Consider the following 115343-nt stretch of genomic DNA (forward strand, 5'->3'; position numbering starts at 1 on the left):
ATCACTGGGCAGGTTACCAAGGGTACTTGGCGTTTCAACCAGACCTCCCCGGGTAAGAACGCAATCTTTCCCTCCACCTATCTGCTTCATTTACTGCATGCGACCTTCGGCAGAAAGGGCTTTGCCTTGTTCAGCAGACTCACCCAATCGCACATAGCCTTGTATGAAGTTCGTGTTCCTCAGACCGGAGGTTTGCCGCCCGCTTCCTTCAGATTCCACGTCGCCGTGGACACCCTTGCGCTTGGCTAACGGTTACTTCTGCCTTCACCGTTCGGGACTTGCACCCTATAGATTACGCCCATGCCGGGCACACTGAAAAAAGGCTGATCCATTTCGGATCAGCCTTTCGCATGTAGACAAAAGAATGTTTAGGCTTGAGAGATGAATGAACATCCAACCAGACGTGCTAGATCCTCCGTTTCAGCCGGACGCGTTCCGCGGGCTCGCGCCGAACTAACTCGGAACTGGCGTCCCGAGTGGATTTCGGCACTTCGCTGTCCCGCTGGAGTCGCCGGCTTCCACTCCGGATCCTGAACATGAAGGCTATCTAAAGGCGTCGCTTTTCCTCTTGAGCTATCTGTTTAAGCTTCAATCGGATGAGCATTCTCTTTCGAATCAAAGAGAGACGCCCCAACCGGTCCGGCCACGGAGACTCCTGTGGGAGCAGCTCAGGTCGAAGGCCCCGCAGGAGCATGGTCTTCAGCGACGAGGAGACTGAGGCCGAGCCCACGGAAAGCGAAGTGGCCGGGCCGGTCAGGTTTATGCATGTGCATTCATTTCATTTAAACTTTGTTTACAGTCTGAAGGCTGATCCATTTGCGGATCAGCCTTTTCCATTTCCTCTTATAATTTTGCATCCGCCAGCATATTGGCGTAGATGCCGCCGCTGTCGATCAGTTTTTGCTGGGTACCGAATTCCACAAGTTCCCCCATTTCCATGACCAGCACAAGATCAGCTTGCCGTACTGTATTCAAACGGTGGGCAATGACAAAGCTGGTCCGTCCGGCCATGAGCCGTTCGAGTGCTTCCTGGATTTTCAGTTCGGTCACGGTATCGATGCTGCTTGTCGCTTCGTCGAGCAGCAGGATGACCGGATCGGCCACTAATGCCCGGGCAATCGATAATAATTGCTTTTGGCCTTGGCTGATCATCGATCCGTCCCCTTTCAGGACTGTATCGTAGCCATCCGGCAGTTTGGCGATAAAATCATGGGCATTCGCTTTTTGGGCGGCTTCGATGATTTCCTCATCCGTCGCATCCAAGCGGCCGTAGCGGATGTTTTCCCGAACAGTCGCCTCAAACAGAAACGGATCCTGCAGCACAAAAGCAATCTGTTTGCGGAGCGTTTCGCGCGGCATGTCGGCAATCGGCGTGCCATCCAGGCGAATTTCCCCTTCGTTGGCGTCATAGAAGCGGGCAAGCAATTGCATGATGGTGGTTTTTCCGGCGCCTGTAGCCCCGACAAGGGCCGCTGTCTGGCCAATTCCGACGTTAAAGCTGACATTGCGGATCGTCCAGTCTTCCTCTGCCCCTTCATACTTGAACGAGACATCATCAAATTCGACAAAGCCCTGCAGTTCTTTGTCAGCATTCTGGACTTCATCGTCTTTTTCTTCGGTTTCTCCCATGATGGAGAACACGCGCTCCGCTCCTGCAATCGCTGAAAGTACGGTATTAAATTGGTTAGCCAAGTCATTGAGCGGACGCGTGAACTGGCGTGCATATTCCGTGAAAATGACAATGACGCCGATGGATATGTCTCCGTTCAAAGCCAAAAGCCCGCCGGCTCCTGCCACAATCGCGAAGCTGCCGTTGTTCAAAAAGTTCATGACTTTCGGGATAAATCCGGAATACGTCCATGCCCAGAATCCGGTTCTCTGAAGGCGCTCACTTTTAACCAAAAACTCCTCCATGACACGCGGTTCCTGGGAGAAGGCTTTGATAATTTTCTGACCGGAAATGCTTTCTTCGATCAATCCGTTCAATTCACCGATGGCTTGCTGCTGTTCCTTGTATAAACGTCCGGTTCTTTTCGTAATCCACTGCATGGCAATAAACATCAGCGGAATGATGATCAATGTCAGCAACGTCAATAACGGGCTCAGTATCAGCATGACAATCATCGTTCCCGTCAGCGTCAAGACGCTTGAGAACACTTGGATAAACGAACTGTTCAATGTCGTTGAAACGTTCTCGATGTCATTGGTCATCCGGCTCATCAACTCGCCGTGCTGGCGCTTATCGAAGAATGATACCGGCAGCCGCTGCAAATGCTTGAACAGCCCGGTACGCATCCGGTATATCACTTGTTGGGCAATTCCGATCATCCAATAGTTCTGCAAGTACATCGTCAAAGAGTAGCCGATATAAACAAGGATGAGCCAAAGCACAATCGGACCCATTCCTACAAAGGTTTGGGGCACGATATAGCGGTCAATGATATAACCGATCAAATAGGGGCCCAGTAAAGCCAGCGCCGAACTGATAAACACCATAACCAGCACGGTGACCAGCAGCATGCGGTGTTCATCGACCAGTCTCCAGATCCGCAGCAAAGTGGACTTCCAGTTTTCTGCCCGCTCTTGTTTTTTGGGCGCATCTTTCGCTAAATCTTCTTTTTTTATAACCGGTTCATAGCCAAAAGGCCGCCGAATGGCATCAAACATATTCATCCACCTCTTCCTCTTGCTGCGAAAGCGCTATTTGCCGGTAGAGCTCCGACGTTTTCATCAGCTGTTGGTGTGTGCCGTACGCTGAAATCCGGCCTTCTTCCATCAACAAAATGCGGTCCGCTTTTAAAGCCGTCCGTATTTTCTGGGTCACCACAAGCATCGTGGCATTTTCGCGTTCAAGCTCTTGCCATAAAGCCGCTTCTGTTTTCACATCGAGCGCACTTGTGCTGTCGTCCAGAATCAGAATCGACGGCTTTCGAACTAGCGCCCGGGCAATGGACAGGCGCTGCTTTTGGCCGCCTGACAAGTTAACGCCTTTTTGGCCGACACGGGTTCCATAGCCCTTTGGAAACCGCTCCACTGTTCCGTGGATTTGGGCTTTCAACGCTGCCCCAGCCAGTTCTTCCTGTTTTGCCTGTTCTTTGCCCCAGGACAAATTATCGGAGATCGTTCCGGTGAAGAGAAGAGACTGCTGTGGAACGACGCCGATCGTTTTCCGGAGCGCTCGCAGCGACCAGCTTTTCACATCACGGCCATGGATATAGACGGTTCCTTCCGTCGCATCGTAGAAGCGGGGAATCAGCTGCAGCAGCGAAGATTTGCCGGAACCGGTTGCTCCCATGATCGCCAGTTTTTCATTGGGTTTCATTTTAAACGAGATGTTTTTCAGCACCGGGCTTTCTGCCCCAGGGTAAGCGAATGAGACATTTTCAAATACCACTTCCCCCTGGCGGATTGCCTGTTCTTCGCCCGCCTCTTCTTTTTCGCGGACGTCGTCAGCCACCAGCACTTCTTCGATCCGTTCGGAAGAAGCTTTCGCCCGGGCATATGCCATGATAATAAATGAAAACATCGAAAAAGCACCGGTCATGCGCATAGCGTAATTGATAATGGCGACCAGTTCCCCAATTTGGGCGCCGCCCTGCCGAATTTCCGAAGCGCCGAACCAAATAACTGCCAATAATGAAAGGTTCATGCCGAGCAGCAGAATCGGCAAAATGATTTCCATGACGCGGAGCGCTTTGACCGTATCCATCTTCAACGACCCGGCTACTTCTGAGAAACGGCCAGATTCGTATTTCCCCCGTAAATACGCCTTAATTAAGCGCACCGCCTGCAAATTTTCCTGAATCATCCGATTTAAGCGGTCAAGCCGCAACTGGACAAAGCTGAAGTGAGACACGCCTTTTTTGACCATAATGTATAAGAAAATTAATAAGACCGGAAAAACAATTACCAAATAAAGCGCCAGCTTGGCGTTCACCACAAGCGCCATAACCATGCTGCCGACGACGAGCAGCGGAGCACGGAGCATGATGCGCAGCCCCATGAACAGCACTTGCTGCACCATTGTGACATCACTCGTTAAACGTGTGATCAAGCCGGATGCCGGAAACTTGTTGAATGTGGCGAGCGAAAAAGACTGGATGCGGCCATAAACCGCTTTGCGCAAATCAAAAGAAAAACTTTGCGACACGTGGGCCGCATAATAGGAATTAATGATTCCAGCGACAAAAGCAATTCCCGACATGGCTACCAATGCAATTCCATATTGGATGATCCGTTCCTGGCTGCCGGCAAGAATTCCGTCATCAATAATTTTCGAGATGACGAGCGGCTGAAACAGCTCCACCGTCAGTTCCAGAAGCATAAAAAATAATGCAATTATAATAAGCCCTTTATATGGCTTGGCGTAAGAAAAGACAGTTTTCACCTGGAAAAACCCCCTAAGAATTTCGAAACACGAATCTTTTATGTTGACTATTATGCCACAATTCTCTGACAACAGACAGTTTTATTTCCTGAAAAAAAGAAAAAAGCAGCACCTTAAGAGGAGCTGCTTTCGGAATATCCTGCTTTCTTTTTCTTCAGTTTTATATTGCCGGCCAAAGACAGCCACGTAACGAACACCAGCATGATCAATGCACCGCTAAGTTGCGGAGGCGCCAACAATTGCTGGAACCAAAAAACAGAAATGACCATGGCCGTCAATGGTTCAACAGAAGAAAGAATGCTCGTTTCCACCGGTGAGATAAAGCGCATGCTGCTCAGGAACAACACAAACGCCACCGTCCCGATGACAATGATGGCAAGCATTGCCCAAATGGCACGGACATCCTGGAACTTCGTCCATTCTGAAGAAAGGAATACCGGCTTGACCAGCCCCATAAAGGCACCGCCAAAAAGCATCGACCAGCCGACTACGAGCATAACTCCCCATTCCTGCATTAACCGTGCCGGGTACAAGGTATAAAACATAAAAGTCAGTCCCACAAGAATGCCCCAAAACAAAGCTTCTCCGCTGATCGCCAGTTTATCCAAAGAGCCGTTCGTCAGCAATAGAAACAAGCCGAGCAAAGTTCCTGCCATGCCGGTAATCTGGTAGGCCGGCGGAAATTTTTTCTGGCGCAGCGAGACAAACAGAATAATGTAAACCGGCGCCAGAAATTGGAGCAGGGTCGCGACGACCGCATCACTCGCATCAATTGCCGAGACAAAAGTATATTGAGCGCCAAGCATGCCGAAGACTGCGAAAATCAACAGCGGACGGACCCAGATTTTGCCTTTAAAAATAGATGTGACGTGTACTCCTTTTAATTTCAAAAAGCCAAGCAGCAGCAAGCCGGCAAATATCAGGCGAACTGTCGATAAAAACTCCGGAGAAAATCCGAAGGTACTGAGCGACCATTGCATCAACGGCCCTGTCGCTCCCCAAAATATCGCCCCGCTTATAATCATGGCAATCCCTTTGACACGGTCCATCGAACCTCTCCTTTCATCAAAAAATATTGGCGTTTATTTGATTAGTTCCATTCCTTTAAAAAGCTGTATTCAACATTAAACCGCCATAAACCGTCCCTACAAATACAAGCCCGAACAGAAGAGACAGCCAAGGCGGCAATTGCTTTTTATACCCCAGCACCATCAGCCCCAGGCACATCAGCCCGATGGCTATCAGCAAAGCGCCATTCAAAGAAAAAGCCAACGCACCGTCTATTGGTACGTATTGCGGCCCTTTCAGCAATTCAACGAAAGGCGCCATTCCTTCCGAACGGAAAGTGTCATTGATGTCATGGGGCGGTGCTTGCTTGCTCATGAAAGCAGTCGACGCAAAGACCAGCAAAATCAACAAGAATTCAACCTGCAGCCACGTCCGTTCATAGAGGCCTTTTTTATTCAAAAATCCATTGATCAAGGCTGCGGCCAGCACCGGAACAATCGCCAGATGTTTCAGCAGCAGCATCTGACCATAAGGCAATACCCACGACTTTGCGTAATCCGTGGGATTTACAAAGAACAGCATAATGACGATGCCGCTGATAAACAAGGCAGCTAAACAGGCTATGGCGAACGGAGTAAACCAGGCAGTGAATGGTTTCCAATTTGAGCCGTCATGCGCCAGCCAGGCTATATGCAGCAGGACACCGATCCAAAGCGACATGGAAAGAAAATGAATAGAATGGCTAAAAAAACCTGCCCATAAATTCAATGTGGAAACGTGGCTGAAAAAGCCGACAATCAAAACCAGGCTGGCTGTATAGTAAGCGCGCATATGCGCTGAGCCGCTATAAAAAACCGTCAAGCCCAGCAAAATGCAAAAAAGCAATGTGAGAACCCAGCCATTTCCGATGCGAAAATCCATCAAAACCCGGAAAAACGTGCTGAACACGCCTTGGCCGTTATTTAAAAACACGACCAATTCGATGACAGGCGCCAAAGAAAACAGCGCAATGCCCGCAACACTTATCAGCTGCAATTTTCTGGAATCCTGAATTCGCGGTTTGCGGTCCGCCGGAACAAAGCCTAGAACAATGGAACCAATCATATAGGAAAACGCCAGATACAACAAGACATCCGAGAGCGCTGTAAAAAAAATCATGCTTTTTTCTTAAGCAGCTTGTATAAACTAAAACCTATTAGCACAGCTGCCGCAATAAGAAGGACGGTGGACAATAGACCGCTGCCCGCCTCGCTGCTTTCAACGGATTCATTCGCTTCGGGGCTTTCTGCTTGTTCGTTTGCTGCCGGCTCTTCTTCAGGCATTTCACTTTCAGCAGACTCTTCTTCGGCAGTCTCCTCTTCAGCAACCTCTTCTGCTTTTATGCCAAACGGCACTTGTCCTTCAATCGGATGGCCATCTTCCCCAATGATTTTCCAGACAATGATGTACTGGCCATTCGGAAGTTCTTCAGTAAGCGATCCCGTCATAACGTTTTCGCTTATAGAAATATTTTCCACCTCATAATTTTGTTCAGCGCCTTCCAAAACCATGGAACTTCCTTCTTCAATAACGGTGCCAAAAACCAGTTCAATTTCTTTCGGCTGCACTTGCAGCACTTCGCCTTCCGCTGGTGTAGAAGATGTTAATGTCGTATGTGCTTGTGCAGAAAGTGGTGTTGCTATCATCAGAAATAGCAATAAAGTGATAATTTTATTCATTTTTTATTCCCTCTTCTTTCATTTCTCTCATTATTTTCTTTTTTTCTTCCACCATTCTCTCACGGCTGATAAAATAAGCATAGTGAATATATGTAAAATTTTATTTACAATATTTTGAAAAGGATGACTATATTCCTTTTCTTCTTTATAATGGAAATAAAGAGAAAATTCCGTTGGTAAATTTCTCTTTATTCAACTGACTGTGAAATGGACCAACCTGGCCTTTTGCGGTCGTAGGCTCTCCTGTTTCAAGAAGCGGAGCATTGCCCGCTGAAGCGGGATAAACTATGGAAAAGGAGCGTTATGGAATGAGTGAATTGCAAGACCTACTATCGAATAATCTCGTTTTCAACCACATCCCTTTTCCCATTATCATCATGGACAAAGACGGGCTTGTTGTATGGTGCAACCGCCATGCGGAACGTGTTTTCCAAGTCGAATCCAGTTCCATTAAAGGGCAACTTTATCCTTATATGAACCCTGAAAAAGCTGCACTTTATAAACATTCTTGGGAAACGATTTTACATAGCAAAGAACCTGTCCGGTTTGAAGACGTGGAAGTTGGTTTAGGCACCGGCGGGCATACATATACGACAATCGTCACAAAAGCGTTTGCCGCAGACGGCGAACAGTTTATCATGTCTATTTTTGAAGTGGATGAAGCGGATGAAGAAGGCTCAGCAAGCAGAGAATTGAACAGCTTGCGAAACGGACTGGACGACTCGTTCATGCTTTTGTATTTTGATGAAGACTTCCTGATTACGTATGCCAATCCCCTGTTTTTGAAATTAAGCAAATGGACACCGAAACGCATTCTCGGCAAACCGATCTGGCAAATGTTCGGCGAAGCCGGAGAAGATGTCCATTTTGTTGAAACACTGACCGCAACGCTGAAAAACGGCAAGGTCTGGAATGGGCAAGCCAAGAAACTGAAAAAAGACGGCGACGTCTATTGGGTGGATTTAACCGCCATTCCCATGCAAGTCAAAGGCGATGACACCTATTACATTTTCCTGGAGAAAGACATTACAGCTTCCAAAAATGCGCAACACCACCTCGAAGCCATCGCTTTCATCGATCCCATTACGGGCCTCGAAAATCGGCATCGTCTGGAACAGGTGGTCAATGAATTCATTGAAGAACGCAAGCACTTCTCTTTTGTATACATGGATATTGACCGTTTCTACACATTGCAGGATGTATCGGATACCGATACGGAAAACGAACTTCTTGTTGAATTCACGAAACGTTTGCGGATGTATTTCTCTGACTCGATCATTACCCGCGCAGGGCTGCATGAATTTGCCTTGGTGACGCCGCTCAGCAATTGGTTTATCGAAGGATTCCTTCACTATTTGCAGCAGCATCCCATCTATATGCACGGCACCGCAATTCCGTTGACCGTCAGCGGAGCCATTACACGGTATCCGGAAGACCAGCAATCGTTTGTCCATTTGATCAAAGCTTCGCATGCGACAATCAAAAAAGTGAAAGAACGCGGGGGCAGCGCCATTTCCGCCCTGACTTCCGATGACCACGAACGCCTTAACCGCACTTCCCTTATTGAACGGCGCCTGATCCATGCACTGGACCGCCGCAACCTGCGCCTGCTTTACCAGCCTCAAGTCAATTTGAGCACCGGCAAAGTGGAAGGCGTGGAAGCGCTCGTGCGATGGGAAGACTCGGAAATCGGCATTGTGACGCCGGATGAACTGATTCCTATCGCTGAAGAAAGCGGCATGATCCATGAAATCGGCAGATTCGTTCTTGAAACAGTCTGCGCTCAGCAGAAAGAATGGAAATCACGCGGCATCAATTTGAACGTCAGCATCAACTCTTCAATCCGGGAATTCCGGGATAAGGACATGGCCAAAGTTTTTCTGGAACAGCTTGCACTGAACGAAGGAGTCGCAAACTCGCTGACAATTGAAATCACCGAGAAATTCGCTTTGGAAGCAGAAGCGGAACAATCCATCATCAAACAGATGAAACAGCTGCACCAAGCCGGCATTTCTTTCTCGCTAGATGATTTTGGCACCGGTTATGCGTCGTTCCGTTATATGCTCTTGCTGCCTATCTCCAGTTTAAAAATCGACCGTGACATCATTCAGTCCATTACCAAGCAGGAAAAAATGCAGAAAATGATTAAAGGCATGATCCAATTCGGCAAGAGCTTGGATTTCCAGGTAACCGCCGAAGGCGTTGAAACCAATGAACAGCTTGAATTGCTTCGCGCAATGGATTGCGATATCATTCAAGGCTATATTTCCGGGCGCCCGATGGAAGCCCACGATCTGGAAAAATGGTTGAACTAATTAAAAAATCGGTATGGCCCTGGCATTAATCTGGGGTCATACCGATTTTTCGTTGTATCCGCTTTGCTTGCTGCTTAAAAACCGCTTGCATCAGCACTTCTGCAAAGACAAGCCCCATCGCAACAGCCCCTGAAATCATCAAGGCTTCGGAAGCGAATTTAATGGCCTCCAAATAATTGTTTTCCACAATATTGCGCATGGCATTGTACGCTTTGCTTCCCGGAACGAGCGGAATGATGCCGGCAACACTGAAAATGATCATTGGCATGCGAAACTTTTTCGCCAATAAATGGGCCACAAGCGCAACGCCGAACGCACCCGCAAAAGTCGCCTGGACAGGATCGCCCAGCAAAAGCTCGTAACTCCGGTAAATCAGCCAGCCGGTCATGCCGACCAGCCCACAGCTGATTAAGGTGCGATGCGGTGTATTGAAAATCACGCCAAAGGCGCCAGCCGCCAGAAAACTAAGAAACGCCTCTAATGGCCAATTCATTCCATCTCCTCCTAAAATGATAATACGAGCGCGATGCCGCCCCCGATGGCAAATGCCGTCAAGAATGCTTCGGCCCCTTTTGACAACCCGGAAACAAAATGACCGGCCATCAAATCACGCACAGCATTGGTAATGAGCAGACCCGGGACCAGCGGCATGATCGATCCGATGATGATGGTATCCCGGTCGATGCCAAATCCGGAATAGACAGCTAATATGGCCAATATCCCGATTGCCAAAGACCCGATAAATTCTGCAAAAAACTTCACCCGGGTTCTTTCCAAAATCGTCTCCACGATAATAAATCCCGTACCTCCAAAAACAAACGCAAACGGCAAATCGTTCCAGCTGCCGCCAAGCAAAATCAAGAAACAGCCGCTTGCCGTGGCAGCTGCCAGGACTTGCAGCCACATGTTAAATTTATAATTGGTTTGATCGATTTCCTCTAATTCCTCATACGCTTGCTGAAGCGTCAACTCTTGTGCAACCAGTTTCCTTGAAACTGCATTGACCAGCGCTACCCGCTCCAAATCGGTCTGGCGTGCGTTGATGCGGACAAAACGAGTTGGGAGTTCGTCGCTCGGTGAAAACATAATGCCGGTCGGCGTCACAAAACAATGGGAATTCGTCATTTTTTGGGAAACGGCCATCCGGATCATCGTATCCTCCACGCGATACGTTTCCGCTCCATTTTCCATCAATATTTTACCTGCTAGCAAAAAACAATCCAGGGCAAGCTCGCGCCTTGTTTCTCCAGTTTGAACCACTTGCTTTCCCCCTTAACTTTTATCCCGTTGTAACGGACAATCAGCGAAAGATGTGTGATCCTTCACTGATTGATTTCATTTTATTCCTCATGATAGCGTATTTCGCCAAAAAATTAAACGCCCCCAAGTTACAGGGGCGTTTGATTCTACGAAATTATAGCATACTTTCAGCTTTACGGTTTCAAGACGACTTTCGTGCAGTCATCTGTGTGGTCATTGAAGATTTGGTAAGCGTCGCTCGCTTTTTCGAGCGGCATGATGTGTGAAATGATTTCGCGCGGGTCAAACTCGCCGTTTTCGATTTTTTCATAAAGCATCGGCATCAAATGAATCACCGGTGCCTGGCCCATTTTCATCGTCACATTGCGCTCAAAAATATTGCCAAGCGGGAATTGATTGTATTTTAGTCCATAAACCCCTGTCAATTGAATGACACCGAATTTGCTGACAGCGTCTTTCGCAATATCGATTGCACTTAATGTTCCGCCTTGCAGCATCAATTTCTGCTGGATCGCTTCAGCTGCAGATTTCTTGCCGTCCATTCCGACACAGTCGATGACAACTTGTGCGCCGCCGCTTGTGATTTCGTGGATGAACGCACCCATATTATCGTGCTGTGTGAAATCGAATACTTCTACATTGTTCATCTTTTTCGCCAGTTCCATGCGGTAAGGAATTTCATCGACCGCAATGACGCGTTTAGCGCCTTTCATCCAAGCAAACTTCTGGGTCATCAAGCCGATTGGCCCACATCCTAAAACGACAACGGTGTCGCCTTGCTTCACCCCTGCGTTCTCAACACTCCACCAAGCGGTCGGGAGTACATCCGATAAAAACAATACCGATTCATCTTCAAGTTCCGATGATTCCGGAATAACGAAAGGCATAAAATTCCCATAAGGTACGCGCAAATATTCCGCTTGTCCGCCCGAATAGTCCCCGTAGCGCTCTGTAAAGCCAAAGTATCCGCCAGTATCGAAATGAGGATTGCCGTTTGAATTATCGCATTGGCTTTCCATGTCATGGCTGCAATAGAAGCAATGTCCGCAACTTACGTTGAACGGCAGCACGATGCGGTCGCCTTTTTTCACCTTGGTCACTTCAGGCCCTACTTCTTCTACGATTCCCATTGGTTCATGTCCGATTACATAATCTTTTCTTGCAGGCAATGCTCCTTGATAAATATGCAAATCAGATCCACAAATTGCTGTCGATGTGATTTTGACGATAATATCATCTTTTTTCTCGATTTCCGGATCTTTCACATTTTTCACTTGCATATCTTTTACGCCTTGAAAAGTTACTGCTTTCATCCATATCCCTCCGTTTTTTTCAGAATACTTTTCTTCTTCCCTTTTTCTGCTAATGGAAAACGTCAAAAAAACAGGCGAAAAGTTTCTTCGCCTGTTTTCCGCTTAATAGCTTAAGGTATTCAATAAACCAAAGGTATCGCTATCGTAACTTTTCACTTCGCTGTTCGCTACAGTAAACAAGGTATCACCGATGGAAAGGATGCGCTGGACACTGGTTTCCCAGTCTTCATACGGCATATCAGCTTTCGCCATCAAATTAGCCGCTTCGCTGATGCCTTCCGGTGTGATGGTATAGACCATTGCTCCTTGTGCTTCAAAGTTAACATCGCCCCCGGCCGCTTCTTCATACATCGTCACCGGGAAGCCAAACAAATCCGATTCCGGATGGACGAATAAGGCTTTGTGGTCGTATTGCAACGGCGAATAAGTGCCGCGGCCGCCGATGATTTCCGTATCTTTCTCCTGAGGATTGGCGAAATCACTGACATCAAACAAGGAGATTTTCATGCCCCCTGTAACGACCATCGGCTCTCCGTCTTTGACAGGTTCTAGCTTGGTGTCGGAGCCAAATCCGATCAAGTGATTTTCATCCAGCGGATGCAGGTAATTGGAGAAGCCAGGTATTTTCAATTCGCCCAGGACTTTTGGAGAAGACGGAACAGAAACATCAATAACGAATAAGGGATCCGTTTCTTTGAACGTCACCATATACGCCGTATCTCCGATAAAGCGGGCGGAATAGACTCGCTCCCCTTTAGCGAGGTCTTCTACAGACCCTACTTGCTTCATGCCGCTGTCAAGGATGAACAAATGGTTTTTGGAAGGGGCGGCTTCGTCCCATGCTATGCCTTCGGTCGTTACGACCCGGAAATGCCCGCGGTACTCATCCATTGAAAATTGGTTGAGCAGCGTTCCGGTTACTTCACTTGATGCCTGGAACTGGACATCCGTCCCATTGAGCATGAACTTGAAGATTTCTGTATTGGCAAATTGCGGCATCCAAATGGCCATGCTGGCGTCGCCTTCTACGTTTTGTTCATCAATCGGCATATAATGAGACGCCGTTAAATACAACGATTCTTCCGTCATATACAGCTGCTCGCTGCCGCCTAAAAAACCTTTTGTTGAAACGGCATTTTGTTCAGGCTGCGACAAGTCGATAGCCGTTATGATGCTGTAGCTGCCTTCCATCGACCCCGGCAAGATGGAAATATTCTCAAAAGCCATTGGCTGAAGCTCACCATCCCCTTCCGAATCATAGGTATGCGGCCGCAATTCGCCATTATCCTGCTCTTCAATGGCCCAGAAATCGGGATACACATTGGTGACATAATACAAAATATTGTTTGTCAGTCGTGCATTATTCAAATTGCCTTCTGTCCCGAATTCACGGAGTTCCTGCGGTGCTGCCGGGTCCGCGATATCATAAAGATAAACGGAAACCAGGCCGATTTGCGATTGATAATTTGGGATGGTGCCTTCAAACGGAATGGCTGTGTAACGGCTGCCTATTACAACCAGTGTATCGCCTGATATAAACAGCTGCTGCGGATACATCTCCTGTTCGAATTTGATTTCGCTTGCGATGCTCATGGCTTTCGGATTGCGCACATCCGTAATGAGAACCCGGGAATCGCTGATTGAGTAGATGTATGAGCCGTCCGTTTTCACTAAATCGGCTTCGTCCACTCCTTCTACTTGGTTATTGGTCGTTGAATGTTCGCCGCCGCTTTCTGTTCCTCCGCTGGTGGCACTGCTGTCGGCGGACTCTTCCGTAACGCCGCCTTCGTTGTTAAACATGCCAGGCTGTTCGTTATTTTTCTGCAGTTCCAGCAACTGCGCAAAATAAGCTTTTAATTCTTCTTCGCTCGCCAGCGTTTTAATTTCTTCCTGGACGCTGAATGCCACTTCCTTAATATCCAGCGACTTTAAAAAATCTCTCTGCAACGCCGACTTTTTGATATGAAGTGTGTAATTGCCGATTGGAATTTGGGGAATCTCAATCGATTTGCCGTTTGGATGAAGTGCCATCTCGACTTCAACCGGTTCCCCGCTTTCATCCGTCAAGTACAAATCTCCTCGTTCGATGGCTTCCGGATCGAGCGCTGAAGAAAAGTTTGCCCGCCATCCTTGTTCCGCTAAGGCAACGGAAGAAGCATTTACCGATACCTTATCGTTCATCCATACAAACGACAACGCAATAGCCGCAATGGCTGCTGCAACCAATAGCCAAATACTCCTTTTCTTCATAGTCGCCTCCGCCTTTCAAACCGCTCTTTTCCCATTAGACAGGAAATACCGGAAAAAGTTACAGAATTCCTTCGAAATTTTTCAGGCTCGATTGGAAGGTCTGGAAAAACACATCAGGAGCATGCACTGTTTTTCCGCCGCCTTGTGCCAACTGAGCATTGCCGCCGCCTTTTCCATCGGTCAGCTGAAGAAGTTCCTGCAAGACATTTTTCATATTGCCTTCCGCTTCTTCGCCTTTCGCACAAACAAAACGGATGCTTTCGTCTTCAGTGATCAAAAACAACAGCGCTGCTGCAGGATGATTGGCAATCGTTAAGCGCGCCAATTGCTGCACTTCTTTTACCGGCCGGCCGGAAAACACTTGCTGGATGATCCCGCTGCCGCTCTCCGGCTGAATCATCTGTGCTTCTGCTTCGAGCAATTTAGTCCGCAATTCTTTCATTTCCTTGTCCTGATCCGCTTTTTCGCGCAGCAGTGCATCTGCCGCTGCCGGCAAATCAGCCAGCGGGGCGTTGAGTTTTTGCACCAATTCATTGGTTTGATCGAGCAGCAAATTGAAGTGGGCCATCGCCCGGTTTCCGCATAAGAAATACAAACGGATGCCGCCTTTCGCTTTTTCTGTTCCGATGATCTTGATCATTCCGATGTCTGCTGTATTTTTGGGATGGGTGCCGCCGCACGCATTCAAATCGACTCCATCAATTTTCACGAGCCGGATATCTCCCGTTACCGCCGGCGGCTTTCTTAATGCCATCGTTTGCGCTTGGCTCTCCGAAATCCATTGTGTCGAAATCGGCAGGTGTTTCTGGATAATTTCATTCGCAGTCTGTTCTGCTTGCTCCAGCTGGATATTGGAAATCTGCGGCGCATTCAAATCGATCGATACCCGCTCTTCCCCTAAATGGAAACTGGCCGTCTTCAGCTGATGATGATCGTCCAAAACAGCACTTAAAACATGTTGTCCGGCATGCTGCTGCATATGGTCCCAGCGGCGATTCCAATCAATTTCCGCTTTAAAGCTCCCTGCTGGCAGCGGATCCGCCGTGTAATGCCGGATCTCATCTTCAACGCTCTGCACATCCAATACCCGGACTTCGCCAATGTAGCCGGTATCGGACGGCTGCCCGCCTCCTTCCGCATAAAAACAAGTTTGATCCAAAATGGCATAAGTTCCGTTCTCGTCTTCGCCGCTTGCAACGATGCTGGCCATTGTTTCCGAGAGTTCCGAATCCTCGTAATAAAGTTTTGATGTCATAATAACAACCCTCTTTCTTTTTGAATAGCTCCCTCTCTTTAGTTTACAGGGAATGGATTAGTGGAAAATAAGAAATGAAAAAAGAATTAATCAGTGGAACGTTTTTCCACCTGATTATCCTTTGGTGCAGCGAAGCCTTGCTGGAAATAGAAGGCGTTTTCTGCCCTGTACGTTACGTTAACTACTAGGAGGGTTTACGCATGCCGAGATTTGAACGTTCGGTTTTATTGTATAACGGCGCAGCAGGTGCGTCTACGAGTGAGACAGTCCTTCCTTTGGCTGTTCCGGCTTTGGCCAGAGCTTCCAAAAAGCTGGAACTGGTTCAAACCCATTCAAAAGAGGAATTTGAAGAAGCTTGCAAAAACGCGGCAGATTCAGCAGATGTTCTCTTTGTAGCTGGAGGAGACGGGACCGTCCATACCGCTGTCCAAGTACTGTCCAGCCTGGAAAAAGCTCCGATTCTTGGTATTCTTCCGAGCGGAACATGCAATGATTTTGCCCGTACGCTTACCATTCCGATGGCGCTTGATGCAGCCGCAGAAGAACTGATTGAGGGCGAAGTGAAAGAAATTGATTCCGCCCGGATCAACGATCACTCGTTCTTGAATTTTGCCGGCATCGGGCTGATTGCCGACGCATCATTGAACATCGATCCGGACTTGAAAGATCGCTACGGCAAACTGAGTTATTTCATGAGTGCCCTTCAAACCATGCGGCAATCTGAAAACTTTTCCATTTTCATGGAAATCGATGGCGTGCATTATACGGAAGAAGGCGCCGCTGTGCTGATTATGAACGGCAAATCGATCGGCACCCATACATTCCCGCTCAGTACCATCGATCCGGCCGATGGCTTGCTTGATATATTCATCATCCAGACGCCGTCTATCGCCGCCATCCGCGAGTGGTTTTCACTGTCACAGCCGGATGTTTCCCCTGAAGAACTCGACCACATCACCCATCACCAGGGGAAGCATATTGTCATCCGGACGGAAAACGAAATGGACGTGGACACGGACGGGGAAATTTACTTGAAAACACCGGTCACGATTGAAATTCAGCCGAAGAAATTGGAGATGCTCGTTCCTAGAACGCCGGAAGAGACTGCCATTTCATAAAAGGCACAGGAAAAAGGGCTGTCCAATAAGTCGAGTAATAGACTTATTGGACAGCCCCTTGCTTCTAAAAAAGGATGTGGTAATACTATTGCTCCTGTTTCTGCATCGCTTCGCTAGCTTCGAAACATAAAAGAGCGTTGCATCGCTGCGCTAGCTTCGTCGCAAAGGAGTTGTCCCAAATTATTTTTGGGACAACTCCTTTCCTATTCTTCGAATGGCCACTTCGGCAGCATCCGGTTCAGTTTTTTGTCTTCCCGTTTGCCGAGCACGTATTCGGCCTGCATAATAGTGTGGATTTCCCGGGTGCCTTCATAAATGACCGGCGCTTTGGAATTCCGGAGAAAGCGGGCAACCGGATATTCATCGGAATAGCCGTATGCACCATGAATCTGAACGGCGTCGTCTGCCGCTTTGTTGGCAAAATCGCAGGCTTGCCATTTAGCCATTGATGTTTCACGCGTATTGCGCAGGCCTTTGTTTTTCATTTCACCGGCACGGTAGACGAGCAGCCGGCTCATTTGGAATCCGGCTTCCATGTTCGCAATCATTTGCTGGACCAGCTGATGTTCGCCGATCGATTTCCCGAAAGTCGAACGTGAATGGCAATACTTCACGCTTTCCTCCAGGCACGCCATGATTAATCCGCAAGCCCCTGCTGCAACGGTAAATCGCCCGTTATCAAGCGAGGCCATGGCAATCTTAAACCCTTCCCCTTCTTCGCCGAGCCGGTTTTCCGCCGGAATCCGCACATCGTCGAAAAACAATTCGCCGGTATTGCCGGAACGTATGCCGTATTTGCCTTTGATTGCTTTGGAAGAAAAGCCTTCCCGCGTCCGTTCGACGATAAAAGCACTGATGCCATTATGTTTTTTCGCTTTGTCGGTATAGGCAAACACGATAAAATGGTCGGCCACATCGCATAAGGAAATCCACGTCTTCTGTCCGTTCAGTATATAGTCATCGCCGTCCCGCACAGCCGTTGTGGAGAGGGCCGCTACGTCCGAGCCGGCGCCTGGTTCTGTCAAACCGAAAGCCCCTATTTTTTCTCCCTTAGCCTGCGGTACGAGGAATTGCTCCTTTTGCTGATCGCTTCCCCACTGCAAAAGCGTCATGGAATTTAGGCCTGTATGGACAGATACCGCTGTGCGGAATGCGGTATCTCCCCTCTCCAATTCTTCACATACAATGGCTAGCGCATTGTAATCCATTCCGCTGCCGCCGTATTTTTCCGGAATACAGACGCCCATTAGGCCAAGGTCGGCTAGCCGTTTCCAAAGACCCTGATCAAATCCGCCGGTTGCATCCCACTCGGCGATATGCGGCAGAATTTCATCGTCCACAAATTGGCGGACAGTTTTTCGGAGCAATTGCTGTTCCTGTGAAAATTCGAAATCCATTCCTTTTTCCCCCTTTTATCTTTCAGCTTTGATAAGCAGAACGGTGAATCGTTTCGTGGATTTCGACCCCGCGTTTTGCCATTTCTTTCATGTACTCATCACCCTTTACAATGAGCTCCGGCGGAATGGCTCCCCGTTTATCGATGACGCCGCTGCCGATCATTTGCGCCACAACCGAAATCGTGTACGCCGTTGCGCGCGCCATGGCCGTCACCCCAGTTTCGGCGTCTTTGACAGTCACCATATTGTATTCGTACGTCAGCTCCTCTTCATCTTCTATTCCTGAAACCTGGACACGGAGCACTACGGCATCCTGTTTATCGCCGAGTTCAGTAATTGGAGCCAATACTTCGCGCAGCACATCCCGCGGCTTGACGGATACGCCATTGACCATCACCGTTTTTTCCCGGTCGGTGAAACCCAGTTCCACCAGAATCCGAAATTTTTCTGCATGCCCTTTATAGCGCAAGGTTTTATATTCCAGGGTTTCAATATGATTGAATGTGTCAATTAATGTCGACGTGCCGCCGGAAGTATGGAACGCTTCCAGCTCTCCGAACCCTTCAAATTCCACCGATTCAATTTCGGATAAGGAAGCGACTTCTTTCACTTCTCCTCCCCGGATGACATGCGATGGATCTGTATAATGATCAAAAACCCCTTCAAGCGAGAATACATGATTGTATTCAAGCGGCGGTTCAGGTTCTACCGGTATGCCGCCGACAAACAGCTTCATTTCCCGTACTTCGTCGAGTTTTGCGGCACCATGCCCTGCTAGAATATTGATCATTCCAGGCGCTACTCCAAGATCGGGAATCAGCGTAACGCCTTTTTTCTCTGCTTCTTCGTGCAATGCCAGAACGGCGTCCGTCGCCCCTCCGATATGGCCGCCCAAATCGACGTAATGGACGCCGCAGGAAAGAGCGGTTTTAGCCGCTTTTTCATTGAATGTGTAAAACAAGGCATTGATTACGACATCGCCTTTCGAAATGACAGCCGCCAGTTCCAGGTCGTCGTTGGCATCCAGATAAAGCACTTCCAGCTTGTCGCTTTCGACATACTCTTTAAAAAGTTCCGCTTGCGCAATATTCATATCAGCTAAATATACCTTTTCCACATTGCTGCTTGCGACTAGATCACCTGCCGCTTGCTTGCCCATCAATCCCGCTCCCAATACAACCACTTTCATTTCTATCTCCCCTTCCTGTTCAAATGTCATTATCAATTTGGGCACGCTGCAGTTTCCCGCTGAAATCCACATAAACGCTCTTCCATTCCGTGAAGACATCCAGTGCGGCCACTCCTGAATCCCGGTGGCCATTGCCTGTCCCTTTCGTCCCTCCGAACGGCAAATGAATTTCTGCGCCAGTCGTACCTGCATTAATGTAGACGATGCCGGTATCCAGATCCCGCTGCGCTTTGAATACACGGTTTACATCGGCAGTATAAATCGAACTCGATAAGCCATAAATTACGCTGTTATTGACTTCGATCGCTTCTTCAAAACTGCCGACTTCAATGATTGAAATGACCGGGCCAAAAATTTCTTCCTGGGCAATCCGCATCTCCGGAGCAACATCTGTGAATATGGTAGGCGCGTAATAATGCCCTTTGTCATGCGGAGCTTCTTCAAGGATTTTGCCGCCGGTAAGCAAAGCGGCTCCTTCTTCCTTGCCGATGCCAATATAGGAATGGATTTTTTCCAATGCGCCTTTGTTGATGACCGGTCCGACTTTCACCGATTCGTCCAAACCGTCGCCAATTGTCAAAGCCGAAGTTTTTTCCAGCAATAAGTTCTGCAAGGCCTCTTTCACATCTTTATGGACGATGACCCGGCTGCAGGCTGTGCAGCGCTGTCCGGCAGTGCCGAAAGCACTCCACAAAATCCCTTCAACCGCCAGTTCCAGGTTTGCATCTTCCATGACGATGACGGCATTCTTCCCTCCCATTTCAAGTGAGACTTTTTTCAGATTCCGACCGCCGGCTTCCGCCACTTTCCGTCCGGTTTCCGTAGAACCGGTGAACGAAATGACTTTAACGTCAGGATGTTCGATCATGGCCGTTCCCACTTCGGAGCCCGAACCGAATACGATGTTCGCAACACCAGGAGGCAATCCGGCCTCTTCGAATATTTTCGCCATTTCATAGGCCATCATCGGCGTCTCGGTCGCGGGTTTCCAGATGAAGGCATTGCCTGCCACAATCGCGGGAAACGACTTCCATGTCGCAATCGCCACTGGAAAGTTCCAAGGGGTGATCAGCCCAACTACGCCAATGGGTGAACGCACACTCATCGCAAACTTATCGGCAAGTTCCGACGGCGTCGTTTCACCAAACAAGCGACGGCCTTCCCCCGCCATGTAATAAGCCATATCAATTCCTTCCTGCACTTCCCCCCGCGCTTCTTCGATCACTTTCCCCATTTCTTTCGTCAATACTTGTGCCAGCTCTTCTTTCTTTTGCTTCATCAAGCGCCCAATTTCATATAAATAGTCCGCCCGCTTAGGAGCTGGAACTTTGGCCCATTTTTTCTGTGCTGCTTTCGCTGCCAGAACAGCTTCATCGACTTCTTTCGCTGTCGATAACGGAACTTGTGCCAATTCTTCGCCGTTCGCCGGATTCAGCACCGCCGTAAATTTTGCATCCGGATTGTCGCGCCACTGGCCATTCACATAATTCATCAATTTCATTCCATTTCCCCCTTTAGCATCATTACTGAAAACGCTTTCATTTTCATTATTTCATACTCTTCAAGAAATCTCCAGGAGTTGTTAGAAATATCTGTCTTTTATCTTTATTCTTCGTGTGAGCGAAAGTACCCTTTTTATTTTTGCTGACAGCCTCTCTAATTGTGAATAAGGTGCTATTTCGTGTTAAATCGCTGCTATCTATTGACACTGACGGTGCGTCATAGTCTAATCAATAATGAAGAGGTGATTTACTTGTATAAAGTACAGGAAGTGGCAAAGATTGCAGGAGTCAGTGTCCGAACACTCCATCATTACGACAGCGTCGGTTTGCTGAAACCGTCCAACATCGGATCTAACCGATATCGTTACTACAGCGACGAAGACTTGAAATTGCTTCAGCATATTTTGTTCTTCAAAGAATTGGGCTTTTCGTTGAAGAAGATCCAGGAAATTGTGGCAGAAGGATTTGATCCGAAGTTCGCTTTGGTTCAGCATGCTGAACTCTTGGAAAAGAAAAAAGCGCGCATGGAAAAACTGATTCAAAATGCGGAACGGACCAAACGGGAACTTGAAGGTTTGGAAACCCTATCCAATAGCGAGCGTTTCGAAGCGTTTTCCGCTAAGAAATCAGATGACACGATTGAAAAGTATAAATCAGCAGAGATGCCGGAAGCTCCAGGTCATTCAACAGACGCTGAACATGCAGCGCAAATTGACGATTTGGAAATGGCAGCGGCCGCAACGCCTGTTGAGGAAATTACGGTGGAAGAAATTGTTCTGGATTCACAGGACTCGCCAGCGGTTGAAGAGCTTCAGGATTATGGAAGCACGCCTTCCGTTGAAGAGCCGCAGGCGGAAAAAGAAGAAGAGGATTTAGAAGAAATCAACCGTGAAGGCAACCGGATTTATACTGCCGTAGCGTCATTGATGCACCTTTCCCCGGATGCTCCGCAAGTGCAGACTGAAATGAAAGCTTACTACATATTATTGAACCGCTTTTATGATTGCACGCCTAAAATGTTCCGGGGGCTTGCTGACTTGTATGCAGCGGACAGCCGCTTTGCCAACAACATCGACCAGCATGGCAAAGGCTTGTCAAAATATTTAAAAGAAGCGATGTACATCCACGCGGAAGGCATGCAGCAGCATGCGTGAACTGATTGGCCCTTGCAGCAACTGCGGGAAAGACATTTATTGCCGTGACGGATTTTTAGACGGGGTTTATGTTGAAGGGAAACTGCTGTGCTTTGACTGTACGGCTGAACTGAAAGAACAGGAAGAACAAACGCAAAAGTAAATCTTTTGCGTTTTTTTCTTGCTTAAATTTATCCGCAATAAAATTCTTTTTCCTGGCTGGCTTTCTAAACGGCTCGGAATTGTATAAAATGAACTATCAAAAAGAAATGAGTGAATGCAGCATGCCACTACAGCGCAGAATATTTTTATACGGAGCTTTGTTTATCTCTGCTGTCATGGTGCTGGCTGGAATCTCTTTTTACTACACGATTTCCGAAGCGATTGAAGAACAAGTCGGACAGCGTGCACTGGACATTGCCGGCACGACAGCAGACCGTGAAGACGTAAAAATCGCTTTTAAAGAGGCAGATCCCACTTCCTCCCTTCAGCCGATTGCCGAGGAAATCCGGCTACAGACCGGCGCAGAATATGTTGTCATTGGAAATACGGAGGGCATACGGTATACCCATCCAGTGGAAGAGCGCATCGGAAAAAAGATGGTCGGTGATGACAATGAACGTGCCCTCTCATCCGGATTATCCTATGTTTCAGAAGCTACCGGTTCCCTTGGGCCGGCGCTCCGGGGGAAAGCGCCTATAGTTGATGAAGACGGCACGATTGTCGGCATTATTTCAGTCGGTTTTCTAAAAAAGAATATGACTTCCACTTTTCTTGAATACGCCGATTCAATTGTCGGCATTGTGCTGATTGCCATTGTGTTCGGCGCTCTCGGCTCAATGGTTCTGGCCCGAAACATCAAAAAAACCTTATTTGGCTTAGAACCGGTTGAAATTGCCAATTTATATACACAACGGAACGCTTTGATTGAATCGGTCCGAGAAGGCATTATTATGGTGGACCATAACGGCAAGATTACGATGGTAAATAGCTCCGCTTATGAAGTGCTGTCTTTTCCAAAAGGGAAAAATCTGATCGGCGAGCCGATTGAAAAGATTGTTCCGAATACCCAGCTGCTGCAAGTATTGCAGACAGGTGAATCGCAGTTGGACAGGCCTGCAACGATCCGCGGTAAAAAGACAATCATTAATCGCATCCCTATTCGCCAAGGCCAGACAATCATTGGGGCGGTCTCTAGTTTCCGGCTTCAATCGGACATTGAAGGGCTTCGAAACGAAGTATCTCAAGTACGCCAGTATGCAGATGCTTTGCGTGCACAAACCCATGAGCACCAAAATTTGCTGTACACATTGTCCGGCCTGATTCAGCTTAATTCTCTTGAAGAAGCTATGGAGCTGATTCATGACGAATCTGAAGAACAGCAGTCGCTGGTGCGCTTTGTGACCGAGCGATTGCAGGATCCTTTTTTGGGTGGAATCGTAATCGGCTTATTCAACCGCGCGCGTGAACTGAAAGTAAGACTGATTCTGGATGAAGAAAGTTGGTTGAAACAGCTTCCTCCTCATTTTGAGAAAGGTTTATTTGTCTCAATTTTAGGCAACTTGGTCACCAATGCATTTGAAGCAGTGGAACACCTTCCCGAAGACAGACGAATTGTCCGGCTTCTGTTAACAGACAACGGCAGCGAAATTCTGATCGAAGTGGAGGATTCAGGAAAAGGTCTGGATTCCGGAATACTATCTGCCCTTTTCAAAAAACGCATATCTACGAAAAACGGTAAAGACCGAGGCTATGGATTAGTCAAAGTGCATGAAAACGTGCAGGAACTGCAAGGAGAAATCGCGATGGAAAGCGGTGATCTTGGAGGGGCTTTGTTTATAATTTCGATAAAAATCGGAGGGAATAGCATTGATTGAAGTACTGATTATTGAAGACGATAAACGCATCGCTGATATTCATAAACGATTTATTAAGAAAATCGATGGCTTTCAAGTTGTCGGATCTGCCTATAACGGAAGCGAAGCAAAAGATTGGATCCAAGTGCTGCGTCCTCATTTAATCTTGCTGGATGTTTACTTGCCCGATATGAAAGGGACTGAGCTGATTCCGTATATTCAGCAGGAAAGCCCAGAATCCGATGTTATTTTCATTACAGCGGCATCAGAAACCAATGTTGTAAAAAAAGCTTTGCGGAGTGGAGTTTCGGACTATATATTGAAGCCGTTAACATTTGACCGTTTCAAGGACAGCCTGCTGATGTATCAGGAAAAACGGCGTTCGTTAGAAACAGATGGCAAGCTTGATGAAGAATCAATCCATCTATTATGGAATAAGAGCCGGCCGGTTTTCTCGGAGCCATTGGTGACACCAAAGGGCATTGACCCGAACACCATGTTCCGAATCAAAGAAAAATTGTCCACTGCTTTAAACGGCATTACCGCTGAAGAAATGGGTTCGGTTTGCGGAATGAGCCGTTCGACGGCCCGGCGCTACCTGGAGCATTTAGTAGCCGAGCAATCCGCCAAAGCAGAGCTGCTTTACGGAACCATCGGCAGGCCGGAGAGGCGGTACTTCCCCCGCCCGTGAACATTATGAACAATATTGAGTTTATGGACAGTATCCCCCTTATGCCCATAAACATTGAATTGAATAAAAGTTCTGATAAATTAAAGGCAGCAGATGAAAGCGCTGTCTTTTTTATTATTTTAAAAGGGGATGAAGTATATGTTGAAAAAGTTGATTTCTGTGTCACTTGCTGGTGTATTGGCTGTTGGCCTTGCTGCCTGTTCTTCAGAAGAAAGCACTAACGCAAGCGGAGATGCAAATTATCCTGAACGCGGAATGACCATCGTAGCTCCTTCGGGTGCTGGAGGCGGCTGGGACTTGACCGCCCGTTCCATCGCTAAGACAATGAACGCGACTAAACTGATTGAAGAGCCAATCACAGTGGAAAATAAACCAGGCGGCGGCGGAGCCGTTTACATGGCGGAATACGCAACAAAAGAAGTCGACAACGATTACATGATGCTTGTAAAATCCCCGCCGATCCTGATTAATAACAATAAAGCGGAAGGCAACAGCCCATACGGCTATAAAGATACAACGCCGCTTGCGCAGTTGACCCGCGATTACGGAGCGATCGTCGTTAAGGCGGATTCAAAATTCCAAACCTTGACAGATGTCCTTGATGCCATTAAAAAAGATGCTACGGGTGTTACATTGGCCGGTGGTTCTGCTCCTGGATCGATGGACCACTTAGTAGGCATCCTGCCTGCTTTTGAATATGGAATCGACCCTAAATCAGTCAAGTACGTTTCTTATGACGGCGGCGGTGAAGCTGTAGCTGCTCTTCTTGGAGGCAACGCGGATGTGATTGCGACCGATGCATCCACTATTGCAGAATATGTGAAATCGGGCGATGTCCGGGTGCTTGCCGTGAGTTCACCTGAACGGCTTGAAGGAGAATTAAGCGAAGTGCCAACATTTATGGAAGAAGGAATCGATGCTGAGTTTACGATCTGGCGCGGGATTTTCGGACCTAAGAACATGACGGATGGGGCGAAAGAATACTGGTCAACCAAATTAGAAGAAATGTCCAACTCGGACGAGTGGAAAAAAGAGCTGGAGAAAAACGGCTGGCAAAGTGAATACAAAAACAGCGAAGACTTTGAAACATACTTGAAAACTCAAGAAGAAGTGATTGTTGAATTACTGACAGCCCTCAATATGCAAAAATAATGTGGAAGCGGCTTCGGCCGCTTTCTTACTTTAAAAGGAGTGAAAGACAATGAGTAAAACCTTCGATCGCTTTGCAGGAATCGCTTTTTTACTGATTGGCCTTCTGTTTGTCATTGAGAGCCAGCGGATTTCCAAAAGCTCGTATGGTTCAGCAGTCGGTCCAGACATCTTCCCTATTGGCCTTGGCGCAGTTTTAATCCTGCTTAGCCTGCGTTTGCTGTATGAAACATTCCGTTATCAGGCGAAAACCGAGAGCGGCGAACCCGTCCTGTACAAAAAATTCCTGATCATTTTTGTCAGCGCACTTTTATACGCTGCACTGCTTGAGCCTCTTGGCTATGTTATTACAACGTTTGCGTTTCTTTTGATTGCCTTCCAGACGATGGAACGCGGCAAATGGATCAAATCCATTATAATCGCTGGCGTGTTTTCATTTGGCGTCTATTACTTTTTTGCCGAATTCCTCGGCGGTTCATTGCCAGGGTTTCCTGTATTTTAACTAGAGAGGTGGAGTATTATGAATACCTTACAATTTCTGATGGATGGATTCAGCATTGCATTTCAATGGCAGAATATCCTCTTTGCATTTGTTGGCGTCTTAATCGGAACAGCTGTCGGCGTCTTGCCTGGAATCGGTCCGATGAGCGGCGTGGCACTCCTCATTCCCGTCACCGCAACTTTGACGGCCGGGCTTCCGACAGAAGCTGCGGCAGCAAGTTCGATTATTCTATTGGCCGGCGTCTATTACGGTGCCATGTACGGCGGCTCGACCACTTCCATCCTGCTCAATACGCCCGGTGAATCTTCGTCTGTTGTGACGACGCTTGATGGCTATCAAATGGCGAAGCAAGGACGGGCCGGATCGGCTTTGTCCATCGCGGCAATCGGCTCGTTTGCGGCGGGAATCATTTCCCTTATCGGGCTTGTCCTGCTGGCGGAACCCCTATCGAATGTCGCTCTCCAATTCGGCCCTGCTGAATACTTCTCCCTTATGCTATTGGGACTGGCGGCAGTCAGCGGCCTTGCCGGAAAATCCATGACGAAAGCATTGATGATGACCGTGTTTGGCCTGATGCTTGGAACGATTGGAATTGACGCAGTATCCGGCATCGCCCGCTTTACTTACGACATTCCGGTCTTGTATTCCGGACTCGAGTTCCTTACGATTGCGGTCGGCCTCTTCGCTTTAGGAGAAGTGTTTAAAACGGTTTTGGAGCGTGACCATGAAGACGGCACGATGGCGAAAATCGGACGCATTCTTCCTACTCGCCAGGACTTGAAGGAAAGTGCTGCACCTATATTGCGCGGTTCATTTTTAGGCTTCTTTATTGGTGTTTTGCCAGGTGCAGGCGCTACACTTGCTTCGTTCTTCTCTTATATTGGCGAGAAAAAATTCAGCAAAAATCCGGAGCAGTTCGGCAAAGGTGCGATTGCCGGCGTTGCCGGTCCGGAATCCGCAAATAACGCAGCATCCGGCGGCGCGATGATTCCCCTTCTGACTCTCGGGATCCCAGGGTCGGGAACTACCGCAATTCTTATGGGTGCCTTGATCATGTACAATATCCAGCCAGGCCCACTGTTGTTCGATGACCATCCTGAAGTTGCTTGGGGTCTGATTGCCAGTATGTTTGTTGGAAATTTAATGCTTCTCATCTTGAATATGCCGCTTGTGAAGGTGTTTGCTAAAATTATCCAGACACCTAAAAAGTATTTATTGCCGATCATTATCGCCATTTCGTTTTTCGGCGTCTATGCGGTGCAATACACGACGTTTGACCTTTACTTGCTTCTTGCCTGCGGTGTGCTTGGCTACTTGTTGACCAAAAACGACTTTCCGGTTGCCCCGCTGGTTTTGGCACTGGTTCTTGGGCCAATGATTGAAAACAATATGCGCCGTGCGCTTACCATTTCAAATGGCGAATTTTCCATATTTGTCACCAATCCAATTTCTTTGGTTTTGCTTCTAATAGCAGCAGCATGGCTGCTCATTCCACTGCTTTTGAAATTGAAAGGGCGCTCTGTTGTTTTGAATGAAGAAGGCTAAGCCTCGTGATTCTTTCCATAAAAAAAACCGTCCTCGAGGACGGTTTTTTTATTATTTATTAAACTTCAGTCGTTTCTTTCAGTGCATCCAAGCGTTCCTGGACTTCAGCACCTGTCAAGCCGTGTTCAAATGCATAGCGGTTGCGCGGATGTTCGCGGCACTCATCTGAGCATGAACGCATGTATTTGTGTTCGTTTTCTTCAGAAGCAAGAATTTTCTTGTTGCATTCTGGATTTGCACAGTTTACGTAGCGCTCACAAGGTTCGCCGGTAAAATGGTCTTTCCCGACAATGACATGCTCCACCTGGTTAACCGGAACGGCAATGCGCTCATCAAAGACATACATCTGTCCGTCCCAAAGCTGACCTTTCACTTCCGGGTCTTTTCCGTAAGTTGCGATGCCCCCGTGCAATTGCGCCACATCTTCAAATCCTTCTCTTTTCAGCCAGCCGGAGAATTTTTCACAGCGGATTCCGCCGGTGCAGTAAGTCAGGATTTTCTTGCCTTCAAACATTTCTTTGTTTTCGCGGACCCATTCCGGAAGATCACGGAAGTTTTCAACATCCGGACGCACAGCGCCGCGGAAATGACCCAAGTCATATTCATAATCGTTGCGTGCATCAAGCACGATTGTATCCTGATCCTGCATGCGTTTATAGAATTCTGCAGGTTCCAGGTAAGTTCCAGTCAATTCATGCGGATTGATGTCTTCTTCCAATCCCAAGTGAACGATTTCTTTTTTCGCGCGTACATGCATTTTTTTGAATGCATGGCCATCAGCTGCATCAATTTTAAAGACGATATCCGCAAAACGCGGATCGCTTTTCAGCATTTCCATGTATTGTTCTGTTTGCTCAATTGTACCGGAGCATGTACCGTTGATTCCTTCTTGGGAAACCAGGATACGGCCTTTCAATCCAAGTTCTTTGCAAGCTGCCAAATGTTCAGCTGCGAAAGTTTCCGGTTCTTCAATCGGTGTGTATAAATAATAAAGTAAAACGTTGTGTGTATGATTTTGCATGAATCATACCCCCTATTCTTCAATTTGTTTCATAAGTCCTACTGACTTCAAAAACCTCAATCATTTTACAATAAAACACGGCAAACTTCAACTTTTGCGGAATTGAAAAAACAGCTGTATTGAACAGCTGCTTTATATCTTTCAGGGCTAAACAGGCGCCTTCACTTTTCTTTTGTCCAGTTGCGGCGCCCAGCCCCTCGAGGTCGCTTCGGTCTTTCGGTGATGGCAAAAAGCGCCATCTCCTCAAGTCCTCCAGCGCTTGTCGGGGCTAAGCAGGCGCCTTTACTTTTCTTTTTCCACGTTCAAGTCCCAGACAAAGCCGAATTTGTCTTTGACTTTTCCGTATTTGGCTCCCCAGAACGTGTCTTGCAGTTCCATGAGCACTTGTCCGCCATCGGACAGCTTGCTGAAAATCTCCACCGCTTCTTCACCGGTTTCGCATTCTACTACTAAAGCCAATCCGGAACGCGGCTGAACGGGCTGTTCTTCCACAGAATCAGCCATCATCAGCTTGAAATCGCCTTTTTGCAGCAGGCAGTGCAGAAGAAATTCTTTGGCATGGTCCGGAGACGGGAAATCTGAATCCCCGTATGTCTGGCTTGCCATTCGTTCGAGCCCGAAAACTTCTTCGTAAAAAGAAGCCGCTTTATCCGCTTGCCCGTAAAAGGTTAAATACGGCGTGATTGCACCTTTCATTTTCCCCAGCCCCTAACAGATTCGATTTTTTACCGAATGGCCTTCCAAGCATGAAGCAATCGCTTCGGCGTTCATTGCCATCATCGCCATACGGGTTTGGACCGTTGAACTGCCGATATGCGGCAGCACGGTCACATTCGGCAGCGACAATAAGGGGTGGTCCGTCGGAAGCGGTTCCTGTTCAAAGACATCCAGCCCGGCACCCCATAGTTTGTTTGCTTTCAACGCTTCGTATAACGCAGTTTCATCGACGATTCCACCGCGCGCCACGTTGATCAAAACAGCGGATTCCTTCATTAACGACAATTCATGCTCGCCGATCATCCCTTTTGTTTCGTCCGTCAGCGGCGTTAAGATGACCACATAATCCGCCTGTTGAAGCAGGTCTTCCAGTGTTGCATACTTCACGTCTTCCAAGCTTCTGCGCGTCCGGTTATGGTAAAGCACATTCATGCCGAACCCCTGAGCGCGCCTTGCTACGGCTTCGCCGATGCGTCCCATGCCGATGATGCCGAGGGTTGCGCCCCCGACATTCATGCCGGCCATTCCAAGCGGGCTCCAGGACTTCCATTCACCCGAACGAACCGTTCGATCCGCTTCCACAATACGGCGCGCGGTTGCCAAAAGCAGGGCAAACGTCAAATCTGCCGTGGTTTCCGTCAACACATCCGGCGTATTGGTGACAAATACTTTATGCTTATGTGCGGCGTCCAGATCGATGTTGTTATAGCCTACCGCCAGGTTCGTCACGATTTTCAAGTTCGGTGCAGCTTCGAACACTTCCGCATCAATCTGGTCCGATAACATCGTCCAAAGTGCTTGTGCCTCTTTGACTTGTTTCAGCAATTCCTCGCGCGGCGCGGAAGTCTCCGTATCTTCCCACATCCGTACTTCGAAGGACTCCTGCAGTCCTAATACCGCCTCATCAGGCAATTTCTGTGTAATGTAAACGATCGGTTTCATGCTGACCCTCCATTTCTATTGTCAAATAATTATAACAATAAAAAAAACTGCCGGCAAACAACCGGCAGTTTCCCCGAATATTCTCAGTCCATCTCGCGGGATCTGATTTTCTTTACGTAATACCAAACAGCTGCAAGCCCACCAAGCACAATCAACGCATAAACGACGTTTGAATAAACATCGAGCTGCGCCATAATTTCATCGCGGTTTTCTCCGACCGCTTCTCCCACGAACACAAGAACCGTATTCCATAAAAGGGTTCCCAGCGTCGTGAACGTCAGGAACAACCAAAACTTTGTATTGGCCATACCGGCCGGAATTGAAATCAGGCTGCGTACCAGCGGAATCAGCCTGCCGAAAAAGATTGTCCAAATGCCGTAGCGGTCAAACCAGGCATCGGCCCGGTGAATATCCGCTTTTTTCACCCGCAGGATGTGGCCGTATTTCTCCACGATTTTTTCCAGGCGCTCCACATCCAGCAACAATCCGATTCCGTAAAGAATCAGTGCACCGGACACGGATCCCGCTGTGGAAGCCAAGATGACGCCCAGAATCGTCATATCCGTCGTTGTCGTCATGAAGCCGCCGACCGTCAAAATCACTTCGGACGGAATTGGCGGAAATACGTTCTCCAGCATAATCAGCAAAAAGATTCCGAGATAACCATAGTCAGACATAATTGATGTAATCCATTGTTCCATTCCATTGCGCTCCTTAGCTTGTCGGCTCAAATTTCATCTTGATTGACCAAAGTTCCGAACGGCTTCCGATCCGGATAGCCGGACCCCAAAAGCCAAAACCGGAAGATACAAGAAGATGGGTTTTTCCTGCAAGACGATGTCCGTAATCCAGTTCAAATACTTTTTTTGTGATAAAGCGGTTCGGCCACATTTGCCCTTTATGGGTATGGCCCGATATATGTAAATCTGCCCCCAATTGTACAGGAGTCTTTAAATCCGAAGGTGTATGGTCCATGATGATCCACGGCAGCTTGTCTTTTGGCTGCAAGAGCTGCAGCGCATGCCGCTTTCCATTGGTCCGGTCTTCCCGTCCTGTTAAATAGAAACGATTTCCAACCAGAATAGTTTCATCCCGCAGGATATTTACGCCCGAACTTTCCATCAGCTTGACCAATAAAGGGATTTTTTTGCCGTAGTATTCATGGTTCCCTAAAACACCATAAACCCCGAGCTTCGCTTCCAGTTTTTCCATTTCCTCTTTCATCCCGTACCTTGCATACCAAACAGGGTCGTCATCTACTAAATCGCCGGCCAGCAATACGACATCCGGATTCAGTTTATTGGCATGGGTGACAAAACGCTTCAGGTGCCGCCTGCCGGACAGTATCCCCAAATGAAAATCTGACCCGATAACAAGATGAAGCGGCTCTGCCACTGGACGATCGACCGTAATTTCCAAGTTCCGTACAACCGGGCTGTAAGCGAGAAAAGTTCCGGCAATAAAAATCAGCAGGAAAATAACCGCCACTGCATTTCCAAGAATCAGCGCTTCTTGAGTCCCCTCCCAAAGCAAACTAACAATATTCGCTACCGGAAAGAGTAGGAGGGCATATTCCAGAAATGCAAACCAATACGCGCCGATGATGGTAAAAGCCAGAAAGCGGTGCCCTAAACGTCCGATAAAGAAACTGAACGCGATGAGGAGCCAAACAACCCCGAACAATGCCGGATAAATCCACTGCGCCCATGAGTCCATCCATATATACACGTTCCAGCCTAAATACGCCACAAGAGCCAGGTAAATTGCCAGCGATCCGATAATCGACGCAATGATTTTCATAGCAGCTGTCCCTCCTCTTTGTTCTATAGTAGGGATATTATAGCATTTTTCGTTCAGCACCACCTTACCTAGCTCCAACTACGCCTCAGGTCTTAGTAAAAGATGCAGTCAGGGACCGTGTTGGAAAGATTCTTTCCTTGATAAGATTAGGTTACAAATTGAGAGGAGGAGTTAAATTGAATAAGTTTTGGATGATTACACTCGGCATCGTTGCCGGCATCATCGTACTATCCAACCTCGGCGCTATGATGGGATTGGCAGTTTCCGGTTTGATTCTCTACATGGGTGTGCATTTCTACTTGAAAAGCATATCGACTGCAGCAAAAATCTGGTGGGGGTTTGTCGGAGCTGTCGGTGTATTATCAGCCATCTCCAACGTGCCGGCCTTGATCGGAGTTGCGGCAGCTGCCGGACTGTGGTGGATTTACCGCAACTGGAATGAACGCCCAATCGTTGCTGCTAAAACAAACGATCCGTTTATGAATTTCGAAAGACAATGGGACAAACTGACAAAATAAGGAGGAAAACAAATGGCATCTTTATGGGAACGTTTAAAATTTGCAGTCGCAACAGACGTTGACACACTTGTATCAAAGAAAGAACAGAAAAATCCGCTGGCGGTCTTGAACCGCTACATCGTGGAAGCCGAAAAGCAAACAGAAGAAACCGGCAAATGGGTGGAACGCCAAGCCAAGCTTAACAGCAAGTTTGAAAAGGAATTGGCGGAAGCTTCAGCTATGCTCGAAAAACGGCAGGCACAGCTCGAATTGGCCCGAAATTCCGGAGAAAGCGATTTGTCTGCTTTTGCAGAAATGGAAGTGGCCACTTATTCAAACCGCACAGCGGAGCTGGAACAGACTCTTACGGAGAACCTTGCTGAATTGACAGGCCTTGAACAGCGCTACGAAGAAATGAAGCACAAAGTGAAAGACATGAAAGTGCGCCAGCTCCAGCTCATGGGCAAGGAAAATGCCACACGCGCCCATCACCAGATGGACAAAGTCCTGAATCCGCAACTGGCAGCAGAACGCATCGGATCCTATGACGACATGGCGTCGTACATCAAAACGCTGGGTTCAAAAGTTGAAGAGGAACACGAACGCTCCGCTATGGAACGCCGGCTGGAAGCTTTGGAAAAAAACAGCCCCAAACACGAAGAAATTGGTTAAACTAGAGTGAGAAGAAGGATTCCTTCTTCTCGCTTTTCCGCTACAAAGAAGGAGGCAAAACTGCGATGCAACAGTTCACAACTAACAAACAAGCGTTTTTCCTATTGAGCGCTTTACTTCTCATATTCGTGGAAGCTGCATTTTTCGGAAATGGCAGCGTATTTTTGGTTCTTCTTGGTATCGGACTCATTTATTACGCAATGAACAAAAGTGCCAAAACGCGAAAAACCTATATGTGGACAGGCTTAATCCTGATTGGCATCTCGGTGCTGTCGATGTGGAGCCTGCGCTTAATGATTTTTGTCATAGCGGTCTATCTGCTGGTGCGCTTGTGGAAAGGCGAGGAATGGGAGCAGCGCGTGCCGATTCAAGGCACCGTCGATAAAGGCCTCATTCAGAACAAAATCTTGTCTGCCCAAAGCACCCCTATTGAATCCTATGAATGGAAAGACATCCACGTCCAAGGGTTTGTCGGCGATTTGCTGGTGGATGTAACGCAAACCGTACTCCCGAAAAAAACTTCCTTGATCTCTATCCGCCAAGGGTTTGGCAAAGTCAAAATCGTGGTGCCTTACGAAATTCCCGTGCGCATTTATTACACGACGCTTTTAGGGGATGCCCAATTTTTCACCGGCGAAAAGGAGCGCATCTGGAACGGCACCATCCATGCAGAAGATGGATACATTCAAAACGAATACAGCAAAACTGAATTGGTCATCTCAATTACCACTTGGATGGGCGATGTCGAGGTGATTCGCAGATGAGACAGATCCTTCCGCGCAGCCTGTTTTTCGTCGGTTTATTCGCTCTCATCATATTCGGTATTTTGATTGTCTTATTGGGACTACCTACTGAACGCACATGGTCGGTGCTATGGGAAGATTTTGTCGCCGGCCTTCCTTTTGGCATCTGGATCATTGTCTTGATGCTTGCGTTGTCATCCGGAATCGCCTGGTGGTCGGAATCTTTGTCGCGTTCAAAAGTGCAGGAGCTCGATGACATTTTCCAAGCGCTTCTCCGCAACGAAGACCAGACGGTCATTCAAGCTGCCCAAATGAAAACCTTGCCGAATCAGTTGTCTCTATCGATTCTGAAATTGCAGAAACTGCTGGAATCCCAGCGCAAAAGCTTAGCGCGCATTTCCAACGAACGGGCAGAGACCCAGGACCAGATCATCCAGGAACGGCTAATCATGGAGCGCCAGCGTCTCGCACGCGAACTCCACGATTCGGTTTCCCAGCAATTGTTTGCCGCTTCAATGCTGCTGTCTTCGATGACCGAACAGGAAGGGGCCTCTCCCGGCCTGCTGCAGACCGAGAAAATGGTACAGCAGGCCCAGCTTGAAATGCGTGCCTTGCTGCTGCATCTGCGCCCGGCTGCACTTCATGACAAGAGCTTACGCCAAGGCTTGTTTGAACTCGTATCCGAACTGAAAGAAAAAGTGTATTTCACCATTGAGCACAAACTCGAAGAAGTTCCGCTGCCAAAAGGCGCGGAAGACCATTTGTTCCGCATTGCCCAGGAAACCCTGTCCAATACGCTGCGCCACTCGAAAGCGACCGAAGTCCACATTCTATTCATTGAACGCGACAACTTTGCCATTTTACGCATCCAGGACAACGGAGTCGGTTTTGAGAGCGAACAGTCGAAGTCGACTTCCTACGGGTTGAAGCATATAGAAGAACGGGCCATTGAAATCGGCGCCACCAGCAAAATTGTTTCCGTGCCTTCCGAAGGCACCATTGTGGAAGTAAAAGTCCCTATCGAAAGGAAGGTTTCCCATGATTCGAATCTTATTGGTTGATGACCACGAAATGGTGCGCATCGGCGTCTCGGCTTATCTGCAGTCGCAAAGCGACATGGAAGTGGTCGGTGAAGCAGTGAACGGCGAAGAAGCGGTCCACATGGCGCTCGATCTCCGCCCCGATGTTATTTTGATGGACATGGTCATGCCGGTCATGAACGGAGCAGAAGCTACCGAAGCCATCATCCGCCAATGGCCGGAAGCGAAAATCATGATTGTCACCAGCTTTTTGGATGACGACAAAGTCTACCCGGCTCTGAAGGCAGGCGCCGTCAGCTACATACTGAAAACGTCGAAAGCGTCCCGCATTGCCGATTCCATCCGGGAAACGATGAATGGCACACCGGTGCTCGAACCTGAAGTGATGAGCAAAATGATGAAGCAAATGCGCCATGACCGCGTGCTTCATGAAGATTTGACCGATCGTGAAATGGAAATCCTGCTGCTGTTGGCGAATGGCTACACCAATCAGGAAATAGCGGATGAACTCTTTATCGCCTTGAAAACCGTCAAAACCCATGTCAGCAATCTGCTTTCAAAACTGGAAGTCCATGACCGCACCCAAGCCGTCATTTACGCCTTTCAGCACAAACTGGTCTCTCCTCCGCAATGAGGAGAGATTTTTAGATTCAGAGCAGATTCAAATAGCACAAAAAAGCGATGCCATATAATGGGCATCACTTTTTTCATTTACATGCTGCTGACGGCAACCGTTACTTTAAACAAGTCCCCGTCCACTTCAATTTTCATGGCGCCTCCGTGAAGTTCGACGATCGATTGCGCAATGGCAAGCCCAAGGCCGGAGCCATCCGTTTGCCGCGACTCGTCTCCCCGTTTGAAACGCTCAAACAATTCATCCGTGTTTTCGCCAAGTTCATAGCGCGTGATGTTTTTTATCGTAAACTCTGCTTGCCCTTCCGTTTCCTCAAGCGATAAATAAACCCGTGTACCAGGCAGTGCATATTTAATGGCATTTAAAATCAAATTATCGAGCACCCGCCACCATTTTTGGCCATCCACTTGTGCATAGACCGGTTTATTGGGTTGGGCAATACGGAAATCCAGTCCGGAAAGCTCAATGTCTTCTGCATGTTCAGCAAGCGCCTGCTGGAGCAATTGATTTAGGTCAATACGGGTGCAGTGCAGTTCCATATTGCCGCTTGCCATTTTGGAAACCTCAAACAAGTCTTCAATCAATGTTTTCAGACGCTGCGATTTGCGGTCCAGGATTTCTGCATAAGATATGCGTTCTTCATCCGACAAATGTGGCGTTTTCATCAAATCGGTATAGGTGATGATCGAAGTCAGAGGCGTTCGCAGATCATGGCTGACATTGGTGATCAATTCCGTTTTCATCCGCTCGCTTTTTGCCTGCTCCGACATCGACAAGCGGACGCCTTCTTTCAACTGGTTCAGCTGTTTGGCATGCTGGGCCAAAGGCGATTTGCCGCGTACCGGAAGCTCTTGGTTCAATTGGCCGTTGGCGATTGCTTCTGTTTGCATCATCAACACGTTCAAATAACCGAAGCGCTTCATCATTATGAGAAGGACCGGGATGCCGATGAATAAAGTTGCCGGTATCCACACCAGGAATAAAGGCGGGTAAACAAGGGCCATCACCGTTCCTGCTCCCCAGGAAAAGACGACAGCAAGCAACATTAAACTCTGAACTCCAATCGATTTATCCAGGAAGGCTTCTTTCGCATTCCGTATATTGCGGAGGACAAGGCTTTGTTGGAACTCATATTTCAGCAATTCCACTTTTCTGTAATAAGCAAACAACCAGATAATCTGCAAAAGAGACACTCCGATTAATACAAGTGCGACAATCAGTTTCCAGCCGAAGTCCAATCCAAAACCAACAGGATCAGAAAATCCGATAGTCATCAAAGACCGGAAAAGCTTCGTCACTGCATACAGTCCGAAAAACGATGACAAAAACACCAGCAAAAAACGGACATCCATTGTTAAGCCAATCCATTTTCCGTAAAGGTGCATCCGGGTGAACCAGTTCAGATCAAACCGCAGATGGGTCCATAAGAGGACTCCTCCTGCAATTGCTAAAGCAATAAATCCATAAAGTATGCTCTTAACAGCGGTGAAATGCATAAAACTTTTCCCATGGCTCGATGCTGCCAACAAAGACCGGTCAATTTGAATGGTTCCAACAAAGTTGGCGTCTGATTTAATTTCAGTGCCAAAATCCGTTGTGTAAAGGGCGGATTCTGCACTTAAAGGGTTGCTGCCTGAATAGGTCTTTTCAAAATATGGTTTTCCAGAAAAATCTCCTTTCGTAAACGTTTCTCCGGTTTCTGAATTTGTCAGTTCGTATACATAGTGCTGCGAGTCTTCAAGGAAAGCGGTCCGTTCGCTTCTTTGTTCGCGGATTAGCCGCTCAATCTCAGCCTTGCGCTCTTCCTCTATTTTTTTTATGACTGTTTCGTCTTCTGAAAAATTATTGCGGATTTCTTTGATTTTCTTGTCCCGCTCCTGGATCAATGCTTCTTCCAGGCTTTTATTGCCTGTTGAAGCCGCGTCTTCAATATCGGTTGCGTACTGATTTTGGATGCTGAGAATTTGTTCCGCGAGCGATCCATAGCGATTGCGGTACTCCTCGATTTCTTCAGCAGCAACCGGTACCGCCTCCTCGGGCGATAGCGGATCCAGTTCCAGAGCAATCAGACGGTCTGTAAAAGAGGTGAAATCATTCTCGAAATCCAGGGTGTCTGTGTAGGATTTTCCCAAGTATTTCTGCCCAAGTTCCATAACACTGAAAATGCCGATCAAAACAAGAGATGCAGTTAATAACCAAAGCCATTTTTTCATCGATCAAACCTCTCCTTTAGATAAACTGCGGAGAGAAGCCAGCAATCCTTCAAATGGCGATACGAAGAAAAATTCTACGATAAACGAAAAACAGTAAAGCAAGCTGAACAAGGCACAAATAACCGCTACAATCGACCATGCATCATTTTTCCATTTTGTAGCCAATGCCCCACACCACCTTTACGTATCTTGGATTTTTCGGATCCGCCTCAATTTTTTCACGGATTTTGCGGATATGCACGGCCACGATATTCTCTGCGTTGTAAGCCGGTTCGTTCCAGACCCGTTCGTAAATCTCATGGATTGAAAATACGCGTCCGGCATTAGCCATAAGCAGTTCCGTTATTTTAAATTCAATCGGCGTCAGCTTGATCGTTTCGCCATGAAGCGTTACATCTTTCGCATCCGTATCCAGTACAAGTCCGTCTATTTCAATGCGCTGGGCCTTATCCTCGTAATTCCCGAGCGTTACGTAACGTCTGAGTTGTGATTTTACGCGGGCTACCAGTTCCATCGGATGGAACGGTTTGGTGACATAATCATCCGCCCCTACTGACAAACCGTGGATTTTATCGGAATCCTCCGCTTTTGCACTTAGCATAATAATCGGGATATTGCGCTGTTCCCTGATTTTGAAAGTTGCTGAAATCCCGTCCATTTTCGGCATCATGATATCGAGAATCATGACATGCACTTCATTTTCTTCAAGCAATTGGATCGCTTCCAAGCCGTTTGCCGCTTTCAATACATGGTAGCCTTCATTTTTCAAATATATTTCAATGCCGTCCCGGATATCTTGATCGTCGTCCGTGACCAGTACTGTATGCACCATCTTCTGCACCTCTTTCCTCTATGAAATTTATTGTAAAAGAAAATTCTTAAGTACAGCTTAGGAAAAATCTGAAGAAATTCTTAAGAAACCTTTAGCTATTCGATAGAAAGAGCTTTGCGTTTCGAATCAGCTTTTTTTCTGCCGAACGTCAAAACCAAAATCCCGCCAAGCAGCAGCAGCACACCGACCCAGGCAATTCCCGTCAGCACTTCCCCGACAATAAAAACCCCGAGAAGCGCGGCTGTCATCGGTTCAGCAAGAGACAAGGTCACCGCAGAAGAAGATGGAATAAGCTTCAAGCCACTGGAGAATAGAATATAGGAAAGGCTGGTCGCTCCTAATCCCAGATATAAAATGACACCTAAATTTTCCGTTGCTGCTATGTATGACAAATCAAAAAAGAATAAAAAAGGCATTAAATACAGTGCACTTAACGAGAAAATGACTGCAACTGCCGGAACAGCGTCCATACGTTCCAATACATTCTTGCTGACACCGGCGTAAGTTGCGAATGACAATCCGGCACCCAGTGCGAGCAAAATGCCTGCCGGGTCAACAGCAGGTGCATCTTTATCAGCAAACAGCAGCAAACAGCCGATAATCGCCAAGCCGGTCGCCATGCTCCAAATACGGTCGGGCCTTCTTTTTAGCAGCGCCCATTCCAAAATTCCTGAAAAAACCGGTGCGCTGCCGATGGCAACAACCGTTCCGATTGCAATCCCGGTCAACTGGACTGATGAAAAAAATAAGGGCTGAAACAGCGCCATTGTGGCCGCTGATAACAAGACAGCTTTCCACGGGATTGAGCGAAGCTGCAGTTTTTTCGTCCATAATACAAACGCCAAAAGCGTAAAGCCTCCTATGCTCAAACGCAGCGCCCCGATTGTCAGGGGATGGGCCGTTCCATCGATGAAACTTTGCGCGGTTCCCGTCGTGCCCCACAGCATTGCCGCAAGGAGTACCCAGATATATGGCCAGTAGTTCACACTCCACACCTCTTTTTTCCGTATTATGGTAGTAACTTTATCCTGCTTTAACGGACAGTAACACTCCTGCTTTTCCGAGCGGGAGATCCACTGACCGTAAAAGTCCGATTGGTTCAACTAACAATCAATGGGGATGAAGAACATCCCCCTTAATTGAGTTTCACTTTATCATGAAATGAATGCTTTGAGATAGCTGTCTTTATCAATTATAATGGAAGAAAAGAGAGGAGATGATCATATGTATATGACAATCCCGGAAACTGCCGCTTTTCTGTCGATGCCTGAAGAACAAATTTTAAGTTATGTGCTTGAAGGCCGCATTCGCGCAGTCCATGACGGAGAGCAGTACTTGGTCAACACCTCACAGTTCGAAACACATTTTCAGCAGCTGGAACTAGCCAAACAAGCCCTTGAAGAATGGCGTGCCACTCCGATTCCGGACGATGTGGATATTCAAGATGAAGATTAAAATTAAACAAAAGCATCTTAGCCTGGAAATAGGCTAAGATGCTTTTGTCGTTCATTGAGGGTAACGGATGTGCTGGCGTTGGTTTTCGATGATTTTCTGGTTGTCTGCAACCATTTTATCGAAATTCAGCTTTTTCATTTTTTCAAAATCAGCATCCGGAACCACGTTCAGATTGCTTAAGTTTTTCTGCATCTTTTCGGTGTTTCCAGTAATGCCTTGCACAAATTTCTGCGGCTCCTGCCCAAGCCCATTCCAACTGTCTGTCGTTTTTAAGAACGAAGCAAACGCTTGGATTTCTGCGTTTTTTTCCAACAGAATCTTCAAATTCAAGTATTGGTACAACGTCAGCAAATTAGCAGTTTCAAGTGTTTTTTGGACATCTTCTTCTGTTAGTTCTTTGCGGATCAATACGTCGTTCTCGTAATAATTTTTATAATCTTTTATGAGCGAAGAAAGGTTCTGCTGGATTTTCCAAAGTTCAGCAAATGCATCCCTTCCTTCGTGGACAGCCGGATCGGCTGCCGAAACTGGAATGCTTAGCGGTTTCGTAAAATAAGCGGCGTTTATTTTCAAGTAATCGGTGCCGATATCGAAAATATTAATGCTAAGGTCGCCGAAAAGAGCTAAATGGCGCTGGGCTTCCAATGCTTCTTCACGATTTTCTTCTCCTGGCGTCACATAGGCTGTGGCAACGGATTGATTGTTTTTGGTGAATCCCGCCATATAATAAGGCTTGCCGTTCACCATCCAATACACCGGATTTACAAATACACCTTCTATCCATTTTTTTTGCTTTTTCACTTTTTTCAGGAGCAGTTGAGTAGTCTGGTCAGTCATCGATGAATCTCTCCTTTAAACGGTCTTCTTCAATCATAGCATTAGCCGAACAGGCCAGTAAAAGAATTCCATCCTTTAGCGATCGCACTGCCTGCTTTTGAAGCCGTGCTCTTAATGCCGTCCCAGTTTTTCGCTACATAGCCGGTAAGTTTGGACGCTCCCCACAACGCAGCCCCAGCCACGACAATCCCGGCACCAATGGCTTGTCCACCCGGAATAGCAGCCGTTACAACGCCCGCGCTCATCAAAGTAGAACCGAGGCTTGCAGTTGCATCAGAAACTGCAACTGTTTTATCCGCGCCGCTGGCATTTGAATCATTGAATGTATCGATAACTCCGCCTTCGCCAAAAGTTTTCCTGTACGTTTCAATTCCGCCGAGCACTGTGCCCCCGGCTGCTGCCACCACATTCAACTTCCCTAATGCACCCATTGCAGTCGATCCGGCAGTTGCCGCACCGCTCATCGCTCCACCAACTGCAGAAGCTTGGGATGCGTTTCGCGCATTTTGTATGGTATTAATCGATTGAGCAGCTGTAAAGCTATTAGCAGCAGCATCATTGGCATCCGAAATGCCTTCCAGTATGGGGCTGTCGATTCCCAGTTTCAAGCCGTTTAAAAGGAGACCGGATAGGAAGAAGGCTGAACCTCTGCCCATCTCTCCGCTGCTTGAAGTCAACGAATTCCCCGCTAAATCCACTTGCCCCAAAATGACATCTTTTGCTATATAGTTAAACACTTCAAATCCATCCGGACCTTCAGCATTTGGTGCATTTCCTGAAGTGACGTCACTGCTCGTGCCATCGCCCGAAGTTCCGTCTCCGCCCGTGCCGTCGCCCGAGGTTCCGTCTCCGCCCGTGCCGTCTCCCGAAGTTCCGTCCCCGCTTGTGCCGTCGCCTGAGGTTCCGTCTCCGCTCGTGCCATCGCCCGAGGTTCCGTCTCCGCCCGTGCCGTCTCCCGAAGTTCCGTCCCCGCTTGTGCCGTCGCCTGAGGTTCCGTCTCCGCTCGTGCCGTCGCCTGAGGTTCCGTCTCCGCTCGTGCCATCTCCGCTTGTGCCGTCACCTGACGTGCCATCTCCGCTTGTGCCGTCACCCGAAGTGCCATCTCCGCTTGTGCCATCGCCCGAAGTGCCATCTCCGCTTGTGCCATCGCCTGAGGTTCCGTCTCCACTCGTGCCATCGCCTTGCCAGCTTTCACCTTCCCACGTATCGCCGGTCCAGCTTTTGCCTTCCCAAGGCGTTCCTTCCCATGTATCACCGGTCCACGTATCGCCAGTCCAGGTATTTCCTGACCATGGCTGAACGGCAGAAGCGACTGAAAAGAAGAAAGATTGTCCAACAATCAGTAAAACAACTGTTGAAATGATAATTCGCTTCATCAATAGTTCCATGCTTTCCCTCCTCCAAATGCTTTACTTAGAAACCAAAAAGCTGTCGTTTTCGATTGTCAACAAACTTAACTCTTCTTTCCATTTCGCTGTAAATGATGCCAGTATCAAGTAAAACAGAGGCAGAAAAATCGTATTTAAAAAGACATGGCAAACCACGATTGCCAAAAAGGACGTCGTAATCCCCATAACCATTAATTGAAGCACATACGCTCCAATCATTTCAGCAAATCCAAAAACGGCAATCAATAACACGATTTTCCAATGCTGCGCTTTGAAAATCCGTGTACTTTCTTTTAGTGATGACCACACTGATTGATTTTCCATCACGGCAATAATCGGTGCCATCGAGAATATTGCCAGCAAAACGATGCCTGGCAGTATAAACAAACCGAAGCCAATGGTGATCAGGGCACCTGCTGCTGCCGCAAACAGGAAAAAGTGGAATCCTTTTAATGCAAATTGAAAAAATGTCAGCCTCAACGGCTTCTCTTTGCCAATCGCTTCAAAATGCCAAAAATAAGCGAAAGGCACCAATGCAAACAAAAAGAGCACAAAGACCATATAGGCGTTATACACATCCGCTATTGAAAACAAAGCACCGAATGTCGGAGTGGCCGCCAGTATATAATTCGAAGCAAAAAACTGAAGCAGGATAATGGGCAATTGAATAAAGAGCACAAGAAGCAGAATCAGTTCGTATTTCTGCCCAAAAAATGTTAAAGCCGACCGTATGGGTCTTTCCATAAAAATGACCTCCATCCTTTTATTGTTTTTGCAGCTGAAGCAAATGATTTTTCCTCATATACGGCAACGCCATTCCCACCACGATAGCTGTGAATGGAAAACCACCTTCTCCAAGCAGCCATTCTGCGAATGTAACGGGGACAAAAACGGCATAAAAGAAAATCATCAGTACCAAATAAATTTTTCGCCATTTCTTTTCTTTCGCCATTGCTAACCTCTATTCCAGGGAGTAGGTTCTCCCTTCCCATTCGGGCAGTTTTTTTACAAACTTCAGTTCAGGCCCTTTGGAAGATTTAAAGAGATTTTCTTTAATTCCCGCAAAAAAACCGTTATAGCCAATCGCTTCTACCTCATGAGCAGATTCCACAACAATTTGCCCGTCCTCAAAAACGGTCATGACTGCACCCTCGACTTCACCGCCATTGGCAATGATTGCACTGCGCGCACTTTCTTTCATCGACTTGATCCAGTCGTACTCCATCTCTAAACTAAGTTTGGTTTTCAGCAAGTTATTGCCAAGCCCCTTATCCAGTTCTTTCGATAAAATACGGTCAATCGCTTCGTTTCGAATTTCATTGAGGCTGTAATCTGACATCTCACCGGAAAGCTTCTCGGTTTCCTCATCAATCAGTTCTTCAATGGTTTTTTCTTTTTCCTTCGGTTCTTCCGGTTCTTCCGGTTCTTCCGGTTCTCCAGGCTCCTCTGCTTCTTTGGCGGCCTCTTCTTCTTCTATAAATTCTTTCAGCTCTTTTTCATAAGACAAGATGAATCCAGGCAATTCTTCATACAGACTGGCTGTTGCCGCCAAGGCAGCCTGTTGGGAAGTTGACATTGCCTGCTCCTTCACGATAAGGGCTCCAGCGAGATTCAAAACCAGCATGAACAAAATAATCATGACGCTGATCAATCCCAATACCAGGAGGGCTACGTTTCCTCGTTCATTTTCTATATAAGCCGCAATCTTTTTCATTTGATCACCTTGCCCGATGTATCGGCGCTATACGAGAATGTCGGTTTGCCTCCTGAAAATAAGCTTGCCGGCAAAAAGACAAAGTCAATTCGGACATTGACTGCTGCTGTAAACTCATTAGTCCCTGAAATCGGCGCACCCGCAAAGCTGATGGTGCTGCCGCCAGCATCGACAATTTTTTTGGCTGCTGCCGTCGCTTCTCCTGCATCTGCCGTCACGGAATAAACTTTGGCAGCTTCACTTGCTGCAGATTCCGCAATCATTAAGCCATGAAATCCTGCTACAAATTGCCAGGCAATCATCATGGCCATGAATATCATCGGAACGACACCTATAAATTCAATCGTCGCAGATCCTTCTTCATTTAATATCTTTCTTTTCATGCCCTCACCTCTGCATTCTGACTCCCGCTTTTCCGGCTCATTCAGCAGGGGGAACTTTGAATAAGCCGGAAAAAGGGGAGTCCCCTTTTACTGTCCAGTTGTGTTTTTTTTGTATTTCTCGTCAATCTGGATGCGCATTTTGTCCAATCCTTGATCTTTTACTTGATTCAGATCATTGATGATGGCTTCCCGCGATTCTTTTGAAAGCTGCTCAATTTCTCCGGCTTTCACAGTTAAATCATCCACCTGATCAAAAGTAAGGTAGCCTTTTTCTCGCAAAAAACCGAAAACCCGGACCAGGCCCAAATACTGGCCGTCCGTGTCTGCATACCATTGATTTTCAAATTTAGAAATGGCCAGTGAACTGGCATTGCTGGCAGCAAGCACATCGGTCTCCGAATTCACTTTCCACGATTCCCAGCGGGCAAGCACTTCTTTTGACTGTTTGAATTCCTCAGCCAATTCGGCGCCATTGGAAACATTGGCAAAAATGCCATTGGCTGCTGCAGCCACTTCTTTCAGCTGCTGCTGGGTTTCGCCGTCCACATTAAAACCGATTACGTTGATGATTGGCGAAATGTTGCTATCCGCAAAGGTTTTGGCAACCGCTACCGGATCTCCGTCACAAGTCTCAATGCCGTCGCTGACCAAATAAACAAGGTTGGTATTGCTTTTAGCGTCCAGGCCTTTGAAACTTTCTTTTGCCGATTCCAGTGCCCCGGCAACCGGCGTCCACCCGGCAGGCTTAAATGCATCCATTGCTTTGTCAAAGCTTGCCTGGTCATAGGCACCGCGTTTGTACACTTCATCGATGGCTTTGCAGGATGCCGCTTTGTCTGCTTCTGAACCAGTGCCTTCATGGCCATAAATGCGCAGCGAGACCTTTGCTTCTTCGGGAATTTGCCCGACAAAGTCGCGGATTGCTTTTTTCGCTAATTCCATCCGGGTTTGGTCTCCTACATAATTAGCCATCGAGCCGCTGGCATCAAGAATGATTTCGACATTGTAATTTTCTTTAAAGGCAAATCGGGGATCCGCTTCCGGTGTTCCGGACAAGGCAAATTCCATCTGGTCCAAAACATCCTGTGGATCTTGAAAATCATAGGCAACAAGCGAATAAATATAATTGAAATAAAGTTCGAGCTCTTTCTCCGTGGCATCTTCCGGCAAAGCCGGCACATCCCCGAAAGCTTCGAAAAAGGCTTCTTTGATTTGCGGCGTATCGCCAAGTGAAATATCCATGCCGCCAATTTTTCCAGGTGGCTGATTAATCAAATCACGATCATTTTCTGGAACTTTCAGCATTTCCTGCGATGCCAGAACAGATTCAATATCTTTTTCTGCTTTCTCATCAGCAGCTTTTTGCTCCTTCGGCTCCTTTTGCTCTGCAGCTTCAGCCTCAGGTTTCTCCGGCTGGCTTTCAGATTGGCAAGCCGCCATGCTTAAGGCAATCAAAGGCAAAAGGAGGCATTTAGTTAATCTCATCGGATGCTCCTTTCTCAGCGAAAATCACGAAAAACAAGAGGGGTATTAAGCCCCTCCGCCGATTTTGTTGATGAATCCTTCAAATTTAGTCACCAGCGTGTCGCCAAATCCGCCGCCTGAGAATGCTTGGGAAACTACTCCAACTACGATAACGATGACAGCTGCAATACCAATCCATTCCAAAGTCTGAGATCCTCTTTCGTTTGCCACTTTCGTTTGTACTGACGTCACCATTTGCAAAGCAAGTTCGTTTAATTTCTTTTTCATGTCAATTCCTCCTAGTTTTTAGTCCAAAATGTTAAATACACTGTTTTCTCCGTACATCATATTCAAAATCATTAAGCCTGCGATCATCATGATGGAAACCGGTGCTACAACGAAAGTCGTGACCAGCGTCACTTTCGGCGATGCCTTGGCTGCCAGTTCTTTCACCCGTTCCTGGCGCAGCTGGCGCATATCTTCTGCCTGTATCTTGAACGTTGTCGCAATCGGAACACCCAGTTTAATGCCCTGCAGCAAAGATTTAATCAGCTGCTGGAATTCTTCGTTGTCGTTCCGTTCGAGTAAATTTCGATAAGCCGTTTCACGCTGCACTCCCAAGTCTATTTCTTGCATGAAGCGCATAAATTCTTCCTGGAGCGGACCGTCGAAAAAGCGAATCACCTCCCTTAATGCCTGGTCCATGCTGACCCCTGCCTGGATACTCGTGCTGATGGTATCGAGGAAATCAGGAAGATCCCGGCTCAGTTTTTCTTGCCTCATTTTGGCCTGGCGCTTGACGATGTAGATCGGCGTAAAGTAGCCAATCAGCGGCAAAAATACCAAGCCGTATTTAGAAAGCGGAAAGCCGATAATAAATGCCAGCATAGCCGCGAAAAAACCGACGATGAACAGGAAGATCTTCAATCCTTGAAAACGGGCCAATGTCAGATTGTACGGATTTCCGGATTTTTTCAGCCAATCGGCAACTTCAATATTTTCACTGAAGAAATTGATGCGCTGGCCCAGATCGGAAAATTCATCTGCATAACCGGTCATCCGCTGAAACAGATTCGTTTTCTGCTTGCGTTTCTTCTTTTTATTGTCGAATGCATCCACTTTCGTCAGTTCCGAAACATGCACCAGCACATTCCGTTTCTCTTTCACATAAACCGACCAGTTTCTGATTCCCAGCACCACCATGAACAAAAATGCGATTGTCGCAAAAATAATAAGAGCATCCAAAGCCTTCACCTACACTTTTATATTAGTAATCTGACGAATCAGGAAGAACGATAAGATAATGCCAAGGCCAAAGGCAACCATCAAGATGATGCCGATCGGAGTGGTCAACGGATCTGTGAAGCCTTCGATAATATTGTTCATGAACAATAAAATGAAAATCGGCATGGCCGGAACAATCAAAGAAATATAGCGCTGCTCCGATGTCATGGTCTGAATCGTCTGATGCAGTATTTTCCGGTCTTCTAATGTATGGGACATTGTTTCAAGCGTTGTTGCCAAGTTGCCGCCCGTCCTTTTTTGGATTAACAGCGTGGCAATGAACAATTGAAAATCTCTGGATTCATTTCTTTTTTGAACCGCGCGCAAAGCGGTTTCAAAAGGAACCCCCAATTTCAATTCATTTGAAAGGCGCTTGAATTCATCTTTTGCCGGTTCGTTGACTTCCCGGGCCACTAAATCTATTCCTTGGGTAATGGTCATCCCCGACCTTGCAGCATTTGCCAGCAATCGGCAAACTTCGCTCAATTGGCCGTTCAGCCGCTCTGTGTATTTGTTTTTGCGGATATAAAAGAGCAGAAAATGGCTTCCGCCAAGGATGCCCGCTGTCAGAAGCAGGCTCGGCAACGAGGCCATATTGAAAATCATGTTAAATACTACATAAAACAGCAGAATGCCAAAGGCGTGCATCCCGATATATTCCGAAGCAAGCAAATTGACATTGGCATTTTTCAGCTTTTTGGCCAATCCTTGAGATGCTTCTGATTCATCAAAGCGGTCGCCCCATACACTGATGGCACTTTTGCGCTTTTCCTCCGGGTACCTGGTTTTCATCTTTTTCTTCCACTCCAGCTTTTCCCGGCGGTAGCCAAGAAACAGATAGCTGGCGAACAGCAGTGCCAGAACGGAGGCACCGTATAAAATACCGATGCTCAAGTCCATTGAGGAACCTCCTCACGTACGCTGAAAATGGTTTCATCCAGTTCAATGCCAAACATCTTCAAATGGTCCAGACATTTTGGAACATAGCCTGTCGGCGTGAAATAGCCTTGCACTTCCCCGTTTTTGCCTGTGCCTGTCCGTTTGAAAATAAAGACATCCCGAATCTTCACGCCTTTGTCTTCATCTACATAGACTTCCGATATGTTTACAATTTTTCTTTGCCCATCCCCCAGACGGTCTGCCTGAATAATAAAATCCAGGGCACCGACAATGTACTCCCGAATAATCTCACTCGGCAAATCCATTCCGGCCATAATGACCATCCCTTCGACCCGGCTGATGGCATCGACCGGCGAGTTGGAGTGGACAGTCGTCAATGAGCCTTCGTGTCCGGTATTCATTGCCTGCAGCATGTCAAAAGCTTCCGCTCCCCGTACTTCACCGACAATGATGCGGTCGGGCCGCATTCGCAGCGAGTTCCGCACCAGTTGGCGGATGCTGATTTCGCCATGACCTTCTACGTTTGCCGGACGGGCTTCCATGCCTACTACGCTTCCGCGGTTGAGCCGAAGTTCTGCAGAATCTTCAATCGTAATGACGCGTTCACTGATGGGGATGGCTTTCGCTACTGCATTCAATAGCGTAGTTTTCCCGCTTCCTGTACCACCGGAAATCAAAATGTTCAATTTCGCTTTTACGAGTGCCTGGATAAACTCCGCCATCCGTTCATCCAAGGAAGAAAACTTCAGCAAATCCGTCATTTCAAACGGTTCTTTTCGAAACTTCCGGATTGAAAGCAAGGTGCCGTTCAAACTGATCGGCGGAATCACTGCGTTGACCCGGCTGCCATCCGGCAAACGGGCATCGACCATCGGTGAGCTTTCATCAATGCGCCGGCCCAGCGGCGCAATCACCCGGTCCACAATGTGCCGGACATGTTCTTCGTTTTTAAAAGAAACATGAGAAAGTTCCAGCCTGCCGCTTCGTTCTACATGAATCTCTTTTGGACCGTTTACCAATATCTCGGTAATCGATGGGTCTTTCAACAATTGTTCCAGCGGGCCAAAACCTACTGTTTCATCAATAAGCCGGCTTAGCAAAGTCTCTCTGTCCATTTTGGAAATCACGACTTTTTCTTCCAACATAAATTGGCTGATCAGCCGCTCTATGGATATGCGGCGCTCTTTTTCCTCAGCCGCAATCAGCGGCTCCAAATTGGTTTCAGCAAGCAGACGGGCTTTGTAATGTTCCAGCAATTCCTCTAAAAACGGCGTCAGGACTTGTGATGTCTGCGTTGAAATATTGTCGCTGACCGCAGCAGCTAATTCGGTTCTTTTTCTTTGAAAAAGCGACATCGCCTTCCTTCATTCCTTCCTAAAAAACAATTATTTTAACATCGAGACGACCCATTTGCGCATATCCTTGGCTGCTGGAGTCAGTTTTTTCTCTTTCGGCAATTTGCGAAGAGTTTCCCCTTTATTTATGGCGGTTTGAACGCCCTTCATATCCCGTCTGATCTCTGCGGCCACCGGATATTCGATAAAACGTTCAATGTCTTTTTTGGACAATTCGTTTTCCCGCCCTACCTGGTTCAATACCAATTCCAGGCGCTCTGCAGTTGGAATGCCCAACTTCTGGAATAGCTCTTCGGTATGCTTGAAGACCCTGATTGAAGGCGTATCCAGCAAAGTGGTGTAATAAATGCGGTCTGCTTCAACGAGTGCGGTGTAAGTCCGCTCATCCATATTGACCGGCAAATCCACGATGATAAAATCGTAAGTTCTGCGGCAAACTCGTAAAAGGCGGGTGATAAAATCTTCCGTTATGTATTCAGCAAGTTCTGCATCACAAGGGCTGATAAGCAATTCCATTTTTGATAGAGGCTCTTTTTCGGTTACGTTGCGCAAATGCTGTTCCGTCATTTCTTTAATGACCGGTTCCAGATCCAGAATATTGCGGGAGGTCTCGACCCCTAAATAAGATTCTCCGCCGCCATACTGCAGATTTAAATCGATGTACAGGACTTGCGCCGTAGATTCAAATTTCAGGGTTTGGGCAAATGCCGTACTTAAGAGCGTTTTTCCACTTCCGCCTTTGCCGCTGTAAAAAGCAAAAACTTGTCCTGTCCCCCTTTTAAAACTTAATTGCTTTTCTTTTTCCGGGGCTGTCTGCAAACGCGCAAGCATTATGGAAATCTGATTTTCCAATCCATTTAAATCTTCCGGAACGACAAAGTAATCGACAGCTCCCGCTCTCACCAAGTCACGGAACAGTTGGAAATCATGGCTTTCATGAACAAAAACGATTGGAACATGGCTCAATTCCTGCTGCAAATAAGCATGTGTCTCTAAATCCTTTCCAGGATCGTGAAGCAGCAGCACCATAGATGGCTCAATGTTTTTCAATTCCGATCTTAAGTGGCCCGGTTCCAGCCAACTGTACTCGAACTCGTTTCCAAACTGCCGGATCAACAGAGTTAATAGTTCATTTTTTGGTCCCACAATTAATAAGTTGGATGGTTTCATGTCAAACTCCCTCAGCTCTCTTTATGCGTATCCTTCATGTCGGCCTATTCTTTTTTGTCCGCTTCTTTTTTCTCTTCTTTTGGTTTGGCTTCCGCTTTCGGCTTTGCTTCTTCTTTTGGCTTTGTTTCCGCCTTAGGCTTCGCCTCTTCCTTTGGTTTCGCTTCCTTCGCAGGTGCTGCTTTGGCAGCTTCTTTTCCTGTACCAACGTTCGCTTTTATAATGCGAACGCTATCTGCGTAATTCTGCATATGTATCAATTTCGGCGCCTGGTCCAGGGACACTTCCAACTGGACGCCCGCAAACTTCTTGTTGTCGTTTGCAACTCTGGCCACTTTAACGTCTTTCATGAAAATTTCTGTTTTGTTTTCGTCTTTTTCCCGCAGGGACACAATGATATCGACCCGGTCCAATGCTTCCAGTTCTTCATCGAAGAAAACCCGTTCAGAAGTCATTAAAGTGATCAGCCGATTGTTTTCTTCCATAACCGCAGAAGCTTGTTTCAACATATTTTTTGTGATTAAATCTCCCGAAGACAAAGGAATGACAGACACTTTATTTTCCAGGTCCGCCGTATCGGTAATGTGCTCTTCTGTGACAAACTTCTTAGGTATTTCTTCTACGGTAATCTCTTTCGGGGTTATCACCGTCCGTGAGGCTATATCTCCGCTTGCTGCATAAACCTTAACCATCGTTCCCAAATCGTTGTTGAGTTCCTTAACTTTCTGCAAAGTCAAAAAACCGGCAATTCCTGCCAAAAGCAAAGCAAGAACAAAAAAGGTGATGGCTTTTTTCTTGGATTCAATCATGTCGGCACTCTCCTGGATCAGTATTCAAATCACGGCTGAACTCACAATGGAACGTATGTTTTTAAGGCCTTTTAGCCTATGGCCCATACTCGTTCAATCTTTGTTCACAATTTCTCTTCTTTATGCTTACAGCAATATGAAATTCTTGTCAAAATCATACAGAATTTGAAATCAAAAGTTTCAGTAAAAAAGTCACGTAGATCCAAAGACCCTTCCGCATTTTTTGGCATTTTTTCTTTACAGGATTGTAAATTTTTAAATAATTAGACCTACATTCCCTTATTTTATTTCTGTTTTTTTTTCATAGTCGTTACCGCAGTACAACTTCCGATTCATTTTCAGGTAAATTGCATATTTAAAAACCTTAGTTTAAAGATGTTTTAAACCAGGGTTTTTTGAACTGATTTCTCAATAAAAAAATCAAAAAAGCAGCTATGAAATTTCCATAGCTGCTGCTTCTTATCATTTGCTTTTTAGAAGATTGACGTGATCTGTCGTGCCATCTTTCGCCAGGATATACTGCAATTCGTAATCTCCTACGTGATAGACAAGATTTGTTTCACCGGTAGCTGGAATTTTACGTTCTTCCGCCGGCTCTCCAACATGCTCAAGCAAATCTTTCTTTGCAATGCCGCCAAGATTCGTTTGGCGCTCCACGTTGGTGCCGAAATAGCGCGCTTCTTTCATGACATTGTTTTTATCATAGGCGATTTGATAAGAAGCATTCCCCATCGAACCGTGATAAAAATCGAATTCATCCACTTGCTCCTCCGGCTCGCCTATTGCGGCATACACTTCATCGCGCGTTGCTTTCCCGACTTGAAACCCATCAGAGAATCGGTAGACAATACCGGATTCGGCGTTTTTTACAATTTCTTTTAAAGTGTCTATTGCCATTCCTTTTTGCTCGTCATCGACTACCGGTTCTTCCACTTCACTCTCACTCTCCGGCTCTTCCGCCTTCTCCTGTTCCGTCTCTGCTGCTGCTGTTTCTTCCACTGTTTCAGTTGAATGTTCTTCTGTATGGTTTTTTGGCACGTCCTCGTTGCTGCTCACTTCGCTGCACGCGGCTAAGCTGAAAGCCAGCGTGGCTGCGCTGCCCAACCAAAATAGCTTTTTAACCATAAAACACACCCCCCTTCCGAATTTTGAATATTCTATTTTATAGACACTTGAACACAAGATTTGTTGCATGTCAAAACGTTCAGCTTCTATAAGTTAATTGAAATCCTTTGCATAAACGAAAAAACCCATGCTTATCGCATGAGTTCAGGAACAACCAGGCTATTCAATTTCTTTTGGATATACTCTCCCCATTTTTCAAACTCGACCAGAAAGCCGTCATGTCCGAACTGGGTTTCGATGATTTCCCAGGAAGCATTCGGCATGCTCTTTAGCCACGGAATCATCTGCTCGCTCGGATACAGCAAATCATACGTAAAGGACAGGGTAAAGATTTCCACATCGATTTTCTCCCGTGACACGTCATGGGTATTCATCGCTTTCAACAAGGTCAGGTAACTGTTAGCATCAAAGCGTTTCGCCAATTTTTGCCCCTGATAGTCCAAATATGATTCTACCTGGAACTGTCCTTCTTTGGTGCTGCGCCGGAAGCGCTGGTCGAACAAATTGCCGCTCCGGTAAGTGACCATTGCAGCCATTCGTGCCAGTTCAAAACCTTTTAAATCCGCTGAATCTGCATAATTGCCGCCTGCAAAAAGTGCATCGTTTTCTATGGACTGGATGCCGATCCAGTTGAACGCTACTCCGTAATCGCTGTAGGCAGGCGTCACTGCAAGCGGCAAAATGCCATCTACAAAATCCGGATACAAATGCCCCCACTCCAGCGCTTTCATCCCGCCGAGCGACCCGCCAAGAACCGCTGTCAAATGAGTGATGCCGAGTTCTTTTAAAGCGGCATATTCCGCACGCACCATATCGCGTATGGTAAGCAGCGGGAACGATGCCCGGTACGGTTCTCCGGTTTCCGGGTTTATCGACGTTGGCCCCGTTGAACCATGGCAGCCCCCGAGCACGTTAAAGGTAATGACTTGAAAAACGTCTGTATCCACAGCTTTTCCAGGCCCGATCAGCCCCGACCACCAACCTGGATTTTCAGCAGTGCCTACAGCGAACTGATCGCCTGTCAGCGCATGGCAGACGAGGATGGCCGGAGCCCCTTCTTTTCCGCAGCGTTCATAGGCAAGTTCCACATCATGCAAGACTTCCGTAGATTCTAAGGTCAGTGATCCTATGGATACAGTCGTCATGTCCGTTCCCTCCTTACACGTTTTCCAAAACTGCTGCCTGGATGGCTTGTTCAAGATCGGCGATCAAATCTTCCGGATTTTCAAGCCCTACTGACAAACGGATCAATTCTTCGGTAACACCGGACAATTCCAGTTCTTCTTTTTTCAATTGCTGATGCGTCGTCGAAGCCGGGTGGATGATCAAGGATTTGGCATCGCCGACATTCGCTACATGCGACCATAAGCCGACACTGTCAATGACTTTGCGCCCCGCTTCGCGTCCGCCTTTCACGCCGAAGTTGACGATAGAACCGTAGCCGTCTTTCAAGTACTTCTGCGCCAACTGGTGAGACGGATGGTCTTCAAATCCGATGTAGTTGACCCACTCCACTTGCGGGTGGTCTTTCAGATATTCCGCGATTAAGCGGGCATTGCTGTTATGGCGTGGAATGCGCAAATGCAAAGTTTCCAGTCCCTGCAGGAACGCATGGGCACTTTCTGCACTTAGTGACGGCCCGAAATCGCGAAGCAGCTGCACGCGCAGTTTGGTTGCAAACGAAGCACCTTCCACGTCAATGCCGTAGCGGATGCCGTGGTAGCTTTCATCCGGCTCTGTGTAGTTCGGGAATCTTGAATTGTTCCAGTTGAACTTGCCGCCGTCCACGACAACGCCGCCGATGGTCGTGCCGTGCCCGCCGATCCATTTCGTTGCGGAATGGATGACAACGTCGGCACCGAATGCGATTGGATTGCTGCCATAAGGGGAGGCGAATGTATTATCAATCAATAAAGGAATTTGGTTTTCGTGAGCAATATCGGCTACCGCTTCTACATCAAAAACGTTCAAGCTCGGGTTCCCGATAATTTCACCGAAGATTGCTTTCGTTTTGTCCGTAATGGCTGCCCGGAAGTTTTCCGGGTTCGTTCCGTCTACAAATTTAACGGTGATGCCGTAGCGCGGCAAGGTGTTGGCAAACAGGCTGTAGGTGCCTCCGTACAGATTGCCGTCCGCTACAATTTCATCTCCTGCTTCCGCTACGTTCAAAATAGAGAAAGCAATGGCCGCCATTCCTGAAGCAAGGGCGACTGCAGCAGTCCCGCCTTCAAGAAGCGCCACACGCTGTTCAAAAACATCCACGGTCGGGTTCATGATGCGCGAATAAATATTTCCTTGTTCTTTCAATCCAAATAAGTTTTGGGCATGCTCCGTATTTTTAAACACATAAGAAGTGGTTTTATGGATGGCTACCCCTCTCGCTCCAGTCACTGGATCCGGTTGTTGTCCGCCGTGCAATAAAAGCGTTTCTGGTTTAAAATTTGTCATTTTGTTTTCCTCCTAAGGTTTTTTTGATGGAAACCGTGGTTGAGGAGGAATAGAAAAAAGCCCCCTTCAATTAAGAAGAGGGCCGTTGCATACGGATTGCCTCCTCTCATCTGCCAGATCCCGTCTTGCCGGATCTGTAGGATTTAGCACCTTTCCAAGCATCGCTTGTTGGTTGCCGGGCATCATAGGGCCTATTCCCTCCGCCTCTCTTGATAAGAGTATTCAGATTTAGTTTTCCATCATGTTGAGTAGTATAGAAAGAATAAAATAATTTGTCAAGTCTATCTTTTCTAAAAATTACGAAACTAATCCTCTCTTTAGCCGTTTACTATAGAGAGGTGAGAAAATATGGTTTTATGGATCGCAATTGCATTTATTTCAGGTTATTTTATTGGCTGTTTTCATGGGTCTTCCCTCGCTCAGCTCCTATCCGGCGTCAATGTCAAAAAAGAAGGCGTCAAAAATTCCGGAGCGTCCAATGCGGCAATCGTCCTTGGCTGGAAATATGGCGCCCTTGTGGCTTTTTGGGATATCCTGAAAGGAGCCCTAGCCGTTATTGGGTTCCGCCTTTTACTGAACAGCTTTTCTTTGCCGGAAGAGACGGTTTGGACGCTGCTGTTCCTGGTAGGGGCCGGCGTGATCTTCGGCCACAACTTCCCGTTCTATATGAGCTTTGACGGCGGCAAAGGAACCGCTTCTGTCATCGGCGTCATGCTTGCGCTCGACTGGAAACTCGGGCTTGCCGGCGGATTGCTGCTGGTGCTGGCTGCACTTGCCACCGATTATTTGGTGATTGGCGTGCTGGTTTTATACGGCATGTTTTTTGCCATCGCCTACTGGCCGGCTGAAGGCATCTGGCCCCTTGCCACTGCTGTTGCCTTATTTGTTATGGCTATTTGGAAGCATCTTGAAAACATTATCCGCATCAAAAAGGGTACGGAAACGAAAGTATCGGCGGTATTTCGGAAGAAACCAGCAGGGTCCGCCTAACACGTACGATTCACATAGGTCTTTTTGCTTCTTTTCTCTGCTTGAATAAAGTTTTTTAGAGATGCCCTTGACTTATTCGTTATTTCACAATAAAGTAAACATTACAAATCGAATAACGTACATCACTTTCTTATCCAGAGAAACCGAGGGACAGGCCCTATGACGTTTCGGCAGCGGGTTCGCTACATGCGAACACTGTGCTAATTCCTGCAGATGCTTTTTTGCATCTGGAAGATGAGAACGAGATGGTTTCATTCTGAAGCCTTCTTTTTTCTTGTGGATAAGAAAAAAGAGGGCTTTTTTTCGTTCTTTTTTGAAAGAAAGTGGAAGTGTACAGTAAAGGTTTAGACAGCAAGAGGAGGCATACCAAATGATTCAATTCGAAAAGGTAGCAAAAACCTACCAGTCCGGCAAACAGGAAATCCATGCATTGAACGGGATTGACTTGACTGTCGAAACGGGTGAAATATACGGCGTTATCGGCTTTAGCGGCGCCGGCAAAAGTTCTTTGATCCGCACGGTCAACTTATTGGAACGTCCGACAAGCGGACGGGTGTTGATCCACGGCAAAGACATTTCCACTCTTTCGAGTAAAGAAATACGCGAAACCCGCAAAGACATCGGCATGATTTTCCAGCATTTCAATCTGCTGAATTCGAAAACCGTATACCATAACGTCGCCATGCCGCTTATCCTGGCGAACACACCGAAAAACAAAATCAAAGAACAAGTAAAAGACTTGCTTGATTTTGTCGGACTCGCAGACCAAGCTGAGAAATACCCGGACCAGCTTTCCGGCGGACAAAAGCAGCGGATCGGCATTGCCCGTGCGCTTGCCACCAACCCTTCGGTTCTGCTGTGCGACGAAGCGACATCTGCACTAGACCCGCAAACAACCCAGTCCATCCTGGAATTGCTTCGCCGCATCAACCGGGAATACAACATCACCATTTTGCTGATCACTCACGAGATGGGCGTGATCCGGGAAATCTGCGATAAAGTCGCGGTTCTCGAAGCCGGCAAAGTGATCGAGCAAGGCAGCGTATTCGAAGTATTCACCAATCCAAAGCAGCCGACGACCCAGCGTTTCGTCCGTTCGGTCATGAACGACGACTTGCCTGAATCGCTGTTGAACCAAATTCAGGACCCGAACCGCAGCCACACCATCTACCGCGTCCAGTTTACCGGCCCATCTGTCGGCCAGCCATTGATGTCGCGTGTATCGCGGGAGTTTAATCTTGATTTGAACGTGCTGTTCGGCAATATCACCGAACTCCAAGGCTCCCCATACGGCAATTTGATCGTCGAGTTTTCCGGAAAGCCGGCTGAAATCGAGCAGGCGTTGAAAGCAATCCGCAGCGACACGGTCAAAGTTGAGGAGGTTAAGAACTATGCTAGTTGATAACGAACAAATTTTAGAAGCCCTTTGGGAAACCGTTTATATGACAGGTGCTTCGTTTCTTTTTTCTTTGATCATCGGATTCCCGCTCGGAATACTGCTGGTCGTCACCCGTAAAGGGCATTTATTGGCAAACGAGCCGGTTTCGAAAGTTTTGAACATCATCATTAACATTTTCCGCTCTGTGCCATTCATCATTTTGATGGTCGCCATCATCCCGTTGACCCGCCTGATCGTCGGCACGTCGATCGGCACAGCCGCCGCCATCGTGCCCCTGGTCTTTTATGCAGGGCCATATATCGCACGCTTGATCGAAAACTCCTTGCTTGAAGTGGATAAAGGCGTTATCGAAGCAGCGCAGGCAATGGGCGCTACACCCGGGCAGATCATCTTCCGCTTTTTGATCCCGGAAGCCTTGAGTTCCCTTGTCCTGGCATTGACGATTGCAATTGTCGGCCTGATCGGTGCATCCGCTATGGCCGGAGCCATCGGAGGCGGCGGCCTCGGAGACTTGGCCATCACCTATGGTTACCAGCGCTTTGATACCTTAGTCATGGTCATCACCGTCGCCATCCTGGTCATTCTCGTCCAAGGGGTGCAGTCGCTTGGAAATGTTTTGTCGAAACGCGTACGCCGCAGTTAACAACAATATCAATAAATTCTAAAACAACTAAAACAAACATTGGAGGAAACACAACATGAAGAAAATTACTTCTCTTTTACTATTAGCCGCACTGGTTTTGCTTTTGGCAGCTTGCGGAGGCGGCGATGAAGAAGGCGCCGATGGCAACCGAAAAGTTACACTCGGCATCAGCGGCTCTGATACAACCATTTGGGATTATATCGGCGAGAAAGCTGAAAAAGAAGGCATTGAACTTGAAATTGTTACATTCTCCGACTATGTGGCACCAAACATGGCGCTTGCTGAAGGCGAATTGGATTTAAATGCATTCCAGACCATTTCTTATTTTGATGAATTCGTTGCTGAACATAAATTGGATATCGTCCCGATCGGTTCCACTGTTATTGCTCCAATGGGCCTTTACTCTGAAAAGTACAAGACGGTCGATGAACTGCCGGACGGTGCTCAAATTGCGCTTCCGAACGAAGCAACAAACATGGGGCGCGGCTTATTGCTCCTGCAGGAAGCCGGTTTGATCAAATTATCGGAAGATGCCGGGTTGACTGGCACTGCTGACGACATTATCGAAAACCCGAAGAACATCGAACTGGTGCCAATGATTTCCGGCCAGACGCCTCGTGCCATGGCGGACGTTGCTGCTTCAATCATCAATAACGGCGTTGCCGTCGATGCCGGCTTGAATCCATCAGAAGATCCGATTGCCCGTGAAAGTGAAACTGCCGCTCCTTACATCAACTTGATTGCGTCCAGCAAGGAAAATGCTGACGATCCCGATTTCTTGAAAATCGTCGAACTGTACCAGCAGGACGATACTGCTGAATTCATCAAAGAACATACAAAAGGCGCTCAGATTCCGACATTCGTCCCTGTAGAAGAACTAGTGGATTACCAATAAACCCTGAGGAGGAACATCAATGACAGCTACCCAAGAAGCAGCCCTAACCATTTCCCAGTCCATCGACTCAAAACGCGAAGAGTATATCGCGACCAGCCAGGCAATCCATGCCAAGCCGGAAATCGGCAATGAAGAAGTGTTTGCCAGTGCTACTTTGGTGGAATTGCTGGAAGATGCCGGTTTCACTGTTGAAACGGGCGTTGCCGGACACGAAACCGCATTTTTTGCCAGCAAAGAAAGCGCGCTTCCGGGCCCGACGATTGCTTACCTCGCTGAATACGACGCGTTGCCGGGCCTCGGACATGCTTGCGGCCATAACATTATCGGCACGACAAGTGTCGCAGCGGCGATTGCCCTTTCGGAAACCTTTTCTTCTACTGGCGGACGCATCGTAGTTCTCGGGACGCCGGCTGAAGAAGGCGGACCGAACGGCAGCGCCAAAGGCAGTTTCGTGAAGCACGGGCTGCTCCAGGGAATTGATGCTGCATTGATGATCCACCCATCCGGGAAATCGGCCATCACCGGCCCTTCCCTTGCGGTCGACCCGCTTGATTTTCACTTTTACGGAAAACCGGCGCATGCGGCTGCGTCTCCGGAAGAAGGCATCAACGCCCTCGACGCGGTGCTTCAGCTGTTCAATGGCATTAACGCCCTGCGCCAGCAATTGCCGTCTGATGCCCGCGTCCACGGCATTATCACGCACGGCGGCGATGCGCCGAATATCATCCCTGAATACGCTTCGGCCCGTTTTTACATCCGTGCCGATTCCTGGAAGAAGACCGAAGACACCGCACGAAAAATCCGGTCTATTGCTGAAGGCGCTGCCCTTGCAACTGGAGCAACGGTCAAAATTGAGCGGTTCCAGAACGAAGTGAAAGATCTGGTGTTGACCGATGCCTTGGATGCAATTGTGCGCGAAGAACTGCTGGCGGTCGGCGAAGAAGTCGCTGCTTCCCGCTCGAAAGGACTCGGTTCAACGGATGCCGGCAACATCAGCTACGAAGTGCCGACGGCTCATCCGTACATCAAGATCGGTCCGGATGACTTGATTGCCCACACCGCTGAATTCCGTGAAGCGGCCAAGTCCGAAGCCGGCAATGAAGCATTGATCCGCGGCGCGAAAGCTCTTGCGAATACAGGCTATCGCCTGCTGACGGATGCTGCGCTTCTCGAAGAAGTCAAACGGGCGCACGCGCAATCGCTGATTGAGAAAAATAATAAAAAATAACCGAAAGGCAGCGAAAATTCGCTGCCTTTTTTGTGGAGAAGCGTATTTTAACCGCAACCGGGCGTATTTTAACCTTTACTGTGCATATCCATGCCACAATCGAGCGTATTTCCAAAATTCTCTTTTTTCATGCTAAAATAAAGAGAATACATATCTTAGGGGGAACTGTACATGTTTGAAGCTTTAATGGAACGCTTGGTTCGTTATGCAAAAATCGATACGCAATCTGATTTTGAAAGCACGAAAACGCCATCAACACCAGGCCAATGGGATCTGCTGAACGTGCTGGAAAAGGAAATGAACGATATCGGACTGGAAGATGTCGGCATGGATGAATTTGGCTATCTGTTCGGCACTTTGCCTGCCAATACCGATAAAGAACTGCCGGTGGTCGGATTTTTGGCACATGTAGACACAGCGACAGACTTCACCGGAAAAAATGTCAATCCGCAGCGCATCGAAAACTATGACGGCAGCGATATTCAATTAAATCCAAACGTCACAATGGCGGTTGCCGACTTTCCTGACTTGAAAAATTACGTCGGCCACACGCTGATTACGACCGACGGCACGACGTTGCTTGGCGCCGACAATAAAGCGGGCGTCTCAGAAATCATGACAGCAATGGAATATTTGATCCAACATCCGGAAATCAAACACGGCAAAATCCGTGTAGCGTTTACGCCGGACGAAGAAATCGGACGCGGCCCACATAAATTCGATGTCGACCGCTTTGCAGCTGACTTCGCCTATACGATGGACGGCGGTCCGCTTGGCGAACTGCAGTACGAAAGCTTTAATGCCGCTGCCGCCAAATTGACGGTCCAAGGGAAAAGCGTCCATCCGGGTTCTGCAAAAAACAAAATGGTCAACGCCCAGACCGTCGCCATCCGTTTCCAGGAAGAAATGCCGAAAAACGAAGTGCCGGAATTGACGGAAGGCTATGAAGGATTCATCCATTTAAACAGCTTCAGCGGCAATGTGGAAAAAGCGGTGCTGTCGTATATCATCCGTGATTTTGACAAAGACGCTTTCGAAGCGAAAAAGAGCCATATGCAAACAACGGCCGCGAAGCTGCAGGAGCAGTATGGCACTGAAGCGGTAAAGCTGGAACTTGAAGACCAGTACTACAATATGCGTGAAAAAATCGAACCGGTTATGGACATCGTCGATGCAGCCGAGGCCGCGATGAAAGCGCTCGGAATCGAGCCGAATATCGTGCCGGTCCGCGGCGGTACAGACGGTTCGCAATTGTCGTATATGGGATTGCCGACGCCGAACATTTTCACTGGCGGCGAAAACTACCACGGCCAGTACGAATTCATCTCGGTGCAGAACATGGAAAAAGCCACACAAGTCATCGTGGAAATCGTGAAATCGATGGAACAAAAATAAGCGCCCGCGGGCGCTTATTTTTTTGTTCAGATGATGCTGCGGCCATTTTGCGCCAGCGCGTAGTGAATCCCGTGCTGAAGTGTTTGGAAGCAGTTGAATTTGGAAAGGTTCAAGCCGGATTCGGTAATCACCATGCTCATTTGCGGTGAAATGCCGACTAAAATCGTATCGGTTCCGATCAAAGAAGCCGTCGAGCCCAATTTATCAATCAACGCTGCTGCATGAAGTGTAAAGTTATTGTTCAAGCCGGTTAAATCGAGCACCAAATATCTCGCTTTGTACTTCGGAAGATTTTGCAAAGTTTTGACCAAAAGCTCTTCTGCCCGCGCTTCATCGTATGTCCCGAGCAACGGGACAACCACGATGTCTTCAAGCACCGGTATGATCGGCGAAGAAATTTCCTTGATCAATTCATTGAGTTCTGCCGTTTTTTCATCGACCAGCCGCTCCAACTGGCTGATTTGCTCGGCTTCTTTCAAACGGGCAAGCCGGTGAATGTTTTCTTCAATATTTTTTTCGGAGGGGAAATACTCAATGACGGTTTCCGGATGGCCTTCAATTTGATGCTGCAAAACACGGTACCAGATATTGCGGCCGAAAAGCAAGGTGAAGATGCCGGCATAATGGGCAGCCAAGTATCTTCCCCCCTCTTTTTTCCCTTGCGCCACGTTAATCTTGTGTTCCCAACTGTTCTTTAAATTCACACGTAAAGTCCCTGCTGGTTCGTCCAACTCGTGAATGCTCGCTCTTCCCCATCCTGCTGAAGCATATGTATTGGTAATCAGGTGCGCCGCTTCAGAAATGCTGACGTTTTTCATCCCGGTAAAGTATTCGCCGACCAGTAATCCTTGGCGGAAACCGGTAGTCTCCAGCACGACACCCGCTGCGTCTTCCCCTGAAATTTCTTCTATTGTATCAAAAAATAATTTCATTGCACTTGCAGTCCAAAATAGTACAGAATCCTGGCCTTCGAATAGAAATTGGCCTTCTTCCAGATCCCAAGCAAATTGCAGACCGCCAACATTTATTGCCGGTTTTGTATCCATGCGATAACCCCTTTCGTTCTCATCTTTTATTTTACCATATCCTTCTTTGCCACCCACAGCATTGGTTTCATGTTTGAGATCTGGCCATTTGAGGAATACAAAACTAATGATAATTAAGGAAGAGGTGCTTCTTATGACAGATAAAAAACCTTTCAGTGAAGAAAACCGCGAAATAAGAGATACGCCATTAAGAGACAATCCAGAACAGGTCAAAACAGATAAAGAAACAATGCATGAAATGTTCAAAGAAGAAGAGACAGTCGACGCTATTCCTTTAGAAGACGTAAAACAGAATATGAAAGACGAAGAAAACAAACGTTCAACAAAAGGCAGTTCCGGAAGCGACGAAGTCTTCCCGGATTAATGCTCAGAATTAACCTACTTTTCTGAAGAACCGCATGGTACCCACCATGCGGTTTTTCTGTGTTATGATTCTTGAATGAACAGGAGTGACCTTACGAATGAAAAATTGGATTTACCCTCTTATGGTTGTGGTAGCAGCAAGCTGTTACGGCATCCTTTCAACAATTATCAAAGTGGCCATGGCCAACGGATTTACTGCAGCTGAAGCGGTAACAAGCCAATACTTTATCGGCTTTGCACTTGCAGTCGTCCTGCTGCTCTTTACGAAACGAAAAATTCCCCGTCTGCGCGGCTGGAAAGTATTGGCGTTGTCCGGCTCGTTCACCGCTGCAACCGGAATGGTGTACGGACAATCTCTCGTCTATTTGCCCGCTTCCCTTGCAGTCGTCCTGCTATTCCAATTCACCTGGATCGGCATGTTCCTGGATTGCATCGTGCACCGCCGATGGCTGAAACGCACCGAAGCCGTTTCACTGGTTTTATTGTTCGGTGGCACAATACTTGCTGCCGGAGTTATTGACGCAGATCTCAGCAGCATCCCTTGGCAAGGATGGGCTTGGGGCATCGGAGCGGCATTCTGTTTTTCTGCCTTTATGTTTGTCAACGGCATAAAAGTCGAAGGCATGGATACTACGACTCGTTTGTTTTTTGTTTCTTTCGCGGCCGCTATTGTGATCTCGATTTTCCAGACACCGGAAATCGTCTGGAACGGCCAGCTCTTTAACGAAGGCCTGTGGGTATACGGCTTGTTGCTCGGATTTTTCGGCATTATCATGCCCATCTGCTTCTTCTCGATTGCCGTGCCGCATGTCGGCTCCGGCCTCGCTTCCATTTTAAGCGCCATGGAACTGCCGGTAGCCGTTATCGCTTCGGTCCTGGTCTTGAATGAAACTTTGACGATTCTTCAAGTTGTCGGCATCTTCGTTATATTATTCGGCATGGTGCTGCCAAGCATATTCAGCCGAAACCCGAAAATTGTAGAACCCGTTTAAAGGCCTGCTTCCCAGCAGGCCTTTTTGTTTTGCTTTGGCAGATACTCCGATCTTCCGATGATTTACAGCTTCTAATGTTTAGCAAGATTTTAAACAGGAATATAGATAAAGAGCAGCAAACTACTAAAGGAGTGAAGAGGATGAATCAGGAAGAATTGAAGCAGAATGCCTTAAAAATTTTAGAGGAAAGCCATGTTGGTATTTTATCAACGGTGAAAGGCGATAAGCCGCATTCCCGTTACATGACGTTTTTCAATGATGAATTCACTTTATACACCGCAACCAACAAACAAACACAAAAAGTCGACGAGCTTGAAGCCAACCCGCACGCCCATATCCTGTTAGGCTATGAAGGCCAAGGCGTCGGAGATGCGTTCCTTGAAATTGAAGGCACGATGGGCGTGTACGATGACCAAAGCATGATTGATAAAGTATGGAACGAACATTTGGAAGGCTGGTTCTCAGGACCGGATGATCCGAACCTTGTCATTTTAGCCATCAAACCGGATCGTGCCCGCTTGATCAATAAAAAAGGCAAAGAGCCGCAGACGCTTCAATTATAAAATAAAAAAACGGCTCATTTATTTGAGCCGTTTTTTTAAGGTTGCAAAATCGCGCGGAGGCCTTCTTTATTGAAAAGCAGATCTTCCAGCGTGTATTCGTCCAGTACTGCCAGATAAGCATGCAGCGCTTTTCCGAGCACCCCGCGCAGTCCGCATACCGGCGCAATCGGACAGCGGTTATGTTCCATGTCAAAGCATTCAACCAGATGGAAATCGTCTTCCATGCGCCGGACGACAGTGCCGATGTTGATGTTCTGCGGAAGGTCCGCCAAACGGATGCCGCCTCCCCGCCCTCTGACGGTGTGGATAAAGCCGGCTTTGCCAAGTTCAAAAGTGACTTTCATTAAATGGTTTTTCGATATATTGTAAGCATCAGAAATTTCCTGGATTGTCGACAGCTTATTTTCTTCTGTTGAAGCCAGGTAAATCAATACGCGCAATGAGTAGTCGGTGTACATTGTCAGTCTCATTTTTTCACCTTCCCTGCTTATTCATTATAACGACTAAGCGGACTTCAGAAAAGAAATTGAGACTTGCTGAGAACAGACGTTAATTTACGTGCAAGCAAAATCGAAAAGGAGCGGATCGATTATGTTATCACCCGAAACCCGAATGATTATCAAATCTACTGCCCCAGTCCTTGAAGATCACGGCGTTGCCATTACCACCCGATTTTACAGCAGAATGTTTGAAGAACATCCCGAATTGCTGAATATTTTCAACCACGCGAACCAGGCGCAGGGACGCCAGCAGACGGCGTTGGCCAAAACCGTTTATGCGGCAGCTGTCCACATCGACAATTTAGAGGAAATCATGCCTGCCGTTATTCAAATTGCCCATAAGCACGTCAGCCTGGGCGTGAAGCCGGAACATTATCCGATTGTCGGCGCCCATTTGCTGATTGCAATGAAAGAAGTGCTCGGAGATGCGGCCACCGATGAGATTATTCAAGCCTGGTCTGATGCCTACGGCGTGATTGCGGATGCCTTTATCAGCGTCGAGAAGAGCATGTACCAGACCACAGCCGAACAAGAGAACGGCTGGAATTATTTCAAGGACTTTGTTGTAGCACGCAAAGTAAAAGAAAGCGACGTCATCACTTCGTTTTATTTAAAACCAGCTGACGGCTCCAATGTGCCGACCTATATACCGGGTCAATACATTTCGGTGCGCGTGTCCATCCCTGGAGAAAAATATACGATGATTCGGCAGTATAGCTTATCCCAGGCATCCAAGCCGGATGAATTCCGCATTTCTGTCAAACGGGAAGCCGACAATGACCCGAACGGAATCGTTTCGATTTACCTGCATAAACAAGTAAACGAAGGCGACCGGCTAGAAGTCAGTGCACCAGCCGGCGTGTTTGTACTCGATGCTTCCAAAACGACACCGGTCGCTTTTATCAGCGGAGGCGTCGGCATCACACCAATGATGAGCATGTTCGAAACTGTTGCCACTTCGACGCCGGAACGCCCGACGGTCTTTCTTCACGGGGCACGGAACCGCAGCCAGCATGCGTTTGATGAAGACATTAAAAGCTTTGTCAACCGGATGGAGAACGCTTCCTACAGCACCGTCTATTCCGACGAGGAAAACGGCTTTATTACCCGGGCGATGCTGGAAGAACATGTAGATCCCGCCGGAGATGCCTATGTTTGCGGACCGGTGCCGTTCATGGTCAGCATGATTCGAGAACTGCGCAATATCGGCATGGATGACAGCCGGATCCATTACGAATTCTTTGGACCGGCTATGGATTTGGAAGAACTGAAGAGCCAATAAATGAACTGTTTGTTTACGAGGGGCTGTCCAATAAGTCGAATATCAGACTTATTGGACAGCCCCCTGCTTCTAATAAAGCGTTGGGAGTACTATTGCTCATGTCTCTGCATCGCTGCGCTAGCTTCGAGACATGAAAAACCGTTGCATCGCTACGCTAGCTTCGTCGCAAAGGAGTTGTCCCAAATTACTTTTGGGACAACTCCTTTATTGTGGCTTTTCTGTGAATTCAAAATGTGTCTAAATTTTAAAGATGTATTTTAAATATATCTTTAGCTCATTTTTAGGAATATAGTAAAGCTATAGAAAACAAAAGGAGCGATTGACAATGTTATCCCTACAAACAAGATCCATTATCAAATCAACAGTACCGGTTTTAGCAGAACACGGAACAGCGATTACTACCGTTTTTTACAAGAATATGTTTGAAGCGCATCCTGAACTTTTAAATATTTTTAATCATGCAAACCAGAAAAAAGGACGCCAGCAAGCGGCGCTTGCCAACACCGTCTATGCGGCAGCCGTTCATATCGACAATCTTGAAGCCATTCTGCCGGCCGTCGTACAGATTGCCAATAAACACGTAAGCTTAGGCGTAAAGCCGGAACATTACCCAATCGTCGGCGAATATTTGTTGAAAGCCATCAAAGAAGTATTGGGCGATGCCGCAACAGACGACATTATCAATGCCTGGGCTGAAGCCTACGGCGTAATTGCAGATGCCTTCATCGGCGTTGAACACAAAATGTACGAAGAAGCCGAAGCCCAGGAAAACGGCTGGAAGTTCTTCAAAGACTTTATCGTTGCCCGCAAAGTAAAAGAAAGCGAAAACATCACTTCGTTTTATTTAAAACCGGCGGATGGATCGAACGTTCCGACTTACCAGCCTGGCCAATACATTTCTGTACGCCTTTCGATTCCTGGCGAGAAATATTTGTTCAACCGCCAATACAGCTTATCGCAGGCAGCAAAACCGGACGAGTTCCGCATTTCTGTTAAACGGGAAGCCGACAACGACCCGAACGGCCGCGTCTCTGTTTACCTCCACGAAGAAGTAAACATCGGCGACGCCATTGAAGTCAGCGCACCAGCAGGCGAATTTGTTCTGGATGCCGGCAAGAAATCACCGGTTGCCTTTGTCAGCGGAGGTGTCGGCATCACGCCGATGATGAGCATGTTCGAAACCGTGGCAACGCTCACTCCTGAGCGCCCAACCGCTTTCTTGCACGCTGCGCGCAACGAATCCCTGCATGCCTTCGACCAGGATATCCAAAAATATGCGGCTTCTATGGAAAATGCAGCTTACAAGACCTTGTACTCTGACCAGCCAGACGGCTATATTACCCGCGAAGTATTAAAAGAAATGGTCGATGTGACCGGCGACGTTTACGTATGCGGCCCTGTGCCTTTCATGGAACAGATGATCCAGGAACTCCGCGGCCTCGGCATGACAGAAGAACAGATCCACTTTGAATTCTTCGGCCCTGCTGTCGCTTTGCAAACCGTTTAAGCAATCAAAAAGCTGTCTGCTTTCCGAAGCGGGCAGTTTTTTTGAGTGAGTGATCATAGCATCCTTTTGAATGATCTTAGAACCTCTGTGAACGCTCATAGACTGCACTTGACTGATCATAGAACCTGCTCGAACGCTCATAGCCACTTTTATAACGTCAAAAAAGGCCTGCCGAACCGGCAGGCCTTCTTTATTTCATTTTCCGCAGCAAATACAGCAAGTAAGGGGTCCCGATCAATGCCACAATCAACCCGCTCGGAATGTCTTTCGGTGCAATCAGGATGCGGCCGATAAAGTCAGCCGTCACGAGCAGCAGCCCTCCGATCAAACCGGATGCCAGCATCAACGGCAAGTGGCGGAAGCCGACAATCCGGCGGGCGATGTGCGGAGCCACCAGGCCGATAAAGCCGATGGTGCCAACGATTGAAACCGCCGCAGTGGAAATGGCCACACCGATGACCAGCGCCCACACCCGGGTCGACCTTACATTCAACCCGAGCCCTGCTGCTACATCATCTCCGAACGTCAGCGTATCCAGGCTGCGCGTAATGTAAACGGCTGGCCAGATAAACAACGCAAACAACAGCAGCGCGAGCTGCACATCGTCCCAGCCTTTCGCGTAGGTGCTTCCCGACAGCCAAACAAGCGCACTGGCCACTGCCAATTTCGCTTTGACGACAAACACCTGCGTTGCCGCCGAACCGAATGCCGAAATCGCGATTCCCATCAACGCCACAAGCATCGGCTGAAAATTATTTTTCCAAGCGGTGACTAAAATAATACCCAGTGCCAAAGATGCGCCAAGCGTCGCTCCGAGCGGCAAAAAGGCGGGTGGAACAGCCGGGAAAACAACGAGCAAGAGCATCGCCCCCGCTCCTCCCATTGAGGTGACGCCAAGCACGCCGGCATCGGCCAACGGATTTCGGAGCACGCCTTGCAAAATAACGCCGGTCAGCGCCAGCATGACGCCGACAATAAAACTTGTCAGAACACGCGGAACCCGGAAATTCCAGACGACCGGCTCCAGCCAAGCGAAGTTCCACGCAGCTCCGTTAAAGCTCAGCGCCAAGACAGTTATTCCTAAGATTAAAAGAATTAAAATCGGCACCAAAACCGTTAAACGAACCGGTTTTGTCGTCCCTCCCACTTGGCGGTCGCCGCGTTTCAGCGATTTAGCAGTCTTCCAGGCCAAATACAATAGCCACGGACCGCCAATCAGCGCTGTCATTGCGCCGACCGGCACTTCCTGGCCCGGCTGGATTAAACGGCCCAACACATCGGCACCGATTAGCATGACGCTGCCCCATAAAAACGAATGGATAAAAATCTGAAGATGGCCGCGTATGCCCATCATGCGGACAATATGCGGCGCCATCAGCCCGATAAAACCGATCGGCCCTACGACACTGACAACCGCAGCGGAGAGGACAATCGCCACTCCCCACGCTGCGAGTTTTACAGCTTGGACATTCTGGCCCAGGGAAGACGCGATATCTTCTCCGAGCGATAAAATATCCATCGGCTTTGCCAGCAGCAACGATCCGATAAATAGTACGAGCACTACCGGAGCTGCAAAGCGGACTCCTTCCCAGTTCAATTGGACGAGCGTGCCGGATCCCCACAGGAACAAGCCGTTCGTTTCATTTTCAAAAAGCAATTGCATGGCACCGGTCAAAGAAGAAAATAAAAGGGAAATAATCATTCCGGTCAAAGCCACTCGTACCGGCTCCATCGCTTTGCCAGCCAAGCCCACTACCAAGACCGAAGAAAGGACGGCTCCAAGCAGCGCTGTGATGAAAGGAAAAGCCCCCAATACATTCGGAAAGAAAATCATCGACAGGACGACGAAGAAAAAGGCTCCTGCATTGATGCCGAGTGTTCCTGGAGACGCCAGCGGATTATTCGTCAAGGTTTGCAGAACCGCACCGGATACAGCCAATGCGCCGCCCGCCACAATTCCGATTGCCAGCCGCGGCAGTCGCAGCGACGTCACAATATCCTGGATGCGGCCATCGGTCCAGACGCCGGTCAACAGTTCTGAAATTGTGTAATCTGCCTGCCCTTGCGTCAAATGAATAACTGACAGCGCCACAAGCAGGAAAAAGCCCCCTGTCAGCGAGACAAAGGACTTCTGTTTTAACTTCCCGGACATTATTGATTCACCATCACATCTGTAATCTGGTCCATTAAGGTTTTCGCTGACAACGGACCGCCGTATAGCCATGTATCCGCCCCTAGGTCATAGGTGCGGCCTTCTTTTACGAACGCCAGGTTTTCCCATACCGGATTGCCTTTCAGCTGGTTTTCGTAAATATTGTCTTCGTCAGGAACCGTGTATAAATAATTGGCATTCTCATACTTGACCAAGCCTTCTACGTTGAATGTGCTCGAACCGAACACTTCAAACTGATCCGGCTGGTGGACATTTTTCAGCCCGATGCGGTCTAAAATAATCGAAGCCATTGAATTCGGCGTAAACACCCGGATTTCAGGAGCCTGCGGGCCGGTGTATGCCAAAGTCAAAATTACATCTTTGGTCTTCAAGTTGGCGGCTTCAATTTCAGCAGCGCTTGCTTCGTATTCTTTTTCAAGATCAGCCAGGACTTGATCCGCTTCAGCTGTCTTATCTACCGCTTTGGCAATTTCCTTGAACGTTGTTTCCATTTCCTGATAAAGGTCAATGCTTTCATCTTCCGGATACGGATTGAAGATGACCGTTGGGGCGATGGTTTCGAGTTCTTTAAGCATCGCGTCGTGGCGGAAGCTTACACCGATAATCAGATCCGGTTCAATCGCGGCGATGGCTTCCAGGTTCGGTTCTTGCCGTCCGCCAACGTCTACTACTGTTTCATCCAATTGGGGCTCGATATTGACATAATTGCCGTACTCAGCGATGTCTGCCATTCCTGCTGGCTGAACGCCTACAGCCAATAAGTCTTCAGCATATGTCCATTCCAGCACAACCACTTTTTTAGCAGGTGCCTTCAATTTTACTTCCCCGTTCGTTCCGGTAATTGTCACCGGTTCTCCCGCGGCCTCTTCATTAGTGGCCGTTTCTTCATCAGCAGATGAACAAGCTGCCAAAACAAGCAAAATCATTGCCGTCAATAACATCCATTTCTTTTTCATATAGGTAAGCCTCCCAGCTATTTGATAACCGTTCTCAATAAGTATAATTTTAGTGCTTGTACACTTTATTGTAAAGGATTTTTGTGAAATAAGATGAAAATCGTTCTCATTTATCATGAATTTATGATATAGTAGCCGTAATAAGATTTTGCATTGAGTTCGACTTATGGAAAAAGATGCGGAGGAATTGCACAATGGCGACGGCTGTTCAAACCAACAACTTGTCAATTGGCTATAACGAAAATTTATTATTCGAAAACCTGAACTTATCCATTCCGCGCGGCGAAATTTCAGTATTTGTCGGCAGCAACGGCTGCGGCAAATCCACACTGCTTCGTTCGATTGCGCGTTTACTTAAACCTCAAGAAGGTTCTATCTTGCTGGAAGGCAAAGAAGTCCACAAGCTATCTTCACGGGAAGTGGCAAAGAAAATGGGCATTCTGCCACAGTCTCCTGTTTCACCGGAAGGCTTGACGGTGCATGATCTGGTAAAACAGGGTCGCTATCCCCACCAGTCCTGGCTGAAGCGCTGGACGGAAGAAGATACCGAGAAAGTCGAAGCTGCCATGAAGGCCACGCGCGTTGATGAATTCCGCGACAAGCCGGTCGATGAACTGTCCGGCGGCCAGCGCCAACGTGCGTGGATTGCCATGACGCTTGCTCAGGATACCGACATCATTCTTCTTGATGAGCCTACCACTTATCTGGACATGACGCATCAGATTGAAATCCTGGATCTGCTGTTTGAATTGAATGAAGTGCATGGCCGCACAATCATTATGGTGCTGCATGACCTGAACCTGGCTTCCCGGTACGCACACAATATCATCGCCATTAAAGACGGGGCGGTTTTCGGCCAAGGAACTCCGGAAAATGTCATCAATTGCGACCTTGTTCGTTCTGTTTTCGGCATGGAATGCCAAGTTTCCAAAGACCCATTATTCGGCACGCCGCATTGTGTTCCATTCGGCAGAGGGCGCTGCATCGTACCGGAACTCCGCCAAGCAAAGAGCGGAGCCTGATATGAAAGAACTTGAGCTTTTCCAGGTGAAAGTCCGGGAAGATGCGCATGGCTTTATGACCATGCAGCAAGGCCTTGGCAGCCATTATCCTGAACTGGCCGCTGAAATTAAATTACAAACCGGAGCATCCACTGAAGCAGTAGCATCGTCTATCTTCATGCGGCGCTTCGGCTTTTTTATAACCGCTCAGCTCTACCTGCTCGCCCACGGCAAGATGTGGGAAGGGCCGCTTGATGCCGTTTATCTTGTAAGGACAGAAGGCGGCATTGCATTCGAAATTGACGAACGCTTTGTCCGCAGCCGCAAAGAAGACGATTTGGAAAAAGTCTTAAAGGACTATGCATTTCCTGTGGTGGAAGCCTTCCGGAAAGCCGGTCACGTTTCGAAATTAATTCTTTGGGAAAATATCTGGGGATACGCCATCTGGATGTATGGCATGCTCGAGTCGGAACAAGCGGAACAAGATGCAGCCGCCCTTCTGGATTCTGCCATCTGGCAGCCGGAAATGCGCAAATCCCCTTTCCGGCAATTTCTGGGCGGACGCAGCTTTGAAGAATCGAGATCAGATTATCAGCGCATTACGTGCTGCTTGTACAAAGAACTGCCGGATACCGACAAATGCCCCTACTGCCCTGTAAAAAAATGAACGCTCCGCTGATGCGGAGCGTTTTTATATTTCGAGCAGTCTCATGATTCACCGTTAAGGAATTCCAGACGGTTGCCGAATGGGTCGGAAACAAAAAAGCGCTGAACCCCCGGGATGCTGGTGTCGTTTTTCACTTCGTAGTGGTTTGCAGCCAAATGGTCCTGAAGCGCATAAAACCCGTTCACCCTAAAAGCCGGATGTGCTTTTTTGGCCGGCGAAAACGGTTCTTCCACACCGACATGCAATTGGTAAGAGCCAAACTCAAACCAGGCGCCGCCTCTGCCTTTTAAAGCATCCGGTTTTTCGATTTCGTTCATGCCGAGAATGCCTGCATAAAAACCAATAGCTTCCTGTTCCTTGCCTTTTGGTGCTGCCACTTGTACATGATCAATTTTGCCGATTGTAAATTCCATTTTTTCACCCCTTCTTTTCTATAGAGTAGCTAACTTCTTCTATAAAGAAAAGGTGATAGTTTTTATCGATTTCTATAAGACCAGCTTATCACTTTGCAAATACTTCCTTTTGCCGTAGCATGAAAAATAAAGGAGGAAGGACTTGTGGAATTTCCCGTTCAGTTGAAACATAAATTAGCGGCTCAATCCATCGCTGTTGATCGCCCCCCCGCTTCTCGTTTGTCTTCCGATTTCGAGACACTCATCGAAGAAACCAAACAATGGAGCGGCACGGACAATAACGGCGTAGCTGTCTCTTACTTTTTCCGCCAATATGCGCTTTTCATCTCTGCACAATTCGACTTGCTTACTTTTCACAATGGCTACTTCGCCTGTTCATGGAAAGACATCGAATTTGGCCGCATACATAATTACGGGTTCAATTTGCTTCAAACACATATTGATTCACGCCACTATACGCCAGTTTCTCCTGAAAACCGGCAGGAGGCGATGCATTTCGTTTTAACGGAGCAAGTGGATAGCCTAATCAAGGAATTTCGAAAACACGTGAAAATTTCTCCCCTTATCCTATGGGAAAATGTGCTCGGCTCCGTTGTCTGGTTTTACGCCACTTTGGAAAAAAGAGAGCCGAGAAGAACTGCCGAAGACATCGACTGGCTGCTCGAACCAAGCAATTGGGCACCCATTAAAACTTCCTATCTGCAAAAATTGATGGGGACCGCTTCATTGAAGCAAGCCGTATCGGGTCCGCTGCGGAAGACCTGCTGTCTGTATAAGGAACTGCCGGCTTTTGCCACATGCACGTTTTGTCCGCAGCCTCGTCCATAAAAACCAAAAGGCCTCAGCAAAGTGCTGAGGCCTTTTGGTTTTACTTTTCAAATACTTCATGGATAATCTGGCTCGGATTGGCATTTGCCAAGTTTTTGTAGATGCAGCTTGCCGGTTTTTTCGGCAATCCCTTGGCAAAAGCTTTAGCCTGTTCTGTTTCGCCAACAACGTGGACTTCATCCCAATGGCGCTCTTTTTTCATTTTTTCGATCTTTCCTGCCATTTCTTTGTAGAAACGCTCAAGGTTTTCTTTCATGCGCCAGTTAAAGTCGTCTGCTGCACTGCCCGAGTTGCCTCCGACGTGGCTTCCAGCATTGAAAGATCCTGTGCTGCCCCCTGCTGTATGGGAAGCAGAATGGACGCCTTTCTGTTCATTCCAGACATCCAGCCCTGAATCAAATTCCTCAAATACTTCTTCATTGATCATTCCCATGGAAGTATCCAGGATTCGAACACCTTTAAAGCTTGGCAACACAATTCCGGCATATGGATAGGCTTTGTACATATATCTCAACTCATCCAGTACCGGTGCACTTTCCCAGTGGAAACTTGTCTTAACCGGCACTTGCACATAATGCACAAACCACAAATCATCCTGTGGAGACGCAAAAATTACAACGCCCTTATTCAGGTCATCGCGATGGTCATTGATTTCTCGTTCAACTTTTTTTCTTAAGGATTGATAGGTTTTAAGTTCTTTCTCATTTTGGGAGGCTGTTATATATTCCTCAATCCGCTTCAATCCATTTTTAAGGTGTATTTTCCATGCCCCGTTCTGCGCATTTAAATCGGCGGGGTTCGTATTGAGATACACACTTAAAACACAGCGGTCTTCACAATTGAAAGCTTTGAGTTTCTGAATTTCGTCGTATAATGTCATACATTCATCATCCTCCTTAAAATCCATCCTACTTATCTCAATACCCTAAGTCTTTTCCGTTAAACAGTCAACTAATTACTATTTTAATTATTCTGACGTTTAAAAGAAGTTGTGTGAGGTAAACAGGTAGTGCAAGAAAAATATAAGGAGTGTGACTAAAATGGAAAATATCGATAAAAAAGTAGATGAGAAACTAAAATCCTTCGACAATGAAAAAAAGGAGGATATTTTAGCAAATTTTGAACACTTCAAACAATACTTAGGCTCAAAAGTTGAACTGGGTGAAAAAATGGGATTAAGTGAAGAACGCTTGGCCCAAATCACTGAAAAAGTCGCCGATTACCTGGCGAAAAACGAAGATCCAAAAAACCGCGAAGAATATGTTTTACAGCAATTATGGAGCGTAGGGGAAAAAGAAGAACGCCATATGTTAGCCCACATGCTTTTACGCTTAGTGAAAAAAGAATAACCAAAAAGGCCTTCCTCAATAGGAAGGCCTTTTTTCAAACAATCGAAACATCGCTAAATAGACAAATCCGCTGACCACAGCCAAAGCTGCCAAGATGGCGAATGTCCAACCGAATCCAAACCACGCCGTCATCGGGATGGAAAGCGGCGCAATCATCCGGCCAATCGTATAGCGCAAACTGGCTGCTGCAAAATATTGGCCCCTTTTGTCTTCTGGTGCAAGTTTCGAGATAAAGCTTTGCTGTACTCCCACTACCATCAGTTCGGCAAAAGTGAAAATCCCCATCGCGACGACAAACATCCAGAACCATGACGTAAGCGGAAACAGCAGCATGGCTGCTGCGTAAAGAAGAGTGGATAGGAAAAAGACCCATTTCTCCGGAAATTGCGTCATCCACCGCGTGACGATTACCGTAAGCAATGCCACCAGCAAGCCATTTTCAGACAACAGGAAACCGAAGGACGTTTCTCCGGTCACTGACCATTCTCTGCCGAACAAAGAAGCGATCGTTTGGACATCAATGGTTTCTTTCAAATAAACCGGAATCAGCAAATCCAGCTGCATGAACGTTTGAGCCACCAAAACGCCTGCAATGACAAAAAGCAAAAACAGGCGATCGTTGAAAATAAGTCCGTATTCCTTAAACTGCTTAGCGACAGCTGCCGGCCAACCGGTTTTTTCTTCCGTTGCCCAGTGGTTTGCCAATTCCCGCGCCAAAGTTTCATTTGTATAAAGCCGGAGAATAAGGCCCAGCACCATCGAAATGACTGCGACAACCAGCAGCAGTTCAAAACGGTACGTGAAGAACAGCACCGCACCAAATAGCGGTCCGACGACAACTGCAATATTCAACGTGGTGTAAAAAATAGCAAATACATCGCTTCTGTATTTCTCTGGAATAACATCTGCAATCATCGCCTGGCTGGCTGGCCAGTAAAGCGAGCTGCACATGCCTGCCAGCGTAAAGGCGATAAACCCTAGCTCAGGCGACTCGAGCCACGGCGAGTTGGCAAAAGCGAACAGCAGAAATGCCCCTCCTTGGGCAATCGATGCAAATACAAGCATCGCGCGCCGGCCGAAGCGGTCTGCGCAATACCCCCCCACCAAATTAGCCGCCACTGAAAAAACTTGCGAGATGACGAGCAAAAGCCCGGCCGTCCCTTTTCCGAATTCATCTGCAAAATAAATCGCGAGAAATGGAAATACCATCCAATAACTTGTGTTCATAAAAAATTCGCCTACCAGACGAACTTTTAAACTTCGATCCCAATCCCTGATCCTCATTTTCCCATCTCCGCGTTCTTAAAACTGTTGTGGTTAATCCAGTACTTCCAATAGCTTATAGCTCAAACAAATATCAATCAGCAATTCTTTCCGCTCTTTGGCAAATTGGATCGAGATGCGCTCATGATCCCGTTCAATGATTTTGCCCGTGCCAAAAACACGGTGGCGAACTCTTGCCCCTTCCAAAAGTTCATCTTCCCTTTTAGCGGCATTCGGGTTATCCGGAACATCCACTTTAATCGGTGTCTTAGCGACCGTCCGGGTTTTTGGGGCTACCGGCTTCTCCGGCACCACAATATCCCGCACTTCATCCACAAAGCGGGACTCGCTGTCATAGCTGATCAGTTCCAAATGCTTTTTGGCACGCGTCATGCCGACGTAAAACAACCGCCGCGCTTCTTCCAAGGTGTCGGGGTTTTCTGCATCTTCTTCGGTCGGGATGATGCCTTCCACCAAATCAATCATATACACCCGTTCAAATTCCAAGCCTTTGGAACTGTGGAAAGTGGATAAAGTCAGCATGTCCTCGGTTTTTTCGGCTTTTGCATTTTGGGTGACTTGCTCCAATTCCTTCAGTCTTTTCGCAAATTCAGTCATGCTTGAAAGCGGTTCGGCAATTTGCTCCAGCGTAATCAAAATCTGCTCCAAATACTGCAGACGCATGCCGAATTTTTCAGCACGGCTCGCAAGCATTTGATCGTATCCCAGATCCGCCCGGATTGTCCGGATCACTTTTAACGGTTTCATGCCATTCAATGCATCAAACCATTTTTTCTGCTCGGCAAGAATTTTGATTTGGTAGTCCTTCAGCGTAATGTTCAAGTTGATTTCATCGAACGCATTTTTTACAGTCGGCTTCATGCGGCTCAACTGCTTTAATTGGCTGCCCGACCAGTAGGCATTTGTTTTTGAAGCGATTTTCGCATAAATGTCAATGCGTTCCGGCTTCAAACTGAAGCGCATAAAATTCAGCATGTCTTCTACAATCCAGTGCGAGAAGAAACGGTTGTCCGCATCTTTCATATAAAAAGGAATGCCCAGACGGTCCAGTTCACTCATCAAAAGCGTCGAAGAGGAATTATTGCGGTAAAGGATGGCCACGTCGCCAAAATGCTTCAGTTCTTTCAGTTCCTTCATCACATACTTCAACTGCGCTTCCTCTGAAGCGAGGCGCCGGATGATAATCGGATCTCCTTCCGGCTGCTTGGTGAACATGTTTTTGTCGTGCCGTTTTTTGTTCGTTTTGATGAATAAATTCGCGGCCTCTACAATGTTTTTGGAGGAGCGGTAATTGCGCTCCATTTTCATCACATAGGCGTCCGGGTACACATTTTTAAACTTCAGCAAATACGTCGGTTCTGCCGCACGCCATGTATAAATCGACTGGTCGTCATCTGCAACCACGCACAGGTTGTTGTGGCGGGCCACCAGCTTTTCCACGATGGCATGCTGAATCATCGAAGTATCCTGGCTTTCATCGGTCATGACATAATCCCAGCGATTCTGGTACTTCGCAAGCAGATCCGCATCTTTCTCCAGCGCTTCGTTCGCGAGGGAAAGCATGTCATCGAAATCCACCAATCGGACATCGTAGTTCTCTTTAAAAGCCTCGTACGTCTTTAATATCTCAATGGCCCCTTCAAAAGGTGCCTCTAACTTTTTCCATTGCTCTCTTGGCGTCATTTTGTTTTTTACAAAACTGATGAACGACGTCAATTCATCCAGCTGGTCGTCGGTGATCGGTTCCCCGACTTCCGTTTCGAACATTTCACGCAGCAGGCGCTTTTTGTGAAGGCCATGCGATTCGCTGCCTTCGATCATGACGTAACGGGATTCCGCAAAGTATTCCCGCGTGATCTGGAAAGCCAGGCTATGGATCGTGGAAAAATCAACCGGTGCAAGCTTCGGGAAAAAACGTTTATAGCGTTCCTGCATATCGATGGCAGATGCCTTGCTGAACGTGATGGCTTTTATGCGATGCGGCTGCACTTTTTTCTCTTCAATCAAATATCCGACTCGCATAATCATCGTGGTTGTTTTGCCCGATCCGGGACACGCCAATAAGAGCAGCGGCCCTTCTGTCCGCTCCACAGCTTTGCGTTGAATTTTGTTCAGTTCCACTCCGAGTTGTTTTTGTTTGCGTTCAAAAAAATTGCTCATACGATACTCCTTCGCATTTCTGGTGCATTCTCTTATTTAATCAGACAGTATGATTCCCGCCGCATTTACCGGGAGAGCTGTCTGGCAGGTCTAAGTGGCAAATCAAAAAAATTCTCTTCAATAAATAAACGATACTTTATTCTAGCATAAAAAAAGGATGAAAAAGGACCCGTTAATCCGGGTCCTTTGAGCTTATGAATTATTTGTCAGTGCTGCCGAGGATTTCGCTTACGCGCCCCACCTGGCCGTCTTCAAGCCTTACTTTGATGCCATGCGGATGCGTAGCGGAATTCGTCAAAAGATCTTTGACAATCCCCCGTGTTTTCTTGCCCGTTCGTTGATCCTGTTTTAACACAATATTGACTTCTAATCCCGGTTTAACGTCGCTTCTTTTTTTGCCGTCCATCCTTTATCCCTCCTGCCTTACTTTCATGATACGCTATTCCCGCTTTTTTTCCACACAAAAAGGCGGGGAAATCCCCGCCTTGATTTTGCTTTAGCGCCGATCTGTCCGGTTGCGGTCAAAATCGTCTCTGCCAAGATCACTGTCATCGTCAATATCCGCTTCTTCTTTGCGGACGGTTTCTTTGACTACTTCAGTGTCCTGTACTTTCCGTTTGCCTACTACAATTTCTTCGCTGACAACATCCGTTTTCGAGACGTTCACCCGTTCTTCCGTCAATGGAATATGGATATTGTCGCCTTCTTGATAGGCATCTCTGCCAATGGTTGAATCTCCATCAACTTCTTCGTTTACCGGGCGGCGTTCCACATAGATTTCTTCACGTTCTACCGGCACTTCAATTGTCTGCTGGTCTTCAACAACACGTTTGCTGACATTTACTTCACCAGTCTGTACACGGTCTTTATTGACCTGCAGGCGTTCTTCGTGAAGGCGCAGCCGCTCTTCATCTGAATCTGCAAAGTCATGATCGGTATCCATACGGTCCCGGTCGGTATCTGTAAAGTCGCGGTCGGTACGGTCGCGGTCTAGCATACCACTATCGGTGCGATTGCGGTCAGTATCCATAAAGCCTTTGTCAGTGCGATCTCGATCACTATCCAGCATGCCGCTATTTGTCCGGTCACGATCCGAATCTAAAAAGTCGCGGTCGGTACGGTCACGGTCTGTAAAATCTTCTGTGGCACTGTGAGTGTCACGAACGCCACTGGTTCCCATTCCGCCTGCGCGGTCTGTGTCCCCGTAACGGCTTTCGTTGGTTGCAGTGAAATCTCCTGTATCGCGGCTTGGCGAAGGAACATCATCGACTGAACTTCCAGACCCTAAGCCAAATCCTGTTCCGGACTTCCGGCCAACTCCTGCCGATTCACTGTCATCCAGTCTTGATGAAGCGGAAGTCTCGTCGGAATCCACTAAGTTGCGCCCTGAATGGAAGTTGACATCGTTCGCTTCGTTGGTATCCACCGTCAAGCCATCCCGTGCAACCATGCCGGAATCTTCTCCTGTGTAGCGGGAAGTATCGTCAGCGCCTACAATACCTGACGCTGCGCCTGCCCCAGCACCTGACGAAGTATTTTTCATCGGGTCGCCATAGGCAGAACTGCCGCTTCCGGTTCTGTTATTGTAGGAATCACCAATTTCCTTGTCCACAAACAACAGGATTTTTCCGTTTTGCACTTCCTGGTAGTAACGGTCTGCTTCGTTGCCGTCTACACCCATGTCGTTAAACGCTTGGCGGACCGGCTCATTACCCGACATAAAGCCCATAAACTTGTCCATCCAGCCGCCGCCTTCCGTAGCCTTGTAATCTACATCGGTGCGTCCGCGGACCATCGAAATCTGGTCTTTGTCATGAGCCATGACATACATGTGGTCTTCCGATATTCCCTGCGATTTCAGTTCTTCGATTTTTCTCAACACTTCTGTTTCGTTATCAAACGTCCCCATAAAGTTATTGCTGGCCATTTTTGATACCTCCAATTTTTGATGTGTATCTTTGAAAAATCTTACTACTCAAGAAATACCCGACCGATATATTCTCAAACATTTTTGGCAATTGAATAGGCCAATAAAACCAAGAAAGTTCAACAGAAAATCTTCGGTTTACACTTCATCTCTATATTTAAAAAATATTTTGAAAATTTTCTTCTTTTTTGTAACTTTATTTCCAATTTAACGTCTATCTTTATAATTGATGTTAGGAGGAGGGAAGATATGGGGAAATTGGCAGTGGTTCTTTTTGTCTTGTTTTTTACCATGGCACTTGGCGGCTGCACCCCCCAGCCTGTTTCTTCCGAAAGCGCTCCTCCTCCAAAAGCCGTTAATCTGAAAACTCCGCTTGTGGATTACAATTCGGTGCGTGTGGTCCAGCTTGCTTCCGAGGAAGCCCTTTTAATCGATGGCACTTATTATGAAGTAACAGCAGCCTCAACATTCACGACTGTTTCAGGCGAACCCCTTCAGCCTGAAGACCTGCAGCCGGGTGACCTCGTATTCCTCACAGCCAGCAAAACAACGACTGGGCAGCTCCCGGAAAAAGGCGTTCTGCTGTCTCTTGTCAAACATGAGGACGACATGAGCCAACAAATCAGCATCGCAATTGCCCACGTGCTCGAAAATCAGGAAATGGGCGACATCATTGCGCCGGAAATTAAATCGGTCAACTCCCATTTGATCACCTTGCAATTTAGGGATTGGGCAAACCAACACAAATATGAATGCATTGTAAACCTGAAAAGCTTAGCATTCCATGTGAAAGAAATTTCCGGTTCGATACAAAAAACCCCGTGAACGCTTCATCGTTCACGGGGTTTCCTTATTAAAATATACTTAAATCCCACTCTTTTGAAATTTGGCGAAGCATCATCGTTCCTGCCGCACTGTTTCCAGTAGCGTCAATCGCCGGCCCGTAAACGCCGATGCCTGCCCCTGCCCGGAATTCATAGGTTTGGGAATGCAGTTTCGGCGGGACCGCTGCCAGAATTCCGCCGGACACGCCGCTTTTTGCCGGGATGCCGACATGAGCTGCAAAATTCCCTGATGAATTGTACATGCCGCAAGTTACCATCAGCACTTTTGCCACTTGGGCAATTTCATCCGAAAAATGCTTCACTTTCGTAATGGGATTGTATCCATCATAAGCAATGATCAAGCCGATCAATGCCAAATCCTTCACGCTGATTTTAATCGAACATTGGCTGATGTAGATATCCAGCGCCTCTTCTACTTCAATCTCCAAAAAGTTCGCTTCTTTTAAGTAATAGGCCAGTGCCCGGTTGCGGTGAGAAGTTTTCCATTCGGAATCATACACTTCCTGATCCATTTCAAGCGGATGGCCAACCAGGCTTTCCAAAAATGACAGTAGGTATTCGTATTTCTTCTGGCTGGTGGGCCCAGGCAACAGTGCAGAAACCGTGATGGCGCCTGCATTGATAAACGGATTGAACGGCTTGTTCGGCCGATGGATCTCAAAAGGGATAATCGAATTGAAAGCTTCACCCGTCGGTTCCACATCCACTCGTTCAAGGACAAATTCCAATCCGTAATGGCAGCTTAAGGCGATAAACGTCAATGCTTTTGAAATGCTTTGAAGCGTGAATTCCTTGTCTGTGTCTCCAGCGCAGTAATAATGGCCGTCTTCATCGACCATGCAGATGCCAAGCAAACTCGGATCGATGCTCCCGAGTGCCGGTATGTACTGCGCAGTCGTGCCCAATATAGCGTGCCCTTTGTTTTCCTGGATCCATGCCTCGAGCTGTTGTTGAATCAGCGGATTGTTTTGCATGTCGTCCCTCCTCCTAAACTTTAAAAAACCCCTTGTTTTACAAGGGGCATGGGATTTTATAATTGATCGTACCAGGATTTTGCCGCTTCCACTTCCGGCATGGTCAATTGATGGCCGTAGTTTTCCCAGTGCAGCTTAACCGCAGCACCCGCGTTTTGGAGCATTCCTTCCAAGTCAGTGGATTCCTCAGCCGGGCAAATCGGATCATTCGTGCCTGCAGCAATGAATACTTGGACGCCTGATAAATCAGGCAGCTGCGTCTCGCGGTTCGGCACCATCGGATGATGCAGAATTGCCCCTTTCAACGCATCCGAATAAGTGAACAATAAATTGGCCGCAATGTTCGCGCCATTCGAATAGCCGATGGCGATGATATTGCTGCGGTCAAAGCCATGTTCTTCGGCTGCTGTTGCGATAAATTGATTCAACTCTTCTGTACGTGCCTTTAAATCTGCCATATCAAATACGCCTTCCGAAAGGCGTTTGAAAAATCGCGGCATGCCGTTTTCTGATACATTGCCTCGGACACTCAGCACAGACGCTTCCGAATCGATATGTGATGCAATCGGCAACAAGTCATGCTCATTGCCTCCTGTCCCATGCAATACTAGAAAAGTCGGCTTTGATGGATTGGAACCTTGCTGAAAAATGTGTATCATAAAAAAATACCTCCTAATAGTGGAGCTGCCTCAAGGATTTCTTTTCCCTAAATGCCAGCAGCTGAAACTTATCTCGAATTCAAGATAAATATATCACAACGCGGTGGGAATACCAATCAAAAGCTTTTTCGAAATTAACGTAAAAAAACCATCCGCTTGTAATTCCAGCGGATGGTTCCTTGATTAGTTGATTGCTTCCAGCATATCTTCCAGATTTTCTTTTGTGAAGAGGTAGTTTTCGTTGCAGAAATGGCATTGTGCTTCTGCTTGGCCGTCTGTTTCGATCATGTCCTGGATTTCTGCAGTGCCTAAGCTCACAATCGCATTATGGATGCGGTCTCTTGAACACTGGCATTGGAATTGGACAGGCATATTGTCGAGCACTTTCAAATTGTTGTTGCCAAGCACTTTTTCCAGAATTTCTTCCGGCGTCATTCCTTCGCGGACCATATTGGAAATCGTCGGGATTTCCGACAAGCGCTGTTCGATTTGGGTGATCACTTCCTCGCTTGTCCCCGGCAATAGCTGGATGATAAAACCGCCTGAAGCCTGGATGGTATTATCCGGGTTTACAATAACCCCGACGCCAACGGACGATGGCACTTGCTCCGACGTTACGATATAGTGGGTAAAGTCTTCTCCCAGTTCACCTGACACAATCGGCACTTGCCCGACAAACGGCTGCATTAAGCCGATGTCTTTTGACACTGAAAGAGTTCCTTCGGTGCCGACTGCCCGTCTGACATCGAGTTTCCCTTGTTCATTTAAGTCAAAATGCGTCTGCGGATTCGAGACATAGCCCCGGACTTCGCCTTTTGCATTCGCATCCACCAGAATCGTCCCCAGTGGACCCCCACCATTGATTTTAATCGTCAATTTTTCTTCGCCTTTCATCATGGCGCCAAGCATTACACTGGCAGTCATTGAACGGCCAAGAGCCGCTGAAGCGGTCGGCCACGTATAATGGCGGCGCTGCGCTTCTCCTACCGTTTGGGTTGTCCGCGCTGCATAAGCACGTACTTGTCCATCATAAGCCAAAGCTCTTACTAAATAATCATTCATTTATTTTCACATCTTTCTTTATTAGTTTAAAGGACTAAGAAGCTTGCCTATGTGTAACTTCCTCTTATTGCTGCCGGAGCTTCTTTTCGTTTTTTACTTTCTCCGGCGTCACATCATCGCCTAAAGGATCCAGTACTTTCAAGCTGGTGACCGTATTTTCGATTTGCCCGCGGATTTCCCGGAGGTAATCTTCTCGGAGCACTTGCTGCTCCACTTTTTCAGCTGGCGTCAAGCCGGCTTCTTTAGATTTTTTTGCCAATTCATTAATGCGGGAAATGCTTGCAATCATGACCTTCACCCTTCCGTTATCTCAGGCAACCATTTTTTCCTGGAGCCATTGCTTCAATGTTTCTGTTTTTGGCAAAAAACGCTGTTCTGTCATTTTCTCAGCCAAGGTGGCAATCGTTTCTCGCTTCATAACCGACTTCCAGGCAGTCTCCGCTTCTTCCATCAAGTCAGACAGCAAACAGCAATCTTCCTCTTGTTCAAGCTCCAGCATGTCGCCTAAAATGCCGCTCGGCGAATAAAGCGACTGCCGCCCTTCGATTGCCAAATATATATCGTACACACAAATGTCTTCGGGTTTTTTCTTTAATTTAAAGCCGCCTTTTACTCCAGGCACGGAGGCAATCAAATCCGCACTGACCAGCTTGCGCAGCAGCTTCTGGAAATAGCTCGTGGAAACATTCAATTGCTGGCTGATCGCTTCGCCTGGCAACACAGCCTTTTCCGGAAGCATATTCAGTAAAAGTATGGCGTAAACCGATTGTTCAACGCCTGTTTTCATGTGCATGGAGTTCACCTCAATCCTGATAACCCGGACAATCTTTGTCCGCATTACCCCATAATAAGGAGTCGGTCAATTATTGTAAAGAAATCTGCTCTAAACAAAAAACCATCCGCATCATCTGCGGATGGTTTTCTTCTCTTATAAAAATCCTGATATTCCGCCATAGGCAAGCGCCAGCAGGATGACAAATGCAGGATGGATTTTACGGATTTCAAGCATCCAATAACTGATCACAATCAGAATGACGGTCTGCACGCTGCCGGATGTATCGACCGACGTCATGAAAAATTGGAGCGTCATGGCGCCGAGAAGCACCGCAATCACCGGCCGGATCAATTTCGTTATATTTTTTACCTTTGGTGAATCTTTGTATTTCAGCAAAGTCACCATCAGCAGAATCATTAAGATAAGAGAAGGCGCCACGGACGCAAACAATGCGATGACAGAGCCCAGAATGCCGCCTTCCATATACCCGACATAACCGGCCATTTTGGTTGCAATCGGACCGGGCAAAGCATTGCCAAGCGCCAGCACTTCGCCGAATTCCTGAGTGGTCATCCATCCATACCGGTCAACCACTTCTTTTTCAACCAGTGGAATTGAAGCCGGCCCTCCGCCGTAGCCTAAAATGCCGGGAATGAAAAACGCCAGAAAAATATACCAGTAAATCATGACGCTCCCCCTTTCTTAAAGGACAGCAAGGAAATCAGCAAGATAGCGATAATCAAAAAGACAGGATGTACATTCAGCACTTCCATTAATACCGCCGCAATCAATACAAACAATACGGCACGGGCCCAGCCGAGCGACTGGCCGGATTTTTTCAGGAAATCCCATGTCATGACCGCGAGCATCACCCCGACCACCGGCACGACCGCCGCTGACATATTGTTGACCCATTCCACTCCTTTAAATTGCTGCAAAGCGCCAAGCAGCAAAATCATCAGCAGGACAGTTGGAACGGTTACAGCAACCAAGGCAACAATACTGCCGATGATGCCGTTCACCCGGTAGCCGATATACCCGGCCATCTTCGTCGCTATAGGGCCCGGCATCGTATTGCCAAGCGCCAATGTATCGCCGAATTCATCGTCGGTCATCCATTTGTATTTTTTGACGGCTTCTGTATGAAAGAGCGGGATTGCAGAAGGCCCTCCTCCAAAACCTAACATGCCGATGCGGAAAAAGGCGGCAAAAATATCGGCATTCACCTTAAGGCTGGAGGTTCCGGACGACTTTTCCCGCATTTTTTTATTTGTTACCAAGCAGCAACCGATCCATCCGTACGGGATTCTGTGCCGCCAGCCAGTACCCCCGTCTCCGGATTACGCCAAATGATCTGCCCACGGCCGAAAGCGCCGCCGTCGGTTGCCACTTGGATCGCATGCCCTTTCCGGGCCAATGCCTGAGCCAAATAATTTGGGAAGTTCGGTTCCACTAAAATCGTTTTGCCTTCCATCCATTGCCATCTCGGCATATCAAGGGCCGCTTGAGGATTCAATAGATAATCTACGGTATTTGTGACCACCTGGAAATGACCTTGCGGCTGCATATAACCGCCCATCACGCCAAACGGGCCGACCGCTTTCCCCTCTTTTGTCAGGAAGCCGGGGATAATCGTATGATAGGTGCGTTTCCCGCCTTTCAATACATTCGGGTGCTGCGCTTCCAACGAGAAATCAGCTCCGCGGTTCTGGAGCCCGATACCGGTGCCCGGAATCACGATGCCCGATCCAAAGCCCATATAATTGCTCTGGATATACGAAATCATATTTCCTTCTTCATCCGCCGCTGCTAAATAAACCGTACCGCCTTTTGGCAGTTCATACGGAACCGGATCAGAAGCTGCAGACCCGATAGTGCCTGCCCGCTGCTTCGCATAATCGTCTGAAAGCAGGTGTTCAACACTTACCGGCATTGCTTCCGGTTCAGTGATGAACTCTTTGCCATCTGTGAAAGCGAGTTTCATCGCCTCGATTTGTTCATGGTATGTCTCAGCCGACTGCCATTTTGGCTCACCCAAATTCTTAAAAATATTCAACGCCATCAGTGCCACCATGCCTTGGCCATTCGGTGGAATTTCCCAGACGTCGTAGCCGCGGTAATTCGTGGAAACTGGATCTACCCATTCCGGTTTGAAGGCAGCCAGATCTTCTTTTGCCAAAAAGCCGTTATGCTTCTTCATGAATGCATCGATTTTATCCGCAAGTTCTCCTTCATAAAAAGACCGACCATCTGTTTCAGCAATTGCCCTTAATGTTGAAGCATGTCCAGGAGATGACCACATTTCACCGATTTCGGGAGCTTTCCCATTCGGTGCAAACGTATCAAACCACGATTGGTATTCTTCCGTAGTAAAGGACGTTTTAAATTTGTCATACGCCAGTTTCCAGTACTTCCCGAGAATCGGCGTAAGCGGATACCCTTCCTCCGCATAGCGAATCGCGGGCTTCAAGGTTTCCGAAAGCGGCAGTTTTCCAAATTTCTTCGAAAGTTCCGCCCACGCTGCCGGAACTCCAGGAACCGTGACAGGCACCACACCATGCACCGGCATTTTGTCGTGCCCCAACGCTTTCACCGCTTCAATTGAAATGCTCTTCGGCGCAGGTCCTGAGCTGTTCAAGCCGTGCAATTTTTCTTTTACCCAAACCAGCGCAAAGGCGTCTCCGCCAATGCCGTTCGACGTTGGTTCGACAACCGTCAAAGCCGCAGCTGTCGCGATGGCCGCGTCGATTGCGTTGCCGCCGTTTCGCATCACTTCAATTCCGGCTTGTGCTGCTAGCGGCTGGGAAGTTGCCACCATTCCTTTTTTAGAAAACGCTGTGTGCCGTTTGGCATCGAAAGGGTGCTGTAAATAGTCCATTGAAATTCCTCCAGTTTCAAAATAATAGCCGACTGCTGGGACTTACCCCAGCACCCGGCTCAATGATTGTCCTGCAAAATGGCATGCCGCAAAATGGTCTTTTTCATGCTCGATGAACGCCGGTTTGTCGACGCTGCAGATTTCCTGCGCCATTGGGCAGCGCGTATGGAATACACATCCACTTGGCGGGTTCGACGGATTTGGCATATCGCCGACCAATCGGATCCGTTCTCTTTTCGCCTGCATCGTCGGCCTTGGAATAGCCGACAGCAATGCCCGGGTATAAGGGTGGAGCGGGTGATTAAAGATTTTTGTCACATCGCTCATTTCTACTGTATGGCCCAAATACATTACCAGAACCCGGTCGCAGAAATAACGGACAACCCCTAAATCATGTGAAATGAACAGGTAAGACAAATTATACTTTTCCTGCAAAGTCTTTAATAGTTTTAAAACCTGCGCTTGAACGGATACGTCCAAAGCGGAAACGGCTTCATCGCAAATGATGAACGAAGGATTTAAAGCGATTGCCCGGGCAATACCGATGCGCTGCCGCTGTCCGCCGCTGAATTCGTGGGGATAGCGGTCATAATGTTCAGCTTTCAGTCCAACTTCTTTCAGCAGATCGAGTACGGCCTCTTTTCGTTCCTGAGCCGGCATATTGGTATGCATCCGGAATACTTCATCAAGTGCATTTCCGATTCGCTGGCGAGGATTTAAAGAAGCATAAGGATCCTGAAAAATCATCTGCATTTCTTTTACGAACTTCTTCTTCTCTTTTCGCTTTAAATCCTGGATTTCCTGCTCATTAAACTTTATTTTCCCGTCCGTCAATTCTTCAAGGCCCAGAATTGTGCGGCCAAGCGTTGATTTTCCGCAGCCCGATTCCCCCACTACTCCAAGACTTTCTCCCTTATAGAGCTTTAAAGAGACAGACTCTACAGCTTTGACATTCCCTTGGACGCGTTTTAGAATGCCGCCTTTGATCGGAAAATATTTTTTAACATCATTCAATTCCAAGAGGATTTCAGGCTTTGATGGTGACTTTTCCACTGTTCTCATCTGTTTCCGCCTCCTTTTCATTCAGCCAGCATGTTGCAGAATGGCCATGGGATAAGTGGAACTCAGGAGGCGCCATGACTTTGCACTTGTCCATCGCAAATTTGCAGCGGGGATGGAATCGGCATCCCGGAATATCTTCGTTCAAGCCGGGCATATTTCCCGGAATCGGTTCAAGTTCGAATTCCGGATCGTCCACATTCGGCACCGAATTCAACAATCCGATTGTATACGGATGGCTCGGGTTATTGAAAATCTCTTCCACCGGCCCTTCTTCAATTTTCAGTCCGGCATACATGACCATCACCCGATTTGCCACTTCCGCTACAACACCCATATCGTGTGTGATTAACAGAACGCCCATATCCAGCTTTTCCTTCAAGTCGTTGATCAAATCAAGGATTTGCGCCTGAATGGTCACATCCAGCGCTGTCGTCGGTTCATCCGCAATCAGCAAACTTGGATGGCAAGCGAGGGCCATTGCAATCATGACCCGCTGCCTCATGCCGCCGCTCAACTCATGCGGATATTGGTTCAAACGCTTTGCCGGATTCGGAATCCCCACTTGGTTGAGCAATTCCACTGCCTGCTTTGTTGCTTCGCTCTTTGACAATTTATGATGGAGGATCAGCGGCTCTCTCAGTTGATAGCCAATTGTCAAAACCGGATTGAGTGCCGTCATCGGCTCCTGGAAAATCATGGACATCTGATTGCCGCGCAGCTTTCTCAATTGTTCCTGTGACAGATTTTGGAGAGGCTCATTGTTCAGCAAAATTTCTCCGCTTTCAATCGAACCGTTCGAAGGCAGCAACCCCATCACAGACAATGACGTTATACTCTTCCCGCACCCTGACTCTCCTACGATGCAAAGCGTTTCTCCTTTTTCAACGTGGAAAGAAATTCCTTTAACCGCCCGTACTGTTCCTTCAGCTGTACGAAATGAGGTTACTAAATCTTTCACTTCAAGTAATGTCTGTGCCATATTCTCCCTACTCTCTCTTTACGTTTGCTAAGCTCCATTGGCCGTTCGGATCTACTTTTAAGCCTTTAATGGATTTTTCAGTAGCGGAAGTCACGACGCCGTGATACATCACGATTGCTGCGTTGTCATCCAGCATAAACTGATTCGCTTCAGCTAAGAATTTTTCCCGTTCTTCCGGCACAATTGTCGTGCGCGACGCTTCTACTAATTTATCGAATTCCGGATTGCTGTACTGGGCACGGTTCGAGTTGCCGACGTTGTCGGAATGGAAGTTCGGATAGAACATTTCAGAACCGTCGCTCGTTACGTTGGACCAGCTGAGGAAGGTCATGTCGTATTCCCCGCCGCGTGCTGTATCAAGGAAGGTTGCCCATTCCATTGTTTCAATTTCAACTTTAAATCCAGCTTCAGTTAATTGCGATTGCACAATTTCAGCCATCAAGATGAAATTGTCGCGGTTAGCCGCAAGCAATTTGATCGGTTCGTTGCCAAAGCCGTTTTCCTGCACCAACTGTTTTGCCAATTCCGGATCATACGGAGTTCCCGCCTTATCCGCTTCTTCTGTGTAGCCGAATACTTTCGGCCCTAAAATGCTGTCGCTTCTGACGCCTAAGCCATTCAATTTTTCAACGAATGCATCACGGTCGACCGCACTTGCTACTGCTTTGCGGAAATCCGGATTTTGGTTGCGTTCTCTTGAATGGTTGAACGTCAAGTAGTAGACAGGAGTCCCTTCCTGCTTCGTCACTTCTACATTTTCAAGTCCTTCGATGCGGGAAATCTGTTCCGGCGGCAATGCATCCAGGAAGTTCACTTCACCAGTTTGCAGCATTGAAATGGCAGTTGAAATTTCAGGAACCACTTTAAATTTCACTTGGTCAAGGGCAACTTCTCCATTCCAGTAATCCGGGTTCTTTTCAAGTACAATTTCGTCGCCTTGGTTCCAGCTGACAAACTTGAAGGGGCCCGTTCCTACCGGATTTTGCATCAAATCTTGTTTTTCGTCTGCTGTCGGGCTGATAATTGCAGCGTTGGAATGTGACAGTGCTGCAAGCAACGGTCCATATGGGTATTTTGTTTTAATTTCTACAGTCGTTTCATCAATGGCAGTTACGGTATCCACCGGCTCTAAAAGGGAAGCACGCGGTGCTGCAGTTGCAGGGTCGCGCAATTTATCAAATGAGTATTTTACCGCTTCGGCATTAAAGTCTGTTCCGTCCTGGAACTTGATGCCTTCTTTCAATTTGATGACCCACGTCAGATCGTCGGGGTTTTCATAGGATTCGGCCAGTTTAGGTTCCAATTCCATCGTTTCAGGATTTCTTTCAAACAAGTTTTCATAGATTTGTGTCATGACATTTGAAGACACCGAATCATTTGTCATCGTCGGAGAAAGCCCCACTGCATCAGAAGTAGAAGCATATACCACTTCGTTTGCTCCATCTGAAGCCGGTGCATCGCCTGCTCCGCTGGTTTCCTCTCCTTCAGGAATGGTACTTCCCGAACACGCGCTTAAAATCAGCATTCCAATCAATACGAGTAAAAACAGCCACTGTTTCTTCATTTAAATTCCCCCAATGTTTTATTGTTCAACATCCATATTCGGATCAAGCGCATCCCGCAAGCCGTCACCAAGTACATTGAATGCAAAGACCGTCAGCATAATGGCAATACCGGGAACAATCGTCAAATGCGGAGAAGTCCACATAAAATCCTGTCCCTGCGAAATCATTGCACCCCATTCCGGTGTAGGCGGCTGTGCGCCAAGCCCCAGATAACTTAATGAGGCGGTAGAAAGGATGGCTGTTGCCATCCGCATAGTAGCGAAAACAATGATCGGTGCGGTTACGTTCGGCAGAATATGTTTGACCATAATCCGCAAATTGGAAGCCCCCATTGAACGCATTGCCATAATGTATTCTTTTTCTTTGACCGAAAGCACCGAGCCTCGCACAATCCGTGCACATGTCGGAATCGACCAGATGCTGATGGCGATTGCTACGTTTACTAAGCTAGTCCCTAAAATGGCAATAATCAGCATCGCCAGCAAAATACCGGGAAATGAAAACAATAAATCAACAAAACGCATGATGATGGCATCCAGTTTGCGGTAATAGCCCGCCAGCATGCCCAGTATGACGCCGCCGAGCAGTCCGAGCGAAACAGCTACTGCACCAACCACCAGTGAAATCCGTGCGCCGTAGACAATCCGGCTCCAAACGTCGCGCCCATAGTTGTCCGTACCGAGCCAGTGCCCGTCGCTGAACATCGGCAGTTCACTGCTGCCGAGATTTTGCCTGATGGGGTCATGCATTGTAATGACCGGTGCAAAAACGGCCAATAGAATTTGGAGGAGTACGACGATCAAGCCGACTATGGCCATTTTGTTTCTAAACAGGCGCCTTAATGTGGTTTGCCAGGCCTTTTCCTTTTTCTTCGGTTTTGCTTTTACCGCTTCAGCCGTTGTCATAGCATTCCCCCCTTTTAATCGTATTTGATGCGTGGATCAATATAAGTGTAGATAATATCAACAATCAGATTCACAAGAACGAACAATGTGGCAACCAGCAGCACCGACCCTTGGACCATTGGAAAATCACGTGCTGCAATGGCGTCAATCATCAAACGCCCTACTCCATTGATGGCAAAAACCTTCTCGGTAATGATGGTTCCACCAAGCAGAAAGCCAAAGTTCAATCCGATAACCGTAATGATCGGGATCATGGCATTTTTCAGCGTATGAATCCAAATGACGTTTTTTTCTTTAACCCCTTTGGCCCGCGCTGTCCGCACATAATCTGCCCGGATTACTTCAAGCATCGAAGAGCGGGTCATTCGGGCAATCATTGCCGCAGAACCTGTTCCCAACGTAATAGCCGGCAGTATCAATTCTTTAATGCCGTCTACCGTATAAAACGGATGCGACATCCCGCCTACTGGCAGCCACTGGAGATTTACCGCAAAAACAAGTATCAGCAAAGCTCCTAACCAGAAGTTCGGGATGGAAATTCCGGCAAGCGCAAACGTTGTAGCCGATACATCGAGCAACGAATTTTGTTTAAGTGCGGATACAAGGCCGGTAATGATTCCAATGATGACCGCTACAATCATGCTCGCGATGGCCAGTTTCAACGTATTGGGGAACCGAACCGCAATGGCATCTCCTACCGGCTGAGACGTTTGATAAGAATAGCCAAAATCTCCTTGGACTGCGTTGCCCAGATAATTGGCATATTGGACTAAGAATGGTCTGTCCAATCCGAGATTGGCCTCAATTGCCTCAATATCCGAAGCAGTTGCCGTCGGCCCTCCGATAATCGAAGCCGGGTCTCCGGGAGCAATATACATAGAAGAAAATACAAGGAAAGAGATTCCGAGAAGCAAAAACACTAATTGAAAGGCACGACGAATAATTAAAGCAACCATCTTTACACCTCCTGTTAACATTTGTTAAGCATAAAATCAATTACACTTAACAAATGTTAGTTGTTTGATAATTTTGATTATATGTTAATGCAATATAAAAATCTATATGAATTTTCAAAAAAGTACTTTTTACTCATTTCTAATTAACAAAAACCATATTTTATATTCATGCCCCTTTCGATTTGTCTTTATTATTTTCATTTCTAATACTTTTTGTTTACCGACATATAAATTTCACCATTTTCAAAATTACCAAAAAGAAAAAGCCCGCAGCAAATTTTAATTGCTGCAGGCTTTTATTCCGTTTTATAATTTTAAACCATTTCTGCTTTTGAAGCGCCGAAGCAGAATATGGCTTTCTACTCGAGTAATGCCTTCAAGAGCGTATAACTCTTCATTTATGAATTTTTCCAGTCCCATGAAATCGTCTACCAAGACATGCATATGCAAAGTGGAAGGCCCTGTCATTTGGTAGCAGCTGGCGACATTTGGATTATCGGCAAGTGCTTGCGCTACTTCCACCAGTGACGAAGGTTCACAGTCCACTTCAAAGAAGCCGGATACTTGCTTCCCTACTTTTTCGCTGTTGATCACTACCGTAAATTTTTCGATGATTCCAGCTTCCGTCAGTTGATGGACCCGCTCACGGACTGCCACCCGGGAAAGATTCAACTCTTTTCCAATGTCGACATAAGAGCAGCGTCCATTCGCTGTCAGCAATTCTAAAATCTTTCTATCGGTTTCATCTATTTTCATCATTCCACCTCCGAACTATAAACAGAACCTAACAACGTACTGTTTGCTTCCGTTTTGTAATACAACCATTATATTTAGTTTCTTTTCGAAATTAAATAGTTCTTTTTACTTTCTTTTTAAAAATTCACTAAGTGTAATTCCAGGAGCTGCTTCAAACCGCTTCTGTTCGGCAAAGCCGAACGATTTATATAACTTTACAGCAGGCTCATTAGCTGTGCCGGTGCTCACCAGAAAGTCATAATCGCCATATTGCTCCGTCAAATGAACCAGCAATGTTTTCCCGATGCCTTGGCGAAAGGCCGCCGGGTCAACTACGAGCCGATGAATATCAATGGTCTTTCCTATTTCTTTAAAAGAAATGAATCCTTTCAGCCGTTCTTCCACCATGCCCCAGAAAATCTCATCGCTCCGTTGAATGTCTTCAACGGATTCCTTGAGTTGAGGAATGCCATCGAATCCAATCAGTTTTGCTTCCACTTCATATGCCGGTTTTTGAATCCGTTGAATCGCTTCAGCCGTTTCTTGTTGCCGATGGTCCAGTTTTATAATCATGCGAATCGACCTCTGCTCATGCGGGGTGCTCCTTCTCTTGTCAGTGGTTCTTATATTATAAATGAAAACCTATATAAGTTTATACTAAAACTTTCCATTCCAATAATCCTGGAACGCCTGATCCAGGTCTTCTTTTGTATTCATCACAAAAGGGCCCCGGTGGGCAATCGGTTCACCAAGCGGCTCCCCGCTCAAAACAAGCAAAACCGTTTCCTCTTTTAAAGCATTGACGGAAAAATCTTCACCGCTGTTTTCGAACAGAATGAAATTCCCTGAAGCGACAGAGGCTTCGCCATTGACGCTTACTTCGCCTTTCACCACAAAAGCTCCCGTATTGTAATGAGCCGGAAACTCAAATTCCGCCTGCCCTTCTTTTTTCAAACGGACATCAAAAAGATGGAGAGGTGAAAATGACAGCGCCGCCCCCGCAGTCCCGGCATATTCGCCCGCTATCACACGGACTTCTCCACCGTGAACCGGAACCGAGTGGATTTTTTCCCGAGTCAGCGACTGATATTTCGCGGCCACCATTTTTTGTGCCTGCGGAAGCAGCACCCACAACTGAATCATTTCGCAAACACCGCCTTCCGGAAGCTCCGGGAATTCGGTGTGCTGAATTCCAGCGCCGGCCGTCATCCACTGGGCTTCGCCTTTATGGATCGTCCCGCCATTCCCTTCGGTGTCATAATGGGTAATCGCGCCTTCGTACACAATCGTCACCGTTTCCAATCCGCGATGTGGATGCAGTCCGTCCACTCTTCCAGCCCCTGAAATCGCCGGGAAGATTTGCGGAGGTTCATGGTCCAGCATAAAGAAGGGGCTCATCCGCTGGTAATCCGAAAACATCGGCAAATAGTTTTTCACTTTTATATCAATAACGGTAAACGGTTCCGATCCAGCGAGAACCGCTTCGATCTGTTTCACTTTCGCCATGCTGTTCCCAACTCCTTTTCATTTCATAAAACTTAACGTATGCCATTGAATTTATAAAGTCAATTCTCCAATACCTTGCTTTGAACAGTAGTGGATGATATAGTACTTATTAAGCAGTACTGTTTTATGAATAGTAGTAAAGAAAGAGGTGAGTTTCTGATGAATGTCCAGTTTAAAAAAGGGGTTCTTAACCTCTGTGTTCTTGTTCTCCTTGAAAAGCAGGACCGCTATGGCTATGAACTGGTTCAAAAAATCTCTGACCGCATCGCCATATCCGAAGGGTCGGTTTATCCGTTATTGCGCCGGCTGACAAAAGAAGGATATTTCAGCACGTATTTGCAGGAATCGAGTGAAGGCCCTCCACGCAAGTACTACAAATTAACGGAAGCCGGCAGAGAGTATTTGCATGAGCAATTGGCGGAATGGAAAAGTTTCACGGACGGGGTTAACCAACTAATTGAAGAGGGTGTGCACAATGACTGAAAAACAGTTTATCCAAGAACTAGAACAGGCGTTAACTCGTCTTCCAGAAGAAGAACGCACGGACATCCTTCAGGATATCCAGGAATATTTTTCTAACGGGCGCGAAGACGGCAAAAGCGAACAGGACATTGCAGCTGAACTTGGCTCCCCTTCTGAAATTGCGGGTGAACTGATCGGTTCGTTTGATTTCAGCCAAGCTGAGTTTCCGGCAAAGTCTGTGAATCTGACAAAGAATGAATTGGACCACGACGGATTTGACCATGTCGATATTCAACTGGACAACGGTTCTTTGGAAATCGGACCCTCTTCTGATGGAGAAGTGCATGTCGACATCGAAAACAAAAGTTATAATCAGCTGTTCCTTACAGAAGTCATCGATCGCAAACTGGTCATTACGCTGAAAGACGAAGTAAAGAAATGGGGAATTTTCAGTTTCACAATCAGCACCAAATCCCCTGTTGTCACTGTACAACTGCCTTCAAAAATGTATGAGTCCATCAAAATCCTGTCGGACAACGGAAAGATTGAAGCTGAACAATTGAACAGCACCGTTTTTGATGCCAAGTCGGACAACGGAAGCATCAAATTAGAGAACATCGCCGCCTCAATTCTCACCGTTAAATCTGACAACGGTTCCGTTAAATTAAGAGAAATCCAAGCCGATGCCCTTTCAGCAAAAAGCGACAACGGAAAAATTGCTTTAAAAGGTGCAGATGCGAAAACGATGAAACTAAAATCGGATAACGGCAGTATTGTAATGGAAAATGCCGCTGGAAATATAGAGGCGGAATCAGACAATGGAAAAATCCATTTGCAGACACCCGACCTTGAACGGAACATCGACTTGAAATCCGACAACGGCAGCATCACACTCGAAACTTTGAAAGATCCCGTTAATGTTTCCATTCGTGCCCATAAAAATCATGGAAAAGCTTCCCTTTTCGGTTCCAAAAGCAACAAGGCCATATTCGGCGATGGACTCCATTCCGTCGTTCTGCAATCGGACAACGGCAGTTTAACGGTAAAACGGCTATAGAAAAAACCGCTGGCTTCAGCGGTTTTTCTTATGGCCTTTAAACTGAGATGAACTTAATAATTTCTTCCATCCGTTCTTCTGCATCCTGGTAGCCCTGGTCATACAGCTCCGTCAACTTTTCAATATCCCGCTCCATTCCGTTGATCTTATAGAACTTAGAAGGCTGGATCACGAGAGCTTTCCCTTCCGTTTCCAATTCTTCGATAAACTCCATCGTTTCGTTGTAGCGCAAATACCAGCTTTCCATGCTTTTCACTATACCCGGGAATTGGCGGTAAAGCGCCGGCATCAGCCGGGCAAAGGAATTCTTCTTTTTCCGGTACCCTTTTTCTTTTGTCAGCACAATGATGGGTTTTGTGACCCCGTCTGCCAGAGCCTTGCGGATGGGAATGGGGTCAGCTACGCCGCCATCCATCAGCAAACGGCCTTCGAATTCAACCGGCTTCGCCATAAAAGGCAACGAGCTGGATGCCCGCACAATCGCCAGGACATCTTTGGCATGTTCCCGCTTCTCAAAATAAACGGCCGTTCCGGTCAAGCAATCTGTCGTTCCGATGACAAACTCTTCCGTTGCGTCATGAAAACTGTCGTAATCAAATGGCACGAGCCGATTCGGAATTTCGTCAAAAATCAAGTTCATCCCGAATAATTCTCTTTTCAGCAGCAGGTTCTTGACGGATATATAGTCGGGATGGTGCACAGAACCGATGGTCACTTTGTGGTTGCGGCCTGTCTGGCGCGATACATAAGAAGAGGCGTTGCAGGCCCCGGCCGAAACTCCGATAATATAATCCACAAAAATCTCTTCCTCCAGAAACTTTTCCAGGACGCCTCCGGTGTAAACGCCGCGCATCCCACCGCCTTCCAATACCAAACCGCTTTTCATCTCCACTCCCCCCGTCAATAAAAGCTGGCCGGATCAGTTCCGCCAGCTTTTGGTCACCCAACTTTCTCAATCAGCTCAGGGCCATTGTTTTTTGGTGAATTGACAGCATCAGATACTTCATACGCTTCAAGCTCCTTGGAATCAAAGGGCTGAAGCAGTCTGCCGAGCTCTTCTGCATCCTGCACGTTCGGATCGAGCCAGATTTTTTCCGCTTCTTTCGTTAAAATGACGGGCATGCGGTCATGGATGGTGCCCATCAATTCATTCGCTCTCGTTGTTAAAATCGAGCAGGTGTTGACGGTCTTGCCTTCCGGCGACTTCCATGACTCCCATAAAGCTGCAAAGGCGAACGGCTCTCCAGATTTTAATTTGATGCGCATCGGCGTTTTTCCATCATCCGTCCGCTTCCATTCATAAAAGGAATCAGCTACCACCAGGCAGCGCTTTTTTTTGAAGGCATTCCGGAAGCTCGGTTTTTCCGCCGCAGTTTCCGCCCGCGCATTGATCATTTTATAACCGATTTTCTCATCTTTTGCCCAAGGCGGCACCAGCCCCCATTTTAAAAATCCCAGACGGTTTTTCTTGCCGTCGCTTACGACGGCGACTACCTGCTGGGAAGGTGCTACGTTAAAGCTTTGTGAGTAGTCTTCTTCCGAAAAGCTTGCCTCACCAATGTCAAAACGATCCAGTAGGACACGGTAATCTGCGTACAAGGAGTACCTTCCGCACATGAGAATCATCCTTTCTGCACACGGTTTCTTATTAGTTTAAATATATCAGAATTTTCCTCTAAATGGCATTTAATTACTCAAAGCAAAGTCTACTGCAGCTTTGGCATGAATTGTCGTTGTATCAAACAACGGAATGCCCGTATGCTCTTTTCGAACCAGCAAGCCGATTTCGGTGCAGCCAAGAATGATTCCTTCTGCTCCGTCCGCCGCCAGGCTCTGCATGGCTTCTAAAAAAAAATTCCGCGAGGCTTCCCTCACCGTTCCCATGCACAGTTCTTCAAAAATAATCCGGTTGATCTCGGTTCTTTCCTGTTCAGTCGGAAGCAGCACTTCCAAACCGCCAGCAGCCAATCGGGATTTGTAAAAGTCCATTTCCATCGTATAGCGGGTACCGAGCAAGCCGATTTTGTGAATCTGCTTTTCCTTGATTGCAGCGGCAGTGGCGTCCCCAATATGCACTAGCGGAATGGAAAGGTTCTCTTCTATTTCTTCTATCACGTTATGCATCGTATTCGTGCAAAGAATGATAAAATCCGCTCCCGCCTTTTCAAGGCTTTTGGCAGCTTGCCCTAGTAGTTTTCCGGCTTTGTGCCATTCAGCGCTTGCCTGCAGCTGCTCGATTTCTTCAAAATCCACGCTGAACAAAATGAATTTCGCGGAATGCAGCCCGCCCAAACGGTTTTTCACTTCTTCATTGACCAACCGGTAATATTCTGCGGAAGATTCCCAGCTCATGCCTCCAATCATTCCGATTGTTTTCACAAAGCTTCCCTCCTTATATTTCACAGCCATTTTTTCATGCGCTTCCTGTCCTGTTTCTATTCGATCAAAATCAGGTATATCCTTGTTTTGAAATTCTTTCTTTGGTTCAATTTCCTGCTCTCTCTCCAATTCCATTTTTATGATTACTTTCAATAGTCTTCCATCCTTATACATGTATAAAGACCGAGAACATTCCAACGCCCCTTTATTGGCGGAAGAGTGCTATAATAGAAGTATAATATGTTTCATTAGGAGGAATTACATGGCTACTGCGCGAGAAATGAGTCTGGTTAACAAGGATTTTCTGGTCGAAGAATTAGGGCTGAAACAACAAGGCAATTCTGCAGTTTTTACGAATGAAGATTGTTTTGTGCTGTCCCCCTCGGTACAGCGGTATGAAAAAGGATTCGATATCAGCGAATTCACTTTGGCGAAGTTTGATCCTGAGCGTCAGCAAGGCTTTTTGATCGTAAGGTATATGGATACCTTTTTAATGGCTAAACTGGAAAGTTTCACAAAAAAGATGATGCCCCCTGAACTGCAGATCCAAAAGAAAAACACGAAGCCGCATTGGAAGTTTACGGTTGCCGAGAATCCGGCATACCACCTCGTAAATACGCAAAACAAAGAATTGCGCTACCGGCTTCAAGAACCTTCAAAAAAACAAATCATCTCTTTCTTCAAAAAAATATAACCGACTCCCGCAATGATTGCTATTGCGGGTTTTTTGTTTGGAAATAAACCTCCTCAGAATTTCTGCCTTTCCTTTTTAGTGGTAATATAGGATTATCGCTGAGAAGGAGGTGGCTGGATGCAAACAGAAAAGTACACGACGGAACATCGCGAGTTCTGGAAAATCATGTTCAGTTTGCTGCTGGCTTCTCTTTTCATTTTTGCCAATTTGTACGTAGTCCAGCCGCTATTGCCATTGTTCGTGGATGAATTCCAAGTGTCGGTCTCTGCCTCCAGCCTCGCTATGTCGCTGACAATCATCGGGCTCATTATCGGGCTGATTGTGCTTGGATTTTTCTCGGACCGCAACGGCAGAAGAGTTTATATCATCTATTCTTTGCTCGGTTCGGCACTCCCTTTTTTCCTTCTTCCCCTGGTTGAATCCTATACCTGGTTTCTGATTCTTCGTTTTATCCAAGGTTTCGCGCTTGCGGGTGTACCTGCTGCGGCGCTTGCCTATATAAGCGAAGAAATTGCCCCTAAGAATATCGGTTATGCCACGGCCTTATATATTTCCAGCAATGCCCTTGGCGGCATGATCGGCCGGGTGCTTTCCGGCTCTCTGACTGATCTATTTTCCTGGCAAACCACATTTATCATTTTCGGATTTACCGGGCTTTTGTTGTTTGCTGCCGTGCTTTTTCTATTGCCAAAGTCTCGCCATTTCGAGGCTGGCGAGCTGACATTTGCCAAAGACATTGAAGGCTTCTGGTTCCACTTAAAAAACCCTTCGCTACTGGTGGTTTTTGGGCTGGGTGCCGTTCTTCAAATCTCGTTCACCGGTATGTGGACTTATTTGCCGTTCCATATGGAAAACCCGCCTTTCTCCATGTCCCTCCAGGCGATTTCCTATTTATTCTTTGCTTACGGAATAGGGGTTGTCGGCTCTCCGTTGGCTGGACGGGCGGCTGAGAACTTCGGCTTGCGGAAAGTGCGCAGAGCCGGCGTCGCCATTTTGTCGCTGGGCATCTTGTTGACCTTGAGCCCTGTCACTTGGCTTGTCGTTGTCGGCTTGTGTGTCACTTGCCTTGGCTTTTTCACCGCCCATTCACTGACCGCCGCTTCCGTCGGACAGCAAGCTTCCCATCATAAAGGCAGCGCTTCAAGCCTTTACCTGGTTTCTTATTACATCGGCGTAGCTGCCGGAAGTTCGCTCCTGAGCCCATTGTGGACGAACGGCGGCTGGACTGGCTTGGTTCTTTTTACCGCCTTGTTGCCGCTCCTATATTTAGCCGCTGTCAGTCTCTATAGGAATGCAAAAAAAGGAAAGGCGCTTGAATGAACAGGCGCCTTTCCTTCAGACTGTCGAGAAATATTCCATTCTCTAAGCCATTTCGCTCCAAGTGGACGCTTTCCGCGGGCACGGCCTCCGCCGCTTCCCTCGCTGCGCTCAGTCCAGTGGCTCCAGCTCGCGCTGCTCCCGCAGGAGTCGCCACTTTCCGCTTCATTCGGCTCACTCTTTTCATAAAGAATTGTTTTTATCAGAAAGAGTGAATGAGTATGCATACTTTTTATTCACAGTTCACTGTCGATATGGAGCAAACCAGCGGAGACGCCTGCGGGAAAGCGAGACAGCCGAGACCCCGCAAGGCGCGAAGCGGCTGAGGAGGCTTGGCGGATCGCCCGCGGCAAGCGCAGGTGGTTTGCGGAATATCGAAGATATTCTAAGGAAAAATTTTTCTATATCTTTCTCAAGAAGCTGAAAGAAAAGCGCCTGAATGAACAGGCGCCTTTCCTTTTTTAATGTTCTTCTTTTTCTTCCTTCGGGTTTTGCTCGTCGCCAATGCCTAGGTTGCTGTGGGCGCCTCTTTTTGCCATTTCGGCTCCGTCTTCAGCCGACTCCTGCTCAATGCTTTCAAATTCTTCCCGCTGACGGCGGTTTTCAGCAGAGGTGTCCGGCTGTCTCTCAGTTGAAAAATCGTCTTTTCCCACAAAGTCTCCCTCCCTTTACTGCGTTTAAGGAAGATATTCCCTGAATCCCATTAACAAAACCACCGATTATAAATAAACAGCAAACGCCTCATAGCCAAAATAAACGGAAAGCAGCGAGAGTGCAGCGAACACAAAATATTCTACGGTTCCTCCCGTGGTTGTCGTTAATGGAAAGCGTACATTGAGTTTAAACGGAAACAATAACTTAATCCCTCTTTTTGTCGCCATATCCAAGAGAAAATGGCTGGCCATCCCCACCAGGATGCCGGCAACCGCCGCTTCGTGGAGCGGTGTAGCCTTCAATAGTGCTCCAACAAGCAATAGGAACAGCAAACTATGGGTGAACGTCCGATGCCCGAACAAGGTATTGATGATTTTCGATAGGACTGGAAGCGCCCGGCCGATTTTGCTGCCGCCGTGGCAAATGTCCGGAAGGATGGCGCCGACCACTCCCGCACTTAATAAAATAACGGGATCATAATTGGTGATTTGAGCAAAAGCAAGACTTGCTGCGATACCGCCTGTGATGTGTGTTTTTCCTGTCATGCGAATTGAGCTCCTTTTTTTATTGTTCTCTTTTTTATTATACGCAAAATGGGGTATGGTGTTGGTAGAGAATTTATATTAAAGGAGTCGAGGGAATGGGAATTCATAAGTTTTTTACTTCGTTGAACGATTTGGAGCGGATCATCCGTGCTCCAGGAAGATTTAAATTTGAAGAACACAATGTAGCGGCCCACTCCTGGAAAGTCAGCCAATATGCATTGTTCTTTGCAACGATTGAAGAACGGGCCGGAGAAACCATCGATTGGAAGTCATTATATGAAAAAACCATCAACCATGACTTTGCAGAAGTTTTTATCGGAGACATCAAAACACCGGTCAAACACTCTTCACCGGAACTGAAAGAAATGATTGCCAAAGTCGAAGAAGGCATGATGGAAAAATTCATCATCCGGGAAATTCCTGAAGAATTTCAGGAAGTCTTTTTTGACCGGATGAAAGAAGGCAAAGATGCCACAATCGAAGGCCGGCTGCTGGAAATGGCGGATAAACTGGACCAGTTCTACGAGTCTTTTGCCGAATTGAAGCGCGGCAACGCCGATAAGGAATTTGTCGCCATGTACCGGATTGCGCTGAAAAAACTGCTTGCCATCCCCCTAAAAGCAAGCGTCACCTACTTCCGGGAAGTGATGCTCGATGACGTCATCAATGAAGATACCATCATTGATATCAAGGAAATCACACGCGCCGTACTTGAAGACTGACAAGAGTTGCCTGTAGGTTTTCACTTTAATTTATGGTAAATTTAAAGGTATATAAAATAACCCGGAGGTGAATCCCTTATTTAAGGGAATTTATTGGACCCCATACTTTTAGTGAATTTAGCTTTACTTGTCTTATTAATCGCGTTAACCGCCTTTTTCGTCGGCGCAGAATTTGCCGTTGTCAAAGTGCGCATGTCGCGCATCGAACAGCTGATTGAAGAAGGAAATAAAAAAGCCGTTCTTGTAAAGAAAGTGGTCAGCGATCTCGATTATTATTTATCGGCTTGCCAGCTTGGCATCACGGTGACTGCCCTTGGCCTTGGGTGGCTCGGAGAACCGACAGTCGAACGCCTGCTGCATCCTTTATTTGAACTTCTCGGCGTCCCTGACTCCGTTTCGTTGATCATTTCGTTTGTGCTGGCATTTTCACTTGTGACATTCCTGCACGTGGTGGTCGGTGAAATGGCGCCAAAATCATTGGCGCTGCAGTTTGCAGAACGCATGACGCTGCTTTTGGCTCCACCGCTTTACTGGTTCGGCAAAATCATGGCTCCGTTCATTTTCCTGCTGAATGGTTCGGCTCGTGTATTCCTTCGGGTTTTCGGCGTGCAGCCAATCAGGGATGAGCAAGCCCATTCGGAAGAAGAACTGAAAATCATCATGGCCCAAAGTTTTCAAAGCGGCGAAATCAATCAGACCGAATTGTCCTATATGCAGAACATTTTCGCTTTTGATGAGCGAAGCGCCAAAGATGTCATGGTGCCGCGTACGCAAATTATCGCGTTCCCGCAGGATTTGAGCAGCGAGGAATTGCTGACAGAGCTTCGCGAACATCGTTATACCCGCTATCCGATAGCGAATGACGGCGATAAGGACGATTTGATCGGATTTATCAATGCCAAGGAAATTTTGACCCATTATGCAGTGAACGGTGAGGTCAATATGGCTGAGTTTATCCACGAGCTTCCCTATTTCCATGAAACCACGCCGCTTCAGACGGCTCTCATGAAAATGCAGAAGGACCGGACACACATCGCCTTAGTCATTGATGAGTATGGCGGCACATCCGGTATAATTACGATGGAAGACATCCTGGAAGAAATTGTCGGAGAAATCCGCGATGAATTTGACGATGAAGAAGAAGCTGAGATTATTAAAGAAAGCGAGAACCGCTATTTGATAGCGGGACGTGTCCTATTGAAGGACTTGGAAGAGCGCTTTAATATGGAGTTTGAAGACAGCGACGATATCGACACGATTGCCGGCTGGATCCAGCATCAGCTGATCGAGGCTGAAACCGGCGACATTGTGGAAAAAGAAGGATATCGCTGGTCGATTATCGATATGGAAAACCACCACATTCTAAAAGTGGCTGTTGATATTTTTAAAGACTGACGACAAGAGGCTTTCCTATGTGGAAAGTCTTTTTTTTGGTTATATCACCCAGTTCCTTTCATTAGCGATTGACCCTTCTCTTTGCTTTCTATAGAATAAGAACAAATGTTCCTATTATAGAAAAAGGAGGGCTATTTATGAAACTGAATAAACATCTATCGGTAAAAGGCCAAATCAAGGACCGTGGGCGCATCAAATGGACAGCGATGATGCTGACGGAGCATGTGGAGATGCTAAAAGAATGGCAGGAAGAAGATCGCTACAACTGCCGCCCTGTATTGGACGACTTTGATTTGGAAGCGATTTTCGAGGAAATCCAGCTGGCTTACAAGCGGCAATGCGACGTTGAGATCCATATCTGGCGGCATGGCTCTGAAAAGTTCACCGGTTTGATTACAGCTATTGATCTGCGCCTGCAAAAGCTTCATCTCGACACCGGGCTTCATATACAAAAGCTTTCATTTGACGAAATTATAGGAGCAAAAACATTGGAATAAAAAACAAAACGAAGCGGCATGGCAATTTGCATGTCCGCTTCTTTCTGTTTTTAGGATTAAAGCTTGCCATTACGGGGCATATAAAAGATAAGCAACATTAACTAAGGAGGTTGGATGTATGAGCAAAGCAATGGCTGTCGCCAAAGATGTGGCCGGCGAAATCAAAAAAGACAGAGCCACGACATTGGCTGCTGCACAAGCTTATTATTATTTATTAGCTATTGTGCCATTATTAATTTTATTACTAGCAATTTTACCTTATCTACAGCTTGATCCAAATCGGGTTATGGACTTTATTGCCACGGTTCTTCCAGGAGAAGTGGCTACCACGTTCCAGGATACGATTGTCAGCGTGGTCACAACGCCATCAGGCGGTTTATTGACATTCGGTATTTTGGGGACTCTCTGGTCTGCCTCTAATGCCATGACGGCTTTTATCGAAGCCACCAACCAGGCATATGATGTAGAAGAGACGCGTTCATTCATCAAACTGAAAGGCATGGCGATTCTTTTAACTCTGTTTATGTTGGTAGCGGTAATCATTGCTTTGGTTCTTCCGATATTCGGCGGCGCCATTATTGATATGATCAGTTCATTCTTGAACTTGCCTCAGCAGACGGAAATCATTTTCCAAGTGCTGCGTTGGGTCATTTCGATTGCTGTGATGAGCTTAGTATTGGCGTTCCTTTATAAATTTGCGCCAAATAAACATTTTCCGTTCAAAGAAGTAATTATCGGAGCGGTGATTGCTACAGTGCTATGGCAAGTCGTGTCACTCGGCTTCTCGTTTTACGTATCAAACTTCGGCAGCTATTCTGCTACTTATGGCAGCCTTGGCGGTTTGATCGTCCTGATGCTGTGGTTTTTCCTAACCGGCTTAATTTTAGTGATCGGTGCAGAAATCAACGCCGTCTTGCACAAACGCAAACATACGAAAAATGCACCGGCTCAAGTATACGAAGAATAAGAAAAAACCAGCGCACTGGCAAATGTCAGCGTGCTGGTTTTATTTTTGGGCCATAACCATCCACTCATCGATCACAAACGTCCGGACTTCCCCGTTTTCGACATCAATTTGAAAATATTCCTGCACAGCTGCATCCGCTCCCAGCAAATGCTTTTCGACCTGCCGGATCTGCTCCTCGCTTTCAGCCGTCCTTCTTACCCATGTCGGGTACTGGAAAGTCTTTTTGCGGTCGAGCGATTGGATTTCCTTTAAGTTATTGTCCTGAAGCAATTGGCGCCATTCGTTTTTCGATAAGCAGCGCGCGTGGCTCGCGTCCCGCAGCTTTTCTGTGGTATTCATAAATAATGCCAGTTCGTTTTCTTCAGGTGCGATATTATCTATTAAAATAAACTTGCCGCCGGGTTTCAGGACACGCGCTGTTTCCCGGATAAACTTTTCCGGATGCGGAAAATGATGCGGGGCAATCCGGCAGACGGCGGCATCAAAGCTTTCCGGCAAAAAAGGCAGCGTTTCGGCATCTGCTATGACGTATAAAATATTGCCAAAGTCTTCTTTCAGATGCTTCGCTGTATTCTCCAGCATGGCTTCTGTCAAATCCGTTGAAACGACGGTGCCGGCATGCGGGGCAAGTGCTCTTGACACGTGCCCGCCGCCGGTTGCGATGTCCAGTGCAATCGATTTCTCTTCAAGCTGGAGCCATTCGGCAAGGAGCGGAAGGTCATCGCCTTTTGCATGGATGGCGCTGGTTACGTATTTATCCGCGTTTTTGCCAAATACCGACTTCACTTTTTCTTTCAAATTGTCCTCCATCATCCATCGCTCCTTGTCTTAGCCCTGGGCGGTGCTCCAGGAAATTCCGGTATGCAAAGCCTGCCACTTCGTCTTCCGAATAATGCTTTTGCAGTTCATTGATCAGATTCTGGAATTTCGAGGCATTTTCCAAATCATGAATATGGGAAACGATGCCGTCAAAATCCGAACCGATGCCGATCTGTTTAACTCCGCCCAGTCCGCAGAAATGGTCGATGTGCTTGATCAAATCCGAAATCTCTACCCGCGATGTATCTTCTTTGATGAAATCAAGGCAAAACACCACATCAATCAGGCCGTTCTTCGCAAACATCGCTTTCGCTTGTTCGTCGTCAAGGTTGCGTGGATGATCGCGAAGCGCCCGCGCATTGGAATGGCTCGCCATCGGGTAATCTGCCAGTTCCATGACTTCCCAGAAGCCTTTTACCGACAAATGCGAAACGTCCGTGAAAACCCTATGCTCATTGTTGAGCTGCACCACTTCTTTGCCGAGCAGCGTCAAGCCGCCTCCGCGCGGCTCCCCGGCGCCGTCCGCACACAGATTGGCGTTATTCCACGTCAAACCGATGGACAAGACACCGAGACGGTATAATTGGCGCAGCTTCATCAAATCATTGCCGAAGGCATCTGCCCCTTCCAGTGTAAGGACGGCGCCGATTTCATCGTCTTTCAAGCGGTCGATGTCTTCCCATTTTTTGATGTGTTTCATGGCCGGGTTTTTCCCGAGCACTTCTGTATAGAACAAATCCACTTGTTCGAGTGCATGCTGCCATTTTTCCTCTGACGGCACATCCGGATACAGGAAGATGGCGAAAAACTGCACTTTCACCCCGCCCGCCTGAAGACGCTTGAAATTCGTATCCAGCACTTCCGAATCGGTGAAATGGAGCGGTTCCTGTTGAAAGAACCTGCCTCTTTTGGCTAATTGCAATTTTAATAGGGCATCGCAGTGGGTATCGATGATATGCATTTATTCATCTCCTTCTTCTGTACACGCCTCGATGAATCCTTTGAAGATGTTTTTGGAAGCTTCATCCGCGGCGATGGCCATGTTTTCAGGATGCCATTGAAGGCCGAGGACAAAATGATGTTCCTTGCTTTCGATCGCTTCCACTACCCCATCGCTCGCTGTTCCGCTAATCAAGAAAGGCTCCGGCACATTTCGGTTTGCTTGATGATGGCGGCTGTTGACTCTCAATTTTTCAGTGCCCGTCAAACGGTGAAGCAGTGATCCTTCCGCTACATGGACAAAGTGGCTGCCATGCTCTACCGGCGACTGCTGCTGATGCTGCAGCAAATTCCCTTCTTTTTGCGCAGCAATATCCTGATACATGTCTCCGCCTATAGCTACATTTAAAATCTGCGCTCCGCGGCAGACCCCTAAAATCGGTTTGCCGAGTTCCAGGACTTTCTGGATCAATGCCAGCTCAAACGCGTCCCGGGATGGAATGATTGTTCCGAGATTCGGATGCGGCTCTTCCCCAAAAAGCGTCGGGTCGACGTCGTAGCCGCCCGCTGCAAACAGCCCGTCAATCCGCTCTGCGATCTGGTCGATGTCGCTGTCCTGCAGCAAATGCGGCAGCATGATCGGCAGTCCGCCCGCCTGCAGAAGCGCGTCTGTATCCGCTTGCTGAATATGGTATTTTGCTTTCCCTAATTCTTTTGATGACGTCACACCGATGATTGGTTTCATATGTATTGCCTCCCAGAAGTATTTGTCCGAATATATTAAAGATACAGAAAAGACGAAAGAATTGCTAGATAAGTGAAAGGAATAATTCGTATAGACTTCCATTTCTCCACAACAAGGCCCCGAAAAGAACTTGCTTTTCGGGGCCTCTCGTTTATTCGCCTTCGTATTCCGCAATCGCTGTGGCAATTGCATCTTCAATTGGCGTCACGGTCGTTAAATCGTTGTTGATGACAATCGAAAAGATCAGTTTTTCCCCGTCTTTTGTTGTTGCGTAGCCGGACAATGAAGACACAGCAGTCAAGCTGCCCGTTTTAGCTGCGACATTGCCGGTTGCTGCTCCCGTCTTCATCCGGTTGCGGAGCGTTCCGCCTACCATGCGGTCCGCAGCTCCTGCTACAGGAAGCGACGTGAGGAACGTATCGTACCAGTCTCTGTTCTGCGCTGCATAAAGAAGCTGCGAGATTTCATTGGCCGGAACCAAGTTTACATGGGACATGCCGGAAGCATCGCGCAATTGAATCGTGTCCGTGTCGACCCCAAGATCCGCCGCTGCTCCTTCCATGACTTCAATTCCTGCATCCCAGCTGCCTTCACCGGATACAACCCGGCCCATCTCTTTTGCCAAAATTTCTCCGTGCCCGTTATTGCTCAGTTTCATGAATGGAATGAAAAGCTCACGCAGCGACATGGATTTGCGCTCTGCAAGCAAGGTGCTCTCTTCAGGTGTTTTGCCCATCGCCATTTTATGTTTGCCGATCAACTGGATGCCTTCAGCCAACAAGGCATTTTCAAACAAGTCCAGGGCATAACCGGACGGCTCCCATACCGCAATCCATTCGCGTGTGCGCGATCCTTCAAGCGGCATTTCCCCTTCGATGATGATGTCATTGCTTCCGTGCTCGCGTGTAATGGAGACGTTTTTTTTCTGGCCAGCCGCTACAGTCGTTGTTTTGTTGATGATGTTGACGTAATCGGTGTAAGGCGTAAGCGTCACTTTTGTTTTGCTGCCTGCCTGATCTCCTGGATTGACTTCCACAATGACTGACCCTGCGTCATAGTCTTCGTTCGGCGAAGCCGTCAATGCCGAAACTTGTCCGCCGTAATAATAGATTTCATCTTTCCATGTCAGGTCTTCAGACAGGCGCTCATCGTCGTACCAAGTGTCATCGCCGATCAAATCGCCTTTCACTTTCTGGATGCCCTGGCTTTTCAATTCGGCAGCAAACTGCTCGAAATCTTCTTGCAGCAAAGTCGGATCCCCTTTGCCTTTCAAATACAAATTCCCTTGCAGAACTTTTCCCGACAGTTTTCCATCAGTAAGCACTTCTGTGCTGAATTGATAATCCTCGCCCAATGTCTCAAGGGCTGCTGTGCTGCTGAACAACTTCGTATTGGAAGCCGGTTTCAGCCGGACATCTCCGAAATGATCGTAAATCACTTCACCCGAATCCGCTTTCCGGATGCTGACGCCAGCCAGTGCCCCGTCCAGCCGCTTGTCCTGCAAAATTTGATTTACTTGATTGGCCAAGCTGGCATATTCTTCATCCGCTCCAGCCGACTGGTTCACCTGTCCCCATTGCATCGGCGAAATAGCCAATACCGCCGCTAAAAACAATAAAACTCCCCACTTCCAAGACCGCTTCTTCTTCACTTTTCCATCTCCCCTAATTGCGTGATAACAGAAGCGTATCATAAGAAGAAAAAGAATATTCCGATTTTTATGTAAATGAATCTATAAACATAGCAATTTCTATAACATATGATAAAATTATCCATTTATTAATAAAAAAATTTAAGCTGCTCCAATAAAAAAGAAGTTGCACCAAAAGTAATGTGGGGCAACTCCTTTGCGACAAAGCTAGCGCCGGGACAGGGATATGAAGGAGCAAGAGTACTCTCCAACACTCCATTAGAAGCAAAGACTTTCTTATACTTTTTGTCCGACGACTAAATCGGCCTTTCGCCTTTCAATAATCTCTGAAAAGTATTCCACTTGTTTTTGGATTCGCTGTTCCACGTCTTGGTCGATAATCGGCTTTTCCGGATTTGTTTTATCGATTTGGCTGTCCACCAGATAAACGCCTTTTAAGTTTTGCCCTTTTAATGTCGCAAGCAAAGGTTTTAAGGTATATTCAAGCGCCAATAGGTGGGCAGAACTTCCGCCTGTCATGAGCGGCAATACCGGTGTATCCTGCAAGACATCCTGCGGCAACAGGTCGATCAACGCTTTTAAGACACCGGAATAAGCGGCCTTATACACCGGAGAGCCTACAATTACGCCTTTTGCGCCGTGGATCAGCGTACTGATTTCCGCGATGGCGTCGCTGTCATATTTCCCTAAAAATAAATCTTCCTGCGGCACATCTCTAACGGATATATGGCTGACCGAAAAGCCGACTTCTTTCAGCAGCTCTCCTAAATGCTTTAATACTAGCTCCGATCGTGAAACCTCAGAAGGGCTTCCTGACAAAATTACGATATCGCTCATTGCACTCTCCCTTTCTTTTTTGAACTATGTACCACTCGTTTCAAGGAGACAAAAAAGCCTTCTTTCCTCGTAAAAGAGAAAAGAAGGCTTTGGTCCGCCCTGTTCTTATCTCTCAAGAATGAATTCTTGCTGGAGTTAGCACCTTTCTGACAAATGTCAGAGGTTGCTGAAGCGTCAACGGGCCAGTCCCTCGGCTTCTCTGGATAAGGTTATGAAGTTAATGTATATCATAATACTCGGATTTATCTTTGTCAATAAAACGATTGATTTTTCTAAATTTTCATCAGAACTTTCGCAGTTGGGCGTAACCGATCCCAAGTTGGGCATATCGCCTTGCAGGTTGGGCGTAACCTCATAAAAGTCGGGCATAAACCTTACCGACTTGGGCATAAAATCAAAGTGCGCGCCAAAAGAGAGGTGCATGCTCTGCACCTCTCTCACTGTTCAGCCTTCCCACTGGATATCCGTTGAATGGACAAGCCGTTCCCCTACAAAGATTCGGCATTGCACTTTAAAAAGACGCCAGCCGATCGACACTTTAATGTCTTCCGTTTCGCCTTCCTCATTCTTCACTTTACCGAACAAGCGTGAACTAAGATGGAAACCGAGATGCTCATCCTGCAATACCCCGTCGACAAAAAGCTTTTCTCCCGCCACCGTTTTCTCCACCTGAATCGTGTGCGTCCCGTACTTCAGCTTCCAGACATCTCTCATTCCATCGCCTCCTGCACTAAACTATTGAAGATAGTATAGCAGAAAAAGAGCCGTGCAAAATATTTGCACGACTCTTTTTCACTGAAGCTGGCAATGCAGATGCCATGCACCTACAGCGAGCTTTTATACTATTGTTTAACCAATTCCAATTCAACCGGAATCGATGCTTCCACTTCTTCGCCGTCCAATGATTTTACAGCGGCTTCAACTGCCGTCTGGCCGATCAATTCAGGTTTCTGTGCAATTGTTCCAGCCAAACGGCCTTCTTCCACTGCTTTCACAGCATCGTCTGTTGCATCGAATCCAACCACTGTAATCTCTTTTCCAGCGGCTTCGATTGCTTCAAGAGCGCCCAATGCCATTTCGTCGTTGTGCGCGAACACTCCCTTAATGTCAGGGTTCCCTTGCAGGATGTTCTCCATAACCGTCAAGCCTTCTGCCCGGTCAAAATTGGCAGTTTGTTTCGCGACTACATCCAGGCTGTCTGCAGCCACTTTGTTAAAGCCTTCTCCGCGTTCACGTGCAGCTGAAGCTCCTGGCACGCCTTCCAGTTCAGCTACTTGTGCGCCGTCGCCAACCAGTTCAAGCAAGTATTCCCCAGCCATTTCACCGCCGGCAACGTTGTCGGATGCAATGTGGGAAACCACTTCTCCGCCTGCTGCACTGCGGTCAACCGTAATTACTGGAATGTCTGCAGAGTTGGCAGATTCAACTGCTGCTGTAACTGCTTCAGAATCCACCGGGTTGATCATGATCAAATCTACGCCTTGCTGGATCAAATCTTCTACATCACTTGCTTGTTTTGCTGCATCGTCCTGTGCATCCACTACAGAAATTGTTGCGCCAAGTTCCTTCGCTTTCGCTTCTGCACCTTCGCTTAACGTAACGAAGAACGGATTGTTCAAGGTAGAAACAGAGAAACCGATTTTGTAATCGCCGCCGGACTCAGAGCCGCTTCCTGCATCTTCAGATTCCGAACCTGGTGCTTCCATTGAACAAGCTGCCAAAATCATCATTGCGATCAATACCAATAGTAAGAACGTTTTTTTCATTTTCCAACACCCCTTATGCTGTTTTTTTGCGATCCAAGAGAACCGCTAGTAATATGACTGCACCTTTAACCACTTGCTGGAAAAAGGATGAAACCCCAATTAAGTTCAACCCGTTATTCAAAACTCCAATGATCAGCGCGCCGATCAAAGTGCCGACAATCCAGCCTCGGCCACCGGTCAAGCTGGTGCCCCCCAGAACAACAGCTGCAATCGCGTCCAACTCGAACATTTCCCCGGCAGTCGGCTGGGCTGAATTCAATCGTGAAGTTAAAATCAATGAAGCAAGCCCTGCCAGCAATCCGACCAGTGCATAAACGTAGATCTTTACACGGTCGGCATTGATGCCGGAAAGAATAGACGCTTCTTCATTGCCGCCTACTGCAAATACACGGCGGCCAAAAGTTGTCTTTTTCAAGATGAAGTACAAAATCGCGAAACTGATCAGCATCGTGACAACTGGAATTGGAATTCCGAGGAAATAGCCTTTGCCGAGCATCTGGAAAGCCATATTGTCCCCAAGCCCGGAAATCGGCCGGCCTTCCGTGTAAACGAGCGTTAATCCACGGTAAATGGTCATCGTCGCCAATGTTGCGATAAACGGCGCCACTTTCCCTTTGGCAATGATGATTCCGTTAATAGCCCCAAGCACTGCACCTAACAACAAACCGATCAGCATCGCCAGAATCGGATCCATGCCGCTTGCCATCATGCCGGCTGTAACGGCTCCGGTAAGGGCTAAAATCGACCCGACCGACAAGTCGATGCCTCCGGTTAAAATAACAAACGTCATCCCGAATGCGATCAAGGCATTCATTGAAACTTGCCGCAAAACGTTCAGTAAGTTGCTCGTAGCCAGAAATCTTGGCTCTAGAATGGAAATAATAAGAATGATAAGAATCAGCCCGATAAACGGAGCAATTTTTTGTATGATTGACTGATTAGCTGTTTTCAACTGCAAGTTTTCCACCTCCTGTAGCAAAATGCATTATTCGTTCCTGTGTCATTTCCCGTTTTGGCAAGTCAGCCGTCACTTTTCCTTCATGCATGACGATGACCCGGTCCGCCATTCCGATCACTTCCGGCAATTCAGAAGAAATCATTAAAATCGCTACACCGCGTTCTGCCAATTCGTTGATGATCGAGTAAATTTCTTTTTTCGCCCCCACATCCACTCCGCGGGTCGGTTCGTCCAGAATCAGCAGTTCCGGCTCAATGCCGAGCCATTTGGCGATAACCACTTTCTGCTGGTTTCCGCCGCTCAGGGATTTTGCGGTCTGGGTTGGTCCGGATGTTCGGATACCCAGACGCTTGACCATCCCTTCGTAAAGCGAACGCTCTTTATCTTTGGAAATCAGGCCATTTTTCGAAATCGATGAAAAGTTGGTCATGCTGACATTTTCTTCTACGGTGAAATCGACAATCAGCCCTTCGGATTTGCGGTCTTCGGTTACATAGCCGATGCCCAATTCCTTTGCTGTTTTCGGTTTATCAATTTTTACTTCCCGTCCGTCCAATACGACCGTCCCTGAATCCGCTTTCTTATAGCCGAACAACGATTGGGCCACTTCGGTACGCCCTGCACCCATCAGCCCGGCAATCGAAAGCACTTCGCCTTTGCGGATTTCAAATGAGACGTCTTCGAAACAGTCTTTCCGCGACAAGCCTTTGACCGCCAATTTGACGTCGCCGATTTGTGCATTGCGCTCAGGGAAACGCTCACCCAGTTCCCGTCCCACCATCATTTGGACAATTTCCTCAAAAGATGTTTCTTTGATGTTCCGGTCTCCGACGTATTGTCCGTCCCGCAAGATGGTAATGCGGTCACATAAAGCGAAAATCTCTTCCATGCGGTGAGAGATGTAGATGAACGAAACGCCTTTGCTTTGCAAGCCTCGGACGGTTTCAAACAAGGTATCAATTTCCCGGTCCGTTAAAGCCGCTGTCGGTTCATCCATGACAATCACTTCCGCATTGGCTGACAAGGCCTTTGCGATTTCCACAATCTGCTGCTGGCCGACTGACAGTGTGCTTGCCGGCTGGGACGGATCGACATTCAAGCCGAGTTCTGCCAAAGCCTGACGCGTCTTTTCGCGCATCGCTTTTGTTTTAAGGATTCCGCTGCGCCCGAATGTTTCTTCTTTTCCAAGAAACAGATTATCGGTGATCGATAAATGCGGCAGGATGTTCAGTTCCTGGTGAATAACCGCAATTCCCGCTTCTTCCGCTTGTTTGGGCGAAGTAAACTCAACTTCTTTGCCTTTTACTTCAATCGTTCCGCTGTCGCGGGAATAAATACCGGTCAAAATTTTCATCATGGTTGACTTGCCGGCACCATTCTCGCCCATCAATGCGTGAATTTCCCCTTTTTCCAAAGAAAACTGGACATCTTTCAGCACTTGGTTTCCGC

General features: G+C 47.4%; 118 protein-coding genes and 3 riboswitches (1 of these 121 running past the window's edge). Of the genes, 40 read left to right on the plus strand and 78 right to left on the minus strand.

The genetic code is table 11. From position 1 onward, the window contains the following. Positions 1-249: hypothetical protein (locus BLQ32_RS19935; protein ID WP_074508621.1), on the plus strand; the 249-nt coding region annotated here is incomplete at its 5' end. Positions 250-843: 594 nt separating this feature from the next. On the opposite strand, the gene BLQ32_RS00010 is transcribed toward BLQ32_RS19935, so the two are convergent. The 5 genes from BLQ32_RS00010 to BLQ32_RS00030 all read right to left on the minus strand — a co-directional run bounded on the left by BLQ32_RS00010 (position 844) and on the right by BLQ32_RS00030 (position 7113). Beyond that, a complete protein-coding gene (locus tag BLQ32_RS00010) occupies positions 844-2667 on the minus strand; it encodes an ABC transporter ATP-binding protein (RefSeq protein ID WP_139150494.1) in 1824 nt (607 codons plus the stop codon). Then, positions 2660-4387 (minus strand): ABC transporter ATP-binding protein, encoded by a 1728-nt coding sequence (locus tag BLQ32_RS00015; RefSeq protein ID WP_074508623.1) that lies wholly within the window; start codon positions 4385-4387, stop codon positions 2660-2662. The genes BLQ32_RS00010 and BLQ32_RS00015 overlap by 8 nt, the downstream gene beginning before the upstream one ends. Positions 4388-4500: 113 nt before the next feature. Then, positions 4501-5436: a DMT family transporter gene (locus BLQ32_RS00020; RefSeq protein WP_074508624.1), complete on the minus strand. Its 936-nt coding sequence runs from the start codon at positions 5434-5436 to the stop codon at positions 4501-4503. A gap of 55 nt (positions 5437-5491) precedes the next feature. Beyond that, positions 5492-6553, minus strand: coding sequence for a copper resistance D family protein (locus BLQ32_RS00025; protein WP_074508625.1), 1062 nt, complete (start codon positions 6551-6553; stop codon positions 5492-5494). Continuing rightward, the gene (locus BLQ32_RS00030; protein WP_074508626.1) at positions 6550-7113 is read right to left on the minus strand and encodes a copper resistance CopC family protein; all 564 of its coding nucleotides are present in this window, start codon (positions 7111-7113) and stop codon (positions 6550-6552) included. The genes BLQ32_RS00025 and BLQ32_RS00030 overlap by 4 nt, the downstream gene beginning before the upstream one ends. A 308-nt stretch (positions 7114-7421) precedes the next feature. Here BLQ32_RS00030 and BLQ32_RS00035 point away from each other — a divergent pair, with 308 nt between their 5' ends. Beyond that, on the plus strand, positions 7422-9428 hold the full coding sequence (locus tag BLQ32_RS00035) for a bifunctional diguanylate cyclase/phosphodiesterase (protein ID WP_074508627.1): 2007 nt from the start codon (positions 7422-7424) through the stop codon (positions 9426-9428). A 25-nt stretch (positions 9429-9453) separates the two neighbouring features. Here BLQ32_RS00035 and BLQ32_RS00040 read toward each other — a convergent pair whose 3' ends face one another. The 5 genes from BLQ32_RS00040 to BLQ32_RS00060 form a co-directional block, all read right to left on the minus strand. Continuing rightward, positions 9454-9921: a threonine/serine exporter family protein gene (locus BLQ32_RS00040; RefSeq protein ID WP_036803056.1), complete on the minus strand. Its 468-nt coding sequence runs from the start codon at positions 9919-9921 to the stop codon at positions 9454-9456. Between the two features lie 11 nt (positions 9922-9932). Next, entirely contained in the window at positions 9933-10688 is a 756-nt protein-coding gene (locus tag BLQ32_RS00045) for a threonine/serine exporter family protein (protein ID WP_074508628.1), read from the minus strand. Positions 10689-10861: 173 nt separating this feature from the next. Continuing rightward, on the minus strand, positions 10862-12001 hold the full coding sequence (locus tag BLQ32_RS00050; RefSeq protein ID WP_036803061.1) for a zinc-dependent alcohol dehydrogenase: 1140 nt from the start codon (positions 11999-12001) through the stop codon (positions 10862-10864). Between the two features lie 102 nt (positions 12002-12103). Further along, positions 12104-14251 (minus strand): beta-propeller domain-containing protein, encoded by a 2148-nt coding sequence (locus BLQ32_RS00055; RefSeq protein WP_074508629.1) that lies wholly within the window; start codon positions 14249-14251, stop codon positions 12104-12106. 58 nt (positions 14252-14309) lie between these two features. Further along, positions 14310-15506, minus strand: a complete 1197-nt coding sequence (locus BLQ32_RS00060) for an alanyl-tRNA editing protein (protein ID WP_074508630.1) — start codon at positions 15504-15506, stop codon at positions 14310-14312. Between the two features lie 200 nt (positions 15507-15706). Between BLQ32_RS00060 and BLQ32_RS00065 the strand changes: the two genes are divergently transcribed. Further along, positions 15707-16624 carry a diacylglycerol/lipid kinase family protein gene (locus BLQ32_RS00065; protein ID WP_036803067.1) on the plus strand — a complete coding sequence of 306 codons (918 nt, stop codon included), beginning with the start codon at positions 15707-15709 and terminating at the stop codon, positions 16622-16624. Between the two features lie 203 nt (positions 16625-16827). Here BLQ32_RS00065 and BLQ32_RS00070 read toward each other — a convergent pair whose 3' ends face one another. From BLQ32_RS00070 to BLQ32_RS00080, 3 genes are read right to left on the minus strand one after another with little or no spacing between them, the layout of a single operon-like run. Beyond that, positions 16828-18021, minus strand: a complete 1194-nt coding sequence (locus BLQ32_RS00070) for an acyl-CoA dehydrogenase family protein (protein WP_036803069.1) — start codon at positions 18019-18021, stop codon at positions 16828-16830. Between the two features lie 22 nt (positions 18022-18043). Then, positions 18044-19210, minus strand: coding sequence for a saccharopine dehydrogenase family protein (locus tag BLQ32_RS00075; RefSeq protein ID WP_074508631.1), 1167 nt, complete (start codon positions 19208-19210; stop codon positions 18044-18046). Between the two features lie 19 nt (positions 19211-19229). Further along, complete coding sequence (locus tag BLQ32_RS00080; RefSeq protein ID WP_074508632.1) at positions 19230-20711, minus strand: aldehyde dehydrogenase family protein; 1482 nt, start codon at positions 20709-20711, stop codon at positions 19230-19232. A 252-nt stretch (positions 20712-20963) separates the two neighbouring features. Here BLQ32_RS00080 and BLQ32_RS00085 point away from each other — a divergent pair, with 252 nt between their 5' ends. From BLQ32_RS00085 to BLQ32_RS00110, 7 genes are all read left to right on the plus strand, one after another. Continuing rightward, positions 20964-21866: a MerR family transcriptional regulator gene (locus tag BLQ32_RS00085; protein ID WP_074508633.1), complete on the plus strand. Its 903-nt coding sequence runs from the start codon at positions 20964-20966 to the stop codon at positions 21864-21866. Next, positions 21859-22008 (plus strand): hypothetical protein, encoded by a 150-nt coding sequence (locus BLQ32_RS19745; protein WP_175557046.1) that lies wholly within the window; start codon positions 21859-21861, stop codon positions 22006-22008. Before BLQ32_RS00085 ends, BLQ32_RS19745 begins: the two co-directional genes overlap by 8 nt. Positions 22009-22096: 88 nt before the next feature. Further along, on the plus strand, positions 22097-23722 hold the full coding sequence (locus tag BLQ32_RS00090; protein WP_244890295.1) for an ATP-binding protein: 1626 nt from the start codon (positions 22097-22099) through the stop codon (positions 23720-23722). Then, the gene (locus BLQ32_RS00095) at positions 23715-24392 is read left to right on the plus strand and encodes a response regulator (protein ID WP_425312128.1); all 678 of its coding nucleotides are present in this window, start codon (positions 23715-23717) and stop codon (positions 24390-24392) included. The genes BLQ32_RS00090 and BLQ32_RS00095 overlap by 8 nt, the downstream gene beginning before the upstream one ends. A gap of 138 nt (positions 24393-24530) precedes the next feature. After that, the gene (locus BLQ32_RS00100; protein WP_074508635.1) at positions 24531-25544 is read left to right on the plus strand and encodes a Bug family tripartite tricarboxylate transporter substrate binding protein; all 1014 of its coding nucleotides are present in this window, start codon (positions 24531-24533) and stop codon (positions 25542-25544) included. A gap of 49 nt (positions 25545-25593) precedes the next feature. Continuing rightward, on the plus strand, positions 25594-26043 hold the full coding sequence (locus BLQ32_RS00105) for a tripartite tricarboxylate transporter TctB family protein (RefSeq protein ID WP_074508636.1): 450 nt from the start codon (positions 25594-25596) through the stop codon (positions 26041-26043). An 18-nt stretch (positions 26044-26061) separates the two neighbouring features. Beyond that, complete coding sequence (locus BLQ32_RS00110; RefSeq protein ID WP_074508637.1) at positions 26062-27588, plus strand: tripartite tricarboxylate transporter permease; 1527 nt, start codon at positions 26062-26064, stop codon at positions 27586-27588. 58 nt (positions 27589-27646) lie between these two features. Here BLQ32_RS00110 and trhO read toward each other — a convergent pair whose 3' ends face one another. From trhO to BLQ32_RS00140, 6 genes are all read right to left on the minus strand, one after another. Then, the gene (trhO, locus tag BLQ32_RS00115; protein ID WP_074508638.1) at positions 27647-28609 is read right to left on the minus strand and encodes an oxygen-dependent tRNA uridine(34) hydroxylase TrhO; all 963 of its coding nucleotides are present in this window, start codon (positions 28607-28609) and stop codon (positions 27647-27649) included. 19 nt (positions 28610-28628) lie between these two features. Continuing rightward, positions 28629-28838, minus strand: a complete 210-nt coding sequence (locus BLQ32_RS00120) for a hypothetical protein (protein ID WP_074508639.1) — start codon at positions 28836-28838, stop codon at positions 28629-28631. Between the two features lie 53 nt (positions 28839-28891). Beyond that, a complete protein-coding gene (locus BLQ32_RS00125) occupies positions 28892-29305 on the minus strand; it encodes a VOC family protein (protein WP_036805722.1) in 414 nt (137 codons plus the stop codon). Between the two features lie 12 nt (positions 29306-29317). Beyond that, positions 29318-30268, minus strand: coding sequence for a 2-hydroxyacid dehydrogenase (locus BLQ32_RS00130; protein ID WP_074508640.1), 951 nt, complete (start codon positions 30266-30268; stop codon positions 29318-29320). A gap of 83 nt (positions 30269-30351) precedes the next feature. After that, positions 30352-30969 carry a DedA family protein gene (locus BLQ32_RS00135; RefSeq protein ID WP_036805716.1) on the minus strand — a complete coding sequence of 206 codons (618 nt, stop codon included), beginning with the start codon at positions 30967-30969 and terminating at the stop codon, positions 30352-30354. Between the two features lie 13 nt (positions 30970-30982). Continuing rightward, positions 30983-32068 carry a metallophosphoesterase gene (locus tag BLQ32_RS00140; RefSeq protein WP_074508641.1) on the minus strand — a complete coding sequence of 362 codons (1086 nt, stop codon included), beginning with the start codon at positions 32066-32068 and terminating at the stop codon, positions 30983-30985. A gap of 176 nt (positions 32069-32244) precedes the next feature. On the opposite strand from BLQ32_RS00140, the gene BLQ32_RS00145 reads away from it, so the two are divergent. From BLQ32_RS00145 to BLQ32_RS00165, 5 genes are all read left to right on the plus strand, one after another. Continuing rightward, the gene (locus tag BLQ32_RS00145) at positions 32245-32586 is read left to right on the plus strand and encodes a lmo0954 family membrane protein (RefSeq protein ID WP_036805711.1); all 342 of its coding nucleotides are present in this window, start codon (positions 32245-32247) and stop codon (positions 32584-32586) included. A 12-nt stretch (positions 32587-32598) separates the two neighbouring features. Then, positions 32599-33237 (plus strand): PspA/IM30 family protein, encoded by a 639-nt coding sequence (locus tag BLQ32_RS00150; RefSeq protein ID WP_074508642.1) that lies wholly within the window; start codon positions 32599-32601, stop codon positions 33235-33237. A 65-nt stretch (positions 33238-33302) separates the two neighbouring features. Further along, positions 33303-34001: a cell wall-active antibiotics response protein LiaF gene (gene liaF, locus BLQ32_RS00155; RefSeq protein ID WP_036805705.1), complete on the plus strand. Its 699-nt coding sequence runs from the start codon at positions 33303-33305 to the stop codon at positions 33999-34001. Then, positions 33998-35041 carry a sensor histidine kinase gene (locus tag BLQ32_RS00160; protein WP_036805702.1) on the plus strand — a complete coding sequence of 348 codons (1044 nt, stop codon included), beginning with the start codon at positions 33998-34000 and terminating at the stop codon, positions 35039-35041. Before liaF ends, BLQ32_RS00160 begins: the two co-directional genes overlap by 4 nt. After that, positions 35019-35654 carry a response regulator transcription factor gene (locus tag BLQ32_RS00165; protein WP_036805700.1) on the plus strand — a complete coding sequence of 212 codons (636 nt, stop codon included), beginning with the start codon at positions 35019-35021 and terminating at the stop codon, positions 35652-35654. The genes BLQ32_RS00160 and BLQ32_RS00165 overlap by 23 nt, the downstream gene beginning before the upstream one ends. A gap of 77 nt (positions 35655-35731) precedes the next feature. Here the strand turns inward: BLQ32_RS00165 and BLQ32_RS00170 are convergent, their stop codons facing one another. From BLQ32_RS00170 to BLQ32_RS00180, 3 genes are all read right to left on the minus strand, one after another. After that, the gene (locus tag BLQ32_RS00170; protein ID WP_074508643.1) at positions 35732-37867 is read right to left on the minus strand and encodes a sensor histidine kinase; all 2136 of its coding nucleotides are present in this window, start codon (positions 37865-37867) and stop codon (positions 35732-35734) included. Between the two features lie 142 nt (positions 37868-38009). Next, positions 38010-38699 (minus strand): response regulator transcription factor, encoded by a 690-nt coding sequence (locus BLQ32_RS00175; RefSeq protein WP_036805694.1) that lies wholly within the window; start codon positions 38697-38699, stop codon positions 38010-38012. Between the two features lie 95 nt (positions 38700-38794). Then, the gene (locus tag BLQ32_RS00180) at positions 38795-39685 is read right to left on the minus strand and encodes an EamA family transporter (protein ID WP_036805690.1); all 891 of its coding nucleotides are present in this window, start codon (positions 39683-39685) and stop codon (positions 38795-38797) included. A 238-nt stretch (positions 39686-39923) separates the two neighbouring features. Here BLQ32_RS00180 and BLQ32_RS00185 point away from each other — a divergent pair, with 238 nt between their 5' ends. Further along, complete coding sequence (locus BLQ32_RS00185) at positions 39924-40154, plus strand: helix-turn-helix domain-containing protein (protein ID WP_036805687.1); 231 nt, start codon at positions 39924-39926, stop codon at positions 40152-40154. 51 nt (positions 40155-40205) lie between these two features. Here the strand turns inward: BLQ32_RS00185 and BLQ32_RS00190 are convergent, their stop codons facing one another. The 16 genes from BLQ32_RS00190 to BLQ32_RS00265 form a co-directional block, all read right to left on the minus strand. Next, complete coding sequence (locus BLQ32_RS00190; RefSeq protein WP_074508644.1) at positions 40206-40991, minus strand: hypothetical protein; 786 nt, start codon at positions 40989-40991, stop codon at positions 40206-40208. Positions 40992-41032: 41 nt separating this feature from the next. Continuing rightward, the gene (locus BLQ32_RS19750; protein ID WP_175557047.1) at positions 41033-42379 is read right to left on the minus strand and encodes a hypothetical protein; all 1347 of its coding nucleotides are present in this window, start codon (positions 42377-42379) and stop codon (positions 41033-41035) included. Positions 42380-42400: 21 nt separating this feature from the next. Beyond that, on the minus strand, positions 42401-43123 hold the full coding sequence (locus BLQ32_RS00200; RefSeq protein WP_036805682.1) for a hypothetical protein: 723 nt from the start codon (positions 43121-43123) through the stop codon (positions 42401-42403). Positions 43124-43142: 19 nt separating this feature from the next. Then, positions 43143-43331 carry a hypothetical protein gene (locus BLQ32_RS00205; RefSeq protein WP_036805679.1) on the minus strand — a complete coding sequence of 63 codons (189 nt, stop codon included), beginning with the start codon at positions 43329-43331 and terminating at the stop codon, positions 43143-43145. Positions 43332-43340: 9 nt separating this feature from the next. Next, positions 43341-44093, minus strand: a complete 753-nt coding sequence (locus tag BLQ32_RS00210; RefSeq protein WP_074508645.1) for a Tad domain-containing protein — start codon at positions 44091-44093, stop codon at positions 43341-43343. After that, a complete protein-coding gene (locus tag BLQ32_RS00215; RefSeq protein WP_036805661.1) occupies positions 44090-44476 on the minus strand; it encodes a TadE/TadG family type IV pilus assembly protein in 387 nt (128 codons plus the stop codon). Before BLQ32_RS00215 ends, BLQ32_RS00210 begins: the two co-directional genes overlap by 4 nt. A gap of 87 nt (positions 44477-44563) precedes the next feature. Beyond that, positions 44564-45961 (minus strand): vWA domain-containing protein, encoded by a 1398-nt coding sequence (locus BLQ32_RS00220; protein ID WP_074508646.1) that lies wholly within the window; start codon positions 45959-45961, stop codon positions 44564-44566. A 45-nt stretch (positions 45962-46006) separates the two neighbouring features. Next, positions 46007-46228 (minus strand): hypothetical protein, encoded by a 222-nt coding sequence (locus tag BLQ32_RS00225; protein WP_053165281.1) that lies wholly within the window; start codon positions 46226-46228, stop codon positions 46007-46009. Positions 46229-46246: 18 nt separating this feature from the next. Next, complete coding sequence (locus BLQ32_RS00230; protein WP_036805659.1) at positions 46247-47185, minus strand: type II secretion system F family protein; 939 nt, start codon at positions 47183-47185, stop codon at positions 46247-46249. Between the two features lie 9 nt (positions 47186-47194). Further along, a complete protein-coding gene (locus BLQ32_RS00235) occupies positions 47195-48124 on the minus strand; it encodes a type II secretion system F family protein (RefSeq protein ID WP_175557048.1) in 930 nt (309 codons plus the stop codon). Then, positions 48115-49479 (minus strand): TadA family conjugal transfer-associated ATPase, encoded by a 1365-nt coding sequence (locus BLQ32_RS00240; RefSeq protein ID WP_036805655.1) that lies wholly within the window; start codon positions 49477-49479, stop codon positions 48115-48117. Before BLQ32_RS00240 ends, BLQ32_RS00235 begins: the two co-directional genes overlap by 10 nt. A 30-nt stretch (positions 49480-49509) precedes the next feature. After that, on the minus strand, positions 49510-50649 hold the full coding sequence (locus BLQ32_RS00245; protein WP_074508647.1) for a CpaE/TadZ family protein: 1140 nt from the start codon (positions 50647-50649) through the stop codon (positions 49510-49512). A gap of 44 nt (positions 50650-50693) precedes the next feature. Further along, positions 50694-51455 carry a Flp pilus assembly protein CpaB gene (gene cpaB, locus BLQ32_RS00250; RefSeq protein ID WP_074508648.1) on the minus strand — a complete coding sequence of 254 codons (762 nt, stop codon included), beginning with the start codon at positions 51453-51455 and terminating at the stop codon, positions 50694-50696. A 462-nt stretch (positions 51456-51917) separates the two neighbouring features. Further along, complete coding sequence (locus BLQ32_RS00255; protein ID WP_074508649.1) at positions 51918-52580, minus strand: DUF4309 domain-containing protein; 663 nt, start codon at positions 52578-52580, stop codon at positions 51918-51920. A gap of 131 nt (positions 52581-52711) precedes the next feature. Then, on the minus strand, positions 52712-53725 hold the full coding sequence (metX, locus tag BLQ32_RS00260) for a homoserine O-acetyltransferase MetX (protein ID WP_036805642.1): 1014 nt from the start codon (positions 53723-53725) through the stop codon (positions 52712-52714). Between the two features lie 13 nt (positions 53726-53738). Beyond that, the gene (locus BLQ32_RS00265) at positions 53739-55028 is read right to left on the minus strand and encodes an O-acetylhomoserine aminocarboxypropyltransferase/cysteine synthase family protein (RefSeq protein WP_036805639.1); all 1290 of its coding nucleotides are present in this window, start codon (positions 55026-55028) and stop codon (positions 53739-53741) included. A gap of 103 nt (positions 55029-55131) precedes the next feature. Then, a riboswitch (SAM riboswitch) is annotated at positions 55132-55247 on the minus strand. Between the two features lie 129 nt (positions 55248-55376). Here BLQ32_RS00265 and BLQ32_RS00270 point away from each other — a divergent pair. From BLQ32_RS00270 to pepT, 6 genes are all read left to right on the plus strand, one after another. Beyond that, complete coding sequence (locus BLQ32_RS00270; protein ID WP_074508650.1) at positions 55377-56018, plus strand: glycerol-3-phosphate acyltransferase; 642 nt, start codon at positions 55377-55379, stop codon at positions 56016-56018. Positions 56019-56145: 127 nt separating this feature from the next. After that, positions 56146-56259, plus strand: a riboswitch (SAM riboswitch). A 129-nt stretch (positions 56260-56388) separates the two neighbouring features. After that, complete coding sequence (locus BLQ32_RS00275) at positions 56389-57420, plus strand: methionine ABC transporter ATP-binding protein (RefSeq protein WP_074508651.1); 1032 nt, start codon at positions 56389-56391, stop codon at positions 57418-57420. Then, complete coding sequence (locus BLQ32_RS00280) at positions 57410-58060, plus strand: methionine ABC transporter permease (protein ID WP_036805632.1); 651 nt, start codon at positions 57410-57412, stop codon at positions 58058-58060. Before BLQ32_RS00275 ends, BLQ32_RS00280 begins: the two co-directional genes overlap by 11 nt. Before the next feature lie 55 nt (positions 58061-58115). Continuing rightward, positions 58116-58955, plus strand: coding sequence for a MetQ/NlpA family ABC transporter substrate-binding protein (locus tag BLQ32_RS00285; protein ID WP_074508652.1), 840 nt, complete (start codon positions 58116-58118; stop codon positions 58953-58955). A gap of 19 nt (positions 58956-58974) precedes the next feature. Then, positions 58975-60183 carry a M20 family metallopeptidase gene (locus BLQ32_RS00290; protein ID WP_074508653.1) on the plus strand — a complete coding sequence of 403 codons (1209 nt, stop codon included), beginning with the start codon at positions 58975-58977 and terminating at the stop codon, positions 60181-60183. Between the two features lie 171 nt (positions 60184-60354). After that, the gene (gene pepT / locus BLQ32_RS00295; RefSeq protein ID WP_074508654.1) at positions 60355-61578 is read left to right on the plus strand and encodes a peptidase T; all 1224 of its coding nucleotides are present in this window, start codon (positions 60355-60357) and stop codon (positions 61576-61578) included. 26 nt (positions 61579-61604) lie between these two features. Here the strand turns inward: pepT and BLQ32_RS00300 are convergent, their stop codons facing one another. Further along, entirely contained in the window at positions 61605-62624 is a 1020-nt protein-coding gene (locus BLQ32_RS00300) for an STAS domain-containing protein (RefSeq protein WP_074508655.1), read from the minus strand. Positions 62625-62757: 133 nt separating this feature from the next. Here BLQ32_RS00300 and BLQ32_RS00305 point away from each other — a divergent pair, with 133 nt between their 5' ends. From BLQ32_RS00305 to BLQ32_RS00315, 3 genes are all read left to right on the plus strand, one after another. After that, positions 62758-62988, plus strand: coding sequence for a hypothetical protein (locus BLQ32_RS00305; protein ID WP_074508656.1), 231 nt, complete (start codon positions 62758-62760; stop codon positions 62986-62988). Between the two features lie 97 nt (positions 62989-63085). Next, complete coding sequence (locus BLQ32_RS00310) at positions 63086-63979, plus strand: EamA family transporter (RefSeq protein ID WP_074508657.1); 894 nt, start codon at positions 63086-63088, stop codon at positions 63977-63979. Between the two features lie 140 nt (positions 63980-64119). Next, positions 64120-64542 carry a pyridoxamine 5'-phosphate oxidase family protein gene (locus BLQ32_RS00315; protein ID WP_074508658.1) on the plus strand — a complete coding sequence of 141 codons (423 nt, stop codon included), beginning with the start codon at positions 64120-64122 and terminating at the stop codon, positions 64540-64542. 35 nt (positions 64543-64577) lie between these two features. Here the strand turns inward: BLQ32_RS00315 and BLQ32_RS00320 are convergent, their stop codons facing one another. Continuing rightward, positions 64578-65012: an RrF2 family transcriptional regulator gene (locus BLQ32_RS00320; RefSeq protein ID WP_036805607.1), complete on the minus strand. Its 435-nt coding sequence runs from the start codon at positions 65010-65012 to the stop codon at positions 64578-64580. A gap of 121 nt (positions 65013-65133) precedes the next feature. Here BLQ32_RS00320 and hmpA (BLQ32_RS00325) point away from each other — a divergent pair, with 121 nt between their 5' ends. Next, entirely contained in the window at positions 65134-66324 is a 1191-nt protein-coding gene (gene hmpA, locus BLQ32_RS00325; protein WP_053165268.1) for an NO-inducible flavohemoprotein, read from the plus strand. Positions 66325-66649: 325 nt separating this feature from the next. Further along, complete coding sequence (gene hmpA, locus BLQ32_RS00330) at positions 66650-67831, plus strand: NO-inducible flavohemoprotein (RefSeq protein WP_053165266.1); 1182 nt, start codon at positions 66650-66652, stop codon at positions 67829-67831. 190 nt (positions 67832-68021) lie between these two features. On the opposite strand, the gene BLQ32_RS00335 is transcribed toward hmpA (BLQ32_RS00330), so the two are convergent. Next, positions 68022-69983, minus strand: coding sequence for an iron ABC transporter permease (locus tag BLQ32_RS00335; RefSeq protein ID WP_074508659.1), 1962 nt, complete (start codon positions 69981-69983; stop codon positions 68022-68024). Next, on the minus strand, positions 69983-70960 hold the full coding sequence (locus BLQ32_RS00340; protein ID WP_074508660.1) for an ABC transporter substrate-binding protein: 978 nt from the start codon (positions 70958-70960) through the stop codon (positions 69983-69985). Before BLQ32_RS00340 ends, BLQ32_RS00335 begins: the two co-directional genes overlap by 1 nt. 194 nt (positions 70961-71154) lie before the next feature. On the opposite strand from BLQ32_RS00340, the gene BLQ32_RS00345 reads away from it, so the two are divergent. After that, on the plus strand, positions 71155-71982 hold the full coding sequence (locus BLQ32_RS00345) for an ABC transporter ATP-binding protein (protein WP_036805584.1): 828 nt from the start codon (positions 71155-71157) through the stop codon (positions 71980-71982). A 1-nt stretch (position 71983) separates the two neighbouring features. After that, the gene (locus BLQ32_RS00350) at positions 71984-72628 is read left to right on the plus strand and encodes an IucA/IucC family C-terminal-domain containing protein (protein ID WP_074508661.1); all 645 of its coding nucleotides are present in this window, start codon (positions 71984-71986) and stop codon (positions 72626-72628) included. A 41-nt stretch (positions 72629-72669) separates the two neighbouring features. Here the strand turns inward: BLQ32_RS00350 and BLQ32_RS00355 are convergent, their stop codons facing one another. Next, positions 72670-73041, minus strand: coding sequence for a VOC family protein (locus BLQ32_RS00355; protein WP_074508662.1), 372 nt, complete (start codon positions 73039-73041; stop codon positions 72670-72672). Between the two features lie 144 nt (positions 73042-73185). Here BLQ32_RS00355 and BLQ32_RS00360 point away from each other — a divergent pair, with 144 nt between their 5' ends. After that, positions 73186-73869 (plus strand): IucA/IucC family C-terminal-domain containing protein, encoded by a 684-nt coding sequence (locus BLQ32_RS00360; RefSeq protein WP_074508663.1) that lies wholly within the window; start codon positions 73186-73188, stop codon positions 73867-73869. 40 nt (positions 73870-73909) lie between these two features. On the opposite strand, the gene BLQ32_RS00365 is transcribed toward BLQ32_RS00360, so the two are convergent. Continuing rightward, the gene (locus BLQ32_RS00365; protein WP_074508664.1) at positions 73910-74749 is read right to left on the minus strand and encodes a VLRF1 family aeRF1-type release factor; all 840 of its coding nucleotides are present in this window, start codon (positions 74747-74749) and stop codon (positions 73910-73912) included. 160 nt (positions 74750-74909) lie between these two features. On the opposite strand from BLQ32_RS00365, the gene BLQ32_RS00370 reads away from it, so the two are divergent. Continuing rightward, entirely contained in the window at positions 74910-75218 is a 309-nt protein-coding gene (locus BLQ32_RS00370; RefSeq protein WP_074508665.1) for a DUF3243 domain-containing protein, read from the plus strand. Between the two features lie 15 nt (positions 75219-75233). On the opposite strand, the gene BLQ32_RS00375 is transcribed toward BLQ32_RS00370, so the two are convergent. The 4 genes from BLQ32_RS00375 to BLQ32_RS00390 form a co-directional block, all read right to left on the minus strand. Continuing rightward, positions 75234-76502, minus strand: a complete 1269-nt coding sequence (locus tag BLQ32_RS00375) for an MDR family MFS transporter (RefSeq protein ID WP_074508666.1) — start codon at positions 76500-76502, stop codon at positions 75234-75236. Between the two features lie 33 nt (positions 76503-76535). After that, a complete protein-coding gene (locus tag BLQ32_RS00380; RefSeq protein WP_074508667.1) occupies positions 76536-78662 on the minus strand; it encodes an ATP-dependent helicase in 2127 nt (708 codons plus the stop codon). 199 nt (positions 78663-78861) lie between these two features. Continuing rightward, positions 78862-79068, minus strand: a complete 207-nt coding sequence (locus BLQ32_RS00385; protein ID WP_036805566.1) for a YwbE family protein — start codon at positions 79066-79068, stop codon at positions 78862-78864. Positions 79069-79158: 90 nt separating this feature from the next. Further along, positions 79159-80589 carry a DUF2382 domain-containing protein gene (locus tag BLQ32_RS00390; protein WP_074508668.1) on the minus strand — a complete coding sequence of 477 codons (1431 nt, stop codon included), beginning with the start codon at positions 80587-80589 and terminating at the stop codon, positions 79159-79161. Positions 80590-80838: 249 nt separating this feature from the next. Between BLQ32_RS00390 and BLQ32_RS00395 the strand changes: the two genes are divergently transcribed. Then, complete coding sequence (locus BLQ32_RS00395) at positions 80839-81414, plus strand: hypothetical protein (protein ID WP_074508669.1); 576 nt, start codon at positions 80839-80841, stop codon at positions 81412-81414. A gap of 28 nt (positions 81415-81442) precedes the next feature. Here the strand turns inward: BLQ32_RS00395 and glsA are convergent, their stop codons facing one another. The 16 genes from glsA to BLQ32_RS00475 form a co-directional block, all read right to left on the minus strand. Further along, on the minus strand, positions 81443-82408 hold the full coding sequence (gene glsA / locus BLQ32_RS00400; RefSeq protein ID WP_074508670.1) for a glutaminase A: 966 nt from the start codon (positions 82406-82408) through the stop codon (positions 81443-81445). Between the two features lie 56 nt (positions 82409-82464). Next, positions 82465-83067, minus strand: coding sequence for an alpha/beta hydrolase (locus BLQ32_RS00405; RefSeq protein ID WP_074508671.1), 603 nt, complete (start codon positions 83065-83067; stop codon positions 82465-82467). A gap of 183 nt (positions 83068-83250) precedes the next feature. Next, complete coding sequence (gene hslO, locus BLQ32_RS00410) at positions 83251-84129, minus strand: Hsp33 family molecular chaperone HslO (RefSeq protein ID WP_036805554.1); 879 nt, start codon at positions 84127-84129, stop codon at positions 83251-83253. Between the two features lie 64 nt (positions 84130-84193). Further along, entirely contained in the window at positions 84194-84418 is a 225-nt protein-coding gene (locus tag BLQ32_RS00415) for a DUF896 domain-containing protein (RefSeq protein ID WP_074508672.1), read from the minus strand. A gap of 21 nt (positions 84419-84439) precedes the next feature. Then, on the minus strand, positions 84440-84922 hold the full coding sequence (locus tag BLQ32_RS00420; protein WP_036805547.1) for an RrF2 family transcriptional regulator: 483 nt from the start codon (positions 84920-84922) through the stop codon (positions 84440-84442). 135 nt (positions 84923-85057) lie between these two features. Continuing rightward, on the minus strand, positions 85058-85591 hold the full coding sequence (locus tag BLQ32_RS00425; protein WP_074508673.1) for a chromate transporter: 534 nt from the start codon (positions 85589-85591) through the stop codon (positions 85058-85060). Further along, on the minus strand, positions 85588-86166 hold the full coding sequence (locus BLQ32_RS00430) for a chromate transporter (RefSeq protein ID WP_074509082.1): 579 nt from the start codon (positions 86164-86166) through the stop codon (positions 85588-85590). The genes BLQ32_RS00425 and BLQ32_RS00430 overlap by 4 nt, the downstream gene beginning before the upstream one ends. An 11-nt stretch (positions 86167-86177) precedes the next feature. Then, complete coding sequence (locus tag BLQ32_RS00435) at positions 86178-87782, minus strand: gamma-glutamyltransferase family protein (protein ID WP_074508674.1); 1605 nt, start codon at positions 87780-87782, stop codon at positions 86178-86180. A 42-nt stretch (positions 87783-87824) separates the two neighbouring features. Continuing rightward, a complete protein-coding gene (locus BLQ32_RS00440; protein ID WP_074508675.1) occupies positions 87825-88844 on the minus strand; it encodes an ABC transporter ATP-binding protein in 1020 nt (339 codons plus the stop codon). Next, positions 88810-89823, minus strand: coding sequence for an ABC transporter ATP-binding protein (locus BLQ32_RS00445; RefSeq protein WP_074508676.1), 1014 nt, complete (start codon positions 89821-89823; stop codon positions 88810-88812). The genes BLQ32_RS00440 and BLQ32_RS00445 overlap by 35 nt, the downstream gene beginning before the upstream one ends. A 7-nt stretch (positions 89824-89830) precedes the next feature. Beyond that, positions 89831-91387 (minus strand): glutathione ABC transporter substrate-binding protein, encoded by a 1557-nt coding sequence (locus BLQ32_RS00450; protein ID WP_074508677.1) that lies wholly within the window; start codon positions 91385-91387, stop codon positions 89831-89833. 18 nt (positions 91388-91405) lie between these two features. Further along, the gene (locus BLQ32_RS00455; protein WP_074508678.1) at positions 91406-92293 is read right to left on the minus strand and encodes an ABC transporter permease; all 888 of its coding nucleotides are present in this window, start codon (positions 92291-92293) and stop codon (positions 91406-91408) included. Positions 92294-92307: 14 nt separating this feature from the next. Then, positions 92308-93249 (minus strand): nickel ABC transporter permease, encoded by a 942-nt coding sequence (gene nikB / locus BLQ32_RS00460; RefSeq protein ID WP_036805523.1) that lies wholly within the window; start codon positions 93247-93249, stop codon positions 92308-92310. A 306-nt stretch (positions 93250-93555) separates the two neighbouring features. After that, entirely contained in the window at positions 93556-94005 is a 450-nt protein-coding gene (locus BLQ32_RS00465; protein ID WP_036805521.1) for an Lrp/AsnC family transcriptional regulator, read from the minus strand. Positions 94006-94110: 105 nt separating this feature from the next. Beyond that, the gene (locus BLQ32_RS00470; protein WP_074508679.1) at positions 94111-94557 is read right to left on the minus strand and encodes a GNAT family N-acetyltransferase; all 447 of its coding nucleotides are present in this window, start codon (positions 94555-94557) and stop codon (positions 94111-94113) included. A gap of 84 nt (positions 94558-94641) precedes the next feature. Beyond that, positions 94642-95490, minus strand: coding sequence for a pirin family protein (locus tag BLQ32_RS00475; protein WP_074508680.1), 849 nt, complete (start codon positions 95488-95490; stop codon positions 94642-94644). A gap of 159 nt (positions 95491-95649) precedes the next feature. Between BLQ32_RS00475 and BLQ32_RS00480 the strand changes: the two genes are divergently transcribed. Together BLQ32_RS00480 and BLQ32_RS00485 are read left to right on the plus strand one after the other, a co-directional pair. Beyond that, complete coding sequence (locus BLQ32_RS00480; protein WP_036805507.1) at positions 95650-95973, plus strand: PadR family transcriptional regulator; 324 nt, start codon at positions 95650-95652, stop codon at positions 95971-95973. Beyond that, positions 95966-97009, plus strand: coding sequence for a DUF4097 family beta strand repeat-containing protein (locus BLQ32_RS00485; RefSeq protein WP_074508681.1), 1044 nt, complete (start codon positions 95966-95968; stop codon positions 97007-97009). Before BLQ32_RS00480 ends, BLQ32_RS00485 begins: the two co-directional genes overlap by 8 nt. A 37-nt stretch (positions 97010-97046) precedes the next feature. Here the strand turns inward: BLQ32_RS00485 and BLQ32_RS00490 are convergent, their stop codons facing one another. The 3 genes from BLQ32_RS00490 to BLQ32_RS00500 all read right to left on the minus strand — a co-directional run bounded on the left by BLQ32_RS00490 (position 97047) and on the right by BLQ32_RS00500 (position 99388). Beyond that, positions 97047-97895 (minus strand): patatin-like phospholipase family protein, encoded by an 849-nt coding sequence (locus tag BLQ32_RS00490; RefSeq protein ID WP_036805504.1) that lies wholly within the window; start codon positions 97893-97895, stop codon positions 97047-97049. A 53-nt stretch (positions 97896-97948) separates the two neighbouring features. After that, positions 97949-98626 carry an SOS response-associated peptidase gene (locus BLQ32_RS00495; protein WP_036805501.1) on the minus strand — a complete coding sequence of 226 codons (678 nt, stop codon included), beginning with the start codon at positions 98624-98626 and terminating at the stop codon, positions 97949-97951. A gap of 69 nt (positions 98627-98695) precedes the next feature. Beyond that, positions 98696-99388: an aspartate/glutamate racemase family protein gene (locus tag BLQ32_RS00500; protein ID WP_074509083.1), complete on the minus strand. Its 693-nt coding sequence runs from the start codon at positions 99386-99388 to the stop codon at positions 98696-98698. A 262-nt stretch (positions 99389-99650) separates the two neighbouring features. Between BLQ32_RS00500 and BLQ32_RS00505 the strand changes: the two genes are divergently transcribed. Together BLQ32_RS00505 and BLQ32_RS00510 are read left to right on the plus strand one after the other, a co-directional pair. Further along, on the plus strand, positions 99651-100082 hold the full coding sequence (locus tag BLQ32_RS00505; RefSeq protein WP_036805491.1) for a hypothetical protein: 432 nt from the start codon (positions 99651-99653) through the stop codon (positions 100080-100082). A gap of 117 nt (positions 100083-100199) precedes the next feature. After that, entirely contained in the window at positions 100200-101402 is a 1203-nt protein-coding gene (locus tag BLQ32_RS00510) for an MFS transporter (protein WP_074508682.1), read from the plus strand. A gap of 458 nt (positions 101403-101860) precedes the next feature. Here BLQ32_RS00510 and BLQ32_RS00520 read toward each other — a convergent pair whose 3' ends face one another. Both BLQ32_RS00520 and BLQ32_RS00525 read right to left on the minus strand, forming a co-directional pair. Then, positions 101861-102052, minus strand: a complete 192-nt coding sequence (locus BLQ32_RS00520; protein WP_074508684.1) for a hypothetical protein — start codon at positions 102050-102052, stop codon at positions 101861-101863. Positions 102053-102118: 66 nt separating this feature from the next. Continuing rightward, positions 102119-102598, minus strand: coding sequence for a metal-dependent hydrolase (locus BLQ32_RS00525; RefSeq protein WP_036801827.1), 480 nt, complete (start codon positions 102596-102598; stop codon positions 102119-102121). Between the two features lie 95 nt (positions 102599-102693). Between BLQ32_RS00525 and BLQ32_RS00530 the strand changes: the two genes are divergently transcribed. The 4 genes from BLQ32_RS00530 (at position 102694) to BLQ32_RS00545 (ending at position 106179) form a co-directional block, all read left to right on the plus strand. Continuing rightward, positions 102694-103320 carry a YfbR-like 5'-deoxynucleotidase gene (locus BLQ32_RS00530; RefSeq protein WP_036801824.1) on the plus strand — a complete coding sequence of 209 codons (627 nt, stop codon included), beginning with the start codon at positions 102694-102696 and terminating at the stop codon, positions 103318-103320. A 93-nt stretch (positions 103321-103413) separates the two neighbouring features. Beyond that, on the plus strand, positions 103414-104715 hold the full coding sequence (locus tag BLQ32_RS00535; protein ID WP_074508685.1) for a hemolysin family protein: 1302 nt from the start codon (positions 103414-103416) through the stop codon (positions 104713-104715). Between the two features lie 137 nt (positions 104716-104852). After that, positions 104853-105212, plus strand: coding sequence for a YolD-like family protein (locus BLQ32_RS00540; RefSeq protein WP_074508686.1), 360 nt, complete (start codon positions 104853-104855; stop codon positions 105210-105212). Positions 105213-105330: 118 nt separating this feature from the next. Further along, the gene (locus BLQ32_RS00545) at positions 105331-106179 is read left to right on the plus strand and encodes a YihY/virulence factor BrkB family protein (RefSeq protein ID WP_036801819.1); all 849 of its coding nucleotides are present in this window, start codon (positions 105331-105333) and stop codon (positions 106177-106179) included. A 39-nt stretch (positions 106180-106218) separates the two neighbouring features. Here the strand turns inward: BLQ32_RS00545 and BLQ32_RS00550 are convergent, their stop codons facing one another. The 9 genes from BLQ32_RS00550 to BLQ32_RS00590 all read right to left on the minus strand — a co-directional run. Next, positions 106219-106992 carry a class I SAM-dependent methyltransferase gene (locus BLQ32_RS00550; RefSeq protein ID WP_036801816.1) on the minus strand — a complete coding sequence of 258 codons (774 nt, stop codon included), beginning with the start codon at positions 106990-106992 and terminating at the stop codon, positions 106219-106221. Next, complete coding sequence (locus BLQ32_RS00555; protein WP_083335232.1) at positions 106934-107959, minus strand: dipeptidase; 1026 nt, start codon at positions 107957-107959, stop codon at positions 106934-106936. Before BLQ32_RS00555 ends, BLQ32_RS00550 begins: the two co-directional genes overlap by 59 nt. After that, complete coding sequence (locus BLQ32_RS00560) at positions 107960-108682, minus strand: gamma-glutamyl-gamma-aminobutyrate hydrolase family protein (protein WP_074508687.1); 723 nt, start codon at positions 108680-108682, stop codon at positions 107960-107962. Positions 108683-108833: 151 nt separating this feature from the next. Next, positions 108834-110333: a D-alanyl-D-alanine carboxypeptidase/D-alanyl-D-alanine endopeptidase gene (gene dacB / locus BLQ32_RS00565; protein WP_425312129.1), complete on the minus strand. Its 1500-nt coding sequence runs from the start codon at positions 110331-110333 to the stop codon at positions 108834-108836. Positions 110334-110609: 276 nt separating this feature from the next. After that, the gene (gene ssuE, locus BLQ32_RS00570) at positions 110610-111170 is read right to left on the minus strand and encodes an NADPH-dependent FMN reductase (RefSeq protein WP_074508689.1); all 561 of its coding nucleotides are present in this window, start codon (positions 111168-111170) and stop codon (positions 110610-110612) included. A 102-nt stretch (positions 111171-111272) separates the two neighbouring features. Further along, positions 111273-111380, minus strand: a riboswitch (SAM riboswitch). 234 nt (positions 111381-111614) lie between these two features. Further along, positions 111615-111884 carry a hypothetical protein gene (locus tag BLQ32_RS00575; RefSeq protein ID WP_036801807.1) on the minus strand — a complete coding sequence of 90 codons (270 nt, stop codon included), beginning with the start codon at positions 111882-111884 and terminating at the stop codon, positions 111615-111617. A gap of 128 nt (positions 111885-112012) precedes the next feature. Further along, entirely contained in the window at positions 112013-112936 is a 924-nt protein-coding gene (rbsB, locus tag BLQ32_RS00580; RefSeq protein ID WP_074508690.1) for a ribose ABC transporter substrate-binding protein RbsB, read from the minus strand. 13 nt (positions 112937-112949) lie between these two features. Then, on the minus strand, positions 112950-113894 hold the full coding sequence (locus BLQ32_RS00585; protein ID WP_036801803.1) for an ABC transporter permease subunit: 945 nt from the start codon (positions 113892-113894) through the stop codon (positions 112950-112952). Continuing rightward, positions 113875-115343 carry the 3' portion of a sugar ABC transporter ATP-binding protein gene (locus tag BLQ32_RS00590; RefSeq protein ID WP_074508691.1) on the minus strand. 34 nt of this gene lie beyond the right edge of the window, so 1469 of the gene's 1503 nt are visible here — the last part of the coding sequence; the start codon falls outside the window, past its right edge — the gene reads right to left on this strand; its stop codon occupies positions 113875-113877. The genes BLQ32_RS00585 and BLQ32_RS00590 overlap by 20 nt, the downstream gene beginning before the upstream one ends.

Source organism: Planococcus glaciei (assembly GCF_900099655.1).
In the GTDB taxonomy this organism is placed as follows: Bacteria; Bacillota; Bacilli; order Bacillales_A; family Planococcaceae; genus Planococcus; species Planococcus glaciei.

Bases quoted from the DNA above. Each gene is read 5' to 3' on its own strand.
- BLQ32_RS00010 (WP_139150494.1), bottom strand. From the start codon at position 2,667: ATGTTTGATGCCATTCGGCGGCCTTTTGGCTATGAACCGGTTATAAAA.
- BLQ32_RS00020 (WP_074508624.1), bottom strand. From the start codon at position 5,436: ATGGACCGTGTCAAAGGGATTGCCATGATTATAAGCGGGGCGATATTT.
- BLQ32_RS00025 (WP_074508625.1), bottom strand. From the start codon at position 6,553: ATGATTTTTTTTACAGCGCTCTCGGATGTCTTGTTGTATCTGGCGTTT.
- BLQ32_RS00030 (WP_074508626.1), bottom strand. From the start codon at position 7,113: ATGAATAAAATTATCACTTTATTGCTATTTCTGATGATAGCAACACCA.
- BLQ32_RS00035 (WP_074508627.1), top strand. From the start codon at position 7,422: ATGAGTGAATTGCAAGACCTACTATCGAATAATCTCGTTTTCAACCAC.
- BLQ32_RS00040 (WP_036803056.1), bottom strand. From the start codon at position 9,921: ATGAATTGGCCATTAGAGGCGTTTCTTAGTTTTCTGGCGGCTGGCGCC.
- BLQ32_RS00050 (WP_036803061.1), bottom strand. From the start codon at position 12,001: ATGAAAGCAGTAACTTTTCAAGGCGTAAAAGATATGCAAGTGAAAAAT.
- BLQ32_RS00055 (WP_074508629.1), bottom strand. From the start codon at position 14,251: ATGAAGAAAAGGAGTATTTGGCTATTGGTTGCAGCAGCCATTGCGGCT.
- BLQ32_RS00060 (WP_074508630.1), bottom strand. From the start codon at position 15,506: ATGACATCAAAACTTTATTACGAGGATTCGGAACTCTCGGAAACAATG.
- BLQ32_RS00065 (WP_036803067.1), top strand. From the start codon at position 15,707: ATGCCGAGATTTGAACGTTCGGTTTTATTGTATAACGGCGCAGCAGGT.
- BLQ32_RS00070 (WP_036803069.1), bottom strand. From the start codon at position 18,021: ATGGATTTCGAATTTTCACAGGAACAGCAATTGCTCCGAAAAACTGTC.
- BLQ32_RS00075 (WP_074508631.1), bottom strand. From the start codon at position 19,210: ATGAAAGTGGTTGTATTGGGAGCGGGATTGATGGGCAAGCAAGCGGCA.
- BLQ32_RS00080 (WP_074508632.1), bottom strand. From the start codon at position 20,711: ATGAAATTGATGAATTATGTGAATGGCCAGTGGCGCGACAATCCGGAT.
- BLQ32_RS19745 (WP_175557046.1), top strand. From the start codon at position 21,859: ATGCGTGAACTGATTGGCCCTTGCAGCAACTGCGGGAAAGACATTTAT.
- BLQ32_RS00090 (WP_244890295.1), top strand. From the start codon at position 22,097: ATGAACTATCAAAAAGAAATGAGTGAATGCAGCATGCCACTACAGCGC.
- BLQ32_RS00100 (WP_074508635.1), top strand. From the start codon at position 24,531: ATGTTGAAAAAGTTGATTTCTGTGTCACTTGCTGGTGTATTGGCTGTT.
- BLQ32_RS00105 (WP_074508636.1), top strand. From the start codon at position 25,594: ATGAGTAAAACCTTCGATCGCTTTGCAGGAATCGCTTTTTTACTGATT.
- BLQ32_RS00110 (WP_074508637.1), top strand. From the start codon at position 26,062: ATGAATACCTTACAATTTCTGATGGATGGATTCAGCATTGCATTTCAA.
- trhO (WP_074508638.1), bottom strand. From the start codon at position 28,609: ATGCAAAATCATACACACAACGTTTTACTTTATTATTTATACACACCG.
- BLQ32_RS00125 (WP_036805722.1), bottom strand. From the start codon at position 29,305: ATGAAAGGTGCAATCACGCCGTATTTAACCTTTTACGGGCAAGCGGAT.
- BLQ32_RS00130 (WP_074508640.1), bottom strand. From the start codon at position 30,268: ATGAAACCGATCGTTTACATTACACAGAAATTGCCTGATGAGGCGGTA.
- BLQ32_RS00135 (WP_036805716.1), bottom strand. From the start codon at position 30,969: ATGGAACAATGGATTACATCAATTATGTCTGACTATGGTTATCTCGGA.
- BLQ32_RS00140 (WP_074508641.1), bottom strand. From the start codon at position 32,068: ATGAAAATCATTGCGTCGATTATCGGATCGCTGGCAATTTACCTGGCT.
- BLQ32_RS00150 (WP_074508642.1), top strand. From the start codon at position 32,599: ATGGCATCTTTATGGGAACGTTTAAAATTTGCAGTCGCAACAGACGTT.
- liaF (WP_036805705.1), top strand. From the start codon at position 33,303: ATGCAACAGTTCACAACTAACAAACAAGCGTTTTTCCTATTGAGCGCT.
- BLQ32_RS00160 (WP_036805702.1), top strand. From the start codon at position 33,998: ATGAGACAGATCCTTCCGCGCAGCCTGTTTTTCGTCGGTTTATTCGCT.
- BLQ32_RS00165 (WP_036805700.1), top strand. From the start codon at position 35,019: ATGATTCGAATCTTATTGGTTGATGACCACGAAATGGTGCGCATCGGC.
- BLQ32_RS00170 (WP_074508643.1), bottom strand. From the start codon at position 37,867: ATGAAAAAATGGCTTTGGTTATTAACTGCATCTCTTGTTTTGATCGGC.
- BLQ32_RS00175 (WP_036805694.1), bottom strand. From the start codon at position 38,699: ATGGTGCATACAGTACTGGTCACGGACGACGATCAAGATATCCGGGAC.
- BLQ32_RS00185 (WP_036805687.1), top strand. From the start codon at position 39,924: ATGTATATGACAATCCCGGAAACTGCCGCTTTTCTGTCGATGCCTGAA.
- BLQ32_RS00190 (WP_074508644.1), bottom strand. From the start codon at position 40,991: ATGACTGACCAGACTACTCAACTGCTCCTGAAAAAAGTGAAAAAGCAA.
- BLQ32_RS19750 (WP_175557047.1), bottom strand. From the start codon at position 42,379: ATGGAACTATTGATGAAGCGAATTATCATTTCAACAGTTGTTTTACTG.
- BLQ32_RS00200 (WP_036805682.1), bottom strand. From the start codon at position 43,123: ATGGAAAGACCCATACGGTCGGCTTTAACATTTTTTGGGCAGAAATAC.
- BLQ32_RS00205 (WP_036805679.1), bottom strand. From the start codon at position 43,331: ATGGCGAAAGAAAAGAAATGGCGAAAAATTTATTTGGTACTGATGATT.
- BLQ32_RS00210 (WP_074508645.1), bottom strand. From the start codon at position 44,093: ATGAAAAAGATTGCGGCTTATATAGAAAATGAACGAGGAAACGTAGCC.
- BLQ32_RS00215 (WP_036805661.1), bottom strand. From the start codon at position 44,476: ATGAAAAGAAAGATATTAAATGAAGAAGGATCTGCGACGATTGAATTT.
- BLQ32_RS00220 (WP_074508646.1), bottom strand. From the start codon at position 45,961: ATGAGATTAACTAAATGCCTCCTTTTGCCTTTGATTGCCTTAAGCATG.
- BLQ32_RS00225 (WP_053165281.1), bottom strand. From the start codon at position 46,228: ATGAAAAAGAAATTAAACGAACTTGCTTTGCAAATGGTGACGTCAGTA.
- BLQ32_RS00235 (WP_175557048.1), bottom strand. From the start codon at position 48,124: ATGGACTTGAGCATCGGTATTTTATACGGTGCCTCCGTTCTGGCACTG.
- BLQ32_RS00240 (WP_036805655.1), bottom strand. From the start codon at position 49,479: ATGTCGCTTTTTCAAAGAAAAAGAACCGAATTAGCTGCTGCGGTCAGC.
- BLQ32_RS00245 (WP_074508647.1), bottom strand. From the start codon at position 50,649: ATGAAACCATCCAACTTATTAATTGTGGGACCAAAAAATGAACTATTA.
- cpaB (WP_074508648.1), bottom strand. From the start codon at position 51,455: ATGATTGAATCCAAGAAAAAAGCCATCACCTTTTTTGTTCTTGCTTTG.
- BLQ32_RS00255 (WP_074508649.1), bottom strand. From the start codon at position 52,580: ATGGTTAAAAAGCTATTTTGGTTGGGCAGCGCAGCCACGCTGGCTTTC.
- metX (WP_036805642.1), bottom strand. From the start codon at position 53,725: ATGACGACTGTATCCATAGGATCACTGACCTTAGAATCTACGGAAGTC.
- BLQ32_RS00265 (WP_036805639.1), bottom strand. From the start codon at position 55,028: ATGACAAATTTTAAACCAGAAACGCTTTTATTGCACGGCGGACAACAA.
- BLQ32_RS00270 (WP_074508650.1), top strand. From the start codon at position 55,377: ATGGTTTTATGGATCGCAATTGCATTTATTTCAGGTTATTTTATTGGC.
- BLQ32_RS00275 (WP_074508651.1), top strand. From the start codon at position 56,389: ATGATTCAATTCGAAAAGGTAGCAAAAACCTACCAGTCCGGCAAACAG.
- BLQ32_RS00280 (WP_036805632.1), top strand. From the start codon at position 57,410: ATGCTAGTTGATAACGAACAAATTTTAGAAGCCCTTTGGGAAACCGTT.
- BLQ32_RS00285 (WP_074508652.1), top strand. From the start codon at position 58,116: ATGAAGAAAATTACTTCTCTTTTACTATTAGCCGCACTGGTTTTGCTT.
- BLQ32_RS00290 (WP_074508653.1), top strand. From the start codon at position 58,975: ATGACAGCTACCCAAGAAGCAGCCCTAACCATTTCCCAGTCCATCGAC.
- pepT (WP_074508654.1), top strand. From the start codon at position 60,355: ATGTTTGAAGCTTTAATGGAACGCTTGGTTCGTTATGCAAAAATCGAT.
- BLQ32_RS00300 (WP_074508655.1), bottom strand. From the start codon at position 62,624: ATGGATACAAAACCGGCAATAAATGTTGGCGGTCTGCAATTTGCTTGG.
- BLQ32_RS00305 (WP_074508656.1), top strand. From the start codon at position 62,758: ATGACAGATAAAAAACCTTTCAGTGAAGAAAACCGCGAAATAAGAGAT.
- BLQ32_RS00310 (WP_074508657.1), top strand. From the start codon at position 63,086: ATGAAAAATTGGATTTACCCTCTTATGGTTGTGGTAGCAGCAAGCTGT.
- BLQ32_RS00315 (WP_074508658.1), top strand. From the start codon at position 64,120: ATGAATCAGGAAGAATTGAAGCAGAATGCCTTAAAAATTTTAGAGGAA.
- BLQ32_RS00320 (WP_036805607.1), bottom strand. From the start codon at position 65,012: ATGAGACTGACAATGTACACCGACTACTCATTGCGCGTATTGATTTAC.
- hmpA (WP_053165268.1), top strand. From the start codon at position 65,134: ATGTTATCACCCGAAACCCGAATGATTATCAAATCTACTGCCCCAGTC.
- hmpA (WP_053165266.1), top strand. From the start codon at position 66,650: ATGTTATCCCTACAAACAAGATCCATTATCAAATCAACAGTACCGGTT.
- BLQ32_RS00335 (WP_074508659.1), bottom strand. From the start codon at position 69,983: ATGTCCGGGAAGTTAAAACAGAAGTCCTTTGTCTCGCTGACAGGGGGC.
- BLQ32_RS00340 (WP_074508660.1), bottom strand. From the start codon at position 70,960: ATGAAAAAGAAATGGATGTTATTGACGGCAATGATTTTGCTTGTTTTG.
- BLQ32_RS00345 (WP_036805584.1), top strand. From the start codon at position 71,155: ATGGCGACGGCTGTTCAAACCAACAACTTGTCAATTGGCTATAACGAA.
- BLQ32_RS00350 (WP_074508661.1), top strand. From the start codon at position 71,984: ATGAAAGAACTTGAGCTTTTCCAGGTGAAAGTCCGGGAAGATGCGCAT.
- BLQ32_RS00355 (WP_074508662.1), bottom strand. From the start codon at position 73,041: ATGGAATTTACAATCGGCAAAATTGATCATGTACAAGTGGCAGCACCA.
- BLQ32_RS00365 (WP_074508664.1), bottom strand. From the start codon at position 74,749: ATGACATTATACGACGAAATTCAGAAACTCAAAGCTTTCAATTGTGAA.
- BLQ32_RS00370 (WP_074508665.1), top strand. From the start codon at position 74,910: ATGGAAAATATCGATAAAAAAGTAGATGAGAAACTAAAATCCTTCGAC.
- BLQ32_RS00375 (WP_074508666.1), bottom strand. From the start codon at position 76,502: ATGAGGATCAGGGATTGGGATCGAAGTTTAAAAGTTCGTCTGGTAGGC.
- BLQ32_RS00380 (WP_074508667.1), bottom strand. From the start codon at position 78,662: ATGAGCAATTTTTTTGAACGCAAACAAAAACAACTCGGAGTGGAACTG.
- BLQ32_RS00385 (WP_036805566.1), bottom strand. From the start codon at position 79,068: ATGGACGGCAAAAAAAGAAGCGACGTTAAACCGGGATTAGAAGTCAAT.
- BLQ32_RS00390 (WP_074508668.1), bottom strand. From the start codon at position 80,589: ATGGCCAGCAATAACTTTATGGGGACGTTTGATAACGAAACAGAAGTG.
- BLQ32_RS00395 (WP_074508669.1), top strand. From the start codon at position 80,839: ATGGGGAAATTGGCAGTGGTTCTTTTTGTCTTGTTTTTTACCATGGCA.
- glsA (WP_074508670.1), bottom strand. From the start codon at position 82,408: ATGCAAAACAATCCGCTGATTCAACAACAGCTCGAGGCATGGATCCAG.
- BLQ32_RS00405 (WP_074508671.1), bottom strand. From the start codon at position 83,067: ATGATACACATTTTTCAGCAAGGTTCCAATCCATCAAAGCCGACTTTT.
- hslO (WP_036805554.1), bottom strand. From the start codon at position 84,129: ATGAATGATTATTTAGTAAGAGCTTTGGCTTATGATGGACAAGTACGT.
- BLQ32_RS00415 (WP_074508672.1), bottom strand. From the start codon at position 84,418: ATGATTGCAAGCATTTCCCGCATTAATGAATTGGCAAAAAAATCTAAA.
- BLQ32_RS00420 (WP_036805547.1), bottom strand. From the start codon at position 84,922: ATGCACATGAAAACAGGCGTTGAACAATCGGTTTACGCCATACTTTTA.
- BLQ32_RS00425 (WP_074508673.1), bottom strand. From the start codon at position 85,591: ATGATTTACTGGTATATTTTTCTGGCGTTTTTCATTCCCGGCATTTTA.
- BLQ32_RS00430 (WP_074509082.1), bottom strand. From the start codon at position 86,166: ATGCGGGAAAAGTCGTCCGGAACCTCCAGCCTTAAGGTGAATGCCGAT.
- BLQ32_RS00435 (WP_074508674.1), bottom strand. From the start codon at position 87,782: ATGGACTATTTACAGCACCCTTTCGATGCCAAACGGCACACAGCGTTT.
- BLQ32_RS00440 (WP_074508675.1), bottom strand. From the start codon at position 88,844: ATGAGAACAGTGGAAAAGTCACCATCAAAGCCTGAAATCCTCTTGGAA.
- BLQ32_RS00445 (WP_074508676.1), bottom strand. From the start codon at position 89,823: ATGGCACAGACATTACTTGAAGTGAAAGATTTAGTAACCTCATTTCGT.
- BLQ32_RS00450 (WP_074508677.1), bottom strand. From the start codon at position 91,387: ATGAAGAAACAGTGGCTGTTTTTACTCGTATTGATTGGAATGCTGATT.
- BLQ32_RS00455 (WP_074508678.1), bottom strand. From the start codon at position 92,293: ATGACAACGGCTGAAGCGGTAAAAGCAAAACCGAAGAAAAAGGAAAAG.
- nikB (WP_036805523.1), bottom strand. From the start codon at position 93,249: ATGGTTGCTTTAATTATTCGTCGTGCCTTTCAATTAGTGTTTTTGCTT.
- BLQ32_RS00465 (WP_036805521.1), bottom strand. From the start codon at position 94,005: ATGAAAATAGATGAAACCGATAGAAAGATTTTAGAATTGCTGACAGCG.
- BLQ32_RS00470 (WP_074508679.1), bottom strand. From the start codon at position 94,557: ATGATTATAAAACTGGACCATCGGCAACAAGAAACGGCTGAAGCGATT.
- BLQ32_RS00475 (WP_074508680.1), bottom strand. From the start codon at position 95,490: ATGGCGAAAGTGAAACAGATCGAAGCGGTTCTCGCTGGATCGGAACCG.
- BLQ32_RS00480 (WP_036805507.1), top strand. From the start codon at position 95,650: ATGAATGTCCAGTTTAAAAAAGGGGTTCTTAACCTCTGTGTTCTTGTT.
- BLQ32_RS00485 (WP_074508681.1), top strand. From the start codon at position 95,966: ATGACTGAAAAACAGTTTATCCAAGAACTAGAACAGGCGTTAACTCGT.
- BLQ32_RS00490 (WP_036805504.1), bottom strand. From the start codon at position 97,895: ATGAAAAGCGGTTTGGTATTGGAAGGCGGTGGGATGCGCGGCGTTTAC.
- BLQ32_RS00495 (WP_036805501.1), bottom strand. From the start codon at position 98,626: ATGTGCGGAAGGTACTCCTTGTACGCAGATTACCGTGTCCTACTGGAT.
- BLQ32_RS00505 (WP_036805491.1), top strand. From the start codon at position 99,651: ATGGCTACTGCGCGAGAAATGAGTCTGGTTAACAAGGATTTTCTGGTC.
- BLQ32_RS00510 (WP_074508682.1), top strand. From the start codon at position 100,200: ATGCAAACAGAAAAGTACACGACGGAACATCGCGAGTTCTGGAAAATC.
- BLQ32_RS00525 (WP_036801827.1), bottom strand. From the start codon at position 102,598: ATGACAGGAAAAACACACATCACAGGCGGTATCGCAGCAAGTCTTGCT.
- BLQ32_RS00530 (WP_036801824.1), top strand. From the start codon at position 102,694: ATGGGAATTCATAAGTTTTTTACTTCGTTGAACGATTTGGAGCGGATC.
- BLQ32_RS00540 (WP_074508686.1), top strand. From the start codon at position 104,853: ATGAAACTGAATAAACATCTATCGGTAAAAGGCCAAATCAAGGACCGT.
- BLQ32_RS00545 (WP_036801819.1), top strand. From the start codon at position 105,331: ATGAGCAAAGCAATGGCTGTCGCCAAAGATGTGGCCGGCGAAATCAAA.
- BLQ32_RS00550 (WP_036801816.1), bottom strand. From the start codon at position 106,992: ATGATGGAGGACAATTTGAAAGAAAAAGTGAAGTCGGTATTTGGCAAA.
- BLQ32_RS00555 (WP_083335232.1), bottom strand. From the start codon at position 107,959: ATGCATATCATCGATACCCACTGCGATGCCCTATTAAAATTGCAATTA.
- BLQ32_RS00560 (WP_074508687.1), bottom strand. From the start codon at position 108,682: ATGAAACCAATCATCGGTGTGACGTCATCAAAAGAATTAGGGAAAGCA.
- ssuE (WP_074508689.1), bottom strand. From the start codon at position 111,170: ATGAGCGATATCGTAATTTTGTCAGGAAGCCCTTCTGAGGTTTCACGA.
- BLQ32_RS00575 (WP_036801807.1), bottom strand. From the start codon at position 111,884: ATGAGAGATGTCTGGAAGCTGAAGTACGGGACGCACACGATTCAGGTG.
- rbsB (WP_074508690.1), bottom strand. From the start codon at position 112,936: ATGAAAAAAACGTTCTTACTATTGGTATTGATCGCAATGATGATTTTG.